Annotated in this window: 106 protein-coding genes, 5 tRNA genes and 1 riboswitch (2 of these 112 running past the window's edge); of the genes, 74 read left to right on the top strand and 37 right to left on the bottom strand. The window is 65.2% G+C overall.

The genetic code is table 11. The features are described from left to right. From ACP4XC_RS15860 to bcp, 8 genes are all read right to left on the bottom strand, one after another. Positions 1–830, bottom strand: the 5' portion of a protein-coding gene (locus ACP4XC_RS15860; protein ID WP_427171295.1) for an LLM class flavin-dependent oxidoreductase. 295 nt of this gene lie to the left of the window's left edge; the window shows 830 of its 1125 coding nt (coding positions 1–830); it begins with the start codon at positions 828–830; the stop codon falls past the left edge of the window. Positions 831–964: 134 nt separating this feature from the next. Continuing rightward, positions 965–4177, bottom strand: a complete 3213-nt coding sequence (locus ACP4XC_RS15855; RefSeq protein WP_427171293.1) for an efflux RND transporter permease subunit — start codon at positions 4175–4177, stop codon at positions 965–967. Positions 4178–4243: 66 nt separating this feature from the next. Further along, the gene (locus ACP4XC_RS15850; protein WP_427171291.1) at positions 4244–5749 is read right to left on the bottom strand and encodes a malate:quinone oxidoreductase; all 1506 of its coding nucleotides are present in this window, start codon (positions 5747–5749) and stop codon (positions 4244–4246) included. Between the two features lie 78 nt (positions 5750–5827). After that, positions 5828–7501, bottom strand: coding sequence for an ABC transporter substrate-binding protein (locus tag ACP4XC_RS15845; protein ID WP_427171289.1), 1674 nt, complete (start codon positions 7499–7501; stop codon positions 5828–5830). A 226-nt stretch (positions 7502–7727) separates the two neighbouring features. Continuing rightward, positions 7728–8405: a fasciclin domain-containing protein gene (locus tag ACP4XC_RS15840; protein ID WP_427171287.1), complete on the bottom strand. Its 678-nt coding sequence runs from the start codon at positions 8403–8405 to the stop codon at positions 7728–7730. A 268-nt stretch (positions 8406–8673) separates the two neighbouring features. Beyond that, positions 8674–8755, bottom strand: a tRNA-Leu gene (locus ACP4XC_RS15835). Positions 8756–8944: 189 nt separating this feature from the next. Beyond that, complete coding sequence (locus tag ACP4XC_RS15830) at positions 8945–9913, bottom strand: IS481 family transposase (protein ID WP_427171285.1); 969 nt, start codon at positions 9911–9913, stop codon at positions 8945–8947. Positions 9914–10021: 108 nt separating this feature from the next. Then, on the bottom strand, positions 10022–10495 hold the full coding sequence (bcp, locus tag ACP4XC_RS15825; protein ID WP_427171283.1) for a thioredoxin-dependent thiol peroxidase: 474 nt from the start codon (positions 10493–10495) through the stop codon (positions 10022–10024). A 96-nt stretch (positions 10496–10591) separates the two neighbouring features. On the opposite strand from bcp, the gene ACP4XC_RS15820 reads away from it, so the two are divergent. Then, positions 10592–11074, top strand: a complete 483-nt coding sequence (locus ACP4XC_RS15820) for a MarR family winged helix-turn-helix transcriptional regulator (protein ID WP_427175130.1) — start codon at positions 10592–10594, stop codon at positions 11072–11074. Positions 11075–11197: 123 nt separating this feature from the next. On the opposite strand, the gene ACP4XC_RS15815 is transcribed toward ACP4XC_RS15820, so the two are convergent. The 6 genes from ACP4XC_RS15815 to ACP4XC_RS15790 all read right to left on the bottom strand — a co-directional run bounded on the left by ACP4XC_RS15815 (position 11198) and on the right by ACP4XC_RS15790 (position 15439). Beyond that, entirely contained in the window at positions 11198–11500 is a 303-nt protein-coding gene (locus ACP4XC_RS15815; RefSeq protein WP_427171281.1) for a DUF4193 domain-containing protein, read from the bottom strand. Positions 11501–11643: 143 nt separating this feature from the next. Next, the gene (locus tag ACP4XC_RS15810; protein WP_427171279.1) at positions 11644–12276 is read right to left on the bottom strand and encodes a DUF2510 domain-containing protein; all 633 of its coding nucleotides are present in this window, start codon (positions 12274–12276) and stop codon (positions 11644–11646) included. Positions 12277–12400: 124 nt separating this feature from the next. Next, positions 12401–12476 (bottom strand) — tRNA-Lys (locus ACP4XC_RS15805). Positions 12477–12594: 118 nt separating this feature from the next. Beyond that, entirely contained in the window at positions 12595–13683 is a 1089-nt protein-coding gene (locus tag ACP4XC_RS15800) for a PQQ-dependent sugar dehydrogenase (RefSeq protein WP_427171277.1), read from the bottom strand. A 129-nt stretch (positions 13684–13812) separates the two neighbouring features. Further along, positions 13813–14772: a hypothetical protein gene (locus tag ACP4XC_RS15795; protein ID WP_427171275.1), complete on the bottom strand. Its 960-nt coding sequence runs from the start codon at positions 14770–14772 to the stop codon at positions 13813–13815. 124 nt (positions 14773–14896) lie between these two features. Then, positions 14897–15439 (bottom strand): hypothetical protein, encoded by a 543-nt coding sequence (locus ACP4XC_RS15790; protein WP_427171273.1) that lies wholly within the window; start codon positions 15437–15439, stop codon positions 14897–14899. A 153-nt stretch (positions 15440–15592) separates the two neighbouring features. On the opposite strand from ACP4XC_RS15790, the gene ACP4XC_RS15785 reads away from it, so the two are divergent. The 20 genes from ACP4XC_RS15785 to ACP4XC_RS15690 all read left to right on the top strand — a co-directional run bounded on the left by ACP4XC_RS15785 (position 15593) and on the right by ACP4XC_RS15690 (position 39302). Beyond that, positions 15593–16507 carry a LysR family transcriptional regulator gene (locus ACP4XC_RS15785; RefSeq protein ID WP_427171271.1) on the top strand — a complete coding sequence of 305 codons (915 nt, stop codon included), beginning with the start codon at positions 15593–15595 and terminating at the stop codon, positions 16505–16507. 146 nt (positions 16508–16653) lie between these two features. After that, positions 16654–18375, top strand: a complete 1722-nt coding sequence (gene ilvD / locus ACP4XC_RS15780) for a dihydroxy-acid dehydratase (protein WP_427171269.1) — start codon at positions 16654–16656, stop codon at positions 18373–18375. A 390-nt stretch (positions 18376–18765) separates the two neighbouring features. Further along, positions 18766–20670: an acetolactate synthase large subunit gene (locus ACP4XC_RS15775; protein WP_427171267.1), complete on the top strand. Its 1905-nt coding sequence runs from the start codon at positions 18766–18768 to the stop codon at positions 20668–20670. A gap of 2 nt (positions 20671–20672) precedes the next feature. Then, positions 20673–21185, top strand: a complete 513-nt coding sequence (ilvN, locus tag ACP4XC_RS15770) for an acetolactate synthase small subunit (RefSeq protein WP_427171265.1) — start codon at positions 20673–20675, stop codon at positions 21183–21185. 113 nt (positions 21186–21298) lie between these two features. Next, on the top strand, positions 21299–22324 hold the full coding sequence (gene ilvC, locus ACP4XC_RS15765; protein WP_427171263.1) for a ketol-acid reductoisomerase: 1026 nt from the start codon (positions 21299–21301) through the stop codon (positions 22322–22324). Between the two features lie 124 nt (positions 22325–22448). Continuing rightward, positions 22449–24038 (top strand): phosphoglycerate dehydrogenase, encoded by a 1590-nt coding sequence (gene serA / locus ACP4XC_RS15760; RefSeq protein WP_427171261.1) that lies wholly within the window; start codon positions 22449–22451, stop codon positions 24036–24038. Positions 24039–24247: 209 nt separating this feature from the next. Continuing rightward, the gene (locus ACP4XC_RS15755) at positions 24248–27043 is read left to right on the top strand and encodes an ABC transporter permease (RefSeq protein WP_427171259.1); all 2796 of its coding nucleotides are present in this window, start codon (positions 24248–24250) and stop codon (positions 27041–27043) included. Further along, positions 27040–27807, top strand: coding sequence for an ABC transporter ATP-binding protein (locus tag ACP4XC_RS15750; RefSeq protein WP_427171257.1), 768 nt, complete (start codon positions 27040–27042; stop codon positions 27805–27807). Before ACP4XC_RS15755 ends, ACP4XC_RS15750 begins: the two co-directional genes overlap by 4 nt. 66 nt (positions 27808–27873) lie before the next feature. Beyond that, positions 27874–29433 carry a methionine--tRNA ligase gene (metG, locus tag ACP4XC_RS15745; protein WP_427171255.1) on the top strand — a complete coding sequence of 520 codons (1560 nt, stop codon included), beginning with the start codon at positions 27874–27876 and terminating at the stop codon, positions 29431–29433. Between the two features lie 383 nt (positions 29434–29816). After that, complete coding sequence (locus tag ACP4XC_RS15740; RefSeq protein ID WP_427171253.1) at positions 29817–30497, top strand: hypothetical protein; 681 nt, start codon at positions 29817–29819, stop codon at positions 30495–30497. 98 nt (positions 30498–30595) lie between these two features. Then, complete coding sequence (locus ACP4XC_RS15735; protein ID WP_427171251.1) at positions 30596–31372, top strand: class F sortase; 777 nt, start codon at positions 30596–30598, stop codon at positions 31370–31372. Between the two features lie 73 nt (positions 31373–31445). Next, positions 31446–32498 carry a 3-isopropylmalate dehydrogenase gene (locus ACP4XC_RS15730; protein ID WP_427171249.1) on the top strand — a complete coding sequence of 351 codons (1053 nt, stop codon included), beginning with the start codon at positions 31446–31448 and terminating at the stop codon, positions 32496–32498. 101 nt (positions 32499–32599) lie between these two features. Then, on the top strand, positions 32600–33712 hold the full coding sequence (locus ACP4XC_RS15725; protein ID WP_427171247.1) for a branched-chain amino acid aminotransferase: 1113 nt from the start codon (positions 32600–32602) through the stop codon (positions 33710–33712). A 166-nt stretch (positions 33713–33878) separates the two neighbouring features. Beyond that, positions 33879–34253, top strand: a complete 375-nt coding sequence (locus ACP4XC_RS15720) for a DUF1304 family protein (protein WP_427171245.1) — start codon at positions 33879–33881, stop codon at positions 34251–34253. Between the two features lie 28 nt (positions 34254–34281). Further along, positions 34282–35079, top strand: coding sequence for an MBL fold metallo-hydrolase (locus ACP4XC_RS15715; RefSeq protein WP_427171243.1), 798 nt, complete (start codon positions 34282–34284; stop codon positions 35077–35079). A 39-nt stretch (positions 35080–35118) separates the two neighbouring features. Beyond that, a complete protein-coding gene (locus ACP4XC_RS15710; RefSeq protein WP_427171241.1) occupies positions 35119–35895 on the top strand; it encodes a fumarylacetoacetate hydrolase family protein in 777 nt (258 codons plus the stop codon). A 77-nt stretch (positions 35896–35972) separates the two neighbouring features. After that, positions 35973–37487 (top strand): glutamate--tRNA ligase, encoded by a 1515-nt coding sequence (gene gltX / locus ACP4XC_RS15705; RefSeq protein ID WP_427171239.1) that lies wholly within the window; start codon positions 35973–35975, stop codon positions 37485–37487. Further along, complete coding sequence (locus ACP4XC_RS15700; protein WP_427171237.1) at positions 37487–38233, top strand: HAD family hydrolase; 747 nt, start codon at positions 37487–37489, stop codon at positions 38231–38233. The genes gltX and ACP4XC_RS15700 overlap by 1 nt, the downstream gene beginning before the upstream one ends. Next, positions 38226–38822, top strand: coding sequence for a hypothetical protein (locus tag ACP4XC_RS15695; RefSeq protein WP_427171235.1), 597 nt, complete (start codon positions 38226–38228; stop codon positions 38820–38822). The genes ACP4XC_RS15700 and ACP4XC_RS15695 overlap by 8 nt, the downstream gene beginning before the upstream one ends. Positions 38823–39071: 249 nt before the next feature. Further along, entirely contained in the window at positions 39072–39302 is a 231-nt protein-coding gene (locus tag ACP4XC_RS15690) for a hypothetical protein (protein WP_427171233.1), read from the top strand. Between the two features lie 43 nt (positions 39303–39345). Here the strand turns inward: ACP4XC_RS15690 and ACP4XC_RS15685 are convergent, their stop codons facing one another. Further along, complete coding sequence (locus ACP4XC_RS15685) at positions 39346–40740, bottom strand: hypothetical protein (RefSeq protein ID WP_427171231.1); 1395 nt, start codon at positions 40738–40740, stop codon at positions 39346–39348. 346 nt (positions 40741–41086) lie between these two features. On the opposite strand from ACP4XC_RS15685, the gene ACP4XC_RS15680 reads away from it, so the two are divergent. Together ACP4XC_RS15680 and ACP4XC_RS15675 are read left to right on the top strand one after the other, a co-directional pair. Continuing rightward, a tRNA-Gln gene (locus ACP4XC_RS15680) sits at positions 41087–41158 on the top strand. A 142-nt stretch (positions 41159–41300) separates the two neighbouring features. Continuing rightward, positions 41301–41373, top strand: a tRNA-Glu gene (locus ACP4XC_RS15675). Positions 41374–41687: 314 nt separating this feature from the next. Here the strand turns inward: ACP4XC_RS15675 and ACP4XC_RS15670 are convergent. After that, on the bottom strand, positions 41688–42248 hold the full coding sequence (locus ACP4XC_RS15670) for a DUF1697 domain-containing protein (protein WP_427171229.1): 561 nt from the start codon (positions 42246–42248) through the stop codon (positions 41688–41690). 34 nt (positions 42249–42282) lie between these two features. Further along, positions 42283–43002, bottom strand: coding sequence for an IclR family transcriptional regulator (locus ACP4XC_RS15665; RefSeq protein ID WP_011692361.1), 720 nt, complete (start codon positions 43000–43002; stop codon positions 42283–42285). A gap of 112 nt (positions 43003–43114) precedes the next feature. Between ACP4XC_RS15665 and leuC the strand changes: the two genes are divergently transcribed. The 6 genes from leuC to ACP4XC_RS15635 all read left to right on the top strand — a co-directional run bounded on the left by leuC (position 43115) and on the right by ACP4XC_RS15635 (position 49669). Then, complete coding sequence (gene leuC, locus ACP4XC_RS15660) at positions 43115–44569, top strand: 3-isopropylmalate dehydratase large subunit (RefSeq protein ID WP_427171227.1); 1455 nt, start codon at positions 43115–43117, stop codon at positions 44567–44569. A 9-nt stretch (positions 44570–44578) separates the two neighbouring features. Beyond that, positions 44579–45181, top strand: coding sequence for a 3-isopropylmalate dehydratase small subunit (gene leuD / locus ACP4XC_RS15655; RefSeq protein WP_427171225.1), 603 nt, complete (start codon positions 44579–44581; stop codon positions 45179–45181). Between the two features lie 187 nt (positions 45182–45368). Continuing rightward, a complete protein-coding gene (gene murA, locus ACP4XC_RS15650; protein ID WP_427171223.1) occupies positions 45369–46694 on the top strand; it encodes a UDP-N-acetylglucosamine 1-carboxyvinyltransferase in 1326 nt (441 codons plus the stop codon). Positions 46695–46704: 10 nt separating this feature from the next. Then, positions 46705–47451 (top strand): lysophospholipid acyltransferase family protein, encoded by a 747-nt coding sequence (locus ACP4XC_RS15645; RefSeq protein ID WP_427171221.1) that lies wholly within the window; start codon positions 46705–46707, stop codon positions 47449–47451. Next, the gene (locus ACP4XC_RS15640; RefSeq protein WP_427171219.1) at positions 47448–48500 is read left to right on the top strand and encodes an NAD(P)H-dependent glycerol-3-phosphate dehydrogenase; all 1053 of its coding nucleotides are present in this window, start codon (positions 47448–47450) and stop codon (positions 48498–48500) included. The genes ACP4XC_RS15645 and ACP4XC_RS15640 overlap by 4 nt, the downstream gene beginning before the upstream one ends. 17 nt (positions 48501–48517) lie before the next feature. After that, positions 48518–49669, top strand: coding sequence for a D-alanine--D-alanine ligase family protein (locus ACP4XC_RS15635; RefSeq protein WP_427171217.1), 1152 nt, complete (start codon positions 48518–48520; stop codon positions 49667–49669). A 54-nt stretch (positions 49670–49723) separates the two neighbouring features. Here ACP4XC_RS15635 and ACP4XC_RS15630 read toward each other — a convergent pair whose 3' ends face one another. Beyond that, entirely contained in the window at positions 49724–50227 is a 504-nt protein-coding gene (locus ACP4XC_RS15630) for a DUF3515 family protein (RefSeq protein WP_427171215.1), read from the bottom strand. Positions 50228–50330: 103 nt separating this feature from the next. Between ACP4XC_RS15630 and thiL the strand changes: the two genes are divergently transcribed. The 4 genes from thiL to rsmD all read left to right on the top strand — a co-directional run bounded on the left by thiL (position 50331) and on the right by rsmD (position 55306). Further along, the gene (gene thiL, locus ACP4XC_RS15625) at positions 50331–51356 is read left to right on the top strand and encodes a thiamine-phosphate kinase (RefSeq protein WP_427171213.1); all 1026 of its coding nucleotides are present in this window, start codon (positions 50331–50333) and stop codon (positions 51354–51356) included. 22 nt (positions 51357–51378) lie between these two features. Beyond that, positions 51379–52425 (top strand): DAK2 domain-containing protein, encoded by a 1047-nt coding sequence (locus ACP4XC_RS15620; RefSeq protein ID WP_427175129.1) that lies wholly within the window; start codon positions 51379–51381, stop codon positions 52423–52425. Continuing rightward, positions 52415–54628 (top strand): ATP-dependent DNA helicase RecG, encoded by a 2214-nt coding sequence (locus ACP4XC_RS15615; protein ID WP_427171211.1) that lies wholly within the window; start codon positions 52415–52417, stop codon positions 54626–54628. The genes ACP4XC_RS15620 and ACP4XC_RS15615 overlap by 11 nt, the downstream gene beginning before the upstream one ends. 99 nt (positions 54629–54727) lie before the next feature. Then, positions 54728–55306: a 16S rRNA (guanine(966)-N(2))-methyltransferase RsmD gene (gene rsmD, locus ACP4XC_RS15610; RefSeq protein WP_427171209.1), complete on the top strand. Its 579-nt coding sequence runs from the start codon at positions 54728–54730 to the stop codon at positions 55304–55306. A 12-nt stretch (positions 55307–55318) separates the two neighbouring features. On the opposite strand, the gene ACP4XC_RS15605 is transcribed toward rsmD, so the two are convergent. From ACP4XC_RS15605 to ACP4XC_RS15595, 3 genes are read right to left on the bottom strand one after another with little or no spacing between them, the layout of a single operon-like run. Further along, the gene (locus tag ACP4XC_RS15605) at positions 55319–56107 is read right to left on the bottom strand and encodes a spermidine synthase (protein ID WP_427171207.1); all 789 of its coding nucleotides are present in this window, start codon (positions 56105–56107) and stop codon (positions 55319–55321) included. A 16-nt stretch (positions 56108–56123) separates the two neighbouring features. Next, the gene (locus ACP4XC_RS15600; protein WP_427171205.1) at positions 56124–57332 is read right to left on the bottom strand and encodes an aminotransferase class I/II-fold pyridoxal phosphate-dependent enzyme; all 1209 of its coding nucleotides are present in this window, start codon (positions 57330–57332) and stop codon (positions 56124–56126) included. Then, positions 57329–58198, bottom strand: coding sequence for an SDR family NAD(P)-dependent oxidoreductase (locus ACP4XC_RS15595; RefSeq protein ID WP_427171203.1), 870 nt, complete (start codon positions 58196–58198; stop codon positions 57329–57331). Before ACP4XC_RS15595 ends, ACP4XC_RS15600 begins: the two co-directional genes overlap by 4 nt. Positions 58199–58246: 48 nt before the next feature. Here ACP4XC_RS15595 and coaD point away from each other — a divergent pair, with 48 nt between their 5' ends. From coaD to ftsY, 7 genes are all read left to right on the top strand, one after another. After that, complete coding sequence (gene coaD / locus ACP4XC_RS15590) at positions 58247–58747, top strand: pantetheine-phosphate adenylyltransferase (RefSeq protein WP_427171201.1); 501 nt, start codon at positions 58247–58249, stop codon at positions 58745–58747. A gap of 188 nt (positions 58748–58935) precedes the next feature. Next, positions 58936–59460 (top strand): YceD family protein, encoded by a 525-nt coding sequence (locus tag ACP4XC_RS15585; protein WP_427171199.1) that lies wholly within the window; start codon positions 58936–58938, stop codon positions 59458–59460. Between the two features lie 36 nt (positions 59461–59496). Continuing rightward, entirely contained in the window at positions 59497–59700 is a 204-nt protein-coding gene (gene rpmF, locus ACP4XC_RS15580; RefSeq protein ID WP_427171197.1) for a 50S ribosomal protein L32, read from the top strand. 20 nt (positions 59701–59720) lie between these two features. Next, positions 59721–60437, top strand: coding sequence for a ribonuclease III (rnc, locus tag ACP4XC_RS15575; RefSeq protein WP_427175128.1), 717 nt, complete (start codon positions 59721–59723; stop codon positions 60435–60437). Between the two features lie 7 nt (positions 60438–60444). Then, positions 60445–61440 (top strand): bifunctional DNA-formamidopyrimidine glycosylase/DNA-(apurinic or apyrimidinic site) lyase, encoded by a 996-nt coding sequence (gene mutM / locus ACP4XC_RS15570; RefSeq protein WP_427171195.1) that lies wholly within the window; start codon positions 60445–60447, stop codon positions 61438–61440. 133 nt (positions 61441–61573) lie between these two features. Next, positions 61574–65170, top strand: a complete 3597-nt coding sequence (gene smc / locus ACP4XC_RS15565; RefSeq protein ID WP_427171193.1) for a chromosome segregation protein SMC — start codon at positions 61574–61576, stop codon at positions 65168–65170. Positions 65171–65256: 86 nt separating this feature from the next. Then, the gene (ftsY, locus tag ACP4XC_RS15560; protein ID WP_427171191.1) at positions 65257–66465 is read left to right on the top strand and encodes a signal recognition particle-docking protein FtsY; all 1209 of its coding nucleotides are present in this window, start codon (positions 65257–65259) and stop codon (positions 66463–66465) included. A 47-nt stretch (positions 66466–66512) separates the two neighbouring features. Here ftsY and ACP4XC_RS15555 read toward each other — a convergent pair whose 3' ends face one another. Next, entirely contained in the window at positions 66513–67829 is a 1317-nt protein-coding gene (locus tag ACP4XC_RS15555; RefSeq protein ID WP_427171190.1) for an MFS transporter, read from the bottom strand. A gap of 236 nt (positions 67830–68065) precedes the next feature. Between ACP4XC_RS15555 and ACP4XC_RS15550 the strand changes: the two genes are divergently transcribed. Further along, on the top strand, positions 68066–69424 hold the full coding sequence (locus tag ACP4XC_RS15550) for an ammonium transporter (RefSeq protein ID WP_427171189.1): 1359 nt from the start codon (positions 68066–68068) through the stop codon (positions 69422–69424). Continuing rightward, positions 69421–69759, top strand: a complete 339-nt coding sequence (locus ACP4XC_RS15545) for a P-II family nitrogen regulator (protein WP_427171188.1) — start codon at positions 69421–69423, stop codon at positions 69757–69759. The genes ACP4XC_RS15550 and ACP4XC_RS15545 overlap by 4 nt, the downstream gene beginning before the upstream one ends. A gap of 123 nt (positions 69760–69882) precedes the next feature. Here ACP4XC_RS15545 and ACP4XC_RS15540 read toward each other — a convergent pair whose 3' ends face one another. After that, positions 69883–71271: a glucose-6-phosphate dehydrogenase gene (locus ACP4XC_RS15540; RefSeq protein WP_427175127.1), complete on the bottom strand. Its 1389-nt coding sequence runs from the start codon at positions 71269–71271 to the stop codon at positions 69883–69885. A 152-nt stretch (positions 71272–71423) separates the two neighbouring features. On the opposite strand from ACP4XC_RS15540, the gene ffh reads away from it, so the two are divergent. Beyond that, complete coding sequence (ffh, locus tag ACP4XC_RS15535; protein ID WP_427171187.1) at positions 71424–73013, top strand: signal recognition particle protein; 1590 nt, start codon at positions 71424–71426, stop codon at positions 73011–73013. Positions 73014–73084: 71 nt separating this feature from the next. After that, the gene (locus ACP4XC_RS15530; protein ID WP_427171186.1) at positions 73085–73819 is read left to right on the top strand and encodes an alpha/beta fold hydrolase; all 735 of its coding nucleotides are present in this window, start codon (positions 73085–73087) and stop codon (positions 73817–73819) included. On the opposite strand, the gene thiC is transcribed toward ACP4XC_RS15530, so the two are convergent. Continuing rightward, positions 73788–75650 carry a phosphomethylpyrimidine synthase ThiC gene (gene thiC, locus ACP4XC_RS15525; protein ID WP_427171185.1) on the bottom strand — a complete coding sequence of 621 codons (1863 nt, stop codon included), beginning with the start codon at positions 75648–75650 and terminating at the stop codon, positions 73788–73790. The genes ACP4XC_RS15530 and thiC overlap by 32 nt on opposite strands. Beyond that, positions 75645–75752, bottom strand: a riboswitch (TPP riboswitch). (Overlaps the previous gene by 6 nt.) 88 nt (positions 75753–75840) lie before the next feature. Here thiC and ACP4XC_RS15520 point away from each other — a divergent pair. The 16 genes from ACP4XC_RS15520 to ACP4XC_RS15445 all read left to right on the top strand — a co-directional run bounded on the left by ACP4XC_RS15520 (position 75841) and on the right by ACP4XC_RS15445 (position 88600). Then, positions 75841–76935, top strand: coding sequence for an amidohydrolase family protein (locus ACP4XC_RS15520; RefSeq protein WP_427171184.1), 1095 nt, complete (start codon positions 75841–75843; stop codon positions 76933–76935). Between the two features lie 292 nt (positions 76936–77227). Next, on the top strand, positions 77228–77665 hold the full coding sequence (locus tag ACP4XC_RS15515; RefSeq protein WP_427171183.1) for a hypothetical protein: 438 nt from the start codon (positions 77228–77230) through the stop codon (positions 77663–77665). 184 nt (positions 77666–77849) lie between these two features. Next, on the top strand, positions 77850–78272 hold the full coding sequence (gene rpsP, locus ACP4XC_RS15510) for a 30S ribosomal protein S16 (RefSeq protein ID WP_427171182.1): 423 nt from the start codon (positions 77850–77852) through the stop codon (positions 78270–78272). Between the two features lies 1 nt (position 78273). Continuing rightward, the gene (locus tag ACP4XC_RS15505; RefSeq protein WP_427171181.1) at positions 78274–78516 is read left to right on the top strand and encodes an RNA-binding protein; all 243 of its coding nucleotides are present in this window, start codon (positions 78274–78276) and stop codon (positions 78514–78516) included. Between the two features lie 145 nt (positions 78517–78661). After that, a complete protein-coding gene (gene rimM / locus ACP4XC_RS15500) occupies positions 78662–79240 on the top strand; it encodes a ribosome maturation factor RimM (protein ID WP_427171179.1) in 579 nt (192 codons plus the stop codon). Next, entirely contained in the window at positions 79241–80056 is an 816-nt protein-coding gene (gene trmD / locus ACP4XC_RS15495; RefSeq protein ID WP_427171177.1) for a tRNA (guanosine(37)-N1)-methyltransferase TrmD, read from the top strand. 233 nt (positions 80057–80289) lie between these two features. Beyond that, complete coding sequence (gene rplS / locus ACP4XC_RS15490) at positions 80290–80649, top strand: 50S ribosomal protein L19 (RefSeq protein ID WP_427171175.1); 360 nt, start codon at positions 80290–80292, stop codon at positions 80647–80649. A gap of 83 nt (positions 80650–80732) precedes the next feature. After that, on the top strand, positions 80733–81410 hold the full coding sequence (gene lepB / locus ACP4XC_RS15485) for a signal peptidase I (protein WP_427171173.1): 678 nt from the start codon (positions 80733–80735) through the stop codon (positions 81408–81410). After that, on the top strand, positions 81411–82295 hold the full coding sequence (lepB, locus tag ACP4XC_RS15480; RefSeq protein ID WP_427171171.1) for a signal peptidase I: 885 nt from the start codon (positions 81411–81413) through the stop codon (positions 82293–82295). Next, on the top strand, positions 82295–82960 hold the full coding sequence (locus ACP4XC_RS15475) for a ribonuclease HII (protein ID WP_427171169.1): 666 nt from the start codon (positions 82295–82297) through the stop codon (positions 82958–82960). Before lepB (ACP4XC_RS15480) ends, ACP4XC_RS15475 begins: the two co-directional genes overlap by 1 nt. A gap of 74 nt (positions 82961–83034) precedes the next feature. Continuing rightward, a complete protein-coding gene (locus tag ACP4XC_RS15470; RefSeq protein ID WP_003806068.1) occupies positions 83035–83361 on the top strand; it encodes a DUF2469 domain-containing protein in 327 nt (108 codons plus the stop codon). 373 nt (positions 83362–83734) lie between these two features. Continuing rightward, positions 83735–84091, top strand: a complete 357-nt coding sequence (locus ACP4XC_RS15465) for a YraN family protein (protein WP_427171167.1) — start codon at positions 83735–83737, stop codon at positions 84089–84091. Next, entirely contained in the window at positions 84092–85636 is a 1545-nt protein-coding gene (locus ACP4XC_RS15460; RefSeq protein WP_427171165.1) for a YifB family Mg chelatase-like AAA ATPase, read from the top strand. An 18-nt stretch (positions 85637–85654) separates the two neighbouring features. Further along, positions 85655–86842, top strand: coding sequence for a DNA-processing protein DprA (gene dprA, locus ACP4XC_RS15455; protein WP_427171163.1), 1188 nt, complete (start codon positions 85655–85657; stop codon positions 86840–86842). 60 nt (positions 86843–86902) lie between these two features. After that, positions 86903–87829, top strand: a complete 927-nt coding sequence (locus ACP4XC_RS15450) for a tyrosine recombinase XerC (RefSeq protein ID WP_427171161.1) — start codon at positions 86903–86905, stop codon at positions 87827–87829. A gap of 267 nt (positions 87830–88096) precedes the next feature. Next, positions 88097–88600, top strand: a complete 504-nt coding sequence (locus ACP4XC_RS15445; protein WP_427171159.1) for a DUF3145 domain-containing protein — start codon at positions 88097–88099, stop codon at positions 88598–88600. A 111-nt stretch (positions 88601–88711) separates the two neighbouring features. Here ACP4XC_RS15445 and fabF read toward each other — a convergent pair whose 3' ends face one another. From fabF to aceE, 6 genes are all read right to left on the bottom strand, one after another. Beyond that, entirely contained in the window at positions 88712–89947 is a 1236-nt protein-coding gene (fabF, locus tag ACP4XC_RS15440; protein ID WP_427171157.1) for a beta-ketoacyl-ACP synthase II, read from the bottom strand. Positions 89948–90105: 158 nt separating this feature from the next. Next, positions 90106–90351 (bottom strand): acyl carrier protein, encoded by a 246-nt coding sequence (locus tag ACP4XC_RS15435; protein WP_214840220.1) that lies wholly within the window; start codon positions 90349–90351, stop codon positions 90106–90108. Between the two features lie 124 nt (positions 90352–90475). After that, positions 90476–91537, bottom strand: a complete 1062-nt coding sequence (locus ACP4XC_RS15430) for a beta-ketoacyl-ACP synthase III (RefSeq protein ID WP_427171155.1) — start codon at positions 91535–91537, stop codon at positions 90476–90478. After that, entirely contained in the window at positions 91534–92463 is a 930-nt protein-coding gene (locus ACP4XC_RS15425) for an ACP S-malonyltransferase (protein ID WP_427171153.1), read from the bottom strand. The genes ACP4XC_RS15430 and ACP4XC_RS15425 overlap by 4 nt, the downstream gene beginning before the upstream one ends. Positions 92464–92550: 87 nt before the next feature. Further along, positions 92551–93795 carry a PucR family transcriptional regulator gene (locus tag ACP4XC_RS15420; protein ID WP_427171151.1) on the bottom strand — a complete coding sequence of 415 codons (1245 nt, stop codon included), beginning with the start codon at positions 93793–93795 and terminating at the stop codon, positions 92551–92553. Between the two features lie 184 nt (positions 93796–93979). Then, positions 93980–96748: a pyruvate dehydrogenase (acetyl-transferring), homodimeric type gene (aceE, locus tag ACP4XC_RS15415; protein ID WP_427171149.1), complete on the bottom strand. Its 2769-nt coding sequence runs from the start codon at positions 96746–96748 to the stop codon at positions 93980–93982. Between the two features lie 400 nt (positions 96749–97148). On the opposite strand from aceE, the gene ACP4XC_RS15410 reads away from it, so the two are divergent. From ACP4XC_RS15410 to ACP4XC_RS15380, 7 genes are all read left to right on the top strand, one after another. Next, the gene (locus ACP4XC_RS15410; protein WP_427171147.1) at positions 97149–97568 is read left to right on the top strand and encodes a DUF3052 domain-containing protein; all 420 of its coding nucleotides are present in this window, start codon (positions 97149–97151) and stop codon (positions 97566–97568) included. Further along, on the top strand, positions 97565–98068 hold the full coding sequence (locus tag ACP4XC_RS15405; protein WP_427171145.1) for a peroxiredoxin: 504 nt from the start codon (positions 97565–97567) through the stop codon (positions 98066–98068). Before ACP4XC_RS15410 ends, ACP4XC_RS15405 begins: the two co-directional genes overlap by 4 nt. A gap of 4 nt (positions 98069–98072) precedes the next feature. Continuing rightward, on the top strand, positions 98073–98993 hold the full coding sequence (locus ACP4XC_RS15400) for an NAD-dependent protein deacetylase (RefSeq protein ID WP_427171143.1): 921 nt from the start codon (positions 98073–98075) through the stop codon (positions 98991–98993). 113 nt (positions 98994–99106) lie between these two features. Continuing rightward, positions 99107–99182: transfer RNA gene (locus tag ACP4XC_RS15395), tRNA-Val, on the top strand. Between the two features lie 95 nt (positions 99183–99277). Then, positions 99278–99568 (top strand): hypothetical protein, encoded by a 291-nt coding sequence (locus ACP4XC_RS15390; RefSeq protein ID WP_427171141.1) that lies wholly within the window; start codon positions 99278–99280, stop codon positions 99566–99568. Positions 99569–99889: 321 nt separating this feature from the next. Further along, a complete protein-coding gene (locus tag ACP4XC_RS15385) occupies positions 99890–100687 on the top strand; it encodes an IclR family transcriptional regulator (RefSeq protein ID WP_427171139.1) in 798 nt (265 codons plus the stop codon). Between the two features lie 163 nt (positions 100688–100850). Continuing rightward, positions 100851–102206 (top strand): MFS transporter, encoded by a 1356-nt coding sequence (locus ACP4XC_RS15380; RefSeq protein ID WP_427171137.1) that lies wholly within the window; start codon positions 100851–100853, stop codon positions 102204–102206. A gap of 216 nt (positions 102207–102422) precedes the next feature. Here the strand turns inward: ACP4XC_RS15380 and ACP4XC_RS15375 are convergent, their stop codons facing one another. Together ACP4XC_RS15375 and ACP4XC_RS15370 are read right to left on the bottom strand one after the other, a co-directional pair. After that, positions 102423–102935: a hypothetical protein gene (locus ACP4XC_RS15375; protein ID WP_427171135.1), complete on the bottom strand. Its 513-nt coding sequence runs from the start codon at positions 102933–102935 to the stop codon at positions 102423–102425. 277 nt (positions 102936–103212) lie between these two features. Continuing rightward, on the bottom strand, positions 103213–104280 hold the full coding sequence (locus ACP4XC_RS15370) for a D-2-hydroxyacid dehydrogenase (protein WP_427171133.1): 1068 nt from the start codon (positions 104278–104280) through the stop codon (positions 103213–103215). Positions 104281–104353: 73 nt separating this feature from the next. Here ACP4XC_RS15370 and ACP4XC_RS15365 point away from each other — a divergent pair, with 73 nt between their 5' ends. From ACP4XC_RS15365 to ACP4XC_RS15355, 3 genes are read left to right on the top strand one after another with little or no spacing between them, the layout of a single operon-like run. Beyond that, positions 104354–105271, top strand: coding sequence for an NAD(P)-dependent oxidoreductase (locus ACP4XC_RS15365; protein ID WP_427171131.1), 918 nt, complete (start codon positions 104354–104356; stop codon positions 105269–105271). Positions 105272–105285: 14 nt separating this feature from the next. Then, positions 105286–106056, top strand: a complete 771-nt coding sequence (locus tag ACP4XC_RS15360) for an SDR family oxidoreductase (protein WP_427171129.1) — start codon at positions 105286–105288, stop codon at positions 106054–106056. Next, the gene (locus ACP4XC_RS15355) at positions 106056–107138 is read left to right on the top strand and encodes an L-idonate 5-dehydrogenase (RefSeq protein ID WP_427171127.1); all 1083 of its coding nucleotides are present in this window, start codon (positions 106056–106058) and stop codon (positions 107136–107138) included. The genes ACP4XC_RS15360 and ACP4XC_RS15355 overlap by 1 nt, the downstream gene beginning before the upstream one ends. 12 nt (positions 107139–107150) lie before the next feature. Here ACP4XC_RS15355 and ACP4XC_RS15350 read toward each other — a convergent pair whose 3' ends face one another. Then, on the bottom strand, positions 107151–107879 hold the full coding sequence (locus ACP4XC_RS15350; RefSeq protein WP_427171125.1) for a FadR/GntR family transcriptional regulator: 729 nt from the start codon (positions 107877–107879) through the stop codon (positions 107151–107153). Positions 107880–108172: 293 nt separating this feature from the next. On the opposite strand from ACP4XC_RS15350, the gene gndA reads away from it, so the two are divergent. Continuing rightward, on the top strand, positions 108173–109609 hold the full coding sequence (gene gndA, locus ACP4XC_RS15345) for an NADP-dependent phosphogluconate dehydrogenase (RefSeq protein WP_427171123.1): 1437 nt from the start codon (positions 108173–108175) through the stop codon (positions 109607–109609). A gap of 105 nt (positions 109610–109714) precedes the next feature. Beyond that, positions 109715–110548, top strand: coding sequence for an oxidoreductase (locus ACP4XC_RS15340; protein ID WP_427171121.1), 834 nt, complete (start codon positions 109715–109717; stop codon positions 110546–110548). On the opposite strand, the gene epsC is transcribed toward ACP4XC_RS15340, so the two are convergent. The 3 genes from epsC to msrA all read right to left on the bottom strand — a co-directional run bounded on the left by epsC (position 110545) and on the right by msrA (position 112708). Then, the gene (gene epsC, locus ACP4XC_RS15335) at positions 110545–111129 is read right to left on the bottom strand and encodes a serine O-acetyltransferase EpsC (protein WP_427171119.1); all 585 of its coding nucleotides are present in this window, start codon (positions 111127–111129) and stop codon (positions 110545–110547) included. The two genes, ACP4XC_RS15340 and epsC, sit on opposite strands and share 4 nt — an antisense overlap. A 41-nt stretch (positions 111130–111170) precedes the next feature. Next, entirely contained in the window at positions 111171–112106 is a 936-nt protein-coding gene (gene cysK / locus ACP4XC_RS15330; RefSeq protein WP_427171118.1) for a cysteine synthase A, read from the bottom strand. Between the two features lie 77 nt (positions 112107–112183). Next, positions 112184–112708 carry a peptide-methionine (S)-S-oxide reductase MsrA gene (msrA, locus tag ACP4XC_RS15325; protein WP_427171116.1) on the bottom strand — a complete coding sequence of 175 codons (525 nt, stop codon included), beginning with the start codon at positions 112706–112708 and terminating at the stop codon, positions 112184–112186. Positions 112709–112807: 99 nt separating this feature from the next. On the opposite strand from msrA, the gene ACP4XC_RS15320 reads away from it, so the two are divergent. Further along, positions 112808–113722 carry a Nif3-like dinuclear metal center hexameric protein gene (locus tag ACP4XC_RS15320; protein ID WP_427171114.1) on the top strand — a complete coding sequence of 305 codons (915 nt, stop codon included), beginning with the start codon at positions 112808–112810 and terminating at the stop codon, positions 113720–113722. 61 nt (positions 113723–113783) lie between these two features. Further along, the gene (locus ACP4XC_RS15315) at positions 113784–114521 is read left to right on the top strand and encodes a zinc ribbon domain-containing protein (RefSeq protein ID WP_427171112.1); all 738 of its coding nucleotides are present in this window, start codon (positions 113784–113786) and stop codon (positions 114519–114521) included. Positions 114522–114582: 61 nt separating this feature from the next. Here ACP4XC_RS15315 and ACP4XC_RS15310 read toward each other — a convergent pair whose 3' ends face one another. Then, positions 114583–114658, bottom strand: the end of a protein-coding gene (locus ACP4XC_RS15310; RefSeq protein ID WP_427171110.1) for a YaaA family protein. It continues 689 nt past the right edge of the window; the window shows 76 of its 765 coding nt (coding positions 690–765); its start codon lies off the right edge, out of view; its stop codon occupies positions 114583–114585.

Below are 114658 nucleotides of genomic sequence, written 5' to 3'. Positions count from 1 at the left end.
AGCGGCGTCTGCGAGGTGAAGTCCTCCAGTGAGGGCCCGTGGCCGTACACCGGGGCGTTGTCGAAGTACGGGCGGAACTCCTTGACCGCGTCCTGTGAGTTCTTCCGCATGAAGAACTGGCCGCCGAGGCCTACGATCGCCTGGTCCGCCTTGCCGTGGCCGTAGTGCTCGTAGCGTTCGCGGTACAGGCCGATCAGCTGCTGGTAGTGCTCCTTGGGCCAGAAGATGTTGTTCGCGAAGAAGCCGTCGCCATAGTAGGCGGCCACTTCCGCGATCTGTGGGGTGCGGATGGAGCCGTGCCACACGAAGGGGGCGACGCCGTCGAGCGGGCGCGGAGTGGAGGTGAAGTTCTGCAGCGGGGTGCGGTGTTTGCCCGACCAGTTGACGGTGTCCTCGTCCCAGAGGCGGCGCAGCAGGCTGTAGTTCTCGATGGCCAGTTCAATACCGTCCTGGATGTTCTTGCCGAACCAGGGGTAGACGGGGGCGGTGTTGCCGCGGCCCAGCACCAGGTCCACGCGGCCGTCGGCCAGGTGCTGAAGCATGGCGAAGTCCTCCGCGATTTTCACCGGGTCGTTGGTGGTGATCAGCGTGGTGGCCGTGGAAAGGGTGATGTGCTCGGTCTGCGCGGCAATGTACGCGAGCGTGGTGGTGGGGGAGGAGGAGAAAAAGGGCGGGTTGTGGTGCTCGCCGATGGCATAGACGTCCATTCCGATCTCTTCGACCTTTTTGGCGATTGCCACCGACGCCTTAATGCGCTCGTGCTCCGTGGGGGTGCGGCCCGTGGTGGGGTCGGGGGTGATGTCGCTGACGCTGAATACGCCGATCTGCATGATGTGCCTTTCCGAGTGCCGAACTGCTCCGGGTCTGATTCGAGTATATCCGATTTACATGCATTTGCATCTATCGGTGAATATAACGTCAGCCCCGCGCTTTTATTCCACTCGGATCGGCGTGGGCCGCTCTGCTACTCGGGGTCGCCGGGGGCGGCGCGGCGCCCGCTGACCTTGGGGACCATGCCCGTGGTCCAATCGCGGAACTCGGCATCGACATCGTCGCCCTCGGCGAACGCCGGGCGATCCTGCATGGCCCGCAGGAGCGCCTTCTTTTCCCGCCGTCCTTCCACCAGCCGGTACAGCACAGGAACCAGCACGAGGGTCAGCGCTGTCGAGGAAATCAGGCCGCCGATCACCACGATGGCCAGGGGCTGGGAGATGAATCCGCCGCCCCCGGTCAGTCCCAGGGCCATGGGCGTCAAGGCGAAGACAGTCGCCAGTGCGGTCATCAGGATGGGGCGCAGGCGCTGACGGGCGCCGTGGGTGATGGCATCCGCAACGTTCATGCCGGGAAGCCCGTTGCGCGGCTGACGGTACTGGTTGATGAGATCGATCAGCACGATCGCATTGGTCACCACGATCCCCACCAGCATCAGCATGCCAATGAGTGAGGGCAGGCCCAGCGGAACTCCGGTCAGCAGGAGCAACGCGATGGCCCCGGTCGCGGCGAACGGAACGGAAACCAGCAGGATCAGCGGCTGGATCAGGGACTTGAAGGCGGCCACCATGATCACGTAGACGATCGCGATGGCTGCCAGCAGCGCGAGCCCCAGCTGCCGGAACGAGTCAGCCTGCTGGGTGGTGGCGCCGCCAATTTCGGCCGTAACGCCGGCCGGCAGCTCCACGGACTTCAACCGGTTCTGCACCTCGGTGCTCACGGCCCCCAGGTTGGAGCCCGACGGCGTCACGGAGACCCGCGCGGTCCGCTGGCCGTTGCTGGCAGTGATGGACACCGGAACGTCCACCTGCTCCACGGAAGCGATGCTCCCCAGCGGCACGGCACCGGTGGCCGACGGCAGCGGGATGTTCCGCACGGCGGCAACGCTTGTAAACCGGGTTCCCTCACCGATCTGAACCGGAAAATCATCGGTGTCGATGCGCACCTTTCCAGCCGGCAGCGGGCTGACGGTCGAGGCCAGGACCCCTGCCACCTGCTCCTCATTCAGCCCGGCCGCCACTGCCTTGGCACGGTCCACCTTGACCTGAACCACAGGCTGGCTGGCGGCCAGGTTCGTGGCCACCTCGGTGCTGCCGGGGACACCGTCCATGGCCTTGACCATGGCATCACTCGCGGCCTTAAGGTCCGCGGAGTTGGCTGCCTTGAGCGTGATGTCCACCGTGGACGTGGTACCGAAGCCGCCTTGCTGGGATCCGACGGAGATCTTGCCGGCATCAGCGAGTTGGGACAGCTCGTTCCGGACGGTGTCCTGAAGTTTGGCCTGGTTGGCCTTTTCCTCGGTGACAACGGTGAAGGAGGAGTTGGAGGCCCCGCTGGAGGTGAGGGCAGTGAAGCCGGTTTGCGCGTTGCCCGAGGTAACCTGGACGTCCTTGACGCCGTCGATGCCACGCAGCACGCTCTCCACCTTCGTGGCGGCGGCGCTCGTGTCTGCCAGGCTTGTGCCGGCTGGCATTACCTGGCGAACCGTCATGCTGTTCTCGCCGGAGCGGCCCAGCAGGTCCGTGGCCAGCAGCGGGGACATCGCGGCGGTGCCGCCCAGGACCAGCACCGCAGCGATCAGCGTTACCACCGGGTGCCTCTGGGTCTTGGTCAGGATGGGCAAGTAGGCGCGCTGCAGCCGGCTGCGCTGCTCGGCCTCGTGCGCCCTGGCCGCGGTTTCCGCCGCGGAGGTGCCCCGGGCGCCGGCTCCGGCCGCGGGTGTCTTCAGGAACCAGTACGCCAGGACGGGAACAATCGTCAGCGAGACCAGCAGCGAGGAGATCAGGGCGATGGTCACGGTGAGCGCGAACGGACGGAAAAGCTCTCCCGCCAGCTCTCCCACGAAGGCGATGGGCAGGAAAACGGCCACCGTGGTCAGGGTCGATGCGGTGATGGCGCCGGCCACCTCCCGGATGGATGTGAGGATCGCGGCGAGCTTGGCTTCCCCATAGCTCAGGTGGCGTTTGATGTTCTCGATCACCACGATCGAATCGTCCACCACGCGCCCGATCGCGATGGTGAGTGCGCCCAGGGTAAGGATGTTCAGTGAGTACCCGGTGCCGGATAAGCCGATGAACGTGATCAGCAGGGACAGCGGGATGGACACGGCGGTGACCAGCGTTGACCGGACGGACATGAGGAACAACAGGATCACGGCCACGGCGAATCCGAGCCCCAGCAGGCCTTCGGTGGCCAGGTCCCGGATGGACTTTTCAATGAACGGAGCCTGGTCGAAGACCGGGGTGAACTTGGCGTTGGAGCCCAGCTCGGCCTCGAGTTGGGGGATGGCGTCCTTCACCGCGTGCGAGATCGCCACTGTATCGCCCTCGGGTTTCTTCGTCACCGAGAGGGCCAGCGTTTCCTTGCCGTTGGTCCGGGTAATGGAGGTGCGGGCATCGTCTTTGATGCTGACGTCGGCCACGGTGCCGATGGTGGCGCCGTCTTTGGCACCGCTCAGCGGCAGGGCCTTGACCGCGTCCAGGGAGTCCACGGGGCTGCCGATCTGCAGCGAGAGCGTCTTGCCCTGCTCCTCGATGGTGCCGGCCGGAATCAGAGCGCCGTTGTTCTTCAAGGCGTTGCTGATGGACTGGACGGAGGCACCCTTGGCGGCCATGACGTCCGGGCGCGGGAGGATCTGGATGTGCTGGGTGGCGCCGCCGGTAACGTCGGCGCCACGGACGCCGTCGAGCTTCTGCAGCCGCGGGACGCTGAGACGCTGGAGGTCGGCGTTCAGCTCGCTGAGCGGCTTGTCCGACGAAACCGCCAGGAAAACGATGGGGAAGTCACTGATGCTGCCGGCGATTGCCTGCGGTTGCACATCTGTTGGCAGTGTCCGCTTGGCGTTGGAGATGGCGCGGTCGATCTGGTTCCGTGCGCGGTCCAGATTCGAACCATAGGTGAACGCCAGGGTGATCTGGGAAACGCCGTTGCGGGAAGTTGAGGACGTCGACTCCAGCCCCTCGACGCCGTTCAGCGCAGTCTCGAGGGGTCCACTGACCTGCTTGTCCACAACTTCCGGCGACGCGCCCGGCATCGCCGAGATGACCGTAATCTGCGGAAACTCGATCGAGGGGATGAGTTCCTGCTTCAGCGAGGACATCGTGATCACGCCGAACACCGAAGCAAAAACGGTGATCAGCGCGATCAGGGCCCTGTTTGCCAGCGAAAGTTTTGCCAGCCGATACATCTCATGGTCTCCTGTTGGGGCTAACGGACTTGGGGATGAATGTGGTGCCGTAACCCGTACAGGGCATCAGCTGGAGGGCGCGTCCACCTTGGCCAGCTGGAGCGCTTTGGTAGTCTCCGCTTCGAGCTGCATGGCCAGCTCGGGGTTGTCGTTGAGCTTGATGCCGTAGCCGGGCATCATCTCCTTGAGCTTGGACTGCCAGCCCTTGAAGTTCTTCGGGAAGGACTTCTGAAGCAGTTCGATCATGATCGGAACCGCGGTGGACGCGCCCGGTGAAGCGCCCAGGAGCGCACCGATCGAGCCGTCGCGGGCCGCGATCACCTCGGTCCCGAACTGCAGCACGCCGCCCTTCTTCGGATCCTTCTTGATGATCTGCACGCGCTGGCCGGCGGTAATGAGTTCCCAGTCGCCGTCCTTTGCCTCCGGGTAGTACTCGCGGAGAGCCTCCACCTTGTCGCTGTGGCGCTTGGCCACTTCCTTCACCAAGTACGCGGTGAGGTCCATGTTGTCCTTGGCTACCGCGAGCATGGGGATGATGTTGCTGGGGCGGATGGAGAGCGGCAGGTCCAGGTAGGAGCCGTGCTTGAGGAAGTTGGTGGAGAACCCGGCGTACGGGCCGAAGAGCAGGGAGCGCTTGCCGCCCACAAAACGGGTGTCGAGGTGGGGGACCGACATTGGCGGGGCACCCACCGAAGCCTGTCCATAGACCTTGGCGCTGTGTTGTGAGGCGAGGCTCTCATCGGTGCAGCGGAAGAACTGGCCGGAGACGGGGAACCCGCCATAGCCCTTGCTCTCGGGGATCCCGGAGGCCTGCAGCAGATGCAGGGCGCCGCCACCGGCACCAACGAAAACAAACTTTGCACGGATGTTGCCGTGCTCGCCGGAGCGCTTGTGCTTCAAAGACAGGTCCCAGCCGCCGTCGGACGCGCGTTGGATACCGGAAACGTCGTGGCCGTAATTGATCTCCACGCCGTTGTTGCCCAGGTAGGTGGTGAGCTCGCGGGTCAGGGCGCCGAAGTCGACGTCGGTTCCCTCTGCGGCGCGGGTCGCGGCGATGTGCTGCTGGGGGTCACGGCCCTTGACGATCAGCGGCGCCCACTTGGCGATCTGGGCGTGGTCCTCGGAGTACTCCATGCTGTGGAAGAGCGGGTTTGGCTTGAGGGCCTCGTAGCGGGTCCGGAGGAACTTGGTGTTCGCGTCGCCGATCACAAAGCTCATGTGCGGAACGGTGTTGATGAAGCCCTTGGGGGAGCCGATCAGGGAGTTGGTCACCAGGTGGGACCAGAACTGCCGCGACAGCTGGAACTGTTCGTTGATGTGCAGCGCCTTGGACGGGTCCACGGAGCCGTCCTTGGCCGCGGGGGAGTAATTAAGCTCACACAGTGCTGCATGCCCCGTGCCGGCGTTGTTCCACGGCCCGGAGCTTTCCAAACCGGCTTCATCAAGGCGCTCAAACAGCGAGATGGTCCAGTTGGGCTCGAGCTGCTTGATGAATGCACCCAGCGTGGCGCTCATGATCCCGCCGCCAATCAGGACGACGTCGGCGTGTTGGGTCTTGGAAATGAAAGTCACATCGGTCTCCGATAGCAGCGGCTCTGGCTGTCACAGAATATCCCCGAGCACGCTACTAACTGAAATTGGGGCAGTCCGTCAAGGTTTTAGTTCCACCTTTGTGAAAACTTCGTTTAATACCGGTGACGCGGGGTACTTCAGGACCCGGTCGGACAGGGCCAGCGCCGAGATGGGGAAGGCGATGGGCACCGCGGGGACCGAGGAGGCGATCTGGGCATTGATCGTCTGGTACTGCTCCGTCCGTTCCTTCCCGTCCGGGAGGCCGCGGGCGCGGGCGATCTTGGAAAAGACCTGCGGGTCCTGGTAGCCGAATTCCCCGGTCTTTTCGCCGAACAGCGGACCAACGAAGTTGTCCGGGTCGGAGTAGGACCCGTTCCAGCCCAGCAGGTGCAGGGCGTGGTCCCCCGGCGACTGCACCTTTTGCAGGTAACCGTCCGTCCACTCGATGGGGACCGGCTTAATGTTCAGGCCCACGGCTGTCAGTTCTTTGCTGATTTCGGCGTAGATTTTCTCCGGCGTTGGGAGGTAGGGCCTGGTGACGTTCAGGGGGTAGTAGAACTTCAGCTCCTCGCCCTTGTAGCCGGCCTCTTCCAAGAGCGCCTTCGCCTTGGCGGGATCATGCCCCAGTGCCGGCGCATTGTTGTTGAATCCGCTGAGTTTTGGGGGAACGAATTGTGTGGCCTGGGCCGTGTTGTCGATGAAGAACTTGCGGATCAGGGTCTCTTTGTCCACCGCCAGTTCGATGGCCTGCCTGACCTTGATGTTCTGCAGGATGGGCACGTCCTGGTTCATGCCCAGATACATGACGGAGAACGGATCGCGCTGGATAATCTGCTTCCCTCGCTTGACCAGTTGGTCGAAGTTTCCCGCCGTCACCGCGTCGTAGCCATCGATCTTCCCGTCGAGGAGGGCCTGGACCCTGGCCTGGGGCTGATCGTAGGTGATGAAGTTGATGGTTCCGATCTGCCCTTTATCGCCCCAATAATTCTTGTTGCTGACCAGGGTGACGCTGGACTTATCCCAGGAACTGAAGGTGTAAGGTCCGGTGCCCACCGGATGAAGGGCGTAGGCCGAGACCGCCTGGCCGTCGCGCTTCTGGGTCAGCTCGTCGGCCTTTTGCGTGGCCATTGCCTGCGGGGATGACATGGCGAAGGCCGGCAGGGTCAGGGCCTGGAGGAATCCGGTGAACGGCTGGGTGAGCTCTATCCGGACGCTGGTGGCGGACTGCGCGGTGCAGCTCTTGTAGATGGACAGCGAGGCCTGGTCCGCGTGGGCCTTGAAGACGCCCTTGAATGAGCTGCCGGGCGCCTGTTTCCGGAGACTTTCCGGGAAGTTGAACCAGCGGTTGAAGTTTGTGCACACCGCCGCGGCGTCGAAGGGGGTTCCGTCCTGGAAGGTCACGGCGTCGCGGAGCTTGAACGTGTAGGCCCGGCCGTCGTCGCCCTGATTCCACTCAGTGGCCAGCAGGGGAGTGGGCTGGCCGGTGGTCTGGTCAACGCCAACGAGCCCTTCGAGGACCTGGCGGGTGATCCGATAGGACTCCACGTCCGAGACCAATGCCGGATCAAGGCCCAGCGGCTGCGCGGCCGTGCCGAAGTTGAAGATGGCGTGCGGGGCGGAAGTGGCCGAGCCTGCCGGAGCGGTGGACGTGGAGGCTGCTGGATCGGCCGTCCCGGTGCACGAAACGAGCAGCAACGAGAGGAGCCCTGCTCCAATACTGAACGCGATCCGGCGCGGTTTTCTGCTTGGCACTCGAATATCACCTTTGAACGGCAGGATGCTGGCAGGCTGCGGATCCGGTCCCCAACCGCTTTCCAGTCTAATTGACCTAATTGACACGCCGTGGCCAACCTTCCGCGCCCCGGACCGAACCGTTAGGCCAAAAAGAGCGGGCCCGCACCGAAGGGTGCGGGCCCGCTCTTTTCCCCTGCCGGTCCAGTGAGTCAGGCTGGACGGCGGGCAGGAGGGTTGGGGGTGCTTACTTGGGCATCAGGACGGAGTCGATGAGGTAGACCGTTGCGTTGGCCGTGTGGACCCCACCGCAGATGACGCTGGCGCCGCCGTCGACCTTGAGGGCGTCCTTCGTGCCGGTGACGGTCACGGAACCGCCCTCAACCGTCTTGTGGGTGCCCACGATCTTGTCGGGCGTGATTTGGCCGGGAACCACGTGGTAGGTCAGGATCTTGCTGAGGGTGGCGTCATCGGTCTTGAGCTTCTCGATGGTGGCCGGGTCAATCTTTGCGAACGCGTCATCGACCGGCGCAAAGACAGTGAATTCGCTGCCGTTCAGGGTGTCAACGAGGTTGACCTTGGGGTTCAGCTTGCCCGATACTGCCGCCGTGAGGGTCTTCAGCAGCGGGTTGTTGGAAGCTGCCACGGCTACGGGGTCCAGCGCCATTCCCGTGACGGAGCCTGCACCCGAAGGTACCTTTGCGGCGTAACCGGCACAGCCTGCGCCCACCAGGTCACGGGCCGGGTCCATGGCGGCTGCCGAGCTGGCGGAGGGGGACGCCGCCATGCTGGAAGCCGACGGCGTGGAAGCCGGTGCCGAGGAGCTCGTGGCCGTGGTGGCGGCGCCTCCGCAGGCGGTCAGGCTGAGCAGAGCTGCAGCTGCAACACCTGCAACGGTGAAAGTTGTGCGCTTGATTGACTGCATTTCGATTCTCCTTGTTAGTGCCGATCTTTGCCGGGCCGACGAATTTCTCGATGACCGCTTTGGCTCTATTCCGACTGTCGGGCACCTACCCTTGGTTGGTGTCTCAATGGGTATTCGGCAGCTCCGCTGCGACGGATGGGTGATCCTGGAAGAATCTTTTTCGGCACCTGGTCCGGCGCTCCCGGCCACATCTTAGACAGCCGGAAATGCGGGTTAAACGCCGGAATCCCGGGCCAGATAGGCCCGGGATTCCGGAATATCACTTGTGTGCGCAAGGGGGGACTTGAACCCCCACGCCCGAAGGCACAGGAACCTAAATCCTGCGTGTCTGCCAATTTCACCACTCGCGCGGGCCCCGTCGGGCATTCATCTTCCGCGGTGCTGAGCATGTGGAAAATGCATTGCGGAAAACGTTCGACGGCGGATGCCAGGGTCCATTGTACCTTCCGCCACGACCTTCCGCGGGAGGCAGGGACCGGCACCTTCCGCCGGGGCCGGGTGAGGTCAGTTCGCGAGCAGAATCCAGCAGCGGGCCTTGGCTAGGTGTATTGACCTGAGAGGTTGGTAACACGGCTGGCCGGTGGCTGACCTTTGAGTGAAGTGTGGCCTCGGTGATGATTGTAATGATGGAGCCAGTCAGCGAAAGCGGCAGCACGCTCGGTTTCTGATCCATAGGGTTTGGCGTAGGCCCATTCGTCGAGCATGGTGCGGTTGTAGCGTTCGACTTTGCCATTGGTTTGGGGCCTGTAGGGGCGGGTGCGTTTGTGGCTGATGTCCGGGCCCAGCGCGTCCTTGAAGGCGTGGGCGCGGTAGCAGGAGCCGTTGTCCGTCAACACCCTTTTGACTACGATTCCGCACGATTCGAAATAGGCGTTGGCGCGTTCCCAGAACCCCGCTGCGGTGTCCTTCTTCTCATCGGCCAGGATCTCGGTATAGGCAAGCCGAGAGTGGTCATCAACGGCATTGTGCAAGAAGGCGTAGCCCGGTCGCCGGTTCGCCGTCGTGCCGGTCTTGTTTTTATTACCCGCGGCCCGGCCGGTGACGCGGTGGCCGCCGCCGTCCGGGATCCGTCCGAGCTTCTTGATGTCCACGTGGACCAGCTCCCCGGGGCTGTGGTGCTCGTACCGGCGGATCACCCGGCCTGTGGCCCGGTCCATCCACGACAGCCTCGCCAACCCGAACCTCGACAGAACCCGGTGCACTGTGGACGGATGGATCCCCAGCAGAAAGCCGATCCGTGCCGGACCCCACCGGCGGTTGACCCTAAGCGCGATGATCCGCCGCTCCCGCCGCACGGACGTCCGCTGCGGGGAGCTGACGGGCCGGCTGGAACGATCACCCATCCCGCGCTCACCGTGCTCCCGGTAACGGGCCGCCCACCTCGCCGCGGTTGCCACCGACACCTGGAACCGCTCAGCAGCACGGCGCAGGGACCACCCGTCCTCGACAACGCACCTAGCCAGCCGGAGCCTGCCCTTCGGCGTCAGGAGCGCGTTAGCATGGGACATTGAAGACCTCCTTGTGGATCGGACTCTAGACAAGCCCCACTCCACTCGGAGGTCTTCTTTTTGTCACCTATCCACGCCGGGCGTCCCTAACGTCCGTGGACAATACAGCTAGGAGGCCAGTCCAAGGTCGCGGCGGAGCTTGGCCACGTGCCCGGTGGCCCTCACGTTGTACTGTGCCAGGGCCACGTTCCCGTCAGCATCCACCACAACAGTGGACCTGATCAGGCCGTCATAGGTCTTGCCGTAATTCTTTTTCTCTCCCCAGGCGGCATAAGCCTCCGCTACTGCGTGGTCTTCGTCCGAGAGGAGTGGAAACGGCAGCCCTTCCTTTTCGGCGAACCGGGCTAGCTTGTTCACGGGGTCCGGCGAGATGCCCAGGACGTCGTAGCCGTCTTTTTGCAGCGAATCGAGCGTGTCGCGGAAATCGCAGGCCTCTTTGGTGCATCCCGGCGTCGAAGCTGCCGGATAGAAGTAGACGATGGTGTTCCGCCCCCGGTAGCTCTTGAGGCTGACGTCCTTTCCCGCCGAATCCTTGAGCGTGAAGTCTGGCGCCGGAGTGCCGGGAGTGAGTCGTTCAGCCAAGGTTTTCTCCTTCGAAGCGTTCTGGAAATCTCAGCTTAGTAAGGGGTTGGGCGAGGAACGAATCCGACGCTGGCTATACTGAGTGCTATGCCTGATATGGATCGCTGGCCCACAGGGCGCCTTTTGTCCACGGCGGCACGCCTCGTTGAACATTCATGGAATGAAAAACTGGGTGCCATCGGGCTCACCCATGCCGGTGTGATCGCCATGGAAGTGCTGGCCCTGCAAGGGCCGATGACGCAGGCGCAGCTGGCGCAACTAGTGCGCGTGCAAGCACAGACCATGGGGAAAACCCTGAGCAGGCTCGAAGCTCACGGGCATATCCGCCGGGAGCGAAGCACCTCCGATCGCCGCAGCCACGTGGTGTCCCTTACGGACCGGGGCATCGAAGCCGTGGCTGCTGCCGCGGACATGGAACGCTCGGTGCTGGCCACAGCTTCCATCGATCCCGACGTCCTCCGCCAGGAGCTTCAGGCTGTGGTCAGTGTCCTGGCCAGCCGCTTTTCCTCTCCCGAGACAAAGGCCATTGTGGCCAGCGCCGAATCCGGGCTGACAGTCGAGGCAAACAGCGTCAACTAAGAGCGCGTGATGGATTCCTGTTCAGGAGCGCGTTTTATTCTGGAGCGGCCTGCTGTGCCGACGGCCCCGGACATCCCCACAGGTCCGGGCGCGTGGTGCTGCTGGGCCCGGCCGCTTTCTTTCCTAGCCCTCACAGTCGGTGCAGTATGTGTGCCCGCCCTTTTGCCGTGCAATCTGGGAGCGGTGCCTGACCAGGAAACAGGAGTAGCAGGTGAATTCGTCCTCAGCCTGCGGGATGACCTGGACGACCAGCTCCTCGGCGACGAATTCTCCGCCGGGGACATCCATCCCGTCCAAGCCGTCGGCTTCATCAAGATCGCGCACAACACTGCGGGCGTCGGGCGCGTTGGCCGACTGCAGTGCTTCCAGGGAATTGTCCTGGGACTCCTTGACGTCGGTGCGGAGTTCGTCGTAATCGGTTGCCACTTGGGTGATTCTCTTTTCTCGTGAGCGGTTGTCGCATGTGAACGTACATCATCCCGTGGTTATTCCATAGTTGGCCCGGTGTTGTTCCACAGTTGGCGGAGCAGCGGGCAACTGCAACCAAGCAAGCCGCCGCTCCTGGCCGCTCACGTTGCCATGGCTCCCACAGCGGCGGCGATCAGGGCGGACGCTTTGATACTGGCCACCACCAGGGTCGCGGCGGTGACTGCGAGGGTCGCCCATACGGGTGCAAGTCCGCGTCGCGGTGCAACCTGGTGGACAATCACTGACCGGCCGATCACATAGACCTCACGGCTCAGGAAGACCCAGGCCCAGTGAAACGGGCGGACGACGCCGTCACGCCGGAGCCGGTCCCAGTCAAGGTATGACATGAGCGCGGTCACTGCGTAGGCCAGCAGGCTGGTGCCCACCATCAGGAAATACGGAGCTGTGAAGATGGACGCGGGGTCGACCGTCTGCTCGTGCCGGACGCCAACGGTCCGGACTTTTATCACCGGATTCCAGAACAACAGGATGATGAGTGGAATGACCGGCAGCGCCACAATGATCCAGATGTAGGGGTTATAAACCGCGGTATTCGCATTAAGCCGGGGGCGGGGTTCCGGCTGAGCTGATTGCCCTGGTGCCGGCGGACCGCTCAGCTGCCCTGTCCAGGCCCTGCCGTCCCACCATTGGAGCCGTCCTGATCCGGCGGGGTCTGGATACCAGCCGGCAACGGGGAGGCTGCCTGGGGCTGAACTTCCGGGCGGGACAGTCATGGTGCACCTCTTGAAGGACGGGTCCTGCTGTGAGACTACATCCGGCGCGGGGTTCGTGGGGGTTTCAGGCAAAACAAAACCCCGCCTCTCCAAGCCGATTGGCCAGTAAAGACGGGGTTTTCGTTGGTGCACCCCCCGGGACTCGAACCCGGAACCCATTGATTAAGAGTCAATTGCTCTGCCAGTTGAGCTAGAGGTGCATCTGGAGTTTCGGTTCTTCCCGAAGGCTTTTGTTTCCCTCGTTCATCTCCGCAACGACATGAAACTCTACACGAGTTTTGGTGGAGTGTGAAATCGACGTTCGACTCCGCCCTGAAATCACCGCGGAAGCGCCAAAATCACCGCGAAGTCAGGGTTTTGGCCGTTCGTGAGCATCCACAAGCGGCCGTCAGGGGCGAGCTTAACGTCCCTGATCCGCCCAAACCTCCCGGTGAAATGACTCACAGGATTGCCCGCGTTTTCTCCGTCTAACGAAACGGCCCACAAGCGTTCGCCACGGAGCGCACCGAGGTAGGCTGTGTGGCCCACGATTTCCAGTCCGCTGGGGGACGAGTCCGCCGTCGCCGGCCAGACGACCTTGGCGTCGATAAAGCCCTTCCGCCCGGGCGCGCCGGTGACATCGGGCCAGCCGTAGTTGCCGCCGGCCTGGATCAGGTTCAGCTCGTCGTTCACATCGGGGCCGAACTCGCTGGCCCACAGCCGGCCCTCCTCGTCCCAGGCCAGGCCCTGGACGTTCCGGTGGCCCATGCTGTACACAGGGCTGCCCGCGAAGGGATTGCCCGGCGCGGGCTTGCCATCCCGCGTGATCCTCAGGATCTTGCCACCCAGCGCCTTAGCGTCCTGCGGCTGATCCCGCCGCTGGGCATCTCCCGTGCCGACGTACAGGTCGCCGTCAGGGCCGAACCTGATGCGGCCCCCATTGTGGGTGGAGGCCTTCGGAATGCCTGCGAACACAACTTCTGGCGTGCCAAGGGCCACGGAGCCCGACGAGAGCCGGTCGAGGCGGAGACGGGCGATTCGGTTGTCATTCACACCGGTGAAGTACGTGTAGAGCAGGCGGTCCGAGACGAAGTCAGGGGACAGTGCCAAGCCCAGCAACCCGCCCTCGCCGCCAGGCACCACGCCCGGGACCTTGCCGAGGGTGCTGATGCGGCCGTCCTGTACCGACTTCAGTTCGGCACTGTCCCTCTCCGAGATGATTGCCGTCCCGTCCGGAAGGAAGACCGTGGACCATGGCAGCGCCAGGCCGTCGACCCGCCCTGCCGGCTCCGGCTCCCTCGCGGCGCTTCCGCCGGCCGTCACAGTGCTGCTGTTGCCGGTGGGAGGACCACCGGCGCCGTCCGTGCATCCGGACACGATCAGGATTGCCGCCACAGCCGCTGCGATGGCAGAAAGAAGGCGGGGCACCGTGGAATGGTGGGCCCCGCCGTCGCCGTCTTCATCCCCGCACCTCTCCGCCTGAGCAGTCGGTTGGCCGCGATGGAACGGTTCCCCTTGGTGCCGTTCCATCGCCACAATCCCTCCAGTGTGCTCCGGCTAGTGCCTGCTCCGGCGTGGGGCGCGGAATCCCGCTGCCTCGGCGTGGGCAACGGACTCGAACCACACTTGGGCTTTGGTCTCCTCGTAGGCCGGGCTGGTTTCGTCGTGATAGGTCATCGTGTCCGCGCTGCCTTTGACCGTGTAGCCGGCAGGCCCGCTGCCATCCGGCGCGGGGGCTGCAGACCCTTCGCCGTAGGGCTTGTCCACCGCCAGGTGACCGCTGGGTTCGGCTGTGTGGCTGGCTGATGATTCCGTGGCTGCCGCCGACGCGGTCGTCTGCAGCGTTTCACGGTCGCCCTCCGACGGGGCTCCCGCAGGGGCGCCTGTAACGGGTGGCGCTGCCGCCGGCGCCCCCGTTCCGGCCGCGGCTTGCGGGGCTGAACCGGCCTCGGGTACCGCGGGCGTCCTCGTTGCGGGTTCCGCGACGGTGGGGGAGCCGGCTCGGGTAGGCGTTCCGGCCTCCGCCGGCGCCTCCGTCCCGGCGGCCCTCACCCGCACCGTTTCCGCTTCCGCGGCCGCGGCGTCCTCCGCGGCGGCCGTTTCCGCCCCGGGAAGTGTGGGCGCATGGGGCTCAGTGTATTCGGGGTGGTGAACCGGAACATGTGCAGCCGTGGATTCCGTGCCGTGGTGGGTTCCGGCGGCCCCCGGCGCGTGGGGAGTGCTGCCCGCCTCGGACCACTGCGCTTCCCACTCGGCTTTGTCCTCCTCGGCGGCAGCCGCTTCCGTGGACCCGGCCGGCGGGGCTGCGGCAGTTCCGCCGGCCGCGCGTGCCGTGCCATGGGATTCTGTTTCACGAGGTTTTGTTTCATGAGGTTCTGCCTGTGAACTGGTCACCCCGGATTCAGCGGGAGTCGACGTCGGCGTTTCCGAGCCGCGGCCGGAACTATTGCGGTTCAGCAGCCACCACACAATTCCGACGATTATTACGATGACAATGACCCAGATGATCCAATCCATAGCAGACCCCTTCTGTCTATGAGGCACGGTGCCGTTGCTTGACGTTACGTCGGTGCGATCATGGCTGTCTAGGCTCGGCGGCTGGATCCGGTGCCGTTTCACGCGCGCCGTGGGGGCAGCGGCGTCAGGCCGGATCCGCGGGGAGGAACGGCAGCCCGCGCTGGACGAAGTCGGCCATAAACTCCCTGAAATCCCTTGCGTCATCGGTCTGCTCAATCTGCTGCTCAACCCCTGACCGTTCCGCCCCGTCGCCGGCGGCCGAACGGTCAGTGGCGGGAAGTTCCGGAGCTTCCAACGTCATCACGTCCGCCACTTCGAACCGGAAGGCTTTTCCGGTGCTGGCCGCCACTTCGTAACCGCCGCCGGGCAGTTGGACGGCATAAGCCAGATTCGTCATGTTGATGGTCACCGGAACGCTTCCAGCTGTCAGCGTCTGTTCGTTGAACGGAGCAATGACCACCTCGGCCGGATGCCACCGGTAGCCGACGACGAAGGTCCGACGGCGCCGAGGCCGCTGATTGCCCCCGGCCGGTCCCCGCGCGGCAATGCTGTTGGACCCGGCCACGAGGTTGTAGTCGCCGTAGTTGGGAATCTGGGAGTCGAACACCGCGTGGAGCCGGGCCTTAAGGGTTTCGCTGGCACTGACTGGCGGAAGTTTGCTGTGCACGTTGACGACCTGATGTTCAGACGGTTGAGTGGCTCGCACGCTACCAGAGAAGGGTCGCAGTGCCATGTCACACGGGAATGATGTCCGCGAACAGCGCTCCCGGACAGCGCGGTCAACACGAACAGTCGCAGCGCCTTGACGTAGCCTCTCTCCATGGACTTGAAACGGCTCAGGATTCTCCGGGAACTGGCGGACCGGGGCACGGTGGGAGCCACCGCGGAGGCGATGGACGTGACGCCGTCGGCTGTCTCGCAGCAGCTCAAGACCCTTCAGGACGAACTCGGCGTGATTCTGGTGGAGAAGGCGGGCCGGGGCGTGCGGCTCACGGAGGCGGGCCATGCCATGGCTGCCGCGGCGGCGGAGGTCTCCACGGCGATGGCGCGGGCAGAAGCCACCATCGATACCTACCGCCGGGGCTGGCAGACACAGGTCAAAGCCGCATTCTTTCCCAGCGCCGCGGAAATGTTCTTGCCCGGGCTCCTCCACCGGGTCAAAGAGATCGAGGGGCTGGTCTTCGAGGCGCACTTCGAAGACCCCGGCGTTGCAGGGTTCGCAGCGCTGGCCGCCGATTACGACATTGTGCTGGCCCACAGCGTGGACGGCCCGGACGTGTTTGCCCGGCAAGGGCTGGTGGTGGTTCCCCTGCTGAATGAACCGCTCGACGTCGCCATGCCTCCCGGTCATGTCCTCGCGGAGAAGGCATCACTGACGGCCCGGGACGTGGTCGGGTATCCCTGGATGGGCGTGCCGGACGGTTTTCCCTTTGACACCGTCCTGCGCCAAATCGAGATCCAGGCCGACTCGACCGCTGTGCGCGCGCAACTCTTCCCTGACCTGCGTGTCCTTGAGGCCTTGGTCAGCGCCGGGCACGGGCTGAGCCTCCTGCCCCGGTACACGGCGGCCAGGAACCAGGAACGGGGATTTGTGCTCCGGCCTCTCGAAGGAGTCAAGGCCCGCCGCAGCATCGTGGCTCTCGCACGGCCGGACGTGGCCGCCAGGACCACCATTGAGCGGGTGCTGGCCCTGCTCAAGATGGAGGCGGCGGCCATCGGTCAGGCAACGGCGTGACGAATGGCACATATATTGTTCGAAGGAGCGCGGGGTCTCAGTATTTGAGATGAGAGTCCACTATTTGATCGAAATATTCGCCTTTTTCCGCTTAACGGGCCCTTCCGGGTCGTGGGGGCCCCTCCGGGCGCCCTAGACTTTCACCCATGAGTGAGGACACCCAAACAGCGACAGAGACCAAACCGGACATTAAGCCCCGCAGCCGGGTCGTCACCGACGGAATCCACGCCGCGCCCGCGCGCGGGATGTTCCGGGCGGTCGGCATGGGCGACGACGACTTTGCGAAGCCACAGATTGGCGTCGCCAGCTCCTGGAATGAAATCACTCCCTGCAACCTCTCCCTGAACCGGCTGGCCCAGGCCGTCAAGGAAGGCGTCCACGCCGGCGGCGGGTTCCCCATGCAGTTCGGGACCATCTCCGTCTCGGACGGCATCTCCATGGGACATGAGGGCATGCACTTCTCCCTGGTTTCCCGCGAAGTCATCGCCGACTCCGTGGAAACCGTCATGCAGGCCGAACGGATCGACGGCTCGGTGCTCCTGGCCGGCTGCGACAAGTCCCTCCCGGGCATGCTCATGGCAGCCGCCCGTCTGGACCTCGCCGCCGTCTTCCTCTACGCCGGCTCCATCATGCCCGGCTGGGTCAAGCTGGAGGACGGGTCGGAGAAGGAAGTCACCCTCATCGACGCCTTCGAAGCCGTGGGCGCCTGTGCCGCCGGCAAGATGAGCCGCGAGGACCTGGACCGTATCGAAAAGGCGATCTGCCCGGGCGAAGGCGCCTGCGGCGGAATGTACACCGCCAACACCATGGCCTGCATCGGCGAGGCGCTGGGCATGTCCCTGCCCGGCTCGGCCGCTCCGCCGTCGGCCGACCGCCGCCGCGACGCCTTTGCGCACAAGTCCGGCGAAGCCGTGGTCAACCTCCTGCGACTGGGCATCACCGCCCGGGACATCATGACCAAGAAGGCTTTCGAAAACGCGATCGCCGTCACCATGGCCTTCGGCGGTTCCACCAACGCGGTGCTGCACCTGCTCGCTATCGCCCGCGAGGCCGAAGTGGAGCTCTCGCTGGAAGACTTCAACCGCATCGGCGACAAGATTCCGCACCTGGGCGACCTCAAGCCCTTCGGCCGCTACGTCATGACCGACGTCGACAAGATCGGCGGCGTGCCTGTCATCATGCGGGCGCTGCTCGACGCCGGCCTGCTGCACGGCGACTGCCTCACCGTCACGGGCAAGACCGTCGCTGAAAACCTCGCGGCGATCAACCCGCCGGACCTGGACGGCAAGATCCTCCGGGCCATGGACAACCCGATCCACAAGACCGGCGGGATCACGATCCTGCACGGCACGATGGCCCCCGAAGGTGCCGTTGTGAAAAGCGCAGGCTTTGACGCAGACGTCTTTGAGGGCACCGCCCGGGTGTTCGAACGTGAGCAGGGCGCCCTGGACGCCCTGGACAACGGTGAAATCCACAAGGGCGACGTCGTTGTGATCCGCTACGAGGGCCCCAAGGGTGGACCCGGCATGCGCGAGATGCTCGCCATCACCGGCGCCATCAAGGGCGCGGGCCTCGGCAAGGATGTGCTGCTTCTCACCGACGGCCGCTTCTCGGGTGGAACCACGGGCCTGTGCATCGGCCACGTCGCTCCGGAGGCCGTCGACGGCGGCCCCATCGCGTTCGTCAAGGACGGGGACCGGATCCGGGTTGACATCGCGGCGCGGACTTTCGACCTGCTGGTCGACGAGTCCGAGCTGGAGGCCCGCAAGATCGGTTGGGAGCCGCTGCCGGCTAAGTTCACCAAGGGTGTCCTCGCCAAGTACGCCAAGCTGGTGCACAGCGCCTCCACGGGCGCCTACTGCGGCTGACTGGAGAATCCTTACCCTCACGATGCGGCGCTGCCGCCGCATCGTGAGGCGCCCCGGAATCCCTCTTACTGAGTCCTGCCGCCAGTGCGGACGGCGTGTAAGAATGAACTAACGAGGGCCAGCAAGTGGACAAAGGTGTCCACGTAGTGAGACGGGGGTGTTCGTCGTTGACACCCGTCACACTTAGAGGGAAAACTGAACGCATGATCGCATTCGTTACCGACGTTGTCGTCCTTACCAAGCGCGTGGCTCAATAGCCATCACTGGTAACGAACCGTCACGCGCAAACCCCTCGAAGAGCCGGCAGGCTGAGGGGTTTTTTTATTTCCCGCAGCACCTGAACAGCCATGAGAAACACCCGCTAAATAAGATCCATAAAGGAAGAGTCCGATGAGCAAAGGATCGCCCATCAGCCCCTCGCTGATGGCTTCAAAGTCCGCTGGAGCCCACAAGGCCCCAGAACGCGCCGACCGCACGGCTGAGGCCGTCGTCGTCGACACTGCTGCAGCCGCCTCTCCTGTCCTTGGGCCGAACAACGTTGTACCCCCAACGGTGATGACCGGCTCACAAGCTATTGTCCGCTCGCTCGAAGAACTCGGCGTCGACGATATTTTCGGTTTGCCCGGTGGCGCGATCCTGCCCACCTACGACCCCCTGATGGCCTCACGAATGAACCACATTCTGGTCCGTCACGAACAGGGAGCCGGCCACGCCGCGCAAGGCTACGCCATGGTTACCGGGCGGGTGGGCGTGTGCATCGCGACCTCCGGCCCCGGTGCCACCAACCTCGTCACCGCCATCATGGATGCGCACATGGATTCCGTACCGCTGGTGGCCATCACCGGCCAGGTCTCCAGCGGCGTGATCGGCACCGACGCCTTCCAGGAAGCGGACATTGTCGGCATCACCATGCCGATTACCAAGCACTCCTTCCTGGTCACGAACCCCAATGACATCCCGCACGTCATGGCCGAGGCCTTCCACCTGGCCTCCACGGGCCGCCCGGGCCCGGTGCTCGTGGACATTGCCAAGGACGCCCAGCAGGGACAGATGACCTTCTCCTGGCCGCCCAAGATCGATCTTCCGGGTTACCGTCCGGTGCTCCGCGGCCACAACAAGCAGGTCCGCGAGGCGGCGAAGCTGATTGCGGCCGCCAGCAAGCCGGTGCTCTACGTCGGCGGCGGCGTGGTGAAGGCGCATGCCTCCGTCGAGCTGCGGGAACTCGCGGAAGTGACGGGCGCGCCGGTGGTTACCACGCTCATGGCCCGGGGCGTGTTCCCCGACTCCCACCCGCAGCATGTGGGGATGCCCGGGATGCACGGCACCGTTTCGGCCGTGACCGCCCTCCAGCAGTCGGACCTCCTGATCACCCTCGGCGCACGGTTCGATGACCGCGTCACCGGCATCCTGAAGTCCTTCGCGCCCAATGCCAAGGTCATCCACGCGGACATCGATCCGGCCGAGATTTCCAAGAACCGCACGGCCGACGTTCCGATCGTGGGCTCCGTCAAGGAGATCATTCCCGAACTCACCGAGGCCGTGAAGACGCAGTTCGAAGCGGTGGGCACCCCGGACCTGACCACCTGGTGGGCGTTCCTGAACAACCTCAAGGAAACCTACCCGCTGGGCTGGACTGAACCCGAGGACGGCCTGAGCGCGCCGCAGCGGGTCATCGAACGCATCGGGGCCCTGACCGGGCCCGAGGCTGTCTACGTTGCCGGCGTCGGCCAGCACCAGATGTGGGCCGCGCAGTTCATCAAGTACGAGCGCCCGCATGCCTGGTTGAACTCGGGCGGCGCCGGCACCATGGGCTACGCAGTGCCGGCCGCCATGGGCGCCAAAGTTGGCCAGCCGGACCGTGTGGTCTGGGCCATCGACGGCGACGGCTGCTTCCAGATGACCAACCAGGAACTGGCAACCTGCGCCATCAACAACATCCCCATCAAGGTTGCCGTCATCAACAACTCCTCCCTGGGTATGGTGCGGCAGTGGCAGACCCTCTTCTACGAGGGCCGGTACTCCAACACCGACCTGAACACCGGCCACGACACCGTCCGCATCCCGGACTTCGTCAAGCTGGGCGAGGCCTACGGCTGCGCTTCCTTCCGGTGTGACCGGGACGAGGACATCGACGCCACAATCCAGAAGGCACTTGCGATCAACGACCGTCCCGTCGTGATCGACTTCGTGGTCAGCCCGAACTCCATGGTGTGGCCGATGGTCCCTGCCGGAGTCAGCAACGACCAGATCCAGGTTGCCCGCAACATGACCCCGGAATGGGAAGAGGAGGACTGAACATGACCCGCCACACACTGTCCGTTCTGGTCGAAGACAAGCCTGGTGTGCTGACCCGCGTCGCGAGCCTCTTTGCCCGCAGGGCCTTCAACATCAATTCCCTGGCGGTTGGCCCCACGGAAGTTCCGGGCATGTCCCGGATGACCGTCGTCGTCGACGCCGATGGTGACCTGATCGAACAGGTCACCAAGCAGCTGAACAAGCTGATCAATGTGATCAAGATTGTTGAGCTCACCCCCGAATCTTCCGTACAGCGCGACCACATCCTGGTCAAGGTACGTGCGGATGCCGCGACACGCCTGCAGGTGACCCAGGCTGCAGACCTATTCCGTGCTTCAGTGGTCGACGTCTCCACAGACTCGGTGGTCATTGAAGCAACCGGCCACCCCGAAAAACTCACGGCGCTGCTTTCGGTGCTGGAGCCCTTCGGTATCCGCGAAATTGTGCAGTCCGGCACGCTGGCCATTGGACGGGGATCCCGCTCCATGAGTGACAGGGCACTACGCTCCGCGTAAGGCACAGCGTAAGGGGCCCTCGGGACCCGGTCCCGCCCGCGGCGCAGCGCCCGCGCGGAACCGCAGCAACAGACGATTTACACCAGAGAATCCACTCAAAAGGAGTTACGCAAGTGACTGAAATGTTCTACGACGACGACGCAGACCTCTCCATCATCCAGGGCCGGAAGGTAGCCATCGTCGGCTATGGCTCGCAGGGCCACGCCCACGCCCTGAACCTGCGCGACTCCGGCGTCGAAGTTACCATCGCCCTCAAGGAAGGCTCGTCCTCGATCGCCAAGGCGCAGGACGCCGGTTTCACGGTCAAGAACGTGGCCGACGCCGCCGAATGGGCCGACGTCATCATGATCCTGGCACCTGACCAGCACCAGCGCGCGATCTACAACGACTCCATCAAGGACAAGCTGACCCCCGGCAAGGCACTGGCCTTCGCCCACGGCTTCAACATCCGCTTCGGCTACATCGAAGCTCCGGAGGGCGTCGACGTCATCCTGATTGCTCCGAAGGCTCCCGGCCACACCGTGCGCCGCGAATTCGAAGCCGGCCGCGGCATCCCGGACATCATCGCTGTCGAACAGGACGCCACCGGCTCTGCCTGGGACCTGGCCAAGTCCTACGCCAAGGCCATCGGCGGCACCCGCGCCGGCGTCATCAAGACCACCTTCACCGAAGAAACCGAAACCGACCTCTTCGGCGAACAGGCCGTGCTCTGCGGCGGCGTCTCGCAGCTGATCCAGTACGGCTTTGAGACCCTGACCGAAGCCGGTTACCAGCCGCAGATCGCCTACTTCGAGGTCCTGCACGAGCTCAAGCTCATCGTTGACCTCATGTGGGAAGGCGGCATCGCCAAGCAGCGCTGGAGCGTTTCCGACACCGCTGAGTACGGCGACTACGTTTCCGGTCCCCGCGTCATCACCCCCGACGTGAAGGACAACATGAAGGCAGTCCTCGCCGACATCCAGTCCGGCGCCTTCGCCAAGCGGTTCATCGAGGACCAGGACAACGGCGGCGTTGAGTTCAAGGCCCTGCGCGCCAAGGCCGAGCAGCACCCGATCGAGGCCGTTGGCCGTGAGCTGCGCTCCCTGTTCTCCTGGCAGCAGCAGGACGAGGACTACGTAGAGGGCTCGGCAGCCCGCTAAGGCTGCCGGCCAGGCGCCCCAGCAGGCAGTAGTGAGGCCGGGTTCACACTTAACAATGTGAGCCCGGCCTTTCCGTCAGCCTAGACTTGATTTATCCCCCGGACTGCAACGCAGAGGATCAGCCGTGTCAAAACCCGTAGTACTGCTCGCCGAAGAACTTTCACCCGCCACAGTCGAGGCCCTCGGCCCGGACTTTGAAATCCGACAGACCGACGGCGCCGACCGTTCCCAGCTGCTTTCTGCCATCGCGGATGTTGACGCCATTCTGGTCCGTTCCGCCACCCAGCTGGACGCCGAAGCAATCGCGGCCGCGAAGAAGCTCAAGGTCATCGCACGCGCAGGCGTCGGGTTGGACAACGTGGACATCAAAGCCGCCACCCAGGCCGGTGTCATGGTGGTCAACGCGCCGACGTCGAACATCGTCTCTGCCGCCGAACTCACGGTCGGGCACATCCTGAGCCTTGCCCGCCACATCCCGCAGGCCAGCGCCGCGCTCAAGGACGGCGAGTGGAAGCGCTCCAAGTACACCGGCATCGAACTGTTCGAGAAGAAGATCGGCATCATCGGCCTCGGCCGGATCGGTGCCCTCGTGGCGGCCCGCCTCAAGGGCTTCGACACCAAGATCCTGGCCTACGATCCCTACATCACCTCCGCGCGCGCCGCCCAGCTCGGGGTGCAGCTGGTGACCCTGGACGAACTGTTGGCGCAGTCGGACTTCATTACCATCCATATGCCCAAGACGCCGGAGACGGTGGGCATGCTCGGCGCTGAGGCCTTCAAGAAGATGAAGAGCACCGCGTACGTCATCAACGTGGCACGAGGCGGCCTCGTGGACGAGGAAGCCCTCTACGCAGCACTGGAGGCGGGCGAGATCGCCGGCGCCGGCGTCGACGTCTTCAACAAGGAGCCCAGCACCGACCTGCCGTTCTTCAAGCTCGACAACGTGGTGGTGACCCCGCACCTGGGCGCCTCCACTGATGAGGCGCAGGAGAAGGCCGGCGTCTCCGTGGCCAAGTCCGTCCGCCTGGCCCTCGCCGGCGAGCTGGTTCCCGACGCCGTCAACGTCGCCGGTGGCGTCATCGCCGAGGACGTCCGCCCGGGCATCCCGCTGATCGAGAAGCTGGGCCGGATCTTCACCGCGCTGACGCACGCCTCACTCACGCAGTTCGACGTCGAGGTCGCCGGAGAAATCTCGGCCCTCGACGTCAAGGTGCTGGAACTGGCCGCGCTCAAGGGCATTTTCGCGGACGTGGTGACTGAACAGGTCTCCTACGTCAACGCCCCGGTCATCGCGGAGCAGCGCGGCATCAACGTGCGGCTGATCACCACACCGGACACCGAGTCCTACCGCAACGTCCTGACCCTGCGCGGAGCCCTCAGCGATGGCAGCCAGATCTCCGTCGCGGGAACCCTCACAGGTCCGAAGCAGATCCAGAAGCTTGTGGGCGTGAACGGCTACGAGGTGGAGATCCCGATCAGCGAGCACCTTGTGGTTGTCGCCTACGCCGACCGTCCCGGTGTCATCGGCACCATTGGCCACATCCTGGGCATGAACAACATCAACATCGCCGGCATGCAGGTGGCCCGCCAGGCCGAGGGTGGACAGGTCCTGGCGCTTTTGACCATTGACAGCTCCGTGCCGCAGCAGGTCCTTGACGCGATCAAGGCCGGCATCGGCGCCGAGATGGTCCGCGAGGTTGACCTCGAGGACTGACGCTCGACGGTTCGGTAAACGCACTGTGGCCAAGTCGTAACGTCGGCCACGTATGATTGGCCGGTCTGCGTACAATGGCTGGGTCCGTTTTTCGGATCCCGCCGGCAGACCGGCCATTACTTTTTGCACACCCGGCAGGGGACGCCTTCACATTCATTCGATGTGAACTGCGGTGTGCGCACACGCAAATCCAGCTTTCAGGGAGCCCAATGAACGCCGTCCAGAGGTTCATCAAAAGCCGAGTGCTCTTGTTGACCGCGGCCATTTTGATCGTCGCCATGTGTTTGTCCGTCCTCATCCAGGGACAGTCGCAGGCGGCCCTCAACCGAACAGTCGACGGGAATTCCCGTGGACTCTACGACATCCTGGTCCAGGCGAAGGCAGGTGCCGGCGGAGCCCTTATGCAGCCGGATATCGCCAACGGCCAGGGTGGCATCAGTTTTGACCAGCTGGACAGCATCAGGAAGCTGTCCGGCACCTCCGTGGCCGCACCCATCAGCCTCGTGTCCCGGGTGACGCAAAACCTGGAAGCGCCACGGCTCGATGCCATGGACTACCTGGGTTATAACTCCGGGCTTGTGGGCACGGCGACCGCTGACCAGCCCGGGGGCACCGACCCCAGCAAATGGCCGGCCGCGGCATCCGTGCTCACGGACAGCGCCAAGAAATACCGTCTGACTGCCAGCGCCGTCAGCTCTGACGGGCACAGCGAGCAAACATTGTTCAAGACCACGGCGGAGGGCTCGCTCGGCAAGGCCAAGTTGGTTCAGGAGCAGGTGGCCGGCGGCAAGAACGTCCGCATCGCCGGCCCCTCGGGGGAGACCGGGATCAAGTTCCCTGCTCCCGCCGGAGGCTCCGAGCACAACCTCTTCAACCTCTCCGTGTCGCTGCCCCTGGCGCCCCAGGTCTCGGAGTCCGTGGTGGCTGTCGACCCGGTGTCAGAGCGTGCACTGCTGGGCGCGGCCGGCGATTTCCTGGCACCGCTGGAAAAAGCGCCCCCCGCGGACGCCCGTAATGCCGGAGCAATCGGACGTCACTTCGAGAGCCTCTTCACGAGCGGCATTGGCATGAAGGAGCTCGAAGAAGGCCCCGATTTCCTCGGTGTGAAGCTCAAGTACTGGGCCCCTTTGATGACCCAATACCAGCAGGCCAAGCGCAATGGCCAGCTCACCGCGGACTCCCAGGCCATCCCGCTGATTGTCCGCTCGGGAACCTCCACGGACCTTAAGTATTCAGTCAAGATCGAGGAAATCGACGACTCCGGCAATGTTGTCAAGGACGTCGGCACGGCAACCCGCTCGCTGGACAAGGATTACCTGCCCTTCGTTTCCAAGTCTCCGTTCGCGCTCTCATGGCCGGGCTCCACGGACTACTCGCAGCTGCTAGGTAATACCGGAAACTTCAGCCAGGGCCTTTACAACCCCGCGACGTGGAGCACCGATTTCGCCTCCGCGCCCAAGTACACGGACGGTGCCACGGCAGGCAACGGCGCCGTGGACAAGTCCGCCACTCCGGGCGAATGGGTGACCGTGAACCGGCTGCCCGAGAAGGGGGCAAACGGCGCGCCGGTGGACCAGACCCAGCGGGAGCCCGTTGACGAGCGCTCGTACCGCGAAAGTCTGGAAACCGGCAAGAAGCTCGCCACACCGCTGGCCATGGTTTACGGCACGTTCGACGCCAGCAAGGTCAAGGAAGCCGCCGGAGATATCAACCGGCTGCCGCTGGGCGGTTACGACCCCACGCCGTTGACCCTGACCAAGGATGCCGACGGCAAGGAAATCGAGCACACCGAGCTGAAGCCCTCGCTCAGCGCCACCGGCCTGGCGAGCCAGTCGGCCGGGGCCATCACCGACTACTACGGCCTCGCCGCCGCACGCGGCTATGAACAGAACGCTTCCGTCATCGACGCGGTCCGTGTCCGGGCCGCGGCGCCGGGCAGCTGGAAGCAGGCGCAGCCCGACGTCGAGAAACTGGCGAACGAAATCCGCGACATGGGTCTTGAAGCCACCGTTGTGGCCGGCTCCGCCCGTGAAGATGCCAACATCTTCGTTCCCGGCTACTCGAAGGACGACGCTGGCAAGGAATCCGCACTCGGTACCGTGCAGCAGTCCTGGGTACGTCAGAACGCGGCCGACGCCGTCTCAGGGTCCCTGACCGGCACGAACCTGACACTGCTCTTCCTGACCCTCTGCGGCGCGGCACTGCTGACCGGCGCCTCGACCGTCAGCTATATCCGTCAGCGGCGACGCGAAGCGGGCACGCTGCGCGCCATGGGCTGGACCCAGCGCAGGATCCGCAGCTGGGTGCTGGCCGAATTCGGGGTGGGGGCCGCGCTGCTCGCGGCCGCCGGAGGCATCCTCAGCCTGGTGAGCTGGAACCTTGCAACAGTCACTGTTTCCGTTTCCGTGCTGGTGCTTTACGTGGCTGCCGCGTACTTCGCGGCGAGGCAGCTGAGGCACCGCGACGAAGTGGATCAGGAACCCCAGCACGACGAACGGCTGATCGCCGTCGATTCCCCGCTGACATTTGCCAACCGGCAGCTGAGCACCAACAAGTTCAACACGCTCTCCCTCGCCGTGGCCGTCGGTGTCTTCGGCGCTGCCGTTGGTGGCCTCGTCGCGCTGCTGATCGACATTCCGCGTGCCGCGGGTGCCAGCGCGCTCAGCGGGCTTGCCGCGGCCAGCGTGGCTCTTCCGAGCCTCGTTCTGGCGCTGTCCGGAGTGGCCGTGGGACTGATCCTGACCCTGGTCACCGGACGCTTTGAACTGCAGGCCAAGCGCCAATATCTCGGAACCCTCGAGGCGATGGGCTGGAACCCGGACATGCTGGGTCAGGTCCGGTTCTTCGAAAATGCGCTGGTTGGCGCGGTGGCACTGCCACTGGGCGTCATCGGCGCCCTCGGGATCGGCTTGCTGCTGGCCCCCTATGCCGCGCTCTGGGCCGCACTGGCCGGGCTTGTGGCTGTACTTTGCTGGATTCCAATTGCAACGAAAGTGGTCCAATGAACAACGAGCTGAACCTTGACCGGGCGGCCCACGACCGGATGACCGGGAGCACCCGGAAGGGCGCCCATAAGACCCGTGCCAACACCATCGTGAAGGCCACGGACCACGCCACTCCGCTTGAGCTGAGCAACATCACCATCCGCTACGGCGGTCAGAAGGGCGGGGCCGACGCCGTCAACGTCGTGGAGGGCTTCAACCTGACCCTGCACGCCGGTGAGATGCACTGCGTGGCCGGCAGGAGCGGCTCCGGCAAGACCAGCATCCTCACCGTCGGCGCCGGACTCACCCTGCCGACGTCGGGCCGCGTCTTTTGGGAAGGCGAGTCGTTGGAGAGCATGGGCGACGACGAAATCGCGGACCGTCGCCGGGCCCTGATCGGCTATGTTGACCAGGGTGGGGCTCTGATCGATGGCATGAGCGCCCTTGAGAACGTTCTGTTGCCGGCAGTGCCCGACGGCGAGGTGGACCAGCGGCGCGATATGGCGAAGGACCTCTTGGACCTCGTTGGCCTGGGCCGCCGCATGCGGCACCGCCCGGCACAGCTCTCCGGCGGAGAGCGCCAGCGCGTGGCCATCGCCCGCGCGCTGATCCTGGGAACGCGTGTCCTGGTGGTCGACGAACCCACGGCCAGCCTGGACCGCGCTTCGGCCAACCGCATCATCAGCATCCTCAAGGACACAACGTCCGACGGGATCGCAGTGCTGGTGGCGTCACATGACCACGAACTCGTCCGCCTCAGCGATACCCTCACCGAACTGATCTAGATTTAGGGGTAGCTACTCCTGTCTGCCGGTCCGCCACCGCTTCCGAAAAAAAGGTAACCTCCCAGAGTGTCGTCTTCAGCCAAAACCCCGTTTTACATCACCACGGCCATTACGTACCCCAACGGTGTGCCGCACATCGGCCATGCCTACGAGTACATTGCCACCGATGCGATGGCGCGCTTCAAACGCCTGGACGGGTACGACGTCTTCTTCCTGACCGGAACGGACGAGCACGGCATGAAGATCGCGCAGGCCGCGGAAAAGGAAGGTCTCACTCCCAAAGAGCTGGTGGACCGGAACGCGGAAATCTACAAGGCGGCCCACGCCGCCCTGGGCATCTCCTACGACCGCTTCATCCGCACCACGGATACCGACCACTACACGGCGTCGCAGGCCATCTGGAAAAAGATGGAAGCCAACGGCGACATCTACCTGTCCAAGTACGAAGGCTGGTACTCGGTCCGGGACGAGGCGTATTACGTTGAGGATGAGACCGTTGTTAAGGACGACGGCGTCCGCTACTCGCGCGAGACGGACACGGAGGTCACGTGGACGGCAGAGGAGAGCTACTTCTTCCGGCTCTCCGCCTACCAGGACAAGCTGCTGGCCCTGTACGAGGCGCACCCCGAGTTCGGCGCCCCGCAATCCCGGTTCAACGAGGTCATCAGCTTCGTCAAGCGCGGACTTGAGGACCTCTCCATCAGCCGCACCACCTTCGACTGGGGCGTCCCGGTGCCCGGCAACGACAAGCACGTGATGTATGTGTGGGTGGATGCGCTGACCAACTACCTCACCGGCGTGGGCTACCCGGACATCGAATCGGAGTCCTTCAAGAAGTACTGGCCGGCAGATGTCCACATCATCGGCAAAGATATTTCCCGGTTCCACGCCATCTACTGGCCGGCATTCCTGATGAGCGCCGGACTGGAGCTGCCCAGGCGCATCATGATCCACGGCTTCCTCCACAACAATGGAGTCAAGATGTCCAAGTCCCTTGGCAATGTGGTGGCGCCAGCGGACTTTGTGGCCCAGTACGGCCTGGACCAGGTGCGCTTCTTTTTCCTGCGGGAGGTGCCCTTCGGCGCCGACGGAAGCTACAACCACGAGGCGATTGTGGGCCGGATGAACTCCGATCTGGCAAACAACTTTGGCAACCTGGCGCAGCGGTCGCTTTCCATGGTGGCCAAGAACTGCGAAGGACGCGTTCCGGAGCCGGGCGCGTTCACCCCCGAGGACACCGCGCTGCTTGAGCAGGCCAACGCCCTGATGGACACCGCGCGCGCCTTTTTCGAGAAGCAGGAATTCAGCCGGGCGCTGGAGGCCATCTGGGGTGTCCTGGGGGACACCAACGCCTACTTCGCCGAGCAGGCCCCATGGGTGCTGCGCAAGACCGACGTCGGACGCATGAACACCGTGCTCTACGTGACGCTGGAGGTACTGCGGATCGTCTCCATCCTGGTCCAGCCGGTGATGCCGGCCGCCGCGGCGGCAATCCTCGCCACCCTGGGACAGCCCGAGGGCGACGCCCGGCAGTTCCCGGCGATCTCTACGCCGATTGCGGCCGGCACAGTCCTTCCGGCACCGGCTCCGGTCTTCCCGAAATACGAGGAACCGGCGGAAGCCTAAGGCGCCCGCGGACAATCGCGCGGCCGACAATCCCGCTCCGCGGAAAACGGACGCTCCCTGATTTGTGACACACAGGTCGGGGAGCGTCCGTTCTCGTTTTCCGTCCACCCAAGTAGTGCGGTGTTTGCACCCGAGTGATATTCGCGCGGGCCAAGTAAGTGTTACAGAAGTACACCCAAGTAAACGCGTACAGACTACTGGGGACTCTGATTCAGCAGCACCCTAGCCTGAAAAGGCAAGCGAACTGAGGACATGGCTGGGGAGTAACTGTCGCAGGTTCATCCCGTTGTTTGAGGTCTCAAGACGGGGTTTCCACAATCACGCAGACGGTTACTCCGCCCGGCCTGGTCAGTTCGAATCGGACTGGTATGGAGGAAGCGAAAATGAGACGAACAATTGCCACCCTGGGGGTTGTGGGGCTTGGGGTGCTCGGCGCCACAGTATCCGCGCACGCCGCACCCCCGGAAAAGATCAGCATTTGCCACGCCACCGGCTCGGTGGCGAACCCTTACAAGTTTGAAACGATTAACCTCAATGCGCTGTCGGCGCATGTCGGGGACACCGGCGACATCGTTCCGGCAAATGACGGCACTGATATGCCGAACGGACAGAACCTGAGCACTGCGAATACGGCGCTCCTCGCCAATAACTGTGTGGCCGTCGAGGTAGTGGTGCCGCCCACCAATCCGCCGACCGATCCGCCGACAACTCCGCCCACGGATCCGCCGACAACTCCGCCCGCGACTCCGGGTACGAATTCGCCGGCGGTTGAGACTGTGGTGGTGCCGCCGGCATCCGTCCCGGCCACCGTCGCGACTGCCACCGTCGCGCCGGCTGCAGCGGCCCCTGCTGCGGTCACACCGGTTGCCGCTGCGGCGCCCCAGGCGGCCGCAGCAGCAGTACCGGCCGCCGCGGTGACCAATGTGGGCTACAACGTCCAGACCGCCGCGGGCAAGTCCGATGCCGGGATTCCGCAGTGGCTTGGGGCTTTGACAGGCCTCTTCACGGGTGTGGCAGCGCTCGTGCTGTGGCGCGGCGCCCGGGGCAAGAACGCCAACGGCTAAGTAAAACCTTGGGGCGGATGCTGCGACAGACTCATGCAGCATCCGCCCTTCGTTTCCTCTTCCCTCATTCGGTTCCTCTTCCCAAGGAGTGGGCGCTCATGGCCAATCACGTCGGGACCAGGAAGTCAGGGGTAGCTGTCACGCGGAGGCTCTTTCTGAGCTACCGGGACACCGTGATCCTGGCGGTCTGCATTCTGGGGCTCATGACGGCGTGGCTTGTTTATGGAGCGTCCATATCCGCTCATTCGACGGCGGCCTCCGCTGCCGGGATCTCGGCGGGGTCTCCACTCAGCCAGGCCGGGGCGCCGCGGGCCGCTTCCACGGCGCCGCCGGCGGCCGGGTCCAGCGCCGCCCCCTCTTCTCCAGCGGCCATCCCGCCGGTGGCGGCAGGAGCCGCAGCAGCCGCCGCGCCTGCCCTTCAGGGGCCGGCTGCCTCCGCTCCGCAACGGATCACCTACCCGGCGGCGGGCCTGGACGTGGTGGTGCATCCGCTGCAGCCCGATGGGGCCGACGCGGACAGCCGGAGCATCGTGCCGCCCGAAACAATGGATGGATACTGGCTTGAACCCTTCGGCGTCCCCGGAGCCGGATCGACGAACACCACCTACGTCATTGGCCACAGCTGGGAGGGCCTCGACGCACCCTTTAATCATTTGAGCTCGAAAGCCGCCCCCGGGGATGAACTCACGGTGACCACCCTGACCGGTGTCCTGCGCTACAGGGTGGATTCAGTGACCACCTATACCAAATCCACTCTGAAAGACAGCCCCATTTGGGGCGTGGCATCCAACCGCCTGGTACTCATCAGCTGCTATACAGAGGACCTGTGGGGCCGGAACGTCGCCGTGGTGGCATCGCCGGTGCCCGGAGGCTGACTGGCCGGCAGCGCTCTGTTCGAATGGTGAGACGACTTGACCATCATGTGGATGGCTTGGCTACGCTGAAACCATGAGCGCACCCACCATTGATCTTGCTGTCATTCCCGGCGACGGCATCGGCCCCGAGGTCATCGCCGAAGCCTTGAAGGTACTTGAAAAGGTGGTGGCCGCCGAAGGCGTCACCTTGGAGCAGACGCACTACAAGCTCGGTGCCCAACACTGGCTTGAGACCGGCGAAACGCTTCCGGAGAAGGTGCTCGAGGACCTCCGGGGGCGAGACGCCATTTTGTTCGGTGCCGTTGGCGCGGCTCCCGGCGACACCCGGATACCTTCGGGCATCATCGAGCGCGAGCTCCTGCTCAAGCTGCGCTTCAGCCTGGACCACTTCGTGAACCTGCGCCCCTCCCGCCTGTACGGCAGCGTGGGCAGCCCGCTCGCGAATCCCGGCGAGATCGACTTTGTCGTGGTCCGTGAGGGCACCGAGGGCCCCTATGTTGGCAATGGAGGCACGCTGCGTGCCGGCACGCCGCACGAGGTCGCCACCGAGGTGTCGCTGAACACCGCCCACGGCGTGGAACGCGTGGTCCGGGATGCATTCCGCCGGGCCAATGAGCGTCCCCGCAAGAAGCTGACGCTCGTGCACAAGCACAACGTCCTTGTCTTCGCCGGCCACCTCTGGAAGCGCACCGTGGAGGCCGTGGCCCAGGAGTTCCCGGAGGTCACCCACGACTACCTGCACGTGGACGCCGCCACCATCTTCATGGTCACAGATCCGTCCCGCTTCGACGTGATCGTCACGGACAACCTGTTCGGCGACATCATCACCGACCTCGCTGCTGCCGTCACGGGCGGCATCGGCCTGGCCGCCTCCGGCAACATCAACATGGAGCGCACCGCGCCGTCCATGTTCGAACCGGTGCACGGCTCGGCCCCCGATATCGCCGGCCAGCAGAAAGCCGATCCCACTGCCGCGATCCTGTCCGCATCGCTCCTGCTGGACCACCTCGGCTATGCCCGGGCGGCCCGGAAGATCGAAGCGGCGGTTGTTGCCGACGTCGAAAGCCGTGACGGCTCCGTGCGCAGCACCAGCGCGGTGGGTGACGCCATTGCGGCCGCCCTGTAGGCTCCCGCATCAGGCGTAAGCTAGTTTCGAATCACCAATTTGCTGCCGTGGTCCGACGCTGAACCACGTTCACACGCCAGGCAGCCGACCGTGGAGGAACCATGACTCAGACTGCCCATGGCGTCGAATTCACCCTGCAGCTATCGGCGACCCCGAAGTCTGCTGAAGAGCGTGCAGCCATCCTGGCGAACCCGGGTTTTGGCAACTATTTCACCGACCACACCGCAATCGTGGACTACAGCGTTGATGAGAGCGGCCACGGCGGCTGGCACGACGCCCGCATCGAGGCATACGGTCCCATTTCGCTCGATCCGTCCGCGGCGGTGCTGCACTACGGCCAGGAAATCTTCGAAGGACTCAAGGCCTACCGCCACGCCGATGGCTCCATCTGGACGTTCCGGCCGGAGGCCAATGCCGCACGGATGAACAAGTCCGCCCGCCGGCTGGCCCTTCCGGAGATTCCCGAGGAGTACTTCCTGGGTGCCATCCGTGGACTGGTGGAAGCGGACAAGGACTGGGTTCCGGCCGGCGATGGCGAAGCCCTGTACCTGCGCCCCTTCATGATCGCCACCGAGGCGTTCCTCGGCGTTCGGGCGGCACGGGAGGTGTCCTTCCGGGTCATCGCGTCCCCAGCGGGGAACTACTTCGGCGGCGAACTGAAGCCGGTCTCCATCTGGATCTCGCGCGAATACGCCCGTGCCGGCCGCGGGGGCACCGGCGCCGCCAAGTGCGGCGGCAACTACGCAGCCTCGCTGATCGCCCAGCAGGAAGCCGAGGCCCACGGCTGCAAGCAGGTTCTGTTCCTGGACCAGTTCAACGACAACGCTGTTGAAGAACTTGGCGGCATGAACGTCTTCTTCGTGATGAAGGACGGGTCCCTCGTCACTCCGGCCCTCACCGGCACCATCCTCGAGGGCGTCACCCGTTCCTCGGTAATGCAGGTGGCCAGGGACATGGGCCGCGAGGTCACCGAGCGCAAGATCACCTTGGATGAGTGGCGCGAGGGTGTTGCCTCCGGTGAGATTGCCGAGGTCTTCGCCTGCGGCACGGCAGCGGTCATCACGCCCATCGGTGTGCTCAAGGACAACACCGAATTCATCGGCTCCGAGGACGCGAAGGCGGGGGAGACCACCATGGCAATCCGTGCCAAGCTCCTGGGCATCCAGACGGGCACCGAGGAAGACACCCACGGCTGGCTGACCCGCCTGGCGTAAGCAGGCCCAACCCACTCTCGCGACGTTCGACGGCGGCCCACCACGCGGTGCGGCCGCCGTCGGCGTTTGGCTCCCTCGCTCTAAGCACTGCGGCTCTGTGTGGAAGTGCGGCTCAACGGCTCCCCGCCGCTGGTCCCACAGGCTTGTGCGGGAGCACACTATTGCCATGACTGGACTCGTTCAGGTTTTGGGTGTGATTTTCGGGGTGGTGCTGATCCTGGTTGGCATTCTCGAATCGTTCTTCTTCCGGGACCAGCGGCTGCACCGTCTGTTCCTCATCAATCCCGCAGACACTGACGCCGTGAGGCTGTGGACGGTCAACCTCGGGTTCTACAACATGATCTGGGGCGTGGGTGCGATCGTCGGCTCGATCCTGCTGACTGGCGCCGAGCCGGCCGCCGGGCGGGCGCTGCTGCTTTTCACATGCCTGGGCCATGTTCTTCTCGGCATCATTCTGGTCCTTACTGAACGCCGGCTCTGGGCGAGCGCCATCGCCGAGGCACTCCTTCCGCTGGTCATTAGCGTCCTGCTGCTCCTATAAGTGCCGGATTCGGTGCGAAGATTGAAATGTGATTCCCGACGATCCCCGCAGCGTCCTCCGCAGCACCGAGCTGACCCGGTTCCTCCTCGCCCCGAACCCGGGACCCATGAGCCTGCACGGCACCAACTCCTACGTCATCGCGGCACCGGGCGCGGCCGGCGTCGTGGTGGTGGACCCCGGCCCGCTGGATGAGCAGCACCTGCGACGGCTGGCAGAGGCGGGCCGCGTGGAGCTCATCCTCATCACGCACCGCCACGCCGACCATAGCGCGGCGGCAGCCCGCTTCGCCGAACTGACCGGCGCCCCCGTCCGGGCGGCCGACCCCGCGCACTGCCACGGCGGAAGCCCGCTCCAGGACGGCGAAATCCTGCACGCGGCGGGCGTGGAAATCAGGGTGGTGGCGACGCCCGGCCACACCTCGGATTCCATCTGCTTCCACTTGCCCGGCGACGGGACCCGCGGCTCGGTGCTGACGGGCGACACCATCCTTGGCCTTGGTACAACAGTCCTTGACTTCCCCGACGGGACTCTGGGCGACTATCTTGGCTCGCTGGACCGGCTGGAGCGGCTGGGGCCGGCAACCGTGCTGCCCGCCCACGGTCCCATGCTGCCGGCGCTGGACACGATCGTCCGCGCCTACCGGGATCACCGGCAGGACCGGCTTGCCCAGATCCGCGCCGCCCTCGAGGGCCTGGGTGCGGACGCCGGCGTCCAGGACGTGGCGGACGCCGTGTACGCCGCCGTCGATCCTTCCGTGCGGCCCGCCGCCGAACTCTCCGTGGCAGCCCAGCTGCAGTACCTGCGGTCCGGCACCGGCGCCCCCTGACGCGCGGGGGCGCAAGCCGGAGACTGTACGCTAGGAACCATGCGTATCGCCCGATTTGTAGCCGATTCCGATCCCCTCTACGGCGTTGTCGAAGGACAGCCAGGCAGTGAGGAAGTCACTGTTATCAAGGGCGACCCCTTCTTCCACGGCGTGGAACGAACCACCATCAAGCACAAGCTGGAGGACGTGCGCCTCCTTGCCCCGATCATCCCCCGCAGCAAGGTGGTGGGCGTGGGCCGCAACTTCGTGGAGCACGCGGCGGAACTGGGCAACGAGGTTCCCAAGCAGCCGCTGCTCTTCCTGAAGCCGAACACTTCGGTCATCGGCCCGAACGATCCAATCGTCCTGCCGGAGTTCTCCGAGGAGGTCTCCTTCGAGGCAGAGCTGTGCGTGGTGATCGGCCGGATCTGCAAGGACGTGCCCGAGGACCGCGTGGACGACGTCATCTTCGGCTACACCTGCGGCAACGACCTCACCGCCCGCGACGTCCAGAAGACGGACCTGCAGTGGGCCCGGGCCAAGGGCTTTGACACCTCGGCGCCGCTGGGCCCCTGGATCGAGACGGAGCTGGACACCGAGGACCTGCAGATCCAGGGCCGGCTCAACGGTGAACTGCGCCAGGACGGAAGCACCAGCCAGATGATCCGTGGCGTCCGCGAGCTGGTGTCCGTCGTTTCCCAGGCCTTCACCCTGCTGCCCGGCGATGTCATTATGACCGGCACCCCCGCGGGTGTGGGCCTGGTCCAGGCAGGGGACCGCTTCGAAGTGGAGATCGAGGGCATCGGACGCCTGTCCAACCCGGTGGTCCGCCGCTAAAGGAGAGCCGCAGCGGCAGGCGGGGGTGGGCGGGCTGGTCCGGCTGTCACCCGCCAATTGGTAATGTTGGTTCCACTATGACTACTGCCTCCGCGCCGCTTGCTGCCTCGAACACCGAAGTCACCGCCGACACCCCTGTCCGGGTCCGGTTCTGCCCGTCACCCACGGGCACCCCGCACGTGGGCCTGATCCGCACAGCCCTCTTCAACTGGGCCCACGCCCGGCATACCAAAGGCACCTTCGTGTTCCGGATTGAGGACACCGACGCGGCGCGCGACTCGGAGGAGAGCTACCAGCAGCTGCTGGAAGCCCTGAAATGGCTCGGCATCACGTGGGAAGAGGGCGTGGAAGTCGGCGGACCGCATGAGCCATACCGGCAATCCCAGCGGCTGGACCTCTATAAAGACGTTGTGGCCAAGCTGATCGAGGCCGGCTACGCCTACGAGTGCTACTCCTCCCCGGAAGAGGTCGAGGCGCGCCACCGGGCAGCCGGGCGCGACCCCAAGCTGGGCTACGACAACTTCGACCGCGAACTCTCCGAAGAACAGCTTGCCGCGTTCAAGGCGGAGGGCCGCAAACCCGTGCTCCGGGTGCGCATGCCCGATGAGGATGTCACCTTCACCGACATGGTCCGCGGCGAGATCACCTTCAAAGCCGGCAGCATCCCGGACTACGTCATTGTCCGGGCCGACGGCTCGCCGCTGTACACCCTGGTCAACCCGGTTGATGACGCCCTGATGGCAATCACCCACGTGCTGCGTGGCGAGGACCTGCTGTCCTCCACCCCCCGCCAGGTGGTGCTCATCCGCGCGCTGATGGACATCGGCGTCGCCAGCTACATGCCGGTCTTCGCCCACCTGCCCTACGTAATGGGCGAGGGCAACAAGAAGCTGTCCAAGCGTGACCCGCAGTCCAACCTGTTCCTGCTCAGGGACCGCGGCTTCATCCCCGAGGGCCTGTTGAACTATCTGTCCCTGCTGGGCTGGAGCCTGTCCGCCGACGAGGACATCTTCACCGTCGAGCAGCTGATCGAGCATTTCGACGTCAACGACGTTCTGGCCAACCCTGCCCGCTTCGACATCAAGAAGGCCGAGGCCATCAACGGCACCCACATCCGCATGTTGGCCCCGGAAGACTTCCGCGTCCGACTCGTGCCGTACCTGCAGGCGGCCGGGCTCGTGGGGGAGCATCTCACCGACCGCCAGGAGGAAATCCTTACCGAGGCGGCGCCGTTGATCCAGGAGCGAATCTCGCTGTTGGGCGAAGCACCCGAAATGCTCGCCTTCCTGTTCAAAGCCGATGACGCGATCGACGTCGCCGACGACGCCCGCAAAGGACTGCCCGAAAACCTGGCCGAAGTCCTCGGCGCCGCCATCGCCGCGCTTGAGCCCGTGTCTGAATGGACGGCCGAGAACATCCAGACGGCCTTGAAGGAGGCCCTCGTGGAGGGCCTCGGCGTCAAGCCGCGCCTGGCCTTCGGGCCGGTCCGCACGGGCATCTCCGGCCGGCGGATCTCCCCGCCGCTGTTCGAGTCCATGGTCATCCTGGGCAAGGACTCCTCCCTGAAGCGCCTGAACGTTTTCCGCGGCTGATGACTGCACTGCGCGGCGACGGCGGGCGTGTCCTGCACACGGCATTCGGGGTAGTCCGGGGCGTTCTGTTCGACATTGACGACACCCTGGTGGACCTGGAGTTTGCCATGACTACGGCGTTGCGTGATGTGAGCGAACATCTCCTGCCCGGTCTGGATTCCGCCGGGTGGGAAAAGTTCGGACGGATCTTCACACATGAGACCACCCATTTCTACGACCGTTACCTGGCCGGTGAGCTGACGTTCAACGAGCAACGGCTCCTCCGTGGCCGGGCGGCGCTGGGTCACTTTGGCGTGGAACTTGAGGAAGGCGAGGAGTCGCACAGCTGGCTCACGTCCTATGCCGCCCTGCAGCACGGCTACGTCAGGGCCTTTGCGGATGTGGGCCCTATTTTGGACGCACTGGATGCTGCCGGTATCCCCTACGGTGCGGTGAGCAACAACGTCCACGACTACCAGCGCGTGAAGCTGGACAGCGCGGGACTGGACCGGATTCAAGTGCTCGTGGGAACAGACACAGTCGGAGTGCCGAAGCCTGATCCCGCGATCTATCTGGAAGGCGTCCGCCGCCTTGGCACCAGCGCCGCCGAAACCCTCTTCGTGGGCGACAACCGCCTTCTCGACGCCGAAGGCTCGACGGCGGCAGGACTGCTGGGCGTGTGGTTGAACCGGAGCGGCGGGACGGCGTCGGCCTTTGCCGGACACGAGATTGGATCATTGGCCGAGCTGCTGGAGGAGCGTGCCTAGCCTTTTTTTCCAGGGCGGCGGCCCCGTTCCTGGATCCTCGGTCCCAATGTTCGCGGCAAAGCTGTTTGCCGAGGAGGGCTGGCCTGCGGGGCTGCACTTTGTGGTCCTGAGGTTCGGCCTGCTGGCCGTAGCGGTGATTCTGGCGCTCATGATCCGGAGCAGGATCCTCAAGCGGGTCTGGGGCATGGGCTGGCGGCGCGCGGCAATAGCCTGCGGGATCGGAGCGGTTCTTTTCTATGTCGTTTGGATCGTCTACCTCGGCGGCGTTATGCCTTCCGAGACTGTGGCACGTAACTGGAATGTCGCCTGGCTTGGATTGGATGCGTTTGAAGGTCTAAGCGCCTTGTTCACGTTGCTGTTCCTGCTCCGTCGCAGCCCGTACGCGGTGCTGACCACCGCCGCCTTCTCCACCAGTCTCTGCATTGACGCCTTGTTCGATGTGGCAACGGCTGCTCCCGGGCTGCCGTTGGCCACCGCGGTCCTCGAGGCTGTCCTGGTAGAGCTGCCCTTCGCTGTCCTCTCGGGCGCGCTGGCGCTCAAGCTCCTTAAGGCCAGCGATCCGTCCCTGTTGCCCACGGCGGCGGATTGAACGGCCCGCACCCACCCAGCATTCCCCCAGTTTTGTGGACTTTACTTGGCTCGCTAACATATTCATTCTTTAGGAGTCAGCCAGGTGCGGCACGAGAACACCCCAGACAACGTTCCTGAAGGCCCGGACGGCCGCCCGACGCCGATCGTGCCGCCGACTCCCGCCGCACCGCCCCCCACGCTTGCGCCTCGGACCGTCCCCCACGCAGGCTACGCTCTTGGCGTTCCGGGGAAAAAGAAGTGGTGGAGCATGCCGAAGGTTCTGGCGGCGGCCGGAGCCGCTGTGTTGCTCGCCGGCGGGGGAGGAGCCGCGATTGGATACTCGGTGGGACAGTCGGATGCCACTCACCAGTTCGGGCAAAGGTTCCAGAACGGCCGGCCTAACGGCGCCAACGGGCAGGCACGCCGCAGTCCGGGGCCGGTTCAGGGACAGGTGCAACCGACAGCCCCCGGCACCCCGGGAACCAACGGCAACCCCTAGCCCCGCGCAGGCGGCTTCCGTTGAGGGGGGCGCAGGGAAGCTCCTAGGCCGTTTCCGCCAGCGGGTTCTTTTTCCGCATGAGTAGGAAGGCCGCCACCGAACCCAGGCCAAGGACCCCCACCAGCCCCAGGGCCGTTGCGACATCGGAGGTGCCCACCATGCTTGCCGGTGAGATTGCCGCTGCGCTGGAGTGCAGGGTATCCGTTCCCGCTGCGATCCTGGCATTGCCGTCAGCGAGCTTGTCCGCGCCGCTCGCCAGCTGGGAGGATCCTGCGGCCAGCTTGGTGTTGCCGCTGGAGAGATCCGACGCCCCGGCGGCCAGCGCCTTGGAACCATTCAGCAGGCCCGGATTGGCGGGGTCGCCCGGGTCTCCCTGGATGCCCGTGCTCAAGGCCAGTGTGCCGTCGGCGAGGCGCGACGTGCCATCGGTCATGCTTGCCGCCGCCTTCAGGAGTCCCGGGTGTTCCGGATCTCCCGGCACTCCGTCCATGCCCACCCTGATTTTAGCGGTCCCGTCGGCAAGGAGGCGGGTACCGAGAACCACCCCGGGGCTGCCCGGGTCCTGGCTGTTGAGTTTCCCGCTCAGCGTGCCGAATCCGGCGCTCAGTTTACCCGTCCCGGCATCCAACTGGCCTGCGCCCGCCTGAAGCCTCGACGCGCCCGACTGAAGCTGGGTGGCTCCCTCGTCGAGCTTGTGCGCGCCTGCTGCGATTTTGGCTATCTTGTCCTTCACCACTGACAGCGGCACCAGCCCCTGGATCGGATCGTCCGCGGCAGTCTGCAGGAGCTCAAGCGCCTGCGCGAGTGCCGCCGTCCCGGTGCCTGCCTCCGGGTTGTTGTTGGCGCCGCGGTATCCCTTCAACTGATTGGTTCCCGCCGCGAGTTGGACTGCCCCCGCGTTCAACTGTGCAGCGCCGTTATTCAGACGGGTGGCGCCGTCGGCGAGATTGTTCTCGGCGTTACCTGCCGGCGTCGGCGTGAGGGCCGCGGACAACTGCACCGCTCCGGCTGCCAGCTTCTGCGCCCCGTCATCAACCTTGTACACACCGGGCGCCAGCTTGGTGTTCACATCAGTTTCGATTTTCAGGGCACCGCTGGCCAGCTTTTCGGCGCCCGCCCGTAGCTGGTCCGCCCCGGGAGCGAGTTTGTCGCTGATGCCGGCGTAGATCTTCCTGGCCCCGGCGGAAAGCTTCCCGGCTCCGGTGTCGGCCAGCGTTGCACCGTCAGCGAGCTTCCCGGCACCCTCCTTCAGCTGCTCGGCCCCGGAGGCGGCCTGGCCGGCCCCGTCATTTAGTCTCGCTGATCCATCAGTGATGCGGCCCGTGACCAAGGTGTAGAAACCCAGGAGCGCAATCAGGAGCAGGACGAGCACGGCGATGGCGATCTGCTGGGCGCGGGTCCGGGGGACGGAATGGGCGGCGGCACGGCTCTGTGACACAGGTGGTTCCTCTCGACGACCTTTCCGGCAGCGGCCCTGCTGCCGGAAACTCCCGGCCTGTGACGCAGCTAACACTGGGACACGGGCGTGGCGCTCCCTCTTGTGAGGGTCGGGGAGTCTTGTTACTAGCGGGTAACTTACCGAGCGTAAACTTGAGGGCCCCGTATTGGCAAGGGTTTTTCTGCGATTCGCCCGCCGCCCGCGGCAGCAACCCGCGTTTGGGTGGCTTGGAAGGGGTCGAACGCACTCGATTTGTGCCAGCCAAAACTCTCGGGTAAAGTAATTACTCGTGCTGAGGCGCCGGGAGCGCGGGTTTTCACCCGGGGGCCTGGCCCGAAAGTTCCATTGGGATATGGTGTAATTGGCAACACTACGGTTTCTGGTACCGTCATTCTAGGTTCGAGTCCTGGTATCCCAGCGCTGAAAAGCGGCACACTGAGTAGTAATTCCTTGTGCTGCAATTCACGGTTTCAAAGCAACTTAGCTGATTTGAAACAGCTGCTGAGTGTATGAAATAATCACTGAGCTTGAATGGTGGAAATACCATTCTGGAAGTACGCGGCCCCATCGTATAGCGGCCTAGTACGCTGCCCTCTCACGGCGGTAACGCGGGTTCGAATCCCGCTGGGGTCACAATGGAAACGGTCCCGGGCGCCAGCCCGGGACCGTTTTTCTTTGCCTCCTCCCGGGTTCCTCTGTGAAGACATGACGTCCAAAGACAGCCGCCCGCAGGAAGGCAGCTCCCAGCCGGCGCGCGGCCAGCCAGCGCGCGGCGGATGGGGCGTCCATCTTCTCTCTGGTCCTGGTGGCCGACCCCGTGGTGCCGGGAGGCAGCGCCCTGCTGGATCCTCCAGACGTGGGCTCCATCTCCGCCGACAACCGGCGACTGGCACAATTGCTGGCCGCAGTCCCGGTATTTGCCACCCGCCGGTTATGCGGGCCGCGTGTCAAGATTCCCCAAGGGCTCCGGCGGCGTCGCGGACCTTGATCATGGTGCGGAGGTTGCGTGTTGTGGTGCTCGACTTATAACGCGGCTTGGATGAGAGTTTGCTGAACGGGCTCTCCAGGGTTCCGCCGGCCGGCGCCAGCCACGCCAGGGCCTCAGGGCCCAGCCGGTGCAGGCTGGCACCGTCCGGGTTTGCCCCGTCCGGTTTGGAGCCGGCCTCGAAGAGTTCGTCCAGCATGGCCGGGTCCGAAGACAGTGTGATGTAGGTGTGCGTGGACTTGTCATCTGCCGGGTAGGTGCAGGCATCCACGATTTCTGCCACACGTGCTGCGGTCAGCACCACCACCCACGCGTCATACCCGAAGGACTCGCGCAGGCATTCTTCGAACCGGCTTTTCACCTTAGCGGGACCGAGGTCGCTCAGCAGGGCAACGTTCCCGCTGGCCAGCAGGGTGGTGACTGCGGAGAAACCGCAGGACTTCAGTGCGCTCTTGAGCTCGGCCATCCTGATGGTGATCCCGCCAACGTTCACGCCGCGCAGGAACACTGCATAGCTGTTCATGGCCACAGCCTAGCGTCATGGCCGCGGGAGGGGTTCAGTCGTTATTCTTGCGCAAGGCTTCCGTGAGGACACGGGCGGCGTTGCACACAACTTCAGCGTGCAGCCGGCCGGGCTGGCGGGTGAGGCGCTCGATGGGACCGGAGATCGACACTGCGGCGATGACGCGCCCGGACGGACCACGAACGGGGGCGGAAACAGAGGCGACCCCCGGTTCCCGCTCGCCGAGGCTCTGACCCCAGCCCCGGCGTCGTACTCCCGCGAGGACAGTGGGCGTGAACCGTGCGGCCTGCAGGCCCTCAAGGAGGCGGTCATGGTCCTCCCAAGCCAGCAGCACCTGCGCCGCCGATCCGGCCTTCATGGAGAGCTGGGTGCCCACGGGGATGGTGTCGCGAAGGCCGATAGGGCGTTCGGCGGACGCGACGCAGACGCGCCAGTCACCCTGCCGGCGGAAGATTTGGGCGCTCTCGCCCGTGGCGTCGCGCAGTTGCATCAGCACGGGGCCCGCGGAGGCGATGAGGCGGTCCTCGCCGGCCGCGGACGCGAGCTCTACGAGGCGGCTGCCGAGCACAAAGCGACCCTGGATGTCCCGGCTCACCAGCCTGTGATGGACGAGCGCCAGCGCGAGCCGGTGCACGGTGGGCCGGGCCAGCCCGGTAGCCGCCACGAGCTGCGCGAGGGTGGTGGGGCCGGCCTCAAGGGCATCAAGTACATGGGCGGCTTTATCGATGACTCCGACGCCACTAGAATTGTCCATGTAATGATATTGACGTCTCAATATCTGAGATGCAAATCATCTGGCTGGCGTATTACACGGGACTGCTGATTCAGTTGAGATAAACCACCAACAGCTGTGAAGGGAGATGGCCATGGCAAAGACATTGGCCGAGAAAGTCTGGGACGCGCACGTGGTGCGCAAAGGCGACGGCGAAGGTGCCAATGCCCAGCCTGACCTTCTTTACATCGACCTTCACCTGGTCCACGAAGTGACGTCCCCGCAGGCCTTTGAGGGCTTGCGGCTGGCCGGCCGCAAGCTGCGGCGCCCGGACCTCACCATCGCCACCGAGGACCACAACACGCCCACTCTGGACATCGACAAGCCTATCGCCGATCTCACCAGCCGGACGCAGATCCAGACGCTGCGCAACAACTGTCAGGAGTTCGGCGTGCGCCTGCACTCCCTGGGCGACGCCGAGCAGGGCATCGTCCACGTGGTCGGCCCCCAACTTGGCCTCACCCAGCCGGGCATGACCGTGGTCTGCGGCGACTCCCACACCTCCACCCACGGAGCCTTCGGCGCCCTCGCCATGGGCATCGGCACCTCCGAGGTGGAGCACGTCATGGCCACGCAGACGCTGTCCCTGAAACCCTTCAAGACCATGGCCGTCAATGTTGAAGGCACGCTTCGTCCCGGGGTCACCGCCAAGGACATCATCCTCGCCGTGATTGCGAAGATCGGCACGGGCGGCGGCCAGGGTTATGTCCTGGAATACCGGGGTTCGGCCATCCGCGCCCTGTCCATGGAAGCGCGGATGACCATCTGCAACATGTCCATCGAAGCCGGCGCCCGCGCCGGGCTCGTGGCACCGGACCGGACAACCTACGACTACATGTACGGCCGTCCCCACGCGCCGCAGGGCTCCGAGTGGGACGCGGCCGTGGAGTACTGGAACACGCTGCGCACCGACGATGACGCCACGTTCGACGTCGAAGTGGATCTGGATGCCGACACGCTGGAGCCGTTTGTCACGTGGGGCACCAATCCGGGCCAGGGCGTGTCCCTGTCCGCGAGGGTGCCGTCCCCCGAGGACTTCGGCGACGAGAACGCCAAGGCGGCAGCCGAACGGGCCCTGCAGTACATGGGGCTGGAGGCCGGAACGCCCATGAAAGAGATCCGGGTGGACACCGTCTTCCTGGGCTCCTGCACAAACTCGCGGATGGAAGACCTTCGCGCCGCCGCGGACATTGTCCGCGGCCGCACCAAGGACCCGAACATCCGGATGCTCGTTGTTCCGGGCTCGGCACGGGTGCGGCTGGAGGCCGAAGCGGAGGGCCTGGACAAGGTCTTCAAGGACTTCGGTGCTGAATGGCGTTTTGCCGGCTGCTCGATGTGCCTGGGCATGAACCCGGACCAGCTGGAGGTGGGGGAGCGTTGCGCATCCACCTCCAACCGCAACTTCGAGGGACGCCAGGGCAAGGGTGGCCGCACCCACCTCGTCTCGCCGGTAGTGGCCGCCGCCACCGCCGTGCGCGGCACCTTGAGCTCGCCGTCGGACCTTGATCCTGCGCCGGAATCCGCCGCCCTCCACACCAACGCCGCCTAGGAAGACCCCATGGAAAAGTTCAGCAAGCACACCGGAATCGGCGTCCCGCTGCGCCAGAGCAATGTCGATACCGACCAGATTATTCCGGCCGTCTACCTCAAGCGGATCACCCGCACGGGGTTCGAGGACGCACTTTTCGCGGCCTGGCGCAAGGACCATTCGTTCATTTTGAACCAGGAACCGTTCACTTCCGGCTCGGTGCTGGTGGCAGGCCCGGACTTCGGCACGGGATCATCCCGGGAACACGCCGTCTGGGCGTTGAAGGACTACGGCTTCAAAACCGTCCTCTCCTCAAGGTTCGCCGACATCTTCCGCGGCAACTCGGGCAAACAGGGCCTGCTGGCCGCTGAACTGGCCCAGGATGACATCGAGCTCATCTGGAAGGTGCTGGAAAACGCCCCCGGCACGGAAGTGACCGTGGACCTCGTCTCCAAGACCGTGATCTGCGGCAACGTGGTGGCACCGTTCGAGATCGACGACTACACGCGCTGGCGCCTTCTTGAGGGCCTGGACGACATCGGGCTCACGCTCAAGCACGAGGAAGATATCACGGCGTTTGAAGCAACCCGGCCACCGTTTATGCCAAAGACGCTGCCGGCCCGCCACTCCTGAACGGCGCGCATTTTCCGATCCTGACTGCCGCGCTGCGGCGCCCTGTGGCGCGCCGCAGCGGGGCCGTTGCCGCCTCGCTGATGCCCCGCCTGGCGCGCCCGTATTTCAGATCGGTAACGCAAGCTCCTATGCTTAGCGGGAGCCTTTGTAAGGATTTGTGGGCGAGTAGTCGTGAGGAAAACGGTAAATGAGTAGTGTTCTGACAATCCGCGGAGGCGTCCCGCTAACTGGCCGCGTCAGCGTCCGCGGGGCCAAGAACCTCGTCCCCAAGGCAATGGTGGCGGCGTTGCTGGGCAACGAACCTTCCGTCCTGCGGAACGTTCCGGAAATCAAGGATGTCGAGGTCGTCACCAGCCTGCTTCAGCTGCACGGGGTGACCGTGGACAAGGACCCCGTCACGGGAGACCTCACGCTGGATCCGCAGAACGCCAAGACGGCATCCAGCACGGCAATTGACGCCCACGCAGGGGATTCCCGGATCCCGATTCTGCTGTGCGGCCCGTTGATCCACGCCATCGGTGAAGCATTTATCCCGGACCTCGGTGGCTGCAAGATCGGCGACCGGCCCATCGACTACCACCTGAACGTCCTGCGGCAGTTCGGCGCCGTGGTGGAAAAGCGGCCGGGTGGCATCCATATTTCAGCGCCCAGCGGGCTCAAGGGTGCGAAGATTGCCCTGCCGTACCCGTCCGTCGGAGCCACCGAGCAGGTGCTGCTGAGCGCCACGCGCGCCGAGGGCATCACCGAACTTTCCGGCGCGGCCACCGAGCCGGAAATCGTGGACCTCATCGCGGTGCTGCAGAAGATGGGCGCGATCATCAGCGTCCAGACCGACCGCACCATCCGGATTGAAGGCGTCCGGGACCTTGGCGGCTACAACCACCGGGCCCTCTCTGACCGCAATGAATCGGCCTCCTGGGCTTCCGCCGCTCTCGTTACCCGCGGCGACATCTTTGTTGAAGGCGCCACCCAACGGGACATGATGACGTTCCTGAACACCTATCGCAAGGTGGGCGGCGGCATGGACATCGGCGATGACGGCATCCGCTTCTACCACCGCGGCGGCAAGCTCAACCCGCTGGTCCTCGAAACGGACGTGCACCCCGGCTTCATGACGGACTGGCAGCAGCCGCTTATTGTTGCCCTCACTCAGGCCGAGGGCGTCTCGATCGTCCATGAGACCGTCTACGAGAACCGCTTCGGGTTCACCGATGCCCTGATCAGGATGGGCGCCAACATCCAGGTCCACCGAGAGTGCCTGGGCAGCGTGCCGTGCCGTTTCGGCCAGCGCAACTTCCTGCACTCGGCCGTCATTTCGGGGCCCACGCAGCTGAAGGGCACGGATATCGACGTCCCCGACCTCCGCGGCGGCTTCAGCCATCTCATTGCCGCCCTGGCGGCGACTGGCACCTCCCGCGTTACCGGCATCGACATCATTAACCGCGGCTACGAGCGCTTCACTGAAAAGCTTGCGGGCCTGGGCGCCGATTTCGACATCACCTCGGCCAAGTAGCGGTGTTCCGGTGAAGGAAACGGCCAAGAGCCACATCACCTTTGTCATCGTGGCCGCGATCGTCCGGCCCGTGATGAACCTTTTGATGAACAAGAAGTGGGAAGGCCTGGAGAAGCTCCCGGCCGGTGGCTTCATTGCCGTGCCCAACCACTGCACCGAGATAGATCCGTTGGTGGTGGGCCACATGCTGTACAACCAGAAGCGCATGCCGCACTTCCTGGCCAAGGGAAGCCTCTTCAAGGTCCCGGTCCTGGGTGCGGTGCTGCGCAACACCAAGCAAGTTCCAGTGGAGCGTTCGACGGCGGGAGCCAACCGTTCGCTTCAAATCGCCAAGGAAGTGGTGGACGAGGGCGGCGCCATCATCATCTATCCCGAGGGAACCTTGACCCGCGACCCCCAGCTGTGGCCCATGCGGGGCCACACGGGGGCCGCCCGGATGGCGCTGGAAAGCGGTATTCCCGTGGTGCCCATCGCCCACTGGGGCGCCCACGAGGTGTTTCCGCGCTATGCCAAAAGATTCCACGTGTTTCCGCGCCACACATCCCGGGTGCTAGTGGGCGATCCAATCGACCTCAGCGACTTCGAGGGCCGCCCCCTGGACAAGGCCACGCTGGGTGCGGCCACCAACGTCATCATGGATGCCATCACCGCACTGCTGGCCACCCTGCGTGGCGAAGAGCCTCCCGCCGAAAGGTGGGACCCGGCCGCGCACAACCAGACGAATCACGGCCGCGACATCGAGCGGGGCGGCAAGTGACGCCTGAGCAAATCGAGGCCGGCTCAGCGGTTTCGGTCGCCGTCCTGGGGGCGGGCTCCTGGGGCACCACCTTCGCCAAGATTCTTGCCGACGCGGCGGCTGCCTCGGGGGTCCAGCGAAGCGTCCGTCTCTGGGGCCGACGGGCCGAGGTGGTCGAACAGATCAACACCGCCCACCGCAATCCGCAGTACCTCAAGGACGTGGAACTCCCGCACAGCATCACGGCGTCCACCGATGTCGCCGAGGTCCTGGCCGGCGCCGATCTGGTGGTGCTGGCGGTTCCGGCCCAGACCCTTAGGCTGCAGTTGCGCGAGTGGCGGCACCTGATGTCCCCTGACGCGTTGGTGGTGTCCCTGATGAAGGGCCTGGAACTCACCTCCGACGCGCGCATGAGCGAAGTCATCTGCGAGGAGCTCGGCATCAAAGCCGATCGTGTGGCCGTGGTGTCGGGGCCCAACCTGGCCATGGAGATCGCCCGCGAGGAACCCACTGCCTCCGTGGTGGCCTGTTCCGACGCCGAGGTGGCCGCGTGGATAGCGCGCAGCTGCACGGCACCGTACTTCCGGCCGTACACCACCACCGACGTGGTGGGCGTAGAGATCGGCGGCATAGTCAAGAACGTCATCGCCCTGGCCGTGGGCATCTGCGAAGGCAAGGAGATGGGGGACAACACCAAGGCCTCCGTCATCACCCGGGGGCTTGCCGAGACCTCGCGCCTGGCGCTGGCCCTTGGCGGGGAAGCGCGGACCATGGCGGGGCTCGCTGGACTTGGGGACCTGGTGGCCACCTGTTCGTCGCCGCTCTCGCGCAACCACACGGCCGGGCGCCTGCTGGGCCAGGGCCTGACCCTGGAACAAGTCACAGCCCAGATGACACAGACCGCGGAGGGGATCAAGTCCGGGCAGGCAGTGAATGAACTTGCCGGCAAGCTCGGGGTCGAGATGCCCATCACCGCGGCCGTCGTGGCCGTGTTGGCCGGAAAATTGTCCGTTGACGAACTGGGACCGCTGCTGCTGTCCCGGGACCTGAAATCCGAAGGCGATTACTGACAGTGTCGGAACAGAACTTGAGTGCACAGAACCCATCGAGTGCACGGACCCGCGAAGGCCGGGGGAAGCCCCGGGTAGCCGTTCTCTTCGGCGGACGGTCCAGTGAACACGCCGTCAGCTGCGTCACTGCGGCAGGCGTCCTGGGCGCTATCGACAAGGAAAAATACGAGGTCATCCCGATTGGGATCGCCAAGACCGGCCAGTGGGTGCTGACCTCGGCCGAGACGGCCCAATGGTCCCTGTCCGCCTCCTCACTTCCGGAGGTGGCGCCCTCGGCCCAGACGGTGACGCTCGCGGAGATCGGCGGCGAGCACCAGCTGATCGTTGCCTCCCCGAACCAGGTCCCGCAGGAACTTGGTGCCGTGGACGTTGTGTTCCCGCTGCTGCACGGACCGTTCGGCGAGGACGGCACCATCCAGGGGCTCCTTGAGCTTTCGGACACGCGGTATGTGGGCGCCGGGGTCCTGGCCTCCGCCGTCGGCATGGACAAGCACTACATGAAGGTCGTGTTTGAGGCGGCCGGGCTGCACGTGGGGCCCTATATCGCGGTCACTGACCGCCAGTGGCTGAACGATCCCGAATCCGTCCGGAAGCGCGTGGACCGCTTGGGCTTCCCGGTCTTCGTTAAGCCGGCCCGCGCCGGATCGTCCATGGGAATTTCCAAGGTGGACTCGATGGACGCCTTGGACGCCGCCATCGCGGCGGCCCGTGAACATGACCTCAAGCTGGTGATTGAAGCCGGAATCGTGGGCCGCGAGATTGAATGCGCCGTCTTGGAAGGCCGGGGCACCGAACCGCCGCGGACCTCCATGCCCGGCGAGATCTCCGTGGCTCCGGGCCAGCACGAGTTCTACGACTTCGAAGCCAAGTACGTGGAGGACGACGCCGCGTCGTTGAGTTGCCCGGCTGACATTCCGGAGGAAGCGATCGCCAGGGTCCGCGAGCTGGCGGCGGCCGCCTTTGACGCCGTCGGGGCTGAAGGCCTCAGCCGCGTCGATTTCTTCTACACCCCTGAGGGTGAGCTGATTATCAACGAGATCAACACCATGCCCGGATTCACGCCCAAGAGCATGTACCCCCAGATGTGGGCCGCCTCAGGTCTGGGATACGCGGAGCTGATCGACGAACTGATCTATCTGGCCCTGAACCGTAAGACAGGCCTCCGCTAGAGATCGGCGAGGGTCCAGCCGGGCCCTGCGAGGCAGGCGGCCACGGTTTCTGGCTTATTTTCCGGCGGGCAGGTTCTGGAGGTCTTCCTGGCCCACACAGTGCCGCGTGGCCTTGATCTTTCCGGCTGGCGCGGCCAGCTCGGCGAGCACGGTGGCGGAACTGATCTGGTTGGGATCCATGAGGATTTCCGTGGCGGGTTCTCGCCCGAATGTGGTCAGGGTCCACACCGGGTCGCCTTCCTTGATGACCCAGTCGATCCCGTTGACGGTGACGCAGCGGTCCGTGGTGGGTCCGGGAACGTTGACGCCGCAGCGCAGGATCACCTTGGATGGGTCACCCCAGGCGGCCGTTGCCTGGCTATTGGTCTTTCGCAACCCGGCATCTGCGATCGTGTCAGGCAAGGCGACCATCATGGGAGCGCAGGCGGCGTTCGCCGCATCCTTTGCCGGTGCGACGTCGACAACGGGGGAACACCCGGTGAGAATCAGCGCTGCCGCCGCCGCGGTTGCCAGCGTGCCGAGCGAACGGACGGAAACCGGGGTGCGGAGCAGGAGCATTGGTTAAGACTATCCCGGCAGCGAAGGGCTTCCGAACGGCATCACACGGTGCTTGCACGCGGTCCGGGGCGGAGATGTCGGCTCCTGACGGTAGCGTAGTGCTGTGCCCGAACCCCAGCTGACCGTTGCCGAACTGTCCGAATCAGGGCTGCTCGCCCGCATTTTCCCGCGCCTTAACAACGGCTCTGAACAGGGAACGTCATTGGTCCTTGGCCCCGGCGACGACGCAGCCATCGTGGCCGTGCCGGACGGCCGGGCGGTGGTCAGTATCGACACCCAGGTCCAGGACCAGGATTTCCGCCTTGAATGGGCCAACGGGTACCGCACCACGGGGTTCGACGTCGGCTGGAAAGCGGCGGCGCAGAACCTCAGCGACATCAACGCGATGGGCGCCAAGGCGACGTCGATGGTGGTGAGCCTGACCCTTCCGCCCGAAACGCTGGTTGCCTGGGTGGAGGACTTCGCAGACGGCCTTTCGCACGCCATCCATGAACTCGGCGCCCGCGGCTGCTCCGTGGCCGGAGGGGACCTGGGCCGCGGACGCGAACTTGCGGTCACGGTGGCGATTCTCGGGTCCTTGGCGGGCAAACCGCCGGTGCTGCGCTCCGGGGCACGGAACGGAGACACAGTGGCCCTGGCCGGAACAGTGGGGTGGGCCGCGGCCGGACTGGCGCTTCTCGAGTCCTCGCAACGCGCGGATACCCTGACGCCGGAACAGCGAACGCTGGTGGAGCGGCAGTGCCGGCCGGTTCCGCCGCTGGCCGCAGGGCCACGTGCCCTGGAGTCCGGGGCAACTGCCATGATGGACATCTCCGATGGCCTGGTCCGCGACGGCATCCGCATGGCCGCGGCAAGCGGCGTGGTGCTCAACCTGGATCCCGCCGCACTCAAGGAGCTGGCCATTCCGCTCCTCCCGGCGGCAGAGCTGCTGGCAGCCGACCCCATGCTGTGGGTGCTCGGCGGCGGGGAGGACCACGGTCTTCTGGCCACATTCCCGGCAGGGGTTCAGTTGCCGCCGGGTTTCGCTGCGATAGGCTCAGTGGAAGCCCTTGCTGCAACGGAAAGCACGGGGGTCAACATAGCGGGCATGCCCGCTGACGCCGTGGGATGGGATCACTTTGCAGACTAAAATTGCCGCCAACGCGCAAGCGATGAAGCGGTGGTTGGGTAAAGCCGAAACCACTCTGGGAAACCATAGTGACCGTCTCAACGCGATCAACATCTTTCCGGTTGCCGACGGCGATACCGGCACCAACCTCTACTTGACGGTGCGTGCCGCCGCCCGGGCGCTGAACCATCCCGTGGGGCCTGGCGGGTCGGGCCAGCACGACGTCGGCGCCGTTCTGGCAACCGCCGGGCAGGCGGCCATGGAGCAGGCCCGCGGCAATTCCGGAACGCTATTTTCGGTGTTCCTGTGCGCCGCCGCGGAACCGCTGGCCGGCCAGACCCGGCTGAGTTCAGCTTTGCTGGCCGCGGCACTGAACCGGGCCCAGATCCGGGCCTGGTCGGCTTTGAGCGAGCCGGTCCCCGGAACAATGCTCTCCGTGATGGAGGCGGCGGCGCGGGCGGTGGCCGGCGTTGACGCGGAGCAAGACGGCGATGACAGCAACCACGCCCTTGCCCTGGCCCTGGACGCGGCGGTGGGAGCGGCCGTGGAGGCTGTTATCCGGACCGAGGACCAGTTGGAGGCCCTTCATGCCGCCCACGTCGTGGATGCAGGTGGTGTGGGGATGCTCCTGATCCTTGACTGCCTCCGCTCGGCGGTGCTGGGTGAGGAACTGCAGAGCGAGCTGCTCGACGGTCTTCACGGCTATGACGTCCAGGACCCGCACATCCACGCGGACCTCCCCGATGACGACGGCGTGGAAGTCATGTGCACCATCAGCCTCTCGCCCCTGGAGGCGGCCACGCTGCGCCAGCGGCTGGACGAAATGGGCGATTCCGTGATCATGAGCCAGGTGGGCGGTTCGGCAGGTGCCGAAGGCAAGTACCGCTGGCGCGTCCACGTCCACGTTCCGGCCGCGGAGCCGGCTGTTGCCCTGATTGGCTCCCTGGGGGAGCCCTCGGACATCTCGGTCAGCCAGCTGGCGCTGCCCCGCGACCCTGAGCTGGGGTCCTTGGATGTTCCGGCCCACGGCGGGGCGGATGCTGTGGTTGCCGATAGCGACGTGCGGGAACCGTCCGGACATGAACGCTGAGCTGGAACTGGGCCTCGAGCGGCGGATCGGAAAACGTTCGGCCGCCGTCATCGAGAAGCACCTTGGCATCACCACTGTGGGTGGCCTGCTTAATTACTTTCCGCGCCGCTACTTGAGCCGCGGTGAACTCACCCCCATCAGTGACGTCCCCTTGGACGAGGAAGTGACCCTCATCGCCCGGGTGGTGACCAACAGCACCCGTGCCATGCGCGCGCGCCGCGGCTCGCTTACCGACGTTGTGATCACCGATGACGCCGGCACCCTGAAAGTCAGCTTCTTCAATGGCTTCCGGGCCAAGGCCGAACTCCTGCCAGGCCGCCGCGCCATGTTTTCCGGCAAAGTGACGCGTTACGGCGGTTCGCTGGGGTTGACCAACCCGGATTTCCTCCTGCTGGACGAGGATCCCGAGACCCCGGGCGTGGACCCGGCAAAGCTCGCGGCCATGCCCATCCCGGTATACCCGGCCACCGCCAAGCTCACCAGCTGGTCCATCCAAAAGGTGATCGCCACACTCCTTGACACCGTTGAGCTTGAAACCCTTGATGATCCCCTGCCGGGCGAAATCGCGGCGCGGGAGAAGTTCCTGCCACTGGCCGAGGCTTACCGGCTGATCCACGCTCCGCAGGCACCGCCCGACTGGCAGCGCGCCAGGGACCGGTTCCGCTATCAGGAGGCCCTGGTTCTGCAGTCCGCGCTGGCGCGGCGGCGCGCCCAGCTCGCGGCAGAGGAGGCCACCGCCCGGCGCCCGGTCTCCGGCGCGCTGTTGTCTGCCTTCGACCGCCGGCTGCCCTTCACGCTGACAGCGGGCCAGTCCGCCGTCGGGAAGACGCTGTCCGAAGAACTGTCCATGGACACCCCCATGAACCGGCTCCTGCAAGGGGAAGTGGGTTCGGGTAAAACGATCGTGGCGCTGCGGGCCATGCTTCAGGTGGTGGACGCCGGGGGACAGGCTGCCCTGCTCGCGCCCACCGAAGTCCTCGCCGCCCAGCATTTCGAATCGATCCGGAGGACCCTGGGCCCCCTTTCCAGGGACGGGCTACTCGGTGGCCTGGGCCCGGACACCGTCCAAGTCACCCTGCTCACAGGTTCCATGCCAACGGCGGCCAGGAAACAGGCAATGCTCGACGCTGCTTCCGGGACTGCTGGGATCGTCATCGGCACGCACGCCCTGCTCAGTGAGAACGTGTCCTTCTATGACCTCGGCCTGATCGTTGTGGACGAGCAGCACCGTTTCGGCGTGGAGCAGCGCGATGCCCTGCGGGCCAAGGCCAGCAGGCCACCGCACTTGCTGGTCATGACTGCCACTCCTATTCCCCGGACCGTCGCCATGACCGTGTTCGGCGATCTTGAGACGTCCGTGCTGGACGAGCTCCCGGCGGGGCGCGCACCCATTTCCACGCATGTGGTGGGGCTCGCGGAGCATCCCGCCTGGGCCACGCGGATCTGGTCCCGTTCCCGTGAGGAGATCGACGCCGGGCACCAGGTGTACGTTGTGTGTCCGAAGATTGGGACTGACGACGACGGCGACTTCAGTCCCGGGGAAGCGGAGCCATCCGCCGCGGACCTCGAGGGGGACGGACCTGCCCGGGAGCTGGCATCCGTCACCGCCGTCGTGGATCACCTTCGGGACGAACCGTCGCTGTCCGGTGTGCCCCTGGCGCCGTTGCATGGACGGCAGGACCCGGTGCTGAAGTCCGGCACCATGGCCTCGTTCACGTCCAATGAGATCAAGCTGCTGGTGTCGACCACCGTGATCGAAGTGGGTGTGGACGTGCACAACGCCACCCTGATGGTGATCCTTGACGCCGACAGGTTCGGCATTTCCCAGCTTCACCAGCTCCGCGGCCGGGTGGGACGCGGCGGGTTGCCGGGGACGTGCCTGCTGGTCACCGCACTGGAACCGGGCCACCCGAGCCGGCGCCGCCTGGACGCAGTGGCGGCCACCACAGACGGCTTCGAGCTTTCGCAGGAGGACCTCAAACTCCGGCGCGAAGGCGACATCCTGGGGGCATCGCAGTCAGGGGGCCGGTCCACGCTGAAGCTGCTGCGGGTGCTTGAACACGAAGAAGTCATTGGCCGGGCCCGGCAGGATGCACAGCGGATTGTGGGGCAGGACCCCACACTTGCGGCCCACCCTGCCCTGGCCGGAGCGATCGACGACTATTTGAACCCCGAGAAGGAGGCGTTCCTTGAGCGTGGCTAGCACACAGCAAACGGCCGGAGCAGTGCAGCCGGCCTGCACACCCCAAGCGACCGGCACAACTCAAGCGACTTGTCCTGGAGTGTCGGGAAGGACCGCGGGGTGAGCCGCGTTGTTGCCGGCGTTGCTGGCGGGACGCCCTTGGTTAGTGTCCCGGGTTCGCTGACCCGTCCCACCACGGACCGCGTCAAGGAAGCCCTGTTTTCCAGGCTTGAGGCTTTCAACGTGGTGGCGGGCGCGCGGGTGCTGGACCTGTATGCGGGTTCTGGGGCCCTGGGGGTGGAAAGCGCCAGCCGCGGAGCCGAAACCGTTGACCTGGTGGAGTCCGACGCGAAAGCGAGTGAGGTCTGCCAGCGCAACGCGGACATGCTCAACGGCGTCGTGGGCCGCAAAGTGGTGACGGTGCACCGGTCACGGGTGGAGTCTTTCCTGGACCGAACTGTTCAGGGGACAGAGTGGGACCTGGTGTTCCTGGACCCGCCATACCCCTTGGACGAACCGGCCATGAGTTCAGTGCTGGACGGCCTGTCCCCGCATCTGGCGGAAGGGGCAGTGGTGGTGGTGGAGCGCTCCTCGCGCAGCCCGGAGCCTGGTTGGCCCGCCTCCCTGGAGCGGTTCGCCGAGCGGAAATACGGGGAGACCACGCTGTGGTTCGCCGAGCCCGTGGCCGGCGGCAGCTAGGAGCCGGAGCAGCTAGGAACCGGACAGGACGTCCAGGTCAACGCCGGAGAGCACCTTCGCCGGATGCGGGCCCCGGGCCGTCAGTGCCGCTGTCCACATGTCCGGCCACGGGCCCTGCGTGCCCGTCAGGATGATATTTCCCGGATAGCGGCCGGTGAACATGCCGGCCTCGGCGAAGGCCGAAACATCGGCCATGGCCTGCCGTAGCGCAGCCACCTGGCTCCGGACCAGGGTGAGCCCCGGTTCGTCGCCAACATTGATGATCAGGACGCCGCGCGGGGTCAGCCGAGCCGCGGCCTCCCGGTAGAACCCGCTGCACGCGATGTGTTCGGGAGCGTCGGGCCCGGAGAAGATGTCCAGGATCACCACGTCGAAGCGCAGCTCCGCCGGAAGCCCGGTGATGGCGTCCCGGGCGTCACCGATCACGGTATGCAACTCAGTGCCCTCGGGAAGCGGGAGCTCGTGCATCACGAAGTCCAGGAGTTCCCTCTCCAGCTCCACGGCGTACTGGACGGAACCGGGCCGGGTGGCCTGGATGTAGCGGGCCAGGGTCAGCGCCCCGGCGCCAAGGTGGAGCGCGTTGATGGGCTCGCCCCACGGTGCCGCGAGGTCCACCACGTGGCCGATCCGGCGCAGGTATTCGTAGAAGATGTCATCCGGTTCGGCCAGGTTCACATGGGACTGCTCCGCCCCCCCGATGCTGAGCACAAAGCCTCCCTCGGTAAAGGGATCGGGCTCGATCGTGGCGTGCTTGCCCGACGCCCTGAGGAACCGCGACGCCACTGGCCGCTGTGCAACCATCCTTAACGCCTCATCCCTAGAGCCTGTCGCCCAGGGTGGCGAGGCGTTCGGCGGCTTCCTCCAGGACGTGGATCTTCTTGCAGAACGCGAAGCGCAGCAGGCTCCGGGTGCGCTCGGCGCCCTCGGGGTGGCAGAACACCGGCACCGGGATGGCGGCGACCCCCACCAGTCCGGGGAGCCTGCGGGCCAGGTCCACCGAATCGGTGATCCCGAGCGGCGAGGTGTCGACGTTCACGAAATAGGTCCCCTGCGGCGTGAACACGTCCAGCCCGGCCGCGCGAAGCCCCTCGCTGAGGATGTCGCGTTTGTACCGGAGCGTATCGGCGATACCGGCGTAAAACTCGTCCGGCAGGCCCAGCCCCACGGCGATCGCGGCCTGGAATGGTGTGCCGGAGCTGTAGCTGAGGAACTGCTTTACGGTCCGAGCGGCTGCCACGAGGTGATCCGGGCCGCTAAGCCAGCCGATCTTCCAGCCCGTGAACGAGAAGGTCTTGCCGGCGGAGGAAATAGTCAGCGTGCGCTCCGCCGCACCAGGCAGTGTAGCCACCGGAATGTGCGGTGCGCCGAAGGTGAGGTGTTCGTAGACCTCATCGGTGATGATGACGGCGTCGTGCCGGACGGCGAGGTCAACCACGCGCTGCAGCACCCCGCGCGGGAACACCGCACCCGTGGGGTTGTGCGGATTGTTCAGCAGCACCACCTTGGTACGGGGGCTGAAGGCTGCCTCGAGCGCGGCAAGGTCGGGCATGAAGTCAGGGGCCAGGAGCGGGGCCGTGACATGCGTTGCCCCGGAAAGCCCGATGATCGCTCCATAGGAGTCGTAGAACGGCTCGAAGGTAAGCACTTCATCGCCAGGGCCCACGAGGGCCAATACCGACGCGGCAATGGCCTCCGTGGCGCCGGTGGTGACGATGATTTCGCCCTGCGGGTCCGGTTCCAGACCGTAGAACCGCTGCTGGTGGACGGCGATTGCCTCCCTTAGTCCGAGGATGCCCTTACCCGGCGCATACTGGTTGGCGCCCGCCGCGATTGCGGCCTGGGCGGCCTCTTTGATCTCCACGGGGCCGTCCTCGTCCGGGAAACCCTGCCCCAGGTTGATGGCTCCCGTGCTGAGGGCGAGAGTGGTCATCTCCTCGAAAATGGTGACGCCCAGCGTGCCATTGGCTGCCAGCAGGTTGGCCCCTGAAGCGGCGCGCTGCCACGGGGCAGGAACTGTTGTGCTCACTTTCGACGTGCCTCTCCATCGGGCGCGGCCGTCTGCTGGCGGCCGGTGAACTTTTCCATGCTTGTGTAAATCCGGAAGATCCTCCCCAGGGCGTCCCAGGCCCGGAGCGGAAGGATGCCCCGGAGGATCTTGCCAAATTTCGCCCCGGCGGGCGCGATCAGCTGCGGCGTGCCTGCGGTCATTGCCCGCCACGCCCGGACCACTGCGTCGTCCGGCGTCATCAAGGGAGTCAGGAACGGGCCCCGGGCGCCGGCGAACATCCCCGTGGAAATATAGCTCGGGCAGTACGTGGTCACCTTGAGGTGGCGGTAACCCTGCTGCTCCAGCTCCAGGCGGAGCGAGTCGCTCCAGCCGATGACGGCCCATTTGGAGGCCGCATAGACGCTCATCCTGGGGTTGGCGAGGGTTCCGGCGGCGGAGGCGACGTTGAGGATCCGCCGGGGCCTCCCGGCGTCGGCCATCATGTCCGGAAGGAATGCAAGGGTGACATACATCGGCGCCAGCGCGTTGATGTCCATGGTGCGTCCGATATCCCCCGGGCTGTGGTCCCAAAAGAGTGCTCCCCGCACAATCCCCGCGTTATTGACCAGCAGGGCCAGCGGGCCCTCGGACCTGCATTCGGCGGCGGCCGCGGCGATGGCGGCGGGGTCCGCCAGATCCACCTGCCGGGCCACCACGCGGGGACCCAGTGCGGCCACCTCGGCGGCGGTCCGTGCGAGGGCATCGGCGTCCACGTCCCAGAGGATCACCACGGCGGCGCCTTCCTTGGCGGCACGGAGGGCGTAGAGCCTGCCCATGCCCATGGCCGCACCGGTCACGAGGACCACGCCCCCGGCCACGGCGAAGGGAATGTGTGAGTCTGACATTCAGTCATGGTATCCCGGCCCGCGGGAAGCATACGGTAGGTTCGGAGCATGAGACGCGCAGTATGCCCTGGCTCCTTCGACCCCATCCACAACGGCCATCTTGAGGTCATCGCCAGAGCCGCCGGGCTCTTTGATGAAGTCATCGTGGCAGTGTCTACCAACTACGCCAAGCAGTACCGCTTCGCCCTGGAGGAGAGGATCGACATGGCCCGGGAAACGCTCGCGTCGTTGAAAGGGATCGTGGTGGAACCCGTGGGTGACGGCCTGCTGGCGGAGTACTGCAGGCAGCGCGGCGTGTCGGCCATTGTGAAGGGACTGCGGTCCTCGTCGGACTTCGACTACGAACTTCCCATGGCAACCATGAACCGGCAGTTGAGTGGCGTGGAAACTGTGTTCCTGCCGGCCGAAGCGCACTACCTCCACCTGTCCTCCACCCTGATCAAGGAAGTCTTCACCCTGGGTGGGAGTGTTTCGGACTTTGTGCCCCGATCGGTACTCAAACGCCTGCACGCTGGCGGGTCTGCTTCGGAAACGCCGCCCAGAGGGTAAGCTTGACCGGTACTCGGCGGCCTGCCCCCGGTGCGCGCCCAATTCCATGGCCGGCCTGAAGCACTTAACCAAGTTGCTGAACTGCATTGCTGCCGCCCGGTTTGAGTCCGCCCTGGAGTTCAGGCTAAGATAGTACGTCGGTCATATGTTCAACAGGAGTTCTCATTAAACGAGATGCTAGTTCGCCCTTGGCTTTCGACGTCAAGGATCTTGGACGCAGTCCAGGAACCATGCGGACGTTGAAAGAGCATGTGCCTGCACCAAGTGATCTTGGTGTAGCACTTATTGGCGTGCAGGAAGGCTCGGATGTCGGGCTGGATCTGCGGCTGGAGGCCGTACACGAAGGAATTTTGGTATCAGGAACCGCAAGCGTCAAAGTTACTGGCGAATGCGGCCGATGCCTGGATCCCCTTGCGTATGACCTCGAGGTCGATGTGCAAGAACTTTTCTTCTATGAGGACGCCCAGTTCTCTGATGGAGAAGACGAAGAAGAGCAATATCGAGTCGAGCACGATTTAATCGATCTTGAACCGGTGTTGCGGGACGCGGTTGTAACCATGCTGCCGTTCCAGCCGGTGTGCCGGGAAGACTGCCAGGGCCTTTGCTCCGAATGTGGAGTGCGCCTGGAAGACGAGCCGGGGCACCACCACGAGGTCGTAGATCCTCGCTGGGCTGCCCTAGCTGATCTGGCGAAGCCTGACCGGCAAAATTGATTTGTAAGTGTTTTTCTAGAGAGAAATGAGTTAGCCGTGGCTGTTCCCAAGCGGAAAATGTCTCGCTCGAATACCCGCGCCCGCCGCTCCCAGTGGAAGGCAACCGCCCCCCACTTGGTGAAGACCATTGAGAACGGCCAGGTTTCCTACAGCCTGCCGCACCAGGCAAAGGTCGTTACCGACTCGGCTGGCACTGCGCTGTTCCTTGAGTACAAGGGCCGCAAGGTCGCAGACGTCTAATCGGCCCCTGGCTGAACATGATGTCTTCAACTGAAGAGCTTCTGAAGCGTCTCGGTGTCTCAATTGACGCCGGGACGCTTCGTCTTGCTCTCACACACCGTTCCTATGCCTACGAAAACGGCGGCATACCCACCAACGAGCGGCTCGAGTTCCTCGGAGACTCCATCCTTGGATTCTCCGTGACCGACGCGCTGTATCGTGACAACCCGGCGCTGCCTGAGGGCGACCTGGCCAAGCGCCGCTCCGCCGTCGTCAGCACCAGGGCGCTGGCCGGAATCGGCCGCAGCCTGGGCATTGGCGACTACATTTACCTCGGACAGGGCGAAAAGCTCACCGACGGCAAGAACAAGGCGTCCATCCTGGCGGACACCATGGAGGCGCTCATCGGCGCCACCTACGTGTCCAACGACATCGAGACGGCGCGCCAGCTGGTGATGAGGCTCATTGGGCCCCTGCTTCAGGATGCCGCGGCGCTTGGTGCCGGAACTGACTGGAAGACCAGCATTCAGGAGCTTGCGGCCAGCCGGCAGCTTGGCACCATTTTCTATGCCGTGGAGGGCTCGGGGCCGGATCACGCAAGGACCTTCGAGGCCGTGCTCCGGATTGGCGGCACTGATTACGGTCAGGGCGCGGGTCGCTCCAAGAAGGAAGCCGAGCAGGAAGCGGCCGCGGATGCCTGGCGGAAGCTCTCTGGCAGCGGCGTGGACGTTTCCGTGGATTCCGAAGCCGGCGTCTAGGCCTGCTTTGCCCGAACTGCCCGAAGTTGAAGTTGTCCGCCGCGGCCTTGTGCGCTGGGTCCGCGGCCGGACAATCACCTCTGTTGAGGTCCTGGACCCACGTTCCATCCGACGCCACGCCCTTGGCGCCCAGGACTTCGCCGGCAACCTCGAAGGCGCCCGGGTCCTGGACGTGGTGCGCCGCGGCAAGTTCCTGTGGATGCCCTTGGCGGACACCGCGGTTCCCCCGGATCCGGCACTGCCGAACTCCGTACCGCCGGTATCCGTACCGGCGGGAATAACCACCGGCGTCGCGCTGATGGCCCATCTGGGGATGAGCGGGCAGCTGCTCATGCAGGACTCGGGCGTCCCCGACGAAAAGCACCTGAAGGTCCGGCTTCGCCTGAGCCCGGCCGAGGGCATGCCGGAGCAGCTCCGGTTCGTGGATCAGCGGATTTTCGGCGGCCTGTTCCTCACCTCTCTGATCCCCACGGACGACGGCGGCCCCGGCGGGCGCGCCGAAACGCCCCTCCCGCTTATCGCCGAGGAGGCCTCGCACATCGCCAGGGACCCCCTGGATCCGCACTTTTCGTTTGATGCCTTCTACCGCCGCCTGCGGGCCCGGAAGACCGGGCTCAAACGGGCGCTGCTGGATCAGGGGCTCGTTTCCGGAATCGGCAACATCTATGCTGATGAGGCATTGTGGCGAGCCCGCCTGCACTACGCCCGCCCCACGGATACGCTCCGGCGGGCGGAGGCCGCGAGGGTGCTCGAGGCTGCACGGGAGGTGATGCTCGAGGCGCTGGCCGCGGGTGGAACAAGCTTCGATTCCCTCTATGTGAATGTCAACGGAGCCTCGGGCTACTTCGACCGTTCCCTCAGTGCCTACGGCAGGGAGGGCCAGGAATGCAGTCGCTGTGCCGCGGCCGGCATCGTCAGCCTGCTCAAACGCGAGCAGTTCATGAACCGCTCCTCTTACACCTGCCCGGTGTGCCAGCCCCGGCCCCGGAACGGCCGCTGGTAACCAGCCCGTCATCAAGCATCCGGCAACAGGCAACAGGCGCCGGGCCGGGGATAAATCCGGCGGGATGTCCGTGCCGCGCAGTAGATTTAGGGCACCATCACCCGTCACAGCCATTCAGGAGAGCCGAACCACCTTGCACCTCAAAAGCCTGACTGTCCGGGGGTTCAAGTCGTTTGCGTCCGCCACGACATTCGAGTTTGAGCCCGGCGTCACCGCAGTGGTGGGCCCGAACGGGTCCGGCAAGTCCAACGTGGTGGATGCCTTGGCCTGGGTGATGGGAGAACAGGGCGCCAAGACGCTTCGAGGCGGCAAGATGGAGGACGTCATCTTTGCCGGAACCTCCGGCAGGCCGCCCTTGGGCCGGGCACACGTTTCCCTCACCATCGACAACACCGATGGCGCCCTTCCCATCGAGTACAGCGAAGTGACCATTTCGCGGACACTGTTCCGCACCGGAGGCTCCGAGTACGCCATCAACGGTGCCGGCTGCCGTCTCCTTGATATCCAGGAGCTCCTCTCGGATTCCGGACTTGGGCGGGAAATGCACGTCATTGTTGGCCAGGGCCAGCTGGACAAGGTTCTTCACGCCACTCCGGAGGACCGGCGGGGCTTCATCGAAGAGGCCGCCGGGATCCTCAAGCACCGGCGCCGCAAGGAAAAAACAGTGCGGAAGCTCGAGGCGATGCAGGCGAACCTGCAGCGGCTGAGCGATCTCACCAGTGAAATCCGGCGCCAGCTCACTCCCCTTGGCAAACAGGCGGAAGTGGCGCGGCGTGCCCAGAGCGTCCAATTTGACGTTCGCGACGCCAGGGCGAGGCTCCTCGCCGATGATCTCGTCCAGCTTCAGTCCGCACTGGCGCAGGACGTTGCTGATGAGTCCGCGTTGAAGGCCCGTAAAGCCGTTGTGGAACGGGAGCTGGACGGCGGCCGGAAACGCCAGGCAACGCTCGAACAGCTCGCCGCGGAGGCCACACCCACACTGAACGCCGCCAGGGACACCTGGTACCAGCTCTCCGCCACACGGGAACGTCTTCGTTCCCTGGGATCCCTGGCGGAGGAGCGGCGCCGGCTATTGGGCGCGGCGGACGCGGTTCCGGATCCCGGCCGTGATCCTGAACAGCTCGAGAAACAGGCGGCCCGTGTCCGCGCCGAACAGACCGGCCTGGAACACCTGATCGTGGAAAAGCGCGCAGCGCTGGAAGCCGCCACGGCAGCCAAGCTCGAGGCCGAACGCGCCGCCGGCGAAGAGGACAAGAGGCTGGCAGCCGTCCTCCGGGCGGCCGCGGACCGCCGCGAAGGACTGGCCAGGCTGGCCGGCCAGGTGGGCGCTGCGAGGTCCCGGGTCGAATCGGCGCAGGCGGAGCTTGGCCGGCTGCGCGAATCCCAGGCGGCCGGTGACGAACGACGTCGTCGTGCCCAAAGCGAGTTCACCGCGCTGGAGTCCCAGGTGGCCGGCGTCGAAGACGGCGAAGAAACCCTCGATGCCGAGTACGAGGAGGCAAACGAGGCCTTGGAGAGCATCCTCGCGGAGATTGACTCGCTCAAGGCCTCCGAGCACGAGCACGAACGCGAACGGGATGCGCTTGTGGCCCGGCGCGACGCGCTGCAGTTGGGGCTGAACCGGAAGGACGGTTCAGGACGCATTGCCGGGTCGGACTTGCCGGGGATCATGGGGCCGCTCGCGCCGATGCTCGCCGTGGAAGCTGGCTTCGAGACTGCGGTGGCCGCTGCCCTGGGCAGCAGTTCCGACGCCGTTGTGGTCCGGGACGCCGCTGCGGCTATCGAAGCCGTCCAACTCTTGAAGGATGACGACGCCGGCCGTGCCTCCCTGCTGCTGGCAGACCCTGCCGATGGGACCAACACTTCATCCTCAGTCCGCGGCCGTCTTCCAGACGGTGCCCGCTGGGCGTCGGACCTCGTCACCCCATCAGGGGACGGGGGAGCGGGCCCCCTGCTGATGCGGCTTCTGGACGGCGCGGCAGTGGTGGAAAACTTGGAGTCGGCGGCGCGGCTCATTTCCCTGAGGCCGGACCTCACAGCTGTCACCCGGGCCGGGGACGTGTTCACGGCGCTGACCGTCCGGGGCGGTTCAGCGACCGCGCCGTCGCTGCTTGAGGTCCAGGCCGCCGTCGACGACGCCAAAAACAGGCTGGCCGCCGTGAACGCGGAGCTGGAGCGAAGCCGGTTCGCCTGGGCCGGCGCTGAAGCACGCCGTGCCGAAGCGAAGGACCGCGCTGACGGCGCCCTGGAGAGACTCCACGACTCCGACGCGCGGCTCGCGGCGGTTGCCGAACGGCTCGGACACCTGAACTCGGTCCTGCGCAGCGCCGTCGGTGAGAGCGAACGGCTGACGGCCTCCCTGGCCAAAGCGGAAGCCAACATCGCCGCCGAGCAGGAGGCACTGCAGTCCGTCGCCGCGCGCCTGGAAGCTGCACAGCAGGCGCCGGCGGAAGAGGAGCCCTCCGGGGAGCTCCGCGATGAACTGGCACTGGCGGCATCCCTGGCCCGTTCGGCGGAGATGGAGGCCCGTTTGGGCCTGCGGAGCGCGGAGGAGCAGCTGAAGGCCGTCTCCAACCGAATCCTGTCCCTTGAGCGCGCCGCTGCCGCCGAACGCCGCGCGCGCGAAGAGGCCACCCAGCGGGCGCGCCGACGCCGGCTCCAGGCCAAACGGGCCGCCGCCGTATCCGCGGCAGCGGAGCAGACCATCGGCTTCATCGACGTCTCGATCGAGCTTGCCCGCCGTGAACGCGACCGGGCCGAGGAGATTCGTGAGCAGAGGGACCGCGAACTCGTTGACGTGCGCTCGGAAAACGACGCGCTGGGCCGCGAACTCGCGGAACTGACCGACTCCGTCCACCGCGACGAGCTGGCGCGAACGCAACAGCGGGCCCGGATCGAAGCCCTCGAATTACGCTCCGTGGAGGAACTGGGGCTTTCCCCCGACCAGCTGGTGGCCGACTATGGTCCGGACCAGCCTGTGCCCGTGGGTGCCGGCCAGTCTGCGGACAAATGGGCGGCCCTTCGGGCGCCCGTTGACGCGGACGGCAACCCTATCGTTCAGGGGCAGCCGTTTGTCCGGGAAGAACAGGAGAAACGGCTGCGGAAAGCCGAGCGCGAGCTCTCGGCACTGGGCCGGGTGAATCCCCTCGCGCTCGAGGAGTTTGCGGCCCTCGAGGAACGGCACCAGTTCCTCAACACCCAGCTCGAGGACCTCAAAGCCAGCCGCAAGGACTTGCTGGACATCATCAAAGAGGTCGATGAACGCGTACAAAAGGTGTTCGCCGAAGCCTTCGCGGACACCTCCGCCCAATTTGTCCGGGTCTTCGCCCGGCTCTTCCCCGGCGGGGAAGGGCGGCTGGTCCTGACTGATCCCTCGGACCTTCTGACCACCGGCATTGAAGTTGAGGCGCGGCCCGCCGGGAAGAAAATCAAACGGTTGTCGTTGCTTTCGGGCGGTGAGCGTTCCCTGACGGCGGTGGCGCTGCTGGTGGCCATCTTCAAGGCCCGGCCCTCGCCGTTCTACGTCATGGACGAGGTGGAGGCGGCACTGGACGACACCAACCTTGGCCGGCTCATCACCATCTTCGAGGAGCTGCGGGAATCGAGCCAGCTGATCGTGATCACCCATCAAAAGCGCACCATGGAAGTCGCGGACGCACTCTATGGAGTCACCATGCGGGGGGACGGCGTCTCCACGGTCATCAGCCAACGGCTCGGCGCGGACGTCTGAGCGGGGCCAAACCCGCCGCCCGCGGCGTGCGCAGCGGCCCTGTGGGGCGTCCGCGGGGCGTTTGGGGTTTGTGAGAAGCTAGGGGAGTGAACGACATCCTCCCCATCATCTTGCCCATTCTCGTTGCCCTTGTGGTCATCGGGGCCCTGATTCCGGTCCTGATGAAGACCCGCAGGAACATCACCAAATACTCCGGAACACGCGACGCGAACGATCCCGTGCGGGGGCAGGGCGGCGGAACGCTGCTGGAAGACCGTCCGGCGCCCGCGCGGGAACGCACGGCCCCCGGCGAGGCCGATCTCGAGGGACTGGAAACAGTCGAGGTGCCGGACACCGTCGCCGGACTCGAAACGGTGCCGGTTGAGACACCGCTGCCGGTAGCCGGCCGCCTCATCCGGCTGCGCGAACGGCTCGTCCGGTCGAACAACGTCCTGGGCAAGGGCCTGCTCGCGCTGCTCTCCAGCGACAACATCGATGAGAACGTCTGGGACGAAGTCGAAGAGACCCTTCTGCTGGCAGACCTTGGCACAGAGCCCACCATGCAGCTTGTGGATGCGCTCCGCGAACGGGTCAAAGTCCTGGGAACACGGTCTCCGGAACAGGTCAAGGAACTGCTGCGTGAGGAGCTCGTCAAGCTCGTCGATCCCACCATGGACCGCAGCCTGAACGTCCAGCGCCACGCGGACAAGCCCGCAGTGGTCATGGTTGTGGGTGTCAACGGCGTTGGAAAGACCACCACCGTGGGCAAGCTCGCGCGGGTGCTGGTGGCCGACGACAAGGACGTCCTCCTGGGCGCAGCGGACACCTTCCGCGCCGCCGCGGCCGAACAGTTGGCCACGTGGGGCCAGCGCGTGGGCGTACCTACCGTGAAGTCGGACATCGACGGCGCCGACCCGGCGTCGGTCGCGTACGAGGCCGTCAAGGCGGGCATCGACCAGGAGGTCGACGTCGTGATGATCGATACCGCCGGACGCCTGCAGAACAAAGTGGGCCTCATGGACGAACTCGGCAAGGTCAAGCGCGTCATCGAAAAGCTCGCCGATGTTGACGAAGTGCTCTTGGTGCTGGACGCTACGACCGGTCAGAACGGCCTGACCCAGGCCCGGGTGTTCGCCGAGGTAGTCAACATCACGGGGATCGTGCTCACCAAACTGGACGGCACGGCCAAGGGCGGCATCGTTGTTGCCATCCAGAAGTCACTGGGCGTGCCGGTGAAGCTGATCGGGCTGGGCGAAGGCGCCGATGACCTCGCTCCCTTCGACGCCGAAGGCTTTGTGGACGCACTGCTGAACTAGGGCCCCATTTGCAGCTGACCGGCCGTGATGGCTAGGCGCGCCAAGGACTAGCTCCGTGGCGGCCCGGGATCATCCGCCGCCGGATCCGTGGACGCGGGGCCGGAGGGTGCTGCCGCGGACTCTGCGCGGGCGGCCCGAGGCAAGGTTTCCCGGGCCATCAGCCAGCCGGTGGCCGCCACGATGAGCACGCCGCCGGTAAATCCGAAGGCCCAGCCGTAGCCCAGCCGGTCCGCCAGGAGTCCGGCGAACACCGGTCCAACGATTGCGCCCGTATCCGACATCATCTGGAACACCGCCAGCACCCGGCCACCGGAACGGCCGCTGCCAATGACGTCGGCGATGGCCGCCTGCTGGGCCGGCCCCAGAAGGCCCGAACCGATTCCTGCTGCGGCTGATGCGGCGAGGAACAACGGCATCGCGTGCGTCAGCCCGATGCCGGCCGTTGCCGCTCCTGTGAGGGTCAGTCCCGCGATCATCATCGGCCTGCGCCCAACGTTGTCCGCCAGCTTCCCGGAGATTGTCAGGGCCGCTGCATTGCCGCCGGCAAACACCGCCAGCGCCCATCCGGCCGCACCAGGACCGGCCCCCAGTGCCGTCACGGCGAACAGCGGCACGGTCGCCATGCGTACGCCGAACGTGGCCCATCCGTTGGCGAAGCTGGAGAACAGACCCGCGCGGTAGGCACTGTCATGCAGGGCCTCGCGGAGATTCATGGCCGGCGCCTTGCCGTCGTCCTTCCGTGAGGCCCCAGGTACATGGCTGAGCTGGGTCTGCACCACGAGCGCCGCCAGTACCAGCGACGCCGCATAGGCCAGGAACGGAACGCGGAGGCCGAACCCGGCGAGCATTCCGCCGACGATCGGGCCGCAGACGTTGCCGATGAGGAAAGCGGCGGCATAAGCGCCGGAAACCCGGCCGCGGCTTTCCGGCGGAGCCAGCCGGACCACCAGGGCCATCGATGCCACCGTGAACATCACCGAGCCGGCACCACCCAGCCCGCGGAAGATCAGCAGCTGCCAGTAGTTTTGGGCGAACGCACAGGCCGCGGTGGAGGCGGCCACGATCAGCAGGCCGGCCACGTACACCGGCCGTTCCCCCATCCTCACCACGAGTGCCCCGCCCGCAGGCGCGAAGATCAGCCGCATGAAGGCGAAAATGCTTACGATCACCGCTGCTGCCGTCGCTCCGACGTCGAACGTTGTGGCGAACTGCGGCAGCACCGGAGCAACCAGGCCGAATCCCAAGGCGATCAGGAACGCGGCGGCGAGCATCACCTTGATATCGCGCGGGAGGCGGGCTGTCACCGGCCCCGCAGGGCCGCCGCGGCGCGCTTTGGCCCGGGCTTGGCGGAAACGTTCGGTCATTGGTGCGTGCGTCCTTGCTGAACGGGGGAGAGGTGCGAAGGTGCGGTTTGGGACTGCTGAAACATAACCGTAACAAGCCAGAGACGCACCATTTACTTCCGGGAGATTGTTGTAACAACCCGGACATCTAATTCCTTTACGGGTGAAACACGGCGCCGCAAAAATCTAATAAGAACGCAAAACGGCGTTGGACGGGCGGAGAACTCCGCACAAAAAAGCAAGAGAGGACGTAGACCATGGAACTCACCGCAGGTCTCGTTTGGCTCCTGGTCGCCTCAGCACTCGTGCTGTTCATGACCCCGGGCCTCGCATTCTTCTACGGCGGCATGACTCGCGCCAAGTCGGCCCTGAACATGATGATGATGAGCTTCGTCGCCATTGGAACCGTTGGCATCATGTGGGTCCTGTGGGGCGCTTCGATGGCTACGAGCAATGAAGACAACTTCTTCCAGATCTTCGCCAACCCCTTCAGCCACTTCGGCCTGCACAACTTCACCGATCCGGCAGACCTGCTCAAGGTAGGCTACGCCGCCACCTTCGCCATCATCACCGTGGCGCTGATCTCCGGAGCAGTGGCCGACCGCGCAAAGTTCTCGGCATGGGTCATCTTCACCCCCATCTGGGCCACGCTGGTCTACGCCCCGATGGCCTTCATGGTCTGGGGCGGGGGACTCTTCTCCAAGGACGGCTGGTTCGGCCAGACGTTTGCTCCGGTGATCGACTTCGCCGGCGGCACCGTGGTCCACATCAACGCCGGCGTTGCCGGTCTGATCCTGGTTCTGATCATCGGTAACCGCAAGGGCTTCGGCAAGGATCCGAACCACCGCCCGCACAACATCCCGTTCGTTATGCTTGGTGCCGCGATCCTCTGGTTCGGCTGGTTTGGCTTCAACGCCGGCGCCGCTGCCACGGTTGAGCAGGCCGGCCTGATCTGGATCAACACCCTCGCCGCCCCCGCGGCTGCAATGCTGGGCTGGCTGGCCGTGGAGCGCTTCCGCGACGGCCACCCCACCTCGCTGGGCGCCGCTTCCGGTGTTGTCGCCGGACTGGTGGCCATCACCCCTGCCTGCGCCAACGTTTCTCCGCTCGGTGCCATCGCCCTGGGTGTCGTTGCAGGTGTGGCCTCGGCCCTCGCCGTCGGACTGAAGTTCAAGCTCGGCTACGATGACTCGCTCGATGTGGTGGGCGTCCACCTCGTCTCCGGCGTCGTCGGCACCGTGGCCATCGGTTTCCTGGCAACCCCCACCCAGGGCCAGGCTGGCCTCTTCTACGGCGGAGGGACCACCCAGCTCGTTGCCCAGGTCCTGGCGGCGGCCGCGTCCATCATCTTCACCGCCATCATGACCTCCATCATCGCCTTCCCGATCCACAAGCTCATGGGCTTCCGGGTCTCCCAGGAACAGGAAGTCGTGGGTGTTGACCTCAGTCTCCACGCCGAGACCGCCTACGAATTCGGAGTCGGCGGACACGGCGGCAGCTTCCAGCCGCTTCACGAGCTGATTACCGGAAAGCTCCAGACGGAGGCGCCGGCAGCGGCTACCGTAGATAGCAAGAAGACCGACGCAGCAACAGGTAAGGAAAGTGTGGGGGCATGAAACTGATCACAGCGATCGTCCGGCCTGAAAAGCTCGACGCCATCCGGGAAGGGCTCGAATCCTACGGAGTTCAGGGCCTAACGGTCAGCGCGGCAAGCGGCTACGGCAGGCAGCGGGGCTACACCGAGGTGTACCGCGGGGCTGAATACAACGTGGACCTTCTTCCCAAGATCCGGGTGGAGGTCCTGGCCACGGACGAACAGGCGGACGATATCCTCGATGTCATCATCGCCAGCTCCAACACCGGCCGCGCCGGAGACGGCAAGGTCTGGACGGTGGACGTCTTCGAAGCCGTCAGGGTGCGCACCGGCGAACGCGGTTCGGCGGCCATCTAAAGCCGCGTCAGGCGCAGCATTAGAAGCCCAGGAATAAGCAGTACAGCAAGAGCGGGCCGGAACACCGTCAGGTGTTCCGGCCCGCTCTTCTGTGTGGAACCCAGACTCGCTTCTGGATGGAACCTAGGCGGGCCAGCCCTCAGGCCCCGCGGTACCGGCGGCGTACTCCTCCAGCGGAACGCTGTCCCGGTTCCAGGCTTTGATCACCGGGTCCAGGATCCGCCAGCAGTCTTCCGCGGTGTCGGCACGCACGGACAACAGAGGGTCCCCCATCAGCACGCCCTCCAGGACTTCACCGTAGGGAAGGAGGTCGGAGGCACTCAGTTCCGCCGTCAGGGTGGCCCTGTCCAGGCTAAGGACGTTGCCCGGGCCGTTCACATCGACGTCGAACTGCAGGGTGTCCGGACCAAAGCCGATCCTCAACTGGTTGGGGGAATCAACCCCGGTGAAGCCCTTGGGAAGGTGGGGGACCGGCCTGAATGTCACCACGGCCTCCTTGCGGGTGCCTCCCAGGGCCTTGCCGGACCTGAGGATGAATGGAACGCCCTGCCAGCGCCAATTGTCGATATCAACCTGCACCTCGGCAAGGGTCTCCGTGTTCCGTGACTCGTCCACACCCTTTTCCTTGGCATAGTCCGGGACCTTCCGGCCGTCGAGGGTTCCGGCCGTGTAGCGGGCCCGGCGGGAGTTCTTCGCGTAGGGCGCCTTGATGCTGCTGGCCCGTAGAGCCACCGCAACGGCATCGCGCAGGTCCCGCTCGTCCAGGGTGGCGGGCGCCTCCATGGCGAGGAGGGCCATGATCTGCAGCAAATGGCTCTGAATCATGTCCCGGAGGGCCCCGGCGCCGTCGTAATAGCGGGCGCGTCCTTCCAGAGCCAGGTCCTCGTCGAAGATGATCTCCACCTTCTCGATGTGGTTACGATTCCAAACCGGTTCCAGGAAGGTGTTGGCGAACCGGAGGCCCAGGATATTCAGCACCGTGGCCTTGCCCAGGAAATGGTCCACGCGGTGGATGTGGTCCTCCGGAACCAGTGCACCGAGCGTTTGGTTGAGGTGGCGTGCGGACTCCTCGCTCGAACCAAAGGGCTTCTCCATCACCAGCCGGGTCCCGGCGGGAAGCTCGGCAGCGGTCAGGACGGCACAGGCTTCCTGGCTGATATGAGGCGGCAGTGCGAAATACACCGCAACCGGCGCCTCCAGCTGCCCCAGCAGTGCGGCCAGCTGCCCATCCGCGGTCACATCCAGCTCCCGGTAGCTGGTGGTTTCGCTGATCCGCTTCAATTCCCTCTTGCCCGCGGCATCAGCCTGGGAGTTGGCGTCCGCGAATGCCGATTCCACCCGCTCAAGCCATTGGTCCGGCGTCCAGGGGTCCGAGCCCGCGCCGACGAGTTGGAGGCCGGTCGCCCGGTCTCTGGCCACAAGCCGGGCCAGCCCGGGCAGCAGGAGCCGGCCGGTGAGGTCGCCCGAAGCGCCGAGTATGAGCAGGGTTTTTACAGTCGTTTGGCTGGTCACCATGCCAGCATGTCATCTTGGAGGCCCATCTTGGTACCCTAGATAGTCGAGTCCCGTTGTCGAAGGCAGTTCGTTTCGGCGAACAATAGTCGCGACGCTGGCGTGCCGCACAGGCCGCCATCCGCAGATCCACTGAAAGAAGTGCACGGCGCGTGTTCAATTCACTCTCTGACCGGTTGACAGCAACCTTCAAGAACCTCCGTGGCAAGGGCCGCCTCACCGAGGCGGATGTCGATGCCACCGTCCGCGAGATCCGGCGCGCCCTCCTGGACGCGGACGTTGCCGTGCCCGTGGTCCGTGAATTCACCGGACGCGTGCGGGAACGCGCTCTCGGCGCCGAGGTATCCGGCGCGCTGAACCCGAGCCAGCAGATCGTGAAGATCGTCAACGAGGAACTCGTTGAAATCCTCGGCGGCGAAACCCGCCGGATCCGGCTCGCCAAGACCGGCCCCACCGTCATCATGCTTGCCGGGCTCCAGGGTGCCGGCAAGACCACCCTCGCCGGAAAGCTCTCCAAGTGGCTCAAGGCGCAGGGTCACAGCCCCATCCTCGTCGCCTGCGACCTGCAGCGGCCCAACGCGGTCACGCAGCTGCAGGTCGTCGGCCAGCGCGCCGGCGTTCCCGTCTTCGCCCCGCATCCAGGGGCCAGCTCCACGGAGCTGGACCACCCCGCCGGGGACCCCGTCGCCGTCGCCCGCGCCGGGGTGGAGGAAGCCAAGCGCACCCTGCACGACGTCGTGATTGTGGACACCGCGGGCCGGACCGGCGTCGATGCCGAGATGATGGAACAGGCGCGCCAGATCCGCCGCGCCATTGTCCCCAACGAAGTCCTGTTCGTGGTCGACTCCATGATCGGCCAGGACGCCGTGAACACGGCGATGGCCTTCGATGAAGGTGTCAACTTCACCGGCATCGTGCTCTCCAAGCTCGACGGCGACGCCCGCGGCGGTGCCGCGCTGTCCGTCGCGTCGGTGACCGGCAAGCCGGTGATGTTCGCATCCACAGGCGAAGGCCTGGATGACTTCGAGCTCTTCCACCCGGACCGCATGGCCTCGCGCATCCTTGACATGGGTGACGTCCTGACCCTGATCGAGCAGGCGGAGAAGTCCTGGGACAAGGACGAAGCGGCCCGCATGGCGAAGAAATTCGCCGACCAGGAAGACTTCACCCTGGATGACTTCCTGTCCCAGATGCAGCAGATCCGCAACATGGGCTCCATGAAGAAAATGCTCATGATGATGCCCGGGGCACAGAATATCCGTCAGCAGCTGGAGCAGTTCGACGAGCGCGAGATCGACCGCGTAGAGGCCATTGTCCGGTCCATGACGCCGCACGAGCGCGTTGCGCCCAAGATCATCAACGGCTCGCGCCGCGCCCGCATCGCCAAGGGCTCGGGCGTGCACGTATCTGAGGTCAACGGACTGCTGGAGCGATTTGCGCAGGCCCAGAAGATGATGAAGAAGATGGCGGCCGGCGGCGGCATGCCCGGCATGCCCGGTATGCCGGGCATGGGGGGCGGGGGCGGGGCGCGCAAGAGCGCAAAGAGCGCTCCCAAGAAAAAAGCCCGTTCCGGGAACCCGGCCAAGGCCGCCCAGGAACTGCGTGAGGCCGAGTCGCGGCGGGCCAATGCCGCCAAGGCGCTGCCCACGGGCGCGGCGTTCGGTCAGCAGGACGCCGACTTCGATCCGTCCCAGCTGAACCTCCCCAAGGGCTTTGACAAGTTCCTCGGCGGCAGCAAGTAGCGTCTGGCTGCGAAGCAGGGACTCCGATGACGGGCGGCCGTAATGTCCGGCGATTGCCATAAGGTTGGGGCATGTTTAAGCAGCGCGTAGTGTTCGTTCACGGTGCCGGGAGCTTCGGCTCCGCCGCGTGGCCAAAGCAGCACGGCATGGCCCTGGCCTACGACGCCCTGTTCCTGCGCCGCCATGGCTTCGATGCCTCGGCCGAACCCTTGGAGTCGGACTTCCAGGCCGATGCCCGGATCGTGCTCGGGGCCCTGGCGGATGATGGCCGTGGTGCTGCCGGCGGCCACGTGGTGGCGCACTCGCATGGCGCCATCGCCGCCATGATGGCAGCCGTGGAGCGCCCTGACCTCGTCCACTCGTTGACACTGGTTGAGCCGGCGTGCCTGTCGCTGACCGCAGAGCTCCCCGCCACGGCGGCGCACCGGGCTCTGATGCAGCCCCTGTTCGATGTGCGCCACCAACTCGGCGACGATGACTTCGAGCGTGAGTTTGTCCGGCGCGCATTCTCCGCACACGCCCAGGACCCCGGCACGGCGGAGTCACGGGACTCGGCTCGGCGGCTCCGGCTGCAGGCGCCCCCGTGGGACGCGCCGCTGGAGATCGTCCCTGGCGTGCCGACGCTTGTGCTCACCGGCGGCTGGGAGCCCCTGTATGAGGAAATTGCCGGCTACCTCCGTGAGACCGGCGCCCTGCACCGCGTTGCCGCGGGCGGACACCGGCCTCAGGACTCAGTGGAGGGGGACCGGATCATCCGGTCCTTCATCGCCGATGTCAGCCGGCGTCAGCACCAGCAGGCGTCCTGACGGACGCGTCACCCTTTGCCGGCGGCTGCAGCTCCGGCAGGTAGACCTTGCCGCCCGAGGCGAGAAACTCGTCGCTCTTCTCCCTCATGCCTGCGGCCATCTCGGCCAGGGCAGCCTGGGCTTCGGCTGAGCCATACTCGTCGCGGATGTCCTGGCTGATGCGCATGGAGCAGAACTTCGGGCCGCACATGGAGCAGAAGTGTGCGGTCTTGGCAGGCTCGGCGGGAAGCGTCTCGTCGTGGAAAGCCTCGGCCGTGACCGGGTCCAGGGACAAGGCGAACTGGTCGCGCCAGCGGAACTCGAACCGCGCCTTCGACAAGGCGTCGTCCCGCTCGTGAGCTCCCGGGTGGCCCTTGGCGAGGTCGGCGGCGTGGGCTGCGATCTTGTAGGTGATCACGCCGGTCTTGACGTCGTCCTTGTTCGGCAGTCCCAGGTGTTCCTTGGGCGTCACATAGCAAAGCATTGCGGTGCCGTAGCGCGCGATTTCGGTGGCGCCGATGGCCGAGGTGATGTGGTCATACCCCGGTGCGATGTCGGTCACCAGCGGCCCAAGCGTGTAGAACGGCGCGCCCTTGCAGAGTTCCTGCTGGCGTTCGACGTTTTCGCGGACCAGGTGGAACGGCACGTGCCCGGGGCCTTCCACCATCACCTGCACGTCAAACTCCCAGGCGCGCTGCGTCAGTTCGGCCAAAGTGTCCAGTTCGGCGAACTGGGCCGCGTCATTGGCATCTGCTGTGGAACCCGGGCGCAGCCCGTCCCCGAGCGAAAATGCGACGTCGTACTTGGCGAAGATTTCGCAGAGCTCATCGAAGTGGGTGTAGAGGAAGTTCTCCTGGTGGTGCGCAAGGCACCAGCCGGCCATGATGGAACCGCCGCGCGACACGATGCCGGTCACGCGGCTCGCGGTCAGCGGCACGTACCTCAGCAGGACCCCGGCGTGGATGGTCATGTAGTCCACGCCCTGCTCGCACTGTTCGATCACGGTGTCGCGGAAGATCTCCCACGTCAGCTCGTTGGCCTGACCGTTTACCTTCTCCAGCGCCTGGTAGATCGGGACAGTGCCGATCGGCACGGGGGAGTTCCGGATGATCCATTCACGGGTGGTGTGGATGTCATCGCCGGTGGACAGGTCCATTACGGTGTCCGCACCCCACTGGGTGGCCCACTGCAGCTTGTCCACTTCCTCGGCAATGGAACTGGTGACCGCTGAGTTGCCGATGTTGGCGTTGATCTTCACCAGGAAGGCCTTGCCGATGATCATCGGCTCGGATTCCGGGTGGTTGATGTTGTTGGGGATGATTGCCCGGCCTGCAGCGACTTCGCTGCGCACCAGCTCCACATCGCAGTTTTCGCGCAGGGCCACAAAACGCATCTCGGGCGTGACGACGCCCTGACGCGCGTAGTGCATCTGGGTGACGGTCCTGCCCTCGACGGCGCGGCGTGGCACAGGCTGCCCGCCCTTCCACTCGGCGGAGGCGGCCCCGCGGCGCACGGCGGACTTACCGTCGTCGAGCAGGTTCCGTTCCCGCCCGCTGTACGGCTCGGTGTCTCCACGGGACTCAATCCACTGGGTGCGGAACGGCTCAAGCCCCACCACGGGGTCGCTGCCCGGACCGGCGGTCCGGTACACCTGGAATGGAGGATTCGTGCTGCCGTCCGGTGACTTCTCCAACGCGATGGTGGTCACCGGGACACGGATGCCGTTTTCCTCGTCGCCGATGAAGGCCAGCGAGTGGGATTTCAGCGACTGGGTCTCAGGCTGATCGGAACCGACCCCGTCCTGGGCGGACCCATTTTGGGCAGGGAACAACTGTGTTTCTTGCGTATTCAAGGAATACTCACTTCCTTCGCCGGCATTACCCGGACAGGTTCAACGGTCGCAGGCTGCATCAGCCCGATCTCAGCCCCTGCAGGGGCACCCGTGTGGTCGTAGACGAAGCTACCACAACCCCCTTGGGAGGTGCCCGTCCGTGACGGGGCTGTCGGGCGCCGGGACGCGCGGGAGGTTTAAGCTTTAGCTCATGGCGGGAATCATCGAGTTCAGCGGAACCATCCTCACGTCGGCGTCCACCGAACGGCGCGGGCTGTGGTCGGTGGACGGCACACTGACCTTCACCAGGCCGGCCGCGACGCCGGAGCTGGTGCTGGACGGATGGGTTATCCCCGGCCTGGTGGACGCCCACTGCCACATTGGCCTGGGACCGGGCGGTTTGGTCTCCGACGCTGTGGCGGAGGCGCAGGCTCTGGCGGACCGCTCGGCCGGCACCCTGCTGGTCCGTGACGCCGGAGCAGTGAACGACACCCGGTGGCTCCAGCGCCGGCCGGGCATGCCCCGGATCATTCGGGCCGGGCGGCACATTGCCAGAACCCGCCGCTACCTGCGGGGACTCGCGGTGGAGGTGGAGCCGGGCGAACTGGTGGAGGCCGTGCGAAAACAGGCCCGGGCCGGCGACGGCTGGGTGAAGCTCGTGGGGGACTGGATCGACCGCGGCGCCGGCGATCTCGCCGCCTCCTTCCCGGCCTCGGCGGTGAAGGATGCCGTCCAGGCCGCGCATGACGAGGGTGCCAGGGTAACGGCTCACTGCTTCGCCGAAACCACCCTGGACGACATGCTGGACGCCGGCATTGACTGCATCGAACACGGCACGGGCCTGCTCCCGCGGCACATCCCCAGGTTCGTGGAACAGCGCGTCCCGATCGTTCCCACCCTGATCAACATTGCAACCTTCCCGGAGATCGCAGCCCGGGCGGAGAGCAAATTCCCGCGCTACGCCGCACACATGCGGGACCTCTGGTTGGGCAGGGCCGAGCGGATCCTGGAAGCATTCGAGGCCGGAGTGGCGATCTACGCCGGAACCGACGCAGGCAGCGTGATCCGGCACGGCCGCATCGTGGACGAACTCCAGGCTCTGCACGCCGCCGGGCTCCCGGCCGCAGCAGCCCTGGATGCGGGATCCTGGGGCGCGCGCACGTGGCTCGGCGCGGCAGGCATTTCAGAGGGCGCCAGTGCCGACGTCATCGTCTGCGCCGAAGATCCCCGGGGCTCGCTCAGCACCCTAAGGCAACCGAAGCAGATCGTCCTGCGCGGCGAGTCCTTGCCGGCAGGAATGAATTGAAGCTTCACCTAATTTTGCCCCGACCGCGCAGTGGGCCCGCAGTCCCTGACCGAGGAAGCCGTGACGTTGCAGCCTGAGTCGGCCGCCAGCGTCGGGCACGTCCATCTCCAGGTGGGGCGACGTCACGCGGGCGCGCAACTCTGCGGTCCGCGGGCCCGTGGCCAAACCGGATCCGGGCCCCGCCGCAACACCCTTGGTCCCGTCGTCTGGGCTAGGCTGATGCGGAAGGGCTCGGGCGGCCCGCGGCCGCCCGAAAGGCCCGAAACCACAGACGGAATGAGGAACGATCTCCATGGGGTTCACCGAAATCTTTGTTGCGACCCACGACGAGGCGCTCAAACGCGCAGCCGTTCTTGATGGCGGGGGTCCGGCGGCGCCCGGCGCCGTGCGGATTCCGGACATCAGCGATTTTGAGATTGAACAGCTCGGCGATCTGGCAGGGGCAGCGGTGCATGCAGCAGGCGCCGACTACGAACTGGCCATGGTGGATGTGGCCAGTGATTCACTCCTGGGCGTCCCGGCGGCCATGGTGCGGGCTCTCGCGGAACTGCTCAGCTACGAGTCCGAGGGGGAGGGCGATGTCCTTGAGGAAGTGGCTGCCAGCTGGGCTGCCGAGGAGGACATGCCCTTCGGTGTGGAGGAGGCCCGGGGTTACGTGCGGCAGCTGGCCCAGATGGCGGGCGGAATCGATCCCAACAGCCGAACCGGCCTTTATGTCTGGTCAGCCTGAACGCCTGCGCGTGTGTCAAGTCGAAATCCCGCCGCCAATCTGGCACAATGAACAGGTACTCGATCTGCGTGGCCCCTCTCTCCGCGTCCGGATCCTGTCCTTTTAGAACCCCCTAGTACGGCCCGCCCCACGGGTGCAGAACGCCGGGCTCGACCCCGTTTCAGAAACAGGAGTGACCACAAAAGTGGCCGTAAAGATTCGCCTTAAGCGCTTCGGTAAGATGCGCGCACCGTACTACCGCATCGTCGTCATGGACGCACGCTCCAAGCGTGATGGCCGTGCCATCGAAGAGATCGGCAAGTACCACCCGACCGAAGAGCCCTCCTACATCGAGGTCGACACGGAACGTGCACAGTACTGGCTCGGCGTCGGCGCACAGCCGTCCGAGCAGGTTGCCGCGATCCTGAAGATCACCGGTGACTGGCAGAAGTTCAAGGGTCTCCCCGGCCAGGAGGGCACCCTGAAGACCAAGGCGCCCAAGGCTGCCTTCGTTACCCCCGAAAAGGGTTCTGTGATCATCCCGGAAGCCATCACCAAGAAGGCCAAGAAGGACGAAGCAGCCGAGGCCCCCGCCGAAGCCGCAGCAGAGACCACCGAGGCTGAGTAAATTGCTGGCAGAAGCGCTCGAACACCTTGTCCGCGGGATTGTTGACAGCCCCGAGGACGTTAAGGTCAGCTCGAAGAACAACCGCCGCGGGGACACCCTCGAGGTTCGCGTTCATCAGGACGACCTCGGACGGGTGATCGGCCGCCAGGGCCGGACAGCACGTGCCTTGCGCACCGTGGTGGCCGCGCTGGCGGGCGGGGAACAGGTCAGGGTCGACGTCGTCGACACCGACCGCCGCCGGTAGCGCATTCAGCAAAACTTGTCTTTAGTCCGGCCCCTTCACCAGATAATGGTGGAGGGGCCGGACTGTTTTGGGGCCGGCCCGGAACAACACGAATCCCAGCACAATACGAATTCCAGCCCAGTACGAACCCGGAACAGAGGAACAGATGCAGCTTCAGGTGGCACGAATCGGCAAACCACACGGAATCCGTGGCGAGGTGACCGTCCAGGTGCTGACCGATGCGCCGGAGGACCGCTTTATGCCGGGCGCGGAGTTTGTGGTCGAGCCCGCATCCGTGGGCACATTGACCGTGGACAGCGCCCGGTGGAACAAGGACATCCTGTTGCTGGGCTTCGAAGGCATCGAGACCCGTAACCAGGCCGAGGCGCTCCGAGGGGCAAAGCTCTTCATTGAGACCGAGGAACTCCATGAGGACGACGACGAGGGCTGGTACGAGCATGAACTCGTGGGCCTCGACGTCCGGGTGGGCAACGCCGTGGTGGGCAAGGTTTCCGGCCTCCGCACCCTTCCGGTCCAGGACCTGATCGTGATGGAGGCGCCGGACGGCAAGGAGATCCTGATTCCCTTCGTTCAGGAGATCGTCCCTGAAGTCAACGTTGGCGAGAAGTACATTCTGGTCACACCTCCGCCTGGCCTGTTCGAGATCAATATTGAGGATGCAGGCGCGGAAGGTTCCGAAGAAGAGGGCGCGGAGCCGCAGGCTGCGGCCGGGGATGACGCCTAGATGAGGATCGACGTCGTCAGCATCTTTCCGGAGTACCTGGCGCCCCTGGAACTCTCGCTGATTGGCAAGGCCCGCCAGGATGGGCTGCTGGACCTGCTCGTCCACGACCTCCGGGACTTCACCACCGACAGGCACCGCACGGTTGACGACACCCCGTACGGCGGCGGCGCCGGTATGGTGATGAAGGCGGAGCCGTGGGCCCAGGCGCTTGCGGCCGTGGCCGAGGGCTACTCGGGCCGGGCTCCCGGCGACGGTGCCAAGCCCGTGCTCATCGTTCCGTCCCCGGCCGGGAAACGGTTCACTCAGGCCATTGCCCATGAGCTGGCGGACGAAGAGCAGCTTGTGTTTGCCTGTGGCCGTTACGAAGGCATCGACGAGCGCGTCCTGGAGTGGGCCAGCGAGCACTTCACGGTCCGCCCCATGAGCCTGGGCGATTACGTCCTGAACGGCGGCGAGGTTGCCGTCCTGGCCATGGTCGAGGCGATCGTGCGCCTCCTCCCCGGAGTGGTGGGCAACCCTGAATCACTCGTGGAGGAATCCCACTCCGACGGGCTGCTCGAATACCCCGTCTATACCAAACCCTCGTCCTGGCGGGACCGCGAAGTCCCGCCGGTGCTGCTCAGCGGCAATCACGGCAAGATCGCGCAGTGGCGCCGCCACCAGCAGTTCCAGCGCACGGCGGAACGCCGCCCGGACCTGCTCGACGGGTTCGACGCGGGCGCCCTGCCCCGCGCGGACCGCACCGCTTTGGCTGACTTGGGGTACGACGTCGTCGACGGCCGCCTCAAGCGCCGCGCAGACGCGACTGAGGATTGAAGCGGAGGATTAGCCGGAATCGCCGGTGTGTGGCAAAATTAGTCCTTGTGCTTGCTGGGCCCGCACCTGCCACAGGGGGAGCGTCGCCAACAGCCTGGCACCCCGGTTCCGTCAATCAGTGATGGAGCCGGAACAGAAAATTTTCGGCGGTGATTTCCGGACAGCTTTTGCTGCCGGGCTTGGCCGCCGTGACCCAAAGTGAGTGACCTGTGGCGTTCACCAGGAGTGGATCAATGCATATCCTCGATTCCGTAGACGCAGCCTCGCTGCGCACCGACGTTCCCGTCTTCCGTGCCGGCGACACCATCAAGGTGCACGTGAACATCATCGAAGGCAAGAACTCCCGTGTCCAGGTCTTCCAGGGCTTCGTCCTTGGCCGCCAGGGCGACGGCATCCGCGAAACCTTCACCGTCCGCAAGGTCTCCTTCGGTGTCGGCGTGGAGCGTACCTTCCCGGTGCACTCCCCGATCATCGACAAGATCGAGCTCGTCTCCAAGGGTGACGTGCGCCGCGCCAAGCTGTACTACATGCGCGCACTGCGTGGTAAGGCCGCAAAGATCAAGGAAAAGCGGGACTTCAACAACGCCAAGTAGGTCTCCGGGCCTCCACGGCGGGTCCGGCGCCCGGGTCCGGCAAGCGCCGGAGCTTAAAGCAAAAGCGCCACAGGATACGGATTATGGACCAGACAAAACGCCAGCCCAGGAAACTGGGCTGGCGTTTTGTGTTAATTGCCCTGGCGCTGGCCCTGCTGGTCAGCGGACTGGTCAGGTCGCTGTGGCTGGACGTCTATTTCATACCATCGGCCTCTATGGAGCCGCTGCTCGGCACGGGGGACAGGATCCTGGTATCCCGCACCGACTTCATCGGTGAACCGGTGAGGCACGGTGATGTGGTGGTCTTTGACGGCCGGGGATCATTCGCTCCCCTCAGCAGCGGCGCCAGCCCCCTGCAGGATGCCCTCGCCACGGCGGGGCACTGGTTTGGCCTGACGGGCAGTGATACAACCTACGTTAAGCGCGTAATTGGGCTGCCGGGCGACCACGTGGTGTGCTGCGATGACAATCAGCACCTCACAGTGAACGGTCAGGCGCTTGCGGAACCCTATCTGTATGAAGGCGACGTGGCCAGTAAACAGAAATTCAGCGTGATCGTCCCCGAGGGAAGACTATGGTTGCTGGGGGACCATCGATCCATGTCCGCGGATTCCCGGAGCCTCCTTGGGGCGCCCGGGGGCGGTATGGTGCCGCTGGACCGGGTAATTGGCCGGCCCGTTCAGATCATTTGGCCGCTCGACAGATTTGCCGCGGTGCCCCGGCCCGCGGAAACCATAACCACAACGAAGGACGGACAGTAGATGCCCGAGACCGACCCCCGGACTCCTGATCCGCTCAAAGCCATAGATCGCGATGCGGCGCTGGACACGACGGAGCCAGAGGCCCGTCATTCCGCCTCCTCGCGTTCCGCCGACGTTCCCGCGGTGGCCTCCATGGGCCCGTCGACCGGTTCATCCGCAGAGGCCAGCAGCGGTGGGACCAAAGGAGCCCATTCCAAGGCCGGCAGGAAGCGCGGCCCGGTCTTTCTGTGGTTCAAGGAAGTGGCCACGGTGGTTGTTATCGCTGTGGTGTTGTCCTTCCTCATCAAGACGTTCCTCTTCCGCGCCTTCTACATCCCCTCGGAGTCCATGGTGAACACCCTGGATGTGAACGACCGTATCTTCGTGAACCTCCTGGTGCCCGAGCCGTTCGCCCTGGAGCGCGGCGACGTTGTGGTGTTCAAGGATACGAAGGGATGGCTGGTACCGGGCCCCGCTAAGGCGAATGGCCCGTTTACCTGGGTGCAGGACGGGCTGACGTTTGTGGGCCTGCTCCCGGACAACTCCGAGCAGCACCTCGTCAAGCGCGTCATCGGGCTCCCTGGCGACCATGTGGTGTGTTGCGACGCCGGCGGCAAGCTGACCATCAACGGCACCGCTATCAGCGAGGCCTACGTTAACCCGGCCGAGATTCCAGACATCCGCAACTTCGACGTTGTGGTCCCCGACGGCAAGGTGTGGGTGATGGGCGATAACCGGAACCACTCAGCGGATTCCCGCTCGCACCAGGAGACCAACGGCGGGTTCGTCGACATCGCCGATATTGAAGGCAGGGCGGCCGTCATCGCCTGGCCGCTGAACCGTGTCACCGGGCTGGGCAACTACCCGGATGTCTTCCGTAACGTACCTGCCCCTGCTGGAAAATAATGTCCCTCGCACCAACCCTTGACTACGAGCGCCGCTTTCTCGGCTCCGGCGCGAGGCTGCTGGCTGGCGTCGACGAGGTGGGGCGAGGGGCCCTGGCCGGTCCCGTCAGCGTAGGGATCGCCGTGATCGACCTGAGCCGGCAGGACCTCCTGGATGATGTCCGTGACAGCAAACTACTCCGGGAGTCCGAACGCGAGCGTCTGGAGCCGCTGGTGCGAAGCTGGTGTGTTGCCTCGGCGGTGGGGCATGCCTCGGCCAAGGAGATCGACGCCTTGGGCCTCATCAGTGCCATGCGGACCGCCGGCACCCGTGCCTGGCTTGATCTTTTAGGCCGTGGCGTCATACCCGAGGTGGTGCTCCTGGACGGCAGCCACAACTGGCTTTCTCCCGAGCCGCAGGCTTCCCTGTTTGACGACGCCGACCCCGCTCCTGGCTGTGATGCACCCGTTCACACCCTCGTCAAGGCTGATATGCAATGTTTGAGCGTGGCCGCTGCCAGTATCCTGGCCAAGGTTGAGCGGGACCGGCTGATGGGTGTGCTGCACGAGGAGTTTCCCGGTTACGGCTGGAACGAGAACAAGGGCTATGGAACAGCCTTGCATCGTGAGGCGCTCAATGCGTTGGGGCCCACGCCCTACCACCGCGTTAGCTGGCAGATCCTTTAGATTCCCGCCTGGGCGCCGCCGTCATGGTTGCCGCTGTGGTCCACGCGGTGTGCGCAATGGTGCAAGATGGAACCATGAGTGCCGAGGATCTTGAGAACTATGAAACCGACATGGAGCTGCAGCTCTACCGCGAGTACCGTGACGTCGTCGGACTATTCAGCTATGTGGTCGAGACCGAGCGGCGTTTCTACTTGGCCAACCATGTGGACCTCCAGGCGCGCAGTGCCGACGGCGAGGTCTATTTTGACCTGACCCTGCAGGACGCGTGGGTCTGGGACGTCTACCGGTCAGCCCGGTTCGTCAAGAGTGTCCGGGTCATCACGTTCAAGGACGTCAACGTCGAGGAGCTGCCCCGCAACGAGGAGCTGGCCTTGCCCAAGGACGTTGACCTCGGGAACTGATTCCTGGCCGGCTCTCGGGTCTACCTGTTTTTTGCCGCGGGTATGGATCATCGGCCTCCGCGGCGGGAAACTACACGTATGGGAATGATCCGCTGTTCGCCTCCAACGGCTTACCGAGAAGAACTCACGACATGAAAATACTCTGCTGGTTCCTGGGACACGTTTGGAGCAGCCATGCCGGCTTCTACGATGAGCGGCCGCACCAGTCTGCGCATTGCATGAGATGCGGGAAGCGCGCTTAACGAATGCCTGGCAGGGACGCCGTTCCCACTCATCCTCCACATGGCCCCCGGACGCGCGGGTTTCCCACATAGCGCATTAAGTCCGTGGGCCTCGCGCTGCCTGACCGCCAAGCTGGTGGCGGAGGTAAGAAATGAGAGCCAAAGACTTGCTTGGCCGGCGCGGGGAGGAACTCGCTTCGGGTTATCTGGAGTCACAGGGCATGCGGATTGTTGACCGCAACTGGCGCTGCCCGGGCGGCGAGATCGACATCGTTGCGCTGGATGGCGACACCCTGGTCATCGCCGAGGTGAAGACCCGGAAATCATTGGCCTATGGCCACCCCTTTGAGGCGGTCGGCGTTGCCAAGCTGGCCCGGCTGCACCGGCTGGCATCGGCCTGGTGCCGGGACCATGAACTAAGAATGCCCTTCCGCCGCGTGGACGTCGTGGCAGTCCTTGACGACGGCGCCGGTGAACCCCTGGTGGAGCATCTCAAGGGGGTTGGGTAGGTGGCGCTCGGAAGGACGTACTCGGTGGCGCTGGTGGGGCTCAACGGCTATATTGTGGAGGTTGAGGCCGATATCGGCCAGACCCTGCCGGCATTCGTGATCCTGGGCCTTCCGGACGCATCGTTGAACGAGGCGAAGGAACGCATCCGTTCGGCGGCGCAGAATTCGGGCATACCGTTGAGCCGGCGGAAGATCACGGCGAACCTCATCCCGGCCTCTCTGCCAAAGCGGGGGTCTGGCTTCGACCTGGCCATTACCATGGCCGTCCTCCGGGCCGCCAACGATATCCGTCCTACGGAACGGACCGTCTTCATCGCGGAGCTTGGCCTGGACGGTCGCCTAAGGCCCGTCCGGGGAGTTCTTCCCGCCGTTATGGCCGCGGTGCAGGCCGGCTACCCCGATGTGGTGGTTTCCCATGCCAACGTGGCCGAAGCGGAGCTGGTGCCCGGAGCCCGGGTCCGGGGCTATAGGACCCTTGCCCGCCTGGCGTGCGATTTCGGCGCCGACCCGCAGGAGCTGGCCCTCGACTTTGAGCCGGAATACCAGGATGGCTCATCGGAGCCGCGCGCCACCCCCGGGCCCTTGCCCGACATGTGCGATGTCTCGGGCCAGGCCGATGCACGGAGAGCCCTGGAGGTCGCCGCCGCCGGCGCCCACCACCTGCTGTTGTCGGGTCCTCCCGGCGCCGGAAAGACCATGCTCGCCGAACGGCTGCCTGGCCTCTTGCCGGACCTGGGCGACACGGAGGCCATGGAAGTTACCGCGATCCATTCGCTCTGTGCCCTGGCGTCCTCGTCCGTTCAGTTACAACGCCGGCCGCCTTTTGAGAATCCGCATCACACGGCCACGGCGGCCGCGATCATCGGCGGCGGGACGGGATTGCCGCGGCCCGGGGCCGCCTCACGGGCCCATCGTGGCGTGCTGTTCCTTGACGAGGCTCCGGAATATGAGCGGCGCGTCCTCGATGCCCTCAGACAGCCTCTGGAAAGCGGCGAGCTGGTCATTCACCGGTCGGCAGGTACTGCCGCCTACCCTGCGCGGTTTCAACTGGTTCTCGCTGCCAACCCGTGTCCCTGCGGCAAAGCGTTCGGCAAGGGGCTGGACTGCACCTGCACGCCCGTAATGCGCCGGCGCTACCTTGCGAGAATGTCGGGCCCGCTCTTGGACAGGGTGGACATCCAGTTGCAGGTTGACAGGGTATCGCTTGCCGACTTCGGGCAGCCCGGAGCGGAAGAAGATACCCATACCGTCGCCGGACGGGTTCGAGCAGCCCGCGAACGGCAACTGGAGCGGCTCCTGCCCCTGGGCATGGAAACCAACGCCCAGGTCACCGGAAGGGTCCTTCGCGGGCCCCTGCGTCTGGCCTCTGCCACCACCCGGATCCTGGACCATTCGCTGGAACGCGGTGTCCTCACGGCACGCGGCTACGACCGCGTGCTGCGCCTGGCCTGGACGCTGGCGGATCTGGCCTGCCGGCAGGTGCCGGACGAAAACGATATCGGCCAGGCGCTCGGCCTTCGCCTTGCGGCCTCGGCAACGGCATGAGGCCCTGAAAGGAACACCATGATCGAACACGAAAGAACGGCGCGGGCGGCCCTCTCCCGTCTGATGGAACCGCAGGACGCGGCGGGGCTGGCCCTTGTGCGGGTGGCCGGGGCCGTGGATGCCCTCCGGATCGCCACGGGCCAGCTGACGTGCGGGCCACGGCTCGAACAGGACCTCACCGCGGTCCTGGCTGAAAACGGCGGCGGCAGCTCATGGCAGGGGCTGGGCGCAGCGCTGAGACGGTGGGCTCCCCGTGTCCCGGACCTTGCCCCGGACAGGGACATGGCCACCATCCAGCGCCTCGGCGGCAGGGTGATCATCCCCTTCGATCCGCTGTGGCCCGATCAGTTGACCGATCTTGGCCTCCACGAACCGGTGTGCCTCTGGTGGCGGGGGATTGAGCAGGAGCTGCCTCCGGCGGTCAAATCCATAGCCCTGGTTGGTTCCAGGGACAGCACCAGCTATGGAGGAGCTGTGACCGGTGATTTCGCCTATTCACTGGCGCAGAAGGGGTTCACCGTTGTCTCCGGGGGCGCCTACGGCATAGACGCCCACGCGCACCGTGCCGCGCTGGCCGGCGCAGTGTCCGGGATTCCCACCATCGCGGTCATGGCAGGGGGCGTGGACCGTTTCTACCCCTCGGGCAACGAGGACCTGCTCAGGGCCGTCGCCAACCAGGGTGCCGTGCTGGCGGAAGTGCCACCCGGCTCGGCGCCCACGAGGTACCGGTTTCTGCAGCGGAACCGCCTCATCGCCGCCCTGGCCGCAGTCACCGTGGTGGTGGAGGCGCGATGGAGGTCAGGTGCGCTGAACACGGCCCACCACGCTGAAACTCTCGGCCGGCAGGTGGGCGCCGTTCCCGGCTCCATCCATAGCGCGAATTCTGCCGGATGCCATCGGCTCATACGTGAGGGCGGGGCCGTCTGCGTGACCGACCCCGGGGAAATTGCCGAGCTGGCCTCACCCAGCGGGGAGTCGCTGGCGGAGGCCGGCCCGGGCCACTCCGCGGAGCACGACGGGCTGACGCTTGAAGACCTGATCCTCCTCGATGCCCTTCCACTGCGGACCACCAGTTCGGTCGAAAAACTGACGTCCGTGGCGGGGTTGAGCGTGGACTCCGTGCGGGCAGGGCTTGGGCGGCTTGGGCTGCTGGGGCTCGCCGAATCCCAGAGGGGAGGATGGAAGCGCTCCAAGGCGGCCGGCTGAGTAGTTGCGGCACGCGGCCGCGTTGCTTGATCGTGCGGGGATTGCTGGGAGAGTGGGGGTGTGGTTACCCCAGATCTTCCGGCGCCGCTGGCCAGGGCCGGGCACGACTTCGGCCGTTACCTTGAGGGTGAGCGGGCCCGGTCCGCCCATACCGTGCGCGCCTACCTCTCCGACATCGAAAGTCTTCTGGCTTATGCCGCGGCGGATGGTGCCACGGACCTCCGGGACATCGAACTTGCCACCCTGCGTCGATGGCTCGGCGGCCAGAGCGAGGCGGGGATGTCCCGCTCCACCCTGGCGCGCCGGGCCGCCACCGCCAGGTCCTTTACCGCATGGGCCTTGCGTGAGGAGCTCCTGGACGTCGATCCAGCCTTACGGCTCAAGGCGCCGAAGCGCGGTCAATCCTTGCCGGGCGTCCTGCACCAGCAGCAGGTGCTGCGGCTCCTTGGCGACCTGGAGGCAGCAGCGGCCGGCGGTGAACCGCTCGCTCTGCGCAACCGCGCCATGGTGGAGCTTCTGTACGCCACCGGGGTACGGGTGGGCGAGCTCTCCGGCATGGATGTGGACGATCTCGATCCCGACCGCAGGACGCTCAGGGTGATCGGCAAGGGGAACAAGGAGCGCACTGTCCCGTATGGCCTGCCGGCGGCGCTCGCCGTGGACGACTGGCTGCGCCGCGGCCGCCCGGGGGTGGCCACCGGATTCAGCGGACCCGCGCTGTTCCTCGGTGCCAGGGGCAAGAGGGTGGATCAGAGACAGGTCCGCAGTGTGGTTAGGGACCTTTTGGAGGCACTGGGTGATACCGCCGCCACCGGGCCCCACGCCCTCCGTCATTCGGCTGCCACCCATCTTCTCGACGGCGGAGCCGACCTCAGGGCAGTGCAGGAAATCCTGGGCCATAGCAGCCTCGCAACCACGCAGATTTACACCCATGTCTCCGTCGACCGGCTGAGGCAGAGTTATCAGCAAGCCCACCCACGGGCTTAGGACCCCGCCGTTGCCAGGCGCGAAAATCGCCCATGAACGGCGCGCCGAATTGCACTGGCGTAATTAGGCGGGGTACGGCAGAATAAGAACCACGCCCGGCAACTTTCAAGTTGTGCTTGAACCTCCAAGGAATGAGGTCTCAAGGTTCACCGGGCATTAATTTCATAGTTTGGCAGGGACCACCGGCATCATGCGGGCCCGGCGCGACAGACAAACATCCAGGCAGAGGTCGTTGGGGAAGACGTACCTACAGCTATGGAGGATGGAATGTCTGTTGCAATGACCCGCGGTGTGTTGTTCGTTCACTCGGCCCCGACCGCCCTTTGCCCCCACGTTGAGTGGGCCATTGGGTCGGTCGTGGACAAGCGCACGGACCTGGAGTGGACTCCGCAGCCTGCCGCGCCCGGAATGTTTCGTTCCGAGCTGTCGTGGACTGGGAGCCAGGGGACCGGTGCCCAGTTGGCCTCGGCCCTGCGTGGCTGGGCCCATCTCCGCTACGAGGTGACCGAGGAGCCAAGTCAGGGTGTTGACGGCGGCCGCTGGTCGCACACGCCTGAATTGGGGATCTTCCACGCGGTGACCGACGTGCACGGAAACATCATGGTGTCCGAAGACCGGATCCGCTATGCCTACGAATCCGGGGCCGGGGATCCGTCTGCTGTCTATCACGAACTGTCCCTGGCGCTGGGGGAGGCCTGGGACGAAGAACTCGAGCCGTTCCGCCACGCGGCTGAGGGCGCGCCCGTACGGTGGCTGCACCAGGTAGGCTAGCCTGCCGCAACTAGCATCCTCCAGGCAGTGCCCCGGAATTAACAGCATGAGGCCCCTGCCGGACGGCAGGGGCCTCATGCTGTTGTCGCACTCAATGCGCGCTGCGAAGCTCTAGATGCTGCGGACAGCGATCACGGCGTTGTGTCCACCGAAGCCGAACGAGTTGCTGAGGGCAACAATGCTGCCGGAGGGCAGGTCGCGGGCGGTGGTGACAATGTCCAGCGGGATCTCCGGATCCTGGTTCTCGAGGTTGATCGTGACCGGAGCCTTGCGTTCGTGGACGGCGAGCACCGTCAACACGGCCTCCACAGCCCCTGACGCGCCAAGCAGGTGGCCCATCTGGGACTTGGTGGCGGACACCGCCACGCTTTCCACGTGGCTGCCCAGGGCGGCCCGAAGGGCCGTGTACTCCGGCTTGTCACCGACCGGCGTGGAGGTGGCATGGGCGTTGACATGCACCACATCCTCGGCCTGGATGCGGCCGTCGAACAACGCGGCCTTCAGGGCGCGTGTGGCACCGAGGCCTTGGGGGTCAGGAGCGGTGATGTGGTACGCGTCAGCGGTGACGGACGTCCCGGCGAGCTCGGCGTAGATTCTGGCCCCACGGGCCAACGCGTGCTCCTCGGCTTCGAGAACCAGTGCACCGGCGCCTTCCCCCATGACGAAACCGTCGCGGTCCCGGTCATAGGGACGTGAGGCCCGCTCGGGGTCGTCGTTGCGGCGGGAGAGAGCCTGCATCGAGGCGAAGGCCGCGATCGGCATGGGGTGGATTGCCGCTTCGGCGCCACCACAGACAACAACGTCCGCCTTGCCGGAACGGATCAGGTCCAGTCCCAAATGCATGGCCTCGGTGCCGGAAGCGCAGGCGGAGACAGGGGTGTGGGCGCCGGCGCGGGCGCCGAGGTCCAGGCTGACGGCAGCGGCAACTCCGTTGGGCATCAGCATCGGAACGGTCATCGGCAGAACACGCCGCGGGCCCTTTTCCTTCAGGGTGTCCCAGGCGTCCAGAAGCGTCCAGACGCCGCCGATTCCGGTGGCGAACGCCACGGCAAGGCGGTCGTGGTCAACTTCGGTGATGCCCGAATCCGCCCATGCCTCGCGGGCGGCAACGACGCCGAACTGTGTGGAGGGATCCATGCGCTTGGCTTCCACACGGCTCAGGACCTCGAGGGCGGGGGTGGAGGCGCGGGCGGCGAAATGTACCGGCAGCTCGTACTTGGCCACCCAGTCATCCTCCAGCGTGCGCGCACCTGAGACGCCCTTCAGCGCGTTCTTCCACATCGTGGGGACATCGCCGCCAATGGGCGTGGTGGCACCCAGTCCGGTAATGACTACTTTGCGTGCCATGGGATCACTCTCTGTAGGTGCGCATGCCGTGGCCGGCGATTCCGGGCCGGTGGCTGCGTGGGAAACTTGAGGTCTATCAACGGTGGGCCGGTCCGTGGCGCTGCGTCAGCGCCACGGACCGTACAACCGGGTTCAGCCGTTGCCGGCAGGAGCCAGGATCAGGCCTGTGCGTTGGAGATGAAGCTGACGGCGTCGCCGACGGTCTTGAGGTTCTTGACCTCTTCGTCCGGGATGCGAACGCCGAACTTCTCTTCAGCGTTGACCACGATGGTCATCATGGAAATGGAGTCGATGTCCAGGTCCTCGGTGAAGGACTTGTCCAGCTCGACTGCTTCGGTGGCGAGGCCGGTCTCTTCGTTCACGATTTCGGCCAGGCCGGCCAGGATCTCTTCGTTGCTAGCCATTGATGGCTCCTTTTCTTGTTATATTGCCGGCAGTGTCTGCCGGAAATGAGTCAAACCGAGAATACGGCTTGGTTCGCGAATCCGTGCTGTTCAGAACGCATTCAGTTGTGGGTAAAGGCTGCGGCTACGGGAGCACGATGACCTGGGCGCCGAACACCAGTCCGGCTCCGAAGCCGATCTGCAGGGCCAGACCGCCACTGAGCTCAGGGTTTTCCTGAAGCAGGCGGTGGGTGGCCAGCGGGATCGACGCGGCCGAGGTGTTGCCGGCCTCGGCGATGTCCCGCGCCACTTTGACCGTGTCCGGAAGCTTGAGCTTCTTGACCATCTCATCGATGATCCTCATGTTGGCCTGGTGGGGCACAAAAGCGACGAGGTCCTCGGCGCTCACGCCGGCAACATCGAGTGCCTGCTGCGCCACCTTGGCCATCTCCCAGACGGCCCAGCGGAAGACGGTCTGTCCGTCCTGGCGGAGCGTAGGCCAGATGGCGGTGTCCGTCACGGCAGCCTCTTCGGCGCTGAGCGAACCGGTCTTATTGGCTGCCAGCGCCAGTTCACGGACGTCAAGGAGCGAGTGGGTCATGCCGATGGCATCCCACTTACTGCCATCGGAACCCCAGACCGAGGGCCCGATGCCGGGAGTGTCCGATGGGCCAATAACCACCGCGCCGGCGCCGTCGCCGAGCAGGAACGAAATGGTGCGCTCGGTGTTGTCGATGACATCGGAGAGCTTCTCGGCGCCGACCACCAGGACGTAGTCAGCGGCGCCGGAGCGGACCAGGGCGTCGCCCTGCGCAATGCCGTAGCAGTAGCCGGCGCACGCTGCCGAGATGTCGAAGGCGGGTGCGGGGGTGGCCCCGATGCGGTCGGCAAGGCTGGCTGCCGCGGAGGGCGTCGCGTACGGGTGGGTGACGGTGGAGACGATGACGGCGCCCAGTTGGGAAGCCTCGATGCCTGCCTTTGCCAGGGCCTCGCGCGCCGCTCCTTCGGCCATGTCAATGACGCTGACTTCGGCGGGGGCCCGGTGGCGGGTCACAATGCCGGTGCGCTGGCGGATCCATTCATCCGAGGAATCGATCCATTGACAAACGTCGTCGTTGGTGACGATGACGTCCGGGCGGTAGGCACCCACGGCAAGGATGCGGGTGTGTTCGCGCATCGGCGTCTGCTTAAGTGTGGGAACGCTCATGCCTGTCCCTCCAGTTCTGCGAATAGTGCAAGGGCTGCGGAGAGATCGTCGGGAGTCTTGACGGCCACCGTCTTGACTCCGGGCATGCCGCGTTTGGCCAGCCCGGCCAAGGTTCCTGCCGGTGCGAGTTCGATGACGCCGGTCACCCCTCGCTGAACGAGCGTTTCCATGCAGAGATCCCAGCGGACAGGCCGGGACACCTGGGCGATGAGGCTGTCCACCACGGCGGCCCCGTCGAAGACTTCCTGGCCATCGTAGTTGGAGAGGAGGGGGACCTGGGCCTTGTTCGGGCGGAGCGAGGGCTTGAGCGCCTCCAGGGTCGCCACGGCAGGGGACATGTGCGACGTGTGGAACGCGCCGGCCACCTTGAGCGGAATCACACGCGCCTTCGCGGGCGGATTGTCCGCCAGGGCCTTGAGCTGGTCAAACGTGCCGGCGGCAACCGTTTGTCCGGCGCCGTTGACGTTGGCCGGCGTCGCTCCGGAGGCCTCAATGGCTGCCAGCACCTCGGCAGGGTCTCCACCCACAACCGCGCTCATCCCGGTGGGAGTGACCGCCGCGGCCGCGGCCATGCTGTTGGCGCGTTCCCGCACGAACGTCATGGCTTCAGCTTCGGTCAGCACCCCGGCGAGGGCAGCCGCGGTGATTTCACCCACCGAGTGTCCGGCCAGAATCACGGGGAGCGAGCTGATCTCGACGTCGAACAGTGACTTTGCCGCCACGAGCCCGGCCGCGACGATCAGCGGCTGCGCCACCGCAGTGTCCTTGATGGTGTCCTCATCCGACGTAGTGCCATGTGCGGTGAGGTCGATGCCTGCAATTTCGCTCAGGGAGGCCAAATGGCCTGCTACGGAAGGCAGTTCCAGCCAAGGGGCCAGAAAACCAGGGGTCTGGGAGCCCTGTCCAGGGCATAGGATTGCAAGCACGTATCCAGCTTTCCAAATTACCGCGTGAATCTTGGTGTATTGATACACCAAGCTCACTGGGTCAGTTTGTAGGAAGTCTACAACGGTTCAGTTGTTGTTCCGCGTAGGTTGACGTTCGGTGGGGGCCTTCGGCGGAACCGAAAGACGGCCAACCACCAGCGCTGCCTGAAGCACAAACGCCTCCCGCGGCAGCAGCGGATCCCAGCCTGTGACGTCACAAACCCGCTTCAGCCGGTAACGGACCGTGTTGGCGTGGACGAAGAGCTCCCGCGCAGTGGCCTCCAGTGAGTGCCCCAGTTCCAGGTACGTTCCGAGGGTTTCGACCAGCCCGTTTGAAGCCGCCAGCAGCGGACGGTAGATGTTCTTGATGAGTGATCGCCGCGCGGCGTCGTCGCCGGAGATGACACGCTCTGGGAGGAGGTCGTCCGCGGCCACCGGCCGGGGTGCCGAGGGCCAGGCACGGGCGGCGGTGAGGCCGGCGAAGGCGGACTGGGCGGAGCTGCTTGCCTCCAGCAGGGAACCGGCCTCGGCGCCATAGACCACGGGGCCCGGCGCGAAGAGCTCGCTGAGCTTCAAGTACGCGGTTTCGCGGTCGTGAACTCCGCCAAGGATAAGGATGAGCCGGTCACCCTGAATTCCCACGAGGGCGTCCTCCGCGAACCGGCTGGCCGTGCGCCGCAGTTCGCTCACGTAGCTCGCGCTTGGTTCGGATGGTGAATTGCCCACCATGACCGTGAACCGTTCCTGGGCCTTCCAGCCCAGGGCGGCTATCCGGGAACGCAGCGCATCGGTGTTTTCGCCGCGCAGGATGGCATCGACGATCAGCGCCTCGAGCCGCGTATCCCACGATCCGCGCGATTCGGCTGCGCGGGCGTACACGTCGGCGGCGGCAAACGCCACCTCGCGCGAATAGCGGAGCACGGCTTCGCGCAATGCGGGCTGATCAGCCTCAGGGGCGATGACGGGAACCTGATCCTCCACCACCTCAACCACGATCCTGATGAGTTGGAGAGCTTTCTGCAGGCTGATGGAGCGGGTCAACTCTGTGGGCGCGGTCCCGAACACGTCGGTAAGAATCCACGACGGCGAGCTGGGGCGTTCGTACCAGGTGACAAAGGCAGCAATGCCGTTTTGCGCCACCATGCCAAGTGCCGAGCGCTCATCGGAGCTCAGCCTGCTGTACCAGGGCAGTGATTTTTCCAGCTGGCGCAGGGTGGTGGTGGACAGTTTTCCCACACTTGCCCGGAGCTCCTTCAGTGTCTGGGCTTTCTCCGGCGTCAGGGCACGCGGGCCTGCTTTGCGCTTTGCGGGAGTGGTGGTTGGCTCTGCCATGCATTGAGCATACGGTGCCCGCAGGGCAACCTCCATTTTGTGCATAGGCTACAACTCGATTTGCGCTGCATCACACACGCCGCTGAGGAGCCTTACCCGTCCGACGGGCAATTTAACGGTAGAACGACGACGGCGACCCCCACCTTGCAGGTGGAAGCCGCCGTCGAGACTCACTGCGGATACGTCAGGATTCGCCCCCGGCGTTGCCGGTGGAGCCCGCGTTCACATTGTGGAGCTTGTACTTCTCGATGGCCTGGGCCGGAGCCTGGGAATCCACCTCGCTGCGACGCGCGAGCATCTCCAGGGAACGGACCACGATTGAGTGGATGTCGTTCTTGAAGAAGCGGCGTGCCGCGGCGCGGGTGTCGGAGAAGCCGAAGCCGTCCGCGCCGAGGGAGGCGAACTCGTTCGGGAGGAACTGGCGGATCTGGTCCGGAACGGCCTTCATGTAGTCCGAGACCGCCACGATGGGTCCGGTTGCCCCGGCGAGCTGTTCGGTGACGAACGGTACCCGTGCGGGTTTCCCCGGGTTCAGGAACGCGTCCTCTTCGGCTGCCATCGCGTCGCGGCGCAGTTCGTTCCAGGATGTGACGGACCAGACGTCCGCGGAGACGCCCCAGTCCTCGGCCAGGATCCGCTGGGCTTCCAGGGCCCAGGGAACGGAGACGCCCGAGGCCAGGATCTGCGTGCGTGGGCCGTCGATCCTGGCCGGCGCGAGCAGGTAGATTCCCTTGATCACTCCCTCAACATCGAGCTCGTCCGGTTCGGCGGGCTGGGTGATGGGCTCGTTGTAGACCGTGATGTAGTACATCAGGTTCCGGTTGGTGGAGTCCGGTCCGTACATGCGCTCGATGCCGTCGCGGACGATGTGGCCCATTTCGTAGCCGAACGCGGGGTCGTAGGTGACCACGGCGGGGTTGGTGGAGGCCAGGAGCGGGGAGTGGCCGTCCGCGTGCTGGAGTCCTTCGCCGGTGAGGGTGGTCCGGCCCGCGGTGGCGCCGATGATGAACCCGCGGGTCATCTGGTCGCCCGCGGCCCAGAAGGAGTCCCCGGTGCGCTGGAAGCCGAACATGGAGTAGAACACGTAGACCGGGATCAGCGGCACGCCGTGGGTGGCGTAGGCGGTGCCGGCGGCGGTGAAGGCCGCCACGGCGCCGGCTTCGTTGATGCCCGGGTGGATCAGCTGCCCGGCGGGGGATTCCTTGTAGGCCAGGACCAGGTCCCGGTCCACGGAGAGGTAGTTCTGTCCCTTGGGGTTGTAGATCTTGGCGGTGGGGAAGAACGCGTCCATGCCGAAGGTGCGGGCCTCATCGGGGATGATCGGGACAATGTGCTTGCCGAACTCCTTGTCGCGCATGAGTTCCTTCAGCAGCCGGACGAAGGCCATGGTGGTCGCGGCCTGCTGCTTGCCGGAGCCGCGCTTGGCGACCTCGTACGTTTTTGCCTCCGGAAGGGCGACGTCGGCGTGCTTGGAGCGGCGCTCGGGCACGGACCCGCCCAGGGCGGCACGGCGTTCCATCATGTACTTGATTTCCGGGGCGTCCGTGCCGGGGTGGAAGTACGGCGGGGCGTACAGGTCCCCCTCGAGCTGGTCGTCCGTGACGGGGATGCGCAGGTGGTCCCGGAACGACTTGAGGTCGTCGAGGGTGAGTTTTTTCATCTGGTGGGTGGCGTTGCGGCCTTCGAAGTGGGGCCCGAGTCCGTAGCCCTTGACCGTTTTGGCCAGGATCACGGTGGGTTTGCCCTTGAACTCGGTGGCGGCCTTGTACGCGGCGTAGACCTTGCGGTAGTCGTGGCCGCCGCGCTTGAGGTTCCAGATCTGGTCATCGGTGAGGTCCGCGACCATTTCCTTGGTCTGCGGGGTTTTCCCGAAGAAGTGCTCACGGACGAACCCGCCGGACTCGGCCTTGTAGGTCTGGTAGTCCCCGTCCGGGGTTTCGTTCATGATCTTCACCAGGGACCCGTCCGAGTCCCTGGCCAGCAGCTCATCCCATTCCCGGCCCCAGACGACCTTGATCACGTTCCAGCCCGCGCCGCGGAAGAACGCCTCGAGTTCCTGCATGATCTTGCCGTTGCCGCGCACCGGCCCGTCCAGGCGCTGGAGGTTGCAGTTGATGACGAAGTTCAGGTTATCCAGGTTCTCGTTCGCGGCGAGCTGGAGCAGGCCGCGGGACTCGGGCTCGTCCATTTCCCCGTCGCCCAGGAACGCCCAGACCTGCTGGTCGGAGGTGTCTTTCAGGCCCCGGTTGTGCAGGTACCGGTTGGACTGGGCCTGGTAGATCGCGTTCATCGGCCCGATGCCCATGGACACGGTGGGGAATTCCCAGAACTCCGGCATCAGGCGCGGGTGCGGGTAGGAGGAGAGGGCGTGGCCCTCCTTGGATTTTTCCTGCCGGAACCCGTCCAGGTCCTCCTCGGTCAGCCGGCCCTCCATGTAGGCCCGGGCGTACATCCCGGGGGAGGCGTGGCCCTGGAAGAAGACCTGGTCCCCGCCGCCGGGGTGGTCCTTGCCGCGGAAGAAGTGGTTGAAGCCGACCTCGTACAGGGTCGCGGCCCCGGCATAGGTGGAGATGTGCCCGCCCACCCCGATGTTCGCCCGCTGCGCCCGGTGCACCATGACCGCGGCGTTCCAGCGCATGTAGGCCCGGTAGCGGCGCTCGTAGTCCTCGTTCCCGGGGAACGGCGCTTCCTGGTCCACCGGGATGGTGTTCACATAATCCGTGGTGGTGACCATCGGGACCCCGACGCTCTGGGCGCCGGCACGCTGCAGGAGACTGCGCATGATGTACTGGGCCCGTTCGGTGCCCTGTTCCCTGATCAGCGTGTCCAGGGACTCAATCCATTCGGCGGTCTCTTCCGGATCACGATCAGGCAGCTGGTTAGTCAACCCGCTGAGGATATGGGAGGTATCTTCTCCTGCAGCCACGTCCAACCTCTCTTTGCGCGCATGCATCGGCACCCTCAGGTCCGGCAGGGTAACTGCCTGGCGTGAACGCGTCGTGTGCGACGTATCGGTTACATCAGCCCGGTCATGTGCGCCGGGCAGGGTCCTATCTCGTCTATGACCGCATGTAAAACCAGGGCGGTCGCCCCGCAGGCATAGTCGTCAACAGCCACTCTAGCCGTGAGAACCAGCTGATGCGTAGCCGCCCCTTGATGCTCCGGTCGTATTTGACGGTCATACTGGTTGTGTGACCGAACCCCGCCTGCCGGAGGGATGTCACGGCAGCGCATGTGACGCAGAATAAGTGGGATCGCGGTGCCCCCAGCTTGAAGAGCAGACACAAAGGGTGTTGGCTTGTAGTAATGGAAATCACTAGATTTATGAAGATGACTAAGCATTGGAGGAACACGTGAGCGAGGCCGACGCCGCCACTTCGGTAAATGTGGCGGAAAAATTGGGTTTCAAAAACGGGGATCTGATTCAGGAGTTCGGTTACGACGATGACGTCGACTTCGACTTACGTGACGATATTGAAGACCTCACGGGCTCGGAACTCCTTGATGAAGACGACCACGACGTAGTCGATGCGGTCATCTTCTGGTGGCGGGACGGCGACGGAGACCTTGTTGACACGCTCGTCGATTCCTTGACCACCCTGACCGAAGGAGGGGTGGTCTGGGTCCTGAGTCCCAAGTCCGGACGGCCGGGATATGTTTCCCCCTCGGATATCCAGGACGCCGCCCCAACGGCCGGACTCCACTGCACCACCTCCGTGGGTGTCTCCAGGGACTGGAGCGCCACCCGCTTGGTTACCAGGAAGAACAAGTGACGCCGCAGCACGTTCAAACTGCTGTCGAGGCAACGCACGTTCCCGCGGTCGGCCGTATCGCCCCGGACTTCGAACTGACTAACCAGTACGGAGAACCCGTCCGTTTGTCGGCGCTGAGGGGCCGCAACGTCGTCGTCGTTTTCTATCCGTTCGCCTTCTCGGGAATCTGCACGGGGGAGCTGTGCGAGATACGGGACAACCTCTCGCTGTTCGAGGATTCGAACGCGACGGTGGTGGGTATTTCAGTCGACAGCAAGTTCACACTCCGCGCTTACGCCGAAAAAGAGGGCTATGCGTTTGATCTGCTGGCTGACTTCTGGCCCCATGGAGCCGTCGCCGAGCAGTACGGGGTGTTTGACCGGGGGAGCGGAATGGCGCAACGGGGAACTTTCATCATCGACGCGGACGGGATCATCCGCCATGTCGTGGTGAATCCGAGGGGCCAGGCACGCGACCTCGCCGAATATCGGACTGCTCTGGCGGGACTTGGCGGGAGTTAGCTCGATGAGGCAGCGGCGCCCCGGTATTGGCATGACTGGGTTTGCCAGCCTGCCACCGGTGCGCGGCGCGGAACCCGACCCGGACGAACTGCAGGTCCTCGGGTCCATCCGTGATGTGTTGGCGGGAAGCCGGTTTGCCCTGCTCACCGGGGCCGGGCTGAGCACCGACTCCGGCATCCCCGACTACCGGGGACCCGGCGCGGCACCGAGGGCACCGATGACTTATCAGGAGTTCATTGGCAGTTCCGAGAACCGGCAGCGGTATTGGGCCCGAAACCATATTGGCTGGTCCCATCTGCGCCGTGCCGACCCCAACGACGGCCACGCGGCAGTGGCGCAGTTGGAACAACGGGGCCTGCTGACCGGCCTCATCACCCAGAACGTGGACCGGCTGCATGAGGATGCCGGCAGCGTTAACGTGGTGGATCTTCACGGCCGTTTCGATCAGGTTCTCTGCCTGGCCTGCGGCCGGCGCTTCAGCCGCACGCTGCTGGCAGGCGTTTTGGAGGAACTGAATCCCGATTTCCTCGAACGGGCCCTGGTGGCCGGGGTGGTGGAGATGGCTCCCGACGCCGACGCCACCGTTGAGGACTCGCACCTCATCGGCAGCTTTGTGGTGGCCCACTGCCCCGCGTGCGGCGGAACGCTCAAGCCGGATTTTGTGTATTTTGGCGAGAACGTTCCGAAAGACCGGGTGGAGCGCTCCTACGCGATGGTTGATGCGGCAGCGGCCCTGGTTGTTGCGGGATCCTCACTAACGGTGATGAGCGGCCTTCGTTTCGTCCGCCATGCGGCGAAGCAGGAGAAGCCGGTGGTCATTATTAACCGCGGCACCACACGGGGTGACGATCTTGCCACCATCAAGCTTGAGGCCGGTGTGAGCGAAGCCCTCACCTGGCTGGCGGCCGAACTGCCCGCCCTGTGACCCCGGAGGGATAGGAGCCCGCCTGCGGGCGGCGCCGATTGGCGTTCGGCCGTTCCGATCGGGTACAGTTGCTGTTCGTTGGTTGAAGCGCTGAGACGCTCAAGCGACGGTTTGGGTCTTTAGCTCAGCTGGTAGAGCGCCACGTTTACACCGTGGATGTCATCGGTTCGATCCCGGTAGGACCCACCAGCCAAAGCCCCGCCGTTCAAGGAATTTTCTTGGAGCGGCGGGGTTTTTTGATGCGCTCCGGTCTTATTGTCGGGGCCCCCTCTTAGCCTGTCTCCATGGAACACATCATGCTCAGGCTCGCGCCTGACGGGACGCCACAGGCCGTCATCCGAGGAGGCCGTGAATGGAATATCGGTGCGGAGCCCGTCCGCTGGTTTGAACGCGTCAGCTGGTGGGAGGATGAGCGCCGGATGCCCAAGGGCCTGGGCCGGGTGGACGTGGAGGTCTGGCAGGTGCAGGTCAGGCTGGGAAGGAACAGCCGTTCAGCTTTGACCACCATGGAACTGGTCAGGGATGGACAAGGTGGCGGGTGGAAGCTCCGGGAAGCCATCGCAGATGCCGCCTGACGGCTCTTGCTGGAGCTGGGGGAACGAACGGAAATTGGAAAAGCCCTCCACCGCGGCTATTGGGGGATGCCGCGGTGGAGGGCTTGAAATGAATATACAGTGAAATTTCGGAAATGTGAAACAAATCCGGCTCTCGGCCGGTGCCTCGTCCCCGGAGTCATGACTGCAACGGAGCGGGCGATTCGCGCTTTCCCCGCCGCGCTCCCGGGGGCGGCGGGTAAACATGCACTTCCACACATTATGATGGTTAGTGTTCAGCCGACTGAACAACTTTTGAGTGTATGGCGCTGGTGACACAGGCGCGAGATCTGAAGGAGAATCATGGCCGATTCCCGAGTTTCCCGAACTTCCGATGGGCTGGGGAGTGCCTCTCCTGCGCCGGCCGTAACCCGCGCGGCGGCTGTGTTGGAGGCGCTGGCAGCCTCTGCCACCGGCAGGTTGACCCTGAGCGATCTGTCGAGGGAGCTGGGCATCCCTAAATCCTCCACCTCGAATCTCTTGCTTGCACTGGAGGAAGCCCGGCTCATCAACCGGCAGGGCGCCGAGTTCACGCTTGGACGCAAGCTCGTGGAGCTCGGGGCCGCCTATCTGAGCCGGCTGGACGAGGTGCAGGAGTTCTACAGGTTCTGCGAGCAGGCGCCCACACTCTCCGGCGAAACCGTCCGCATAGCCATGCTGGACGGCGCCAACGTCATTTACCTGGCGCGCTACGAAGGCCACCCTGCAGTCCGGCTGACATCCAACATCGGGGACAAGATGCCGGTGTCCCTCTGCGCGGTGGGCAAGGCGCTTCTTGCACGGCTGCATGACCATGACGTGGATGAAATGTTTCCTGACGGCGCAGAGCTCCCGGTCCTGACCCCGAAGTCACTGCGAACAGGCGCCGCGCTCAAGGCGCAGCTGGCCGAGATCCGCGAGCAGGGCTTCGCGTTTGAGGACGAGGAATCCACCACCGGGGTTGTGTGCCTTGCCGTGGCCGTGCCAACCCGGGGAGCCCACGGGCCCAGCCTGGGGTTGTCCGTGACCGCGCTCAAGGCCACCTACTCCGAAGAGCAGGGCGCGCTCATGGTGAAGGAGCTTAAGGAACTGGCCAGGTCGCTTGGTAATCCGATGGGCTGAATGGGCCGGGCTGCGTCCAGGGGCAATCGGCCCGCGATTTAAATCCGATAACATCATTGGCGATTGGTTCATGATGTTGTACGCTGTTCAACATAGTGATCGACGCCACGGGTGACGTCACTATCCCGCCAGACCAACGGGGGTCTGGAGTGTTCTCAAGGGAGTGCTTGTGACAACTCGTACTGAATCATCACTGACTGAAGCGGACGACGTCCTCGTCGAACCGGAACAGCTGCGGAGGGCAACTCTCGCCAGTTCCGTGGGCTCCGCGCTGGAGTATTACGACTTTTACATTTATGGCCTGGCCTCGGCCTTGATCTTCGGCCCGCTGTTCTTCAAGCCCCTCGGCGAGGACGGCGCACTTATCGCCTCCTTCGCCACGTACGGGGTGGGTTTCGCTGCCCGGCCGTTTGGTGGAGTGATCTTCGGCCACATCGGCGACAAGTTCGGCCGCAAGTCCGTTCTTATCCTGACCATCGGCCTGATGGGGACGGCCAGCTTCGCTATTGGCCTGCTGCCCACCTTCGAACAGGCCGGCATGCTCGGCGCCGTCCTGCTGGTGACCCTCAGGATCATCCAGGGGCTGGGTGCCGGAGCGGAGCAGGCGGGCGCCACCACCCTGATTTCCGAAGTGGCGCCGCGCCGCCGCCGGGGCTTCTTCGCCTCCTTGCCCTTTGTTGGAATCCAGCTGGGCACCCTGCTTGGCGCCGGAACGTTCGCCCTGGTCGCCCTTGCGGACAAGGCCGTCCTTGAGGGCTGGCTGTGGCGGGTGCCTTTCCTGGCAAGCGTGATCCTGATCGCCGTGGCCATCTTCATCCGCCTCCGCCTGAAGGAGACGCCGGTTTTCCAGGAGCTCGAGAAGCACAAGAACGTTGTCAAGAATCCGATTGGCCAGCTGTGGAAGCACTCCAAGAAGAACGTCCTCATCGGCATCGGGCTGCGCATGGGGGAAAACGGCAACTCCTCGATCTACTCGGCGCTCCTGGTCGCCTTCCTGTCAGCCAAGGACGGCATCTTCCCCGGTGATAAGTTCATCGGGCCGGTTGGCCTGCTCATCGCCGCCGGCTTCGCCGCCGTAATGGTGGTGACGTTCGGGGCATTGTCCGACAGGTTCGGCCGGGTTCCTGTCTACCGTTATGGCGCGCTGTTTCAGGCCGCCATCGCCCTGCCCGCGTTCTACCTTGTGACCCTGGGCAATGTGACACTCGTGTGGGTCGTGATGGTGGTGGGCGTCGCCCTGGGCGTCCAGTCCATGCTCGGCCCCCAGTGCCCGCTGCTGCCTGAACTTTTCGGCTCGCAGTACCGCTTCACCGGCGTGGCCATGAGTCGTGAACTGTCGGCCGTGCTTGCAGGCGGACTCGTGCCGCTGGTGGGTGCCGCGCTCCTCGCGGCCACCGGCTATTCCTGGCTTGTGCTGGCCATCTACTCCCTGGTGCTCGCCCTGATCTCCTTTGGAACCACGTTCTTCACGCCGGAGACCGTGGGGCGGGACCTTCGCCTCACCGAGGATGCCAGCTAGGCACCCTCCTCACCCTGCATCTGCCGCCAGCCCGTGGCCCCTTCCAGTTCCGGAAAGGGGCCACGGGCGTGTGTGTTCCGCCTGACACCGTGGCTGGATTGCGGGCTAGCAACTTGGCGCACCGGGCCGTCCCGTCCGCATGAGAATTTCCAGGCTACTTGTAAACGTGGCCCTGTGGAACTTCCGCCCGCGCGCTACCTCGGCGACGTGCGTGCCTCAGTGAGCGGCGGCCAGCAGAGGCGCAAGGGCTGCTGTCAGCTCGGCGGCGGCCGGCCGGAGGATGCATCCGGTCTCCCGTGCACGGGCCGAATGGCCGGCTTGGAGGTCGGCATCGATCAAGGCGGCCACGAGTTCGAGCCTGCAGGCGCCGGCCATGGAGGCCGACCAGGAAAGGCTTTGCGCGGCGAGGGAGGCACTCTGCCAGTCCCCGGCAGTCAGGGCGCGTTCCACATTGTCGATCCGGTAGGGGAGCATGAGCAGGAAGGAGCTGACGAAATCGTTGAACCGCCAGGAATGTGCCGTTCCCGCATTCCCCTCAAGACGGCTGCGTTCCAGGACGGGCGCGCCGCTGATGCGGTCCCGGTACTTGCGGGGCCCCTGTTCGGCTGGGGGGACTTCCCGGAAATTCTCCGGGCTGCGCCCGACCGGGGTGCGCCCGGCCGGGCCGGGTGCGGCGTCTGGCGCCGGAAGGAATCGAAGCTTCCTCGCGGCTGATTTTGCGAGACCCATGATGTGTTCTCCTTCACCCGGCGGGCCGCCCGGCCACAGTGACCCCGGCCGCCACCTAAGTGGTCCGGCCGGGAGAAGGCGATGCCTGGGATTGGCTGCAGCCTTCCCGGCCGGTTGCGATGACACCACTCTAGGGAGGAAGCCCGGCGGAAAACGCGAGTATTCGCTACTTGAATACTCACGCGATACCACCCGTCTCATTGGCCTCCTACGCAACGGGGCACGGCTATGGTTCCCACAGCCGTGCCCCGTTGCGTAGCTCCCCTCCCGGCAGGTCCTAGTAGAAGTGCACCGTGTCCACGAGGTGGGGGAGTTGGCCGCCGTCGAGGTGTGTCCGCAGGTTGCTGCAGAAGCGTTCGGCGATCAGCCTGTTCTCGGCGGCGCTGAGGGCCGAGGTGTGCGGGGAAACCGTCACTTTGGGGTGGTTCCACAGGGGGCTGTCCTGCGGGAGCGGCTCCACGGCAAACACATCGAGGCAGGCATATGAGACCTGACCGTTGTCGAGCGCTTCCAGGAGCGCCTCCTCGTCCACCACCGTGCCGCGGCCCACGTTGACGAAGACCGTTCCGGGTTTCATGGCGGCGAAGACTTCGCGGTTGAAGAGCTTCTCGGTGAAGGGGGTGCCGGGGAGCGTATTTACCACAGCGTCCGCCTTGGCAAGCAGCTCCGGGAGGCCGGCGTTATCGGCCACTTCGGCGATTCCGTCGATAGGCTCCACGGACCTCTTGGTGCCGCTGACGCTCATTCCCAAAGCCTTGGCGAGCCGTGCCGTCTCCAGCCCGATTTCGCCCAGGCCGGTTACGACCAGGCGGGAGCCGCTAACCAGGCGGGTTGGTGTGCGGAGCTCGGGCCAGATCCCGGCGGCCTGGTCCTGTGCCATTTCCGCCGTGCGTTTGAAGCCGTTCAGGATGCCGAGCGCGGCAAATTCCGCGAGCGGCAGGGCATGGACCCCTGCGGAGGTGGTGACCTTGAACTTCCCCAGCGTCGCTGCGTCCAGCCCGGATGCCTTTACGGCGCCGCCGGCACCGGCCGCCATGGCGTGGATCCATTCCAGGTGGGGATTGCTCCGGGCGATCCTCGCAAGGCCCGCCGGGCTTTCGTTCGGGAAACCATAGAGGATCTGGGCCTTGTTCAGCATCGCCCAGTAACGTTCCTCCTGCTCCGGGGTGCGGCGGAAGTCGGGATCTCCGGAATGGTCCGCGGGATAACGCTCGGGGGGAAGCAGTTCGGGGTCATACAGCACGGTTACGGACGGATCTACTGCGCGGATGCGGTCCACGAGCTCTGCTTCGAGCGGAACGGCGATCGCGACTGTGGTTTCAGCTGAGGTCATGCTGTTCATCATACTGAATGGAGGCTAGGATATTGAACAGATTTCGCGGAGTTGCTTAGGATCAATCACGAGGAAGTGGGTCAGTATGACAGCGGAGCGTAAGAGTGCGGGCTTTGTAGGCCTGGGGCTCATGGGGGCGCCGATGGCAGCCAACCTGCTCGCCGGCGGCTGGAAAGTTGACGCCTGGAACCGTTCGCCGGGGGCATTGGCGGAATTCGCGGAGTTGGGCGGCGGCCGCGTCGATGAGGTGGCGGACCTGCGGGACCACGCCGCCATTATTTTTATGCTGCCCGATCTGTCCTTCATTGAGGAAGCCGCGGCGGGGCTCCTGGCCATGTGGTCGGCCAAGGCGCCCACTGCCGGCACCGCCGTCGTGGTTATGAGCAGCGTCTCGCCGGAGGGCATCCGTAAATTCGGTCAGCGGGTCTCCGCAGCGAGCGGCGGAAATGCCGTGGTGGTGGATGCTCCAGTGAGCGGGGGCACCCAAGGGGCGCGGGATGGCACGCTGGCCATCATGACCGGCGCGGCCGAGGCGGACTTCGACCGGCTCCTGCCGCTCCTGAGCACCATGGGGACCACTGTTCGCCGGATGGGGCCGCTGGGTTCGGGGTCCCTCGCCAAAGCCTGTAACCAACTGATCGTGGGAACAACGACGGCGGCACTCGCCGAGGCCGCCGAGCTCGCTGAACGCTCCGGCATGGATGTCGCCGCCCTCTATGAGGTCCTGTCGGGCGGTCTTGCGGGCAGCAGGGTGCTCGAGGTTGTGGGGCCGCGACTCGCGGCAAGAAATTACCACCCCACCGGGCCGGCAAAGTTCATGCAGAAGGACCTTACCTTCGTCCTCGACAGCGCCGCCGCCGTGGGGGCCGCGGTACCCATGGCGAGGGCCGGCGTCGAACTTTACGCTGAACTCACGCGGCAGGGACTCGGTGACCAGGACCTCGCCGTCGTCCGGCAAGCGATCTCGAACATCAGTGACAACATCCACGCCGGAACTAAGTGAGGAATCAACGAACCATGAGTGCACTTTTTGACCTGACAGGCCGGGTCGCCCTGGTGACCGGATCGAGCCGGGGAATCGGCAATGCGCTGGCCCGGGCGCTGGCGGACGCTGGCGCCACCGTGGTGCTCAACGGCATCAACGCCGAACGGCTGAAGAGCGCCGAAGCCGCGATGGCGGCCGAGTACGCACCGGGCCGGATCCACAGTTGCGCGTTTGATGTCACCAAAGACACCGACGCTGCCCGTGGCGTGGCCTGGGTGGAGGAGAATGTGGGGCCGCTGGAGATCCTGGTGAACAACGCCGGCATCCAGCACCGTGTGCCCATGCTTGAGCTGGACGTCAGCGATTGGGAACGGGTGATTTCCACGGACCTGACCAGCGCGTTCCTGGTGGGCCGGGAGGCGGCCCGGCACATGATTCCCCGGGGGCACGGCAAGATCATCAACATCTGCTCGGTCCAGACAGACCTGGCGCGGCCCACCATCGCCCCGTACGTGGCGGCCAAGGGCGGGCTGCGGAACCTGACCCGGGCCATGACGGCGGAGTGGGCGGGCTCGGGGTTGCAGATCAACGGCATCGCCCCGGGTTACATCCACACCGAAATGACGCAGAACCTGGTGGATGACGAGGACTTCAACGCCTGGATCCTGAACCGCACCCCGGCGCACCGGTGGGGGACCGTACAGGACCTGGCCGGACCGGCCGTGTGGCTGGCATCCGACGGTTCGAACTTCGTGAACGGCCAGACCATCTTCATCGACGGCGGAATGACGGTGGTGGTCTGATGGCAACGTCAACAGTGTCCATCGGCACAGCCCTTCCAGCCTCTGGTCCGGCGGTGGTGGCCTACGCCGCCGGCGACCTCCGGATCGACGACGTGCCGCTTGCAGCGCCCGCCCCGGACGAGGCCGTCATCGAAGTGGCCTACGGCGGCATTTGCGGCTCCGACCTGCATTACTGGCTCCACGGCGCTGCCGGGGAGTCCATCCTGAAGGCACCGCTGGTGCTGGGGCACGAGATTTCCGGGACCGTTGTCCGCGCCGCGGCCGACGGCGGTGGCCCTGCCGCGGGGACCGCCGTCGCGGTGCATCCGGCAACTCCGGCGCCCGGCGCGGCCCGCTTCCCTGCGGACCGGCCCAACCTCTCACCCGGGTGCACCTACCTCGGTAGCGCCGCCCGCTACCCGCACACCGACGGCGCGTTCAGCCGGTACGTGAACCTGCCGGTGCGGATGCTCCGTCCGCTGCCGGACGGCATAGACCTGCGCACGGCGGCGCTGATCGAGCCAGCATCAGTTGCCTGGCACGCGGTGGCCCGGGCCGGCAACGTCGCGGGCAAGACGGTCCTGGTCATCGGCAGCGGTCCCATTGGTGCGCTTGCTATCGCGGTCCTGAAGCGGGCCGGCGCCGGCAGAATCGTCGCCGTCGACATGCACGCCAAACCGCTGGAAATCGCCTCAGCCGTTGGCGCGGACGAGGTGCTCGCCGCGGGCGGCGCCGAGGCCATCGCGGCGGTGGAGGCCGACGTCGTCATCGAATCCTCCGGCAGCCATCACGGCCTGGCCTCGGCCATTCAGGGCGCAGCCCGAGGCGGCACCGTGGTAATGGTGGGCCTGCTGCCCACCGGGCCCCAGCCCGTGCCGATCTCACTGGCGATCACGCGTGAGCTGGAGCTGCTGGGCTCGTTCCGCTTCAATAACGAAATCGACCAGGTCATCGAGGCACTTGCCGACGGCACGCTCTTTGTGGACCCCGTGGTCACGCACGAGTTCCCGCTGGCCCGCGGGCTGGAGGCGTTTGAGGTGGCCAGGAACTCGGCCGAATCCGGAAAAGTGCTGCTGGACTTCAGCCCGGCCCGGGAGGGGTAAAGATCCTGCTGTTCAAGTGGGTGGGAGGGGGATGAAGACGCGGGGCTGGTCCCGCCAGCTGGACTCCATCTCGGTGATGGTTTCGCGCATGATGTGGCTGGAGGCTTCCCGCGCTGCGGCGCTGTCACCGGCGGCGATGGCTTCGGCGACGTCCATATGCCATTGCAGTGCGGTTTCCCTGGGGTGGTCCGGCATCAGTCCGTGGACCGTCCGGCCGGTCAGGGTCTCGGCCACCTGGCCCACGAGGTTGGCAAACATCTCATTGCCGGAGCCGGTGAGCAGGAGGGAGTGGAAATGGATATCAAGTTCCAGGAACCTGGGCACGTCGCCGGCCTGCCCGGCGTCGCGCATTGCCCGCGACACATCCACCAGCTCCCGCCTGATCTCCTCCGGCGCGTTGGCGGCGGCCAGCTCGGCAGCGACGGGTTCGACGGCGGAACGCAGCTCCGCGAGGGACCTGAGCTGGGCGCCGCGGCCCTCGCCGGCCAGCCGCCAGCGGATGACCAGGGGATCGAACGGGTTCCAGCGGCTGGCGGGAAGCACCCGGATGCCAACCCGCTTGATGGTCTCCACCAGGCCCAGCGACTGCAGCACCCGCACCGCTTCACGGACCACCGATCGTGAAACCTTCAGCTCATCCTCGAGCTGCTCGGCCAGCATTACGTGCCCGGTAGGGAGGGCGCCGCCCACGATGCGGGTTCCCAGATGTTCAATGGCACGATGGTGGAGGCTGGTTGACATAGTGGTAAGCATAATCGGGCCGGAGCACACCGCCGGCCGTGTCAGCCTGCGCCGTCCCGCAGCAACCGGCCGGAGGCGGACCCCGCGCACGGGCAGCGGGCACAGACAGCAGGTGCTGAGACAGTCCGCATCATAGACTGTTTGTGACGCGCCACCTTCCACTACGTGGGCGCAACTTTCCCGTTGTCCGGGGAAATACATATGGTTTATTGACAGCCACTGGTTCTAACAGCGCGTTCCGCAACAGTGCGGGACTGAAGGCGCACCTTGTAAAAAGATGAATTGGAGTTTTGATGTCAGCACACATCGGTGTCACCGGCCTTGCGGTGATGGGGGCCAACCTCGCCCGCAACCTTGCCCGTAACGGCTTCACCGTTGCCCTGCACAACAGGTCCGTAGAGAAGACTGACGCGCTGCTCGAGAAGCACGGCCACGAGGGCGACTTTGTGCGTACCGAAACCCTCCAGGAGCTTGTCAACTCCCTGGAAAAGCCCCGGCGTGTCCTCATCATGGTCAAGGCCGGCAAGCCCGTCGACTCCGTGATCGAGCAGCTTGAGCCGCTCCTCGAAGCGGGCGACATCATCATCGACGCCGGCAACTCGCACTACGAGGACACCCGCCGCCGTGAGGCCGCGCTGGCGAAAAAGGACCTGCACTTCGTCGGCATCGGCGTCTCCGGGGGCGAGGAAGGCGCGCTGAACGGCCCCTCCATCATGCCCGGCGGCTCCAAGGAGTCCTACGACGCACTCGGACCGCTGCTGGAAAAGATCGCGGCCCACGTCGATGGCAAGCCCTGCTGCGCCTGGATCGGCACCGACGGCGCCGGCCACTTCGTCAAGATGGTCCACAACGGCATCGAATACGCGGACATGCAGGTTATTGGCGAGGCCTTTGATCTCCTCCGCTCCGGCGCCGGCATCGAACCGGCCGAGCAGGCGAAGATCTTCGCCGAATGGAACAAGGGCGAGCTCGCCTCCTTCCTGATCGAAATCTCCGCCGAGGTCCTCGGCCACGTCGACGCGAAGACCGGCAAGCCGTTCGTCGACGTCGTGGTGGACGCGGCCGGCCAGAAGGGCACCGGACGCTGGACGGTCATCTCCGCCCTCGAGCTGGGATCCCCGACGTCGGGCATCGCCGAATCCGTCTTCGCACGGGCCCTGTCCTCCCAGGCGGAACAGCGCAAGCTGGCCCAGGAGCTGCTCGCCGGCGAGGAACTCGCCGTTGAGGTGCCGGACACCTTCGTCGAGGACGTGCGCCAGGCACTGTACGCCTCCAAGCTCGTCTCCTACGCCCAGGGCCTGGACATGCTGAGGTCCGCAGCCACGGAATACAACTGGGACCTCAAGCTGGACGAGATCGCCTCCCTGTGGCGCGGCGGCTGCATCATCCGTGCCGAACTGCTCAAGGAGATCACGAAGGCCTACGCCGCCGCTGACAAGCCCGCCAACCTGCTCTTCGCGCCGGCCTTCACCAAAGCGATCGCCGATGTCCTGCCGGCATGGCGCCGCGTGGTGTCCACTGCCGTGCAGCTGGGCATCCCGGTACCGGTGTTCTCCTCATCGCTGGCCTACTATGACGGCCTGCGCCGCAAGCGCCTGCCCGCCGCCGTGATCCAGGGCCAGCGCGACCTCTTCGGCGCCCACACCTACGGCCGCATTGATGCCGAGGGCACCTTCCACACGCTGTGGGGCGAAGACAAGTCCGAAATTGAGGCAGTGGACACCCACTAGCTTCAAAACGCTCCCGCGCTGCACAGACGGCCGGCGCTTCCCGGATACTCTGGGAGGCGCCGGCCGTCCGCGTTTCGGCCCACATCGCGTACAAGGAGTTCCCAAATGCCCCAGCCAGTAGCTTTAGTCACCGGCGCTTCCACCGGAATCGGGTTTGAAACCGCCAAGAAGCTCAGCGGGCGTGGGTTCACCGTGTACGCCGGGGCGCGCCGCGTGGAGAAGATGGAGCCGCTCAAGGCCTTCGGCGTGCGGGTGCTGGCGCTGGACGTCACCGACGAGGAGTCCATGGCCGCGGCCGTCGAAGGGATCCTGGCGGCGCACGGCCGGATCGATGTCCTGGTGAACAACGCAGGCTACGGCTCCTACGGTTCCCTGGAGGAAGTGGAACTGGCGGAGGGCCGGCGGCAGTTCGACGTCAACGTCTTCGGCCTGGCGCGCATGACCCAGCTGGTGCTTCCGGCCATGCGCGCGGCGGCGCAGGGGAGGATCATCAACGTGTCCTCCATCGGGGGCAAGATGTACGAGCCGCTCGGCGCCTGGTACCACGCCACCAAGTTCGCCGTTGAGGGACTCAGCGATTCGCTGCGGCTCGAGCTCAAGCCGCATGGAATCAAGGTCGCCATCATCGAACCGGCAGGCACCCAGACCGAATGGGGGGCCATCTCAGGGGAGAGCCTGCTGGCAACGTCCGGTCACGGTCCCTACATGGACCAGGCGAGGATCGTGGCCGCGGCCCTGGCTTCCACTGACGGCTCCGCCATGTCCACGCACCCGGAAGTCATCGCGGACGCGATCGTTCACGCGGCCACCTCTGCGCGTCCCAAGACCCGCTATCCGGTGGGCAAGGGCGCCCGGGCTATCCTGACGCTGCGCCGTCTGCTGCCCGACACGGTGTTCGACGTTGTGCTGTGGAGCATTTACAAGCGGTTTTCGCGCTAGATCCGGTACTCGATGTAGTACTCGGCCGGGTCGACGGCGGGTTTGGTCTCCCGCTGCGCGTCGCGGTGCCGCCATGTGGCCGGGACACCCGTGATGATGGACTCCGGCGGGGCGTCCTTGACGACGACGGCGTTGGCACCGACGGCGCTGTCACGTCCGATGACGATGGGGCCAAGGACCTTGGCCCCCGCCCCGATGGTGACGCGGTCCTCGATGGTGGGATGGCGCTTTACCTTGGCCAGCGAACGGCCGCCGAGGGTCACGCCGTGGTAAATCATCACGTCCTCGCCGATTTCAGCGGTTTCGCCGATCACAACGCCCATGCCGTGGTCGATGAAGAAACGCCTGCCGATGGTGGCTCCGGGGTGAATCTCGATCCCGGTCAGGAACCTGGCGAGTTGGGAAATCAGGCGCGCCGGAAAGCGGAGCGAGGGGTTTTGCCAGAGCCTGTGGGTGAGTCGGTGCGCCCAGATGGCGTGCAGGCCGGAGTAGGCGAAAAAGTTCTCAAAAGAGCCTCGAGCCGCCGGGTCGTGCGACCGGGCGGCATCGAGGTCTTCCTTCAGTCTTGCGAAGAAGCTCACAAAGACCTTTCTACAGGAAACGGAGGAGGGCCGGCTAAGACTTAGCCGCGGATGTCGTCATAGAGCACGGTGGAGATGTAACGCTCACCGAAGTCGCACACGACGGCAACAATGAGCTTACCGGCGTTCTCCGGGCGCTTGGCCAGTTCCAGGGCGGCCCAAACGTTCGCTCCGGAGGAGATGCCGCCCAGGATGCCTTCCCTGTTGCCGAGGTCACGGGCCACCCGCACGGAGTCCTCGAGAGTGGCGTCGAGGACCTCGTCATAGACATTGGTGTCCAGGATTTCCGGGATGAAGTTGGCTCCGAGCCCCTGGATCTTGTGGGGGCCGGGGGCTCCGCCGTTCAGGATCGGGGAGTCCTTGGGCTCGACGGCAATGATCTGGACCTCCGGCTTGCGTTCCTTCAGGACCTGTCCGACGCCGGTGATGGTGCCGCCCGTGCCCACGCCGGCCACGAAAATATCAACCTTGCCGTCGGTGTCCGCCCAGATTTCCTCAGCGGTGGTGGTGCGGTGGATCTCGGGGTTGGCCTCGTTGGCGAACTGCTGGGCCCAGATGGAGTTTTCCGTGTTGGCCACGATCTCCTGTGCCTTCTCAACGGCGCCACGCATGCCCTCTGAGCCCGGCGTCAGGACGATTTCCGCGCCGAAGGCACGCAGCATCACGCGGCGTTCGGTGGACATGGTCTCCGGCATGGTCAGAATGACCTTGTAGCCGCGGGCGGCGCCCACCATGGCGAGGGCAATACCCGTGTTCCCGGAGGTCCCTTCGACAATTGTTCCGCCGGGCTTCAGGGCGCCGGACTTTTCCGCTGCGTCAACGATGGCTACGCCGATACGGTCCTTGACGTTGTTGGCCGGATTGTAGAACTCAAGCTTCACTGCAACCGTGGCGTCAAGGCCTTCGGTCAGCCGGTTGAGCTTAACCAGCGGAGTGCCGCCAACCAGCTGGGTGACGTCGTCGTAGATCCGTGCCATGTATTTGTGCCTATCTCTGAAGAGTTCTCTGAAGAGCGAATACTGAGGTCAGCCTAACGATGGGTGCAGGACCGCTGCTAAGCATTAAGCCATGAAGAGTAATATTTCCGGGCCTTGGCCAGCTTCGGGTTGATGATCACCTGACAGTAGCCCTGCTCCGGATGCTTTGCGTAGTAGTTCTGATGGAACTGCTCAGCCACGTGGAACTGCGGCAGCCGGCTGACTTCCGTCACGATCTCATGAGCCCACAGCGACTGGTTCCGTTCGATGGCCTCCTGGAAAAGGATCTTTTCCTCAGTGGTCTGATAGAACATCGATGAGCGGTACTGGGTGCCAACGTCGTAGCCCTGGCGGTTCAGCGTGGTGGGGTCGTGGAGGGCGAAGAACATGTCCAGAATGACCTCCGCAGGGATCACAGCCTCGTCAAAGCTCACTGCCACCACTTCGGCGTGGCCGGTGTTCCCCTCACACACCGAGTAGTAGTCGGGGGACGGATCGTGGCCGCCGGTGTAGCCGGACACCACCGAGGTCACGCCCCTGGTCTTCTGGTAAACGGCGTCGAGGCACCAGAAGCAGCCTCCGCCAAGCACAAAAGTTTTCATGTCCTCTTCAATGGTTGAAGCACGCTGTTGATTCCCCATCCACCTTACGAGAGTGTTACGGGTGCCGGGGCCGCCCGCGGATAGGGTAAAAATGAGGTTATGGAATCTGTGAACACCGACGTTTCAGAAGCGGCCGGAACCACGTCGGGACCCGCCGCCGCTGAAGTGCCGGACGCGCCCACGCTCGGCCAGATCCTGCTGGCGGTGGAGGAACTCTGGCCTGAATCCCTGGCGGAGGAATGGGATGAGGTGGGCCTGGTGGCCGGCCACCCCTTGAGCCCCATCACCCGGATCATGTTCGCCGTCGACGCAACCCTGGATGTCATCGAGGAAGCGATCGAGTGGGGTGCTGAGCTGTTGATCGCCCATCACCCCCTGTTGCTCAAAGGGGTCACTTCCGTGGCGGCCACCTCGGCCAAGGGCCGGGCCGTGCACCGGCTGATCGAATCCGGGACCGGCCTGCTGACGGTGCACACGAATGGTGACTCAGCCGTCGGCGGCGTTTCGGACGTCCTGGCCGACGCCTTGGGTCTGCACGACGTTGTGCCGCTTGCCCCGTCCGCGAACGGCCTGCCGGAAGAAGGCATCGGACGCGTGGGCGACCTTGAGGACGTCATGACACTGGGCGACTTCGCCGCGCGTGTGTTCGGGATCCTTCCATCCGTGGCCGGCGGCGTCAGGGTCTCCGGCGCCAAGGATGGGCTGGTCCGGCGCGTCGCGGTCTGCGGCGGTGCGGGCGATTCCCTTTTCAACGAGGTCCGCGCGAGCAATGCGGACATCTTTGTCACGGCGGACCTGCGTCATCATCCGGCGTCGGAAGCCCGCGAGGACGCGGTTAACGACAGGCCGTACCTCATCGACGTTTCGCATTTCGCGAGTGAATGGCTCTGGCTGCCCGCGGCGGCCGAGGCATTGGGAAATGTCCTCCAGGACCAGGGGCACGACGTCGAGATCCGCGTCAGTACCACCAACAGCGATCCCTGGGACTTCATTCTGACTCCGGGCGGGGACTAGAGTCTAAACTGCGCCGGTCCGGTGCCCGGCTTCGGCCGGTTGGGAACAAGCGGAGGTAATAGTGGCCAAGGCAGCACCGGCGGAACAGTTGAAGTTGCTCGAACTGCAGGGACTGGACGCCAAGCTCAAGTCCCTGTCCAACCGCCGCCGCACCCTGGAAAACGATCCCCGGATCACCGATCTGGAAGCCGCCCTCAGCGTGGCCAACGGCGAGCTCGGAGCTGCCAAAATGGCGGTCCACGACGCTGAACTGGAACTCAAGCGCGCCGAAGCGGATGTGGAGCAGGTGTCCTCCCGGATTCAGCGCGACGAAGCCAGGCTCAACAGCGGAACCGGCCTGTCCAAAGACCTTATGGCGCTGCAAAGCGATATCGCCTCGCTCAACCGCCGGCTCTCCAGCCTTGAGGATGTCGAGCTGGAGGTTATGGAGCGGCTGGAAGGTCTCCGCGAACGTCAGTCCGCCCAGCAGAAGATCGTTGACGATATTCAGGGATCGTTCGCCGTGATCCGGGCAGAGCTTGATGCCGCCCTGGGCGAGGTTGATCACGAGGCTTCCGCGGTCAAGGGGCGCCGCGCGGAGTTCGCAGCCGGACTCGACGCCGGCCTGCTGGCCATCTACGACAAAACCCTGGCCAAGCGTGGCGTGGGGGCGGCCCGGCTCTTCCACGGCAAGTCCGAAGGCTCCGGCATGCAGCTGAGCCCGGGGGACCTTGCGGAGATCAAGGCCGCCGCTGAGGATGACATCGTTTTCTGCCCCGACTCCGGCTGCATCCTGGTGCGATCCGCCGAGTGGTCCTAGGCCTCCCAACTGGCTCGCATTAGATGTCGTTATGGGCGCTCATAACGACATCTACTGCGAGTTAGTTGGGCAGGACGATGTTAAGGGCGTGCGCTTTACGCGGGGTGCCCTCGACGAGTTCGGCGCTCCAGTTCTCG

This window comes from Arthrobacter sp. 92, assembly GCF_050260325.1.
Taxonomy (GTDB): Bacteria; Actinomycetota; Actinomycetes; order Actinomycetales; family Micrococcaceae; genus Arthrobacter.
This window is presented reverse-complemented; position numbering and strand designations above follow the sequence as displayed.

Excerpts from the sequence above, each read along its gene's own strand:
- ACP4XC_RS15820 (WP_427175130.1), top strand. The coding sequence starts at position 10,592 with ATGGATCGCTGGCCCACAGGGCGCCTTTTGTCCACGGCGGCACGCCTC.
- ilvD (WP_427171269.1), top strand. The coding sequence starts at position 16,654 with ATGAGTGAGGACACCCAAACAGCGACAGAGACCAAACCGGACATTAAG.
- ACP4XC_RS15470 (WP_003806068.1), top strand. The coding sequence starts at position 83,035 with ATGAGTGCCGAGGATCTTGAGAACTATGAAACCGACATGGAGCTGCAG.
- ACP4XC_RS15785 (WP_427171271.1), top strand. The coding sequence starts at position 15,593 with ATGGACTTGAAACGGCTCAGGATTCTCCGGGAACTGGCGGACCGGGGC.
- ACP4XC_RS15855 (WP_427171293.1), bottom strand. The coding sequence starts at position 4,177 with ATGTATCGGCTGGCAAAACTTTCGCTGGCAAACAGGGCCCTGATCGCG.
- ACP4XC_RS15320 (WP_427171114.1), top strand. The coding sequence starts at position 112,808 with ATGGAATCTGTGAACACCGACGTTTCAGAAGCGGCCGGAACCACGTCG.
- fabF (WP_427171157.1), bottom strand. The coding sequence starts at position 89,947 with ATGGCACGCAAAGTAGTCATTACCGGACTGGGTGCCACCACGCCCATT.
- ACP4XC_RS15740 (WP_427171253.1), top strand. The coding sequence starts at position 29,817 with ATGAGACGAACAATTGCCACCCTGGGGGTTGTGGGGCTTGGGGTGCTC.
- ACP4XC_RS15390 (WP_427171141.1), top strand. The coding sequence starts at position 99,278 with ATGGAACACATCATGCTCAGGCTCGCGCCTGACGGGACGCCACAGGCC.
- ACP4XC_RS15360 (WP_427171129.1), top strand. The coding sequence starts at position 105,286 with ATGAGTGCACTTTTTGACCTGACAGGCCGGGTCGCCCTGGTGACCGGA.
- ACP4XC_RS15370 (WP_427171133.1), bottom strand. The coding sequence starts at position 104,280 with ATGATGAACAGCATGACCTCAGCTGAAACCACAGTCGCGATCGCCGTT.
- ACP4XC_RS15530 (WP_427171186.1), top strand. The coding sequence starts at position 73,085 with ATGTTTAAGCAGCGCGTAGTGTTCGTTCACGGTGCCGGGAGCTTCGGC.
- ACP4XC_RS15665 (WP_011692361.1), bottom strand. The coding sequence starts at position 43,002 with ATGGACAATTCTAGTGGCGTCGGAGTCATCGATAAAGCCGCCCATGTA.
- trmD (WP_427171177.1), top strand. The coding sequence starts at position 79,241 with ATGAGGATCGACGTCGTCAGCATCTTTCCGGAGTACCTGGCGCCCCTG.
- gndA (WP_427171123.1), top strand. The coding sequence starts at position 108,173 with ATGTCAGCACACATCGGTGTCACCGGCCTTGCGGTGATGGGGGCCAAC.
- ACP4XC_RS15385 (WP_427171139.1), top strand. The coding sequence starts at position 99,890 with ATGGCCGATTCCCGAGTTTCCCGAACTTCCGATGGGCTGGGGAGTGCC.
- rimM (WP_427171179.1), top strand. The coding sequence starts at position 78,662 with ATGCAGCTTCAGGTGGCACGAATCGGCAAACCACACGGAATCCGTGGC.
- ACP4XC_RS15710 (WP_427171241.1), top strand. The coding sequence starts at position 35,119 with ATGCGTATCGCCCGATTTGTAGCCGATTCCGATCCCCTCTACGGCGTT.
- ACP4XC_RS15515 (WP_427171183.1), top strand. The coding sequence starts at position 77,228 with ATGGGGTTCACCGAAATCTTTGTTGCGACCCACGACGAGGCGCTCAAA.
- lepB (WP_427171173.1), top strand. The coding sequence starts at position 80,733 with ATGGACCAGACAAAACGCCAGCCCAGGAAACTGGGCTGGCGTTTTGTG.
- ACP4XC_RS15795 (WP_427171275.1), bottom strand. The coding sequence starts at position 14,772 with ATGGATTGGATCATCTGGGTCATTGTCATCGTAATAATCGTCGGAATT.
- ACP4XC_RS15630 (WP_427171215.1), bottom strand. The coding sequence starts at position 50,227 with ATGCTCCTGCTCCGCACCCCGGTTTCCGTCCGTTCGCTCGGCACGCTG.
- ACP4XC_RS15465 (WP_427171167.1), top strand. The coding sequence starts at position 83,735 with ATGAGAGCCAAAGACTTGCTTGGCCGGCGCGGGGAGGAACTCGCTTCG.
- ACP4XC_RS15475 (WP_427171169.1), top strand. The coding sequence starts at position 82,295 with ATGTCCCTCGCACCAACCCTTGACTACGAGCGCCGCTTTCTCGGCTCC.
- ACP4XC_RS15775 (WP_427171267.1), top strand. The coding sequence starts at position 18,766 with ATGAGCAAAGGATCGCCCATCAGCCCCTCGCTGATGGCTTCAAAGTCC.
- ACP4XC_RS15355 (WP_427171127.1), top strand. The coding sequence starts at position 106,056 with ATGGCAACGTCAACAGTGTCCATCGGCACAGCCCTTCCAGCCTCTGGT.
- ACP4XC_RS15420 (WP_427171151.1), bottom strand. The coding sequence starts at position 93,795 with ATGGCAGAGCCAACCACCACTCCCGCAAAGCGCAAAGCAGGCCCGCGT.
- ACP4XC_RS15700 (WP_427171237.1), top strand. The coding sequence starts at position 37,487 with ATGACTGCACTGCGCGGCGACGGCGGGCGTGTCCTGCACACGGCATTC.
- ACP4XC_RS15750 (WP_427171257.1), top strand. The coding sequence starts at position 27,040 with ATGAACAACGAGCTGAACCTTGACCGGGCGGCCCACGACCGGATGACC.
- ACP4XC_RS15670 (WP_427171229.1), bottom strand. The coding sequence starts at position 42,248 with ATGAACAGCTATGCAGTGTTCCTGCGCGGCGTGAACGTTGGCGGGATC.
- ACP4XC_RS15605 (WP_427171207.1), bottom strand. The coding sequence starts at position 56,107 with ATGGTTGCACAGCGGCCAGTGGCGTCGCGGTTCCTCAGGGCGTCGGGC.
- ACP4XC_RS15810 (WP_427171279.1), bottom strand. The coding sequence starts at position 12,276 with ATGACTGTCCCGCCCGGAAGTTCAGCCCCAGGCAGCCTCCCCGTTGCC.
- gltX (WP_427171239.1), top strand. The coding sequence starts at position 35,973 with ATGACTACTGCCTCCGCGCCGCTTGCTGCCTCGAACACCGAAGTCACC.
- ACP4XC_RS15435 (WP_214840220.1), bottom strand. The coding sequence starts at position 90,351 with ATGGCTAGCAACGAAGAGATCCTGGCCGGCCTGGCCGAAATCGTGAAC.
- ACP4XC_RS15620 (WP_427175129.1), top strand. The coding sequence starts at position 51,379 with ATGAAGCGGTGGTTGGGTAAAGCCGAAACCACTCTGGGAAACCATAGT.
- ACP4XC_RS15555 (WP_427171190.1), bottom strand. The coding sequence starts at position 67,829 with ATGACCGAACGTTTCCGCCAAGCCCGGGCCAAAGCGCGCCGCGGCGGC.
- cysK (WP_427171118.1), bottom strand. The coding sequence starts at position 112,106 with ATGGCACGGATCTACGACGACGTCACCCAGCTGGTTGGCGGCACTCCG.
- aceE (WP_427171149.1), bottom strand. The coding sequence starts at position 96,748 with ATGCATGCGCGCAAAGAGAGGTTGGACGTGGCTGCAGGAGAAGATACC.
- coaD (WP_427171201.1), top strand. The coding sequence starts at position 58,247 with ATGAGACGCGCAGTATGCCCTGGCTCCTTCGACCCCATCCACAACGGC.
- ACP4XC_RS15735 (WP_427171251.1), top strand. The coding sequence starts at position 30,596 with ATGGCCAATCACGTCGGGACCAGGAAGTCAGGGGTAGCTGTCACGCGG.
- ACP4XC_RS15340 (WP_427171121.1), top strand. The coding sequence starts at position 109,715 with ATGCCCCAGCCAGTAGCTTTAGTCACCGGCGCTTCCACCGGAATCGGG.
- ACP4XC_RS15595 (WP_427171203.1), bottom strand. The coding sequence starts at position 58,198 with ATGTCAGACTCACACATTCCCTTCGCCGTGGCCGGGGGCGTGGTCCTC.
- rplS (WP_427171175.1), top strand. The coding sequence starts at position 80,290 with ATGCATATCCTCGATTCCGTAGACGCAGCCTCGCTGCGCACCGACGTT.
- ACP4XC_RS15445 (WP_427171159.1), top strand. The coding sequence starts at position 88,097 with ATGTCTGTTGCAATGACCCGCGGTGTGTTGTTCGTTCACTCGGCCCCG.
- ACP4XC_RS15830 (WP_427171285.1), bottom strand. The coding sequence starts at position 9,913 with ATGTCCCATGCTAACGCGCTCCTGACGCCGAAGGGCAGGCTCCGGCTG.
- ACP4XC_RS15430 (WP_427171155.1), bottom strand. The coding sequence starts at position 91,537 with ATGAGCGTTCCCACACTTAAGCAGACGCCGATGCGCGAACACACCCGC.
- ACP4XC_RS15720 (WP_427171245.1), top strand. The coding sequence starts at position 33,879 with ATGACTGGACTCGTTCAGGTTTTGGGTGTGATTTTCGGGGTGGTGCTG.
- ACP4XC_RS15725 (WP_427171247.1), top strand. The coding sequence starts at position 32,600 with ATGACTCAGACTGCCCATGGCGTCGAATTCACCCTGCAGCTATCGGCG.
- murA (WP_427171223.1), top strand. The coding sequence starts at position 45,369 with ATGAGTAGTGTTCTGACAATCCGCGGAGGCGTCCCGCTAACTGGCCGC.
- ACP4XC_RS15365 (WP_427171131.1), top strand. The coding sequence starts at position 104,354 with ATGACAGCGGAGCGTAAGAGTGCGGGCTTTGTAGGCCTGGGGCTCATG.
- ACP4XC_RS15375 (WP_427171135.1), bottom strand. The coding sequence starts at position 102,935 with ATGGGTCTCGCAAAATCAGCCGCGAGGAAGCTTCGATTCCTTCCGGCG.
- leuD (WP_427171225.1), top strand. The coding sequence starts at position 44,579 with ATGGAAAAGTTCAGCAAGCACACCGGAATCGGCGTCCCGCTGCGCCAG.
- ilvN (WP_427171265.1), top strand. The coding sequence starts at position 20,673 with ATGACCCGCCACACACTGTCCGTTCTGGTCGAAGACAAGCCTGGTGTG.
- ACP4XC_RS15615 (WP_427171211.1), top strand. The coding sequence starts at position 52,415 with ATGAACGCTGAGCTGGAACTGGGCCTCGAGCGGCGGATCGGAAAACGT.
- ACP4XC_RS15545 (WP_427171188.1), top strand. The coding sequence starts at position 69,421 with ATGAAACTGATCACAGCGATCGTCCGGCCTGAAAAGCTCGACGCCATC.
- dprA (WP_427171163.1), top strand. The coding sequence starts at position 85,655 with ATGATCGAACACGAAAGAACGGCGCGGGCGGCCCTCTCCCGTCTGATG.
- lepB (WP_427171171.1), top strand. The coding sequence starts at position 81,411 with ATGCCCGAGACCGACCCCCGGACTCCTGATCCGCTCAAAGCCATAGAT.
- ACP4XC_RS15755 (WP_427171259.1), top strand. The coding sequence starts at position 24,248 with ATGAACGCCGTCCAGAGGTTCATCAAAAGCCGAGTGCTCTTGTTGACC.
- ACP4XC_RS15520 (WP_427171184.1), top strand. The coding sequence starts at position 75,841 with ATGGCGGGAATCATCGAGTTCAGCGGAACCATCCTCACGTCGGCGTCC.
- ACP4XC_RS15730 (WP_427171249.1), top strand. The coding sequence starts at position 31,446 with ATGAGCGCACCCACCATTGATCTTGCTGTCATTCCCGGCGACGGCATC.
- ACP4XC_RS15350 (WP_427171125.1), bottom strand. The coding sequence starts at position 107,879 with ATGTCAACCAGCCTCCACCATCGTGCCATTGAACATCTGGGAACCCGC.
- ACP4XC_RS15690 (WP_427171233.1), top strand. The coding sequence starts at position 39,072 with ATGCCGAAGGTTCTGGCGGCGGCCGGAGCCGCTGTGTTGCTCGCCGGC.
- leuC (WP_427171227.1), top strand. The coding sequence starts at position 43,115 with ATGGCAAAGACATTGGCCGAGAAAGTCTGGGACGCGCACGTGGTGCGC.
- ACP4XC_RS15840 (WP_427171287.1), bottom strand. The coding sequence starts at position 8,405 with ATGCAGTCAATCAAGCGCACAACTTTCACCGTTGCAGGTGTTGCAGCT.
- msrA (WP_427171116.1), bottom strand. The coding sequence starts at position 112,708 with ATGAAAACTTTTGTGCTTGGCGGAGGCTGCTTCTGGTGCCTCGACGCC.
- rnc (WP_427175128.1), top strand. The coding sequence starts at position 59,721 with ATGTCTTCAACTGAAGAGCTTCTGAAGCGTCTCGGTGTCTCAATTGAC.
- ACP4XC_RS15400 (WP_427171143.1), top strand. The coding sequence starts at position 98,073 with ATGAGGCAGCGGCGCCCCGGTATTGGCATGACTGGGTTTGCCAGCCTG.
- ACP4XC_RS15550 (WP_427171189.1), top strand. The coding sequence starts at position 68,066 with ATGGAACTCACCGCAGGTCTCGTTTGGCTCCTGGTCGCCTCAGCACTC.